Genomic DNA, 96963 nt, shown 5'->3' on the forward strand with positions numbered 1-96963 from the left:
GCGTTTCCGACTCTATCAGATCTTTCCGATCCGATTTCCTCGGTGCTTTCCAGTCGACCGCTTTTGTTTCGCGGTTTCCTTTCCGGCGTCTCCGACTTTATCAGAAGTTCTGAGCCGGATTTCCGCCCCTCCCGGGACGTCCCGGTGCTCGAAGCTGACCGGGTTCCCTCGGAGGCGGAGCCGTAAACGTACTGGAGCGGGGCGCCCCGATGCAAATCGAGGGGCCCCGCTCCGGGTTCGTACGGTCGGACGGCCCGACGAGACGTCAGACCTCCACCACGACCGGCAGGATCATCGGCCGGCGGCGGTAGGTGTCGGAGACCCACTTGCCCAGCGTCCGGCGGACCAGTTGCTGCAGCTGGTGGGGCTCGACCACGCCGTCCTGGGCGGAGCGCTCCAGGACTTCGGTGATCCTCGGGATGACGTCGGTGAAGGCCGAGTCGTCGATGCCCGAGCCGCGGGCCTGCACGTGCGGGCTCCCGGTGATCTTGCCGGTGGAGGAGTCCATCACCACGAAGACCGAGATGATGCCCTCGTCGCCGAGGATCTTGCGGTCCTTCAGCGCCGGCTCGCCGACGCCGCCGACCGAGAGGCCGTCGACGTAGACGTAGCCCGCCTGCACCTTGCCGGAGATCTTCGCCTTGCCCCCGACGAGGTCGACGACCACGCCGTCCTCGGCGATCACGATGCGGTCGTGCGGGACGCCGGTGAGGGCGCCCAGCTCGGCGTTGGCGCGCAGGTGCCGCCATTCGCCGTGGACCGGCATCAGGTTCTTCGGGCGGCAGATGTTGTAGAAGTACAGCAGCTCGCCCGCGGAGGCGTGGCCCGAGACGTGGACCTTGGCGTTGCCCTTGTGGACGACGTTGGCGCCCCACCGGGTCAGCCCGTTGATCACGCGGTAGACCGCGTTCTCGTTGCCGGGGATCAGGGACGAGGCCAGGATCACCGTGTCGCCCGAGACGATGCGGATCTGGTGGTCCCGGTTGGCCATGCGGGAGAGCGCGGCCATCGGTTCGCCCTGGGAGCCCGTGCAGACCAGCACGACCTCGTCGTCGGGCAGGTCGTCCAGCGTCTTGACGTCGACGACCAGGCCCGGCGGGACCTTCAGGTAGCCGAGGTCGCGGGCGATGCCCATGTTGCGGACCATCGAGCGGCCGACGAAGGCGACCCGGCGTCCGTACTCGTGGGCGGCGTCCAGGATCTGCTGGATGCGGTGGACGTGGCTGGCGAAGCTGGCCACGATGATCCGCTTGCGGGCGCTCGCGAAGACCTGGCGCAGGACGTTGGAGATGTCGCGCTCGGGCGGGACGAAGCCGGGCACCTCCGCATTCGTCGAGTCGGCGAGGAGGAGGTCGATGCCCTCCTCGCTCAGCCGCGCGAACGCGTGCAGGTCCGTGAGGCGGTTGTCCAGCGGCAACTGGTCCATCTTGAAGTCGCCGGTGTGGACGACCATGCCCGCGGGGGTGCGGATGGCGACGGCCAGCGCGTCCGGGATGGAGTGGTTGACCGCGACGAACTCGCAGTCGAAGGGACCGAGGCGCTCACGGTCCCCCTCCACCACCTCGAGGGTGTACGGGCGGATGCGGTGCTCCTGGAGCTTGGCCTCGATCAGGGCGAGGGTCAGCTTGGAGCCGATCAGCGGGATGTCCGGCTTCTCGCGCAGGAGGTAGGGGACGCCGCCGATGTGGTCTTCGTGGCCGTGCGTGAGGACGATGCCCTCGATGTCGTCGAGGCGGTCCCGGACGGAACTGAAGTCCGGCAGGATCAGGTCGATCCCGGGCTGCTCCTCCTCGGGGAAGAGCACGCCGCAGTCGACGATCAGCAGGCGGCCGTTGTACTCGAAGACCGTCATGTTGCGGCCGATCTCGCCGAGGCCGCCGAGCGGGGTGACCCGCAGGCCTCCAGCGGGGAGCGGCGGGGGCGGGCCGAGTTCAGGGTGCGGATGACTCAAAAGACTCTCCTCACCACGCACGCCACGTACCGGTCGGGCACGTGGCGCGCGTGACGTTCGTGCAGTAGCAGTTGTCGTTGTCTGGTGCAGGCACCGGTGGCCTGCGTATTCAGTTGTGGAGTCTGTGTGCGCGGTTCGGCGCGCGAAGTCTGGTGTTCAGAGCTGTACCCCGCCCGCGGCAAGATCGATCTTGAGCTGCTCGATCTCTTCGGCGGTGCACTCGATCATGGGCAGGCGCAGGGGGCCGGCCGGCAGGCCCTGGAGGGCGAGCGCGGCCTTGGTGGTCATGACGCCCTGGGTGCGGAACATGCCCGTGTAGACGGGCAGCAGCTTCTGGTGGATCTCGGCGGCCTTCTGGACGTCCCCGGAGACGAAGGCGTCGACGAGGGCGCGCAGGTCGGGGGTGACGACGTGGCCGACGACCGAGACGAAGCCGACCGCGCCCACGGAGAGCAGCGGCAGGTTCAGCATGTCGTCGCCGGAGTACCAGGCGAGGCCGGAGCGCGCGATGGCCCAGCTCGCCCGGCCGAGGTCGCCCTTGGCGTCCTTGTTGGCGACGATCCTCGGGTGCTCCGCGAGGCGGACCAGCGTCTCGGTGCTGATCGGGACGCCGCTGCGGCCGGGGATGTCGTAGAGCATGACCGGCAGCCCGGTGGCGTCGGCGACCGTCGTGAAGTGCCGGTACAGGCCCTCCTGCGGGGGCTTGTTGTAGTACGGCGTGACGACCAGCAGGCCGTGTGCGCCGGTGCGCTCGGCCGTGCGGGCCAGCTCGACGCTGTGGTGGGTGTCGTTGGTGCCGACTCCGGCGACCACGTGGGCCCGGTCGCCGACCGCCTCCAGTACGGCTCGTACGAGGTCCGCTTTCTCCGCGTCGCTGGTGGTCGGGGACTCGCCGGTGGTGCCGTTGACGATCAGGCCGTCGTTGCCTGCGTCCACCAGGTGGGTGGCGAGCCGCTGTGCGCCGTCGAGGTCGAGTGCGCCGTCCGCCGTGAACGGCGTGACCATGGCGGTGAGGACCCGCCCGAAGGGGGTCTGCGGAGTGGAGGTCGGAGCCATGGGTTACACGCTACTCGTTGCTCATCACGGGGTCTGCCCTCGGGGGGTCGCGACAAGTCCGGACAAAGGTGGAGCCCGGCACTGCCTGCTCGGGGGTTCAAGCAGTGCCGGGTCCGTTCGATCAGGCTAGATGAACTTCTCGAAATGCCGCAATACGGACACCTCGGGCGGTGGAACCGTACATGTGTACCGCGCGGGCGCGCGGTGCCGCGTTACGGGGCCACGCGTCCGTTGGCGTTGTACGCGGCGTGGGTGAGCGGCATGAGCCGGGCCCACTCCGCCTCCATCCTCTCGCCGACCATCTCGATCTCCCGCTGCGGGAACGACGGCACCTTCGCCAGCTCGTGCTGGGTGCGCAGACCGAGGAAGTGCATCAGCGAGCGGGCGTTGCAGGTGGCGTACATCGAGGAGTACAGGCCGACCGGGAGGGCGGCGCGGGCGACCTCGCGCGCGACGCCCTCGGCGAGCATCTTCTGGTAGGCGGTGTACGCCTGCTCGTACGACTCCCGCAGGGTGTCGCTGACCGCGGCGTGCTGCGCCGCGGTGCCCTCGACGAACTCGTACTTGCCGGGGCGGCCCTGCTGGACCAGCTTGCGGGAGGTGTCCGGGACGTAGAAGACCGGCTGGAGCTCGCGGTAGCGGCCGGACTCCTCGTTGTACGACCAGCCGACGCGGTGCCGCATGAACTCGCGGAAGACGAAGATCGGGGCGCTGATGAAGAAGGTCATCGAGTTGTGCTCGAACGGGCTGCCGTGGCGGTCGCGCATCAGGTAGTTGATCAGACCCTTGGAGCGCTCGGGGTCCTTGCTCAGTTCCGCCAGGGACTGCTCGCCGGCGGTGGAGACGCGGGCGGCGAAGAGCACGTCGGCATCGGAAGCGCTGGACTTCACCAGCTCGACGGTGACGTCACTGCGGAACGTGAGCGACTCGGGGCTGGTCACGGGGGTGGCGGTCCTTCCATCACTGCTGTGGTCGGCCACCACCTTACGGGGCGCCCGGCGGGCCCCCGGCACCCTCGGCCGCCGAGATGCGGCAGAGATTTCTTCGGACATGGGCACCTTTTGTGCCACTCGTGCGTCTGAATCGGTGAGGTCCGCTAGTTCGATCACGAACCCTGACACGAGAGGAGCTGCACCCCGATGTTCCGTCGGCGTGAGCCCGTGCCCTTCGCCTTCCTGGCCGAGGCGGAGCGGTTCCGCAGCAATGTCACCCCGCCCCCGCGGCAGCGCGCGTCCGCCGGTGAGACGGCCGGGCGCTGGCTGCTGGGGCTCACCATCGTGGCCGCACTCGTCGGCGCGCTGATCGTGGGGATGCCGGCGCTGTCGCTCGACCACTCGGTGCCGGTGCAGCAGTCGCAGGCGTCCCAGCCGTCCCACTCGTCCCAGGGACACTGACCCCTTCCCGGGCTTCGAAGGTGGTGAGCGGCGACCCGGACGGATAGCCTCACCGGTCACAGCTCCAGCATGGATCGAGTGAGGACCACCCGTGCCCCTGCCCTTCCTGACGGCCGATCACGCCTTCGAGGCCGCGGACGACGTCGCACTGCCCCACGACGACCACGAGCGCTGGCGGCGCCCCTACCGGCCCGGCCCCTGGCGGGTCGGCGTGGCGGCGGTCCTGCTGCTGCTGGCCTCGTTCGTGCTGTTCGCGGCGGTCCTCATCGCGCTCACCGGCTCCCTGACCGAGGCCGCGACGGTCTTCGGGCTGTCGCTGCTCGTCATCGCCGGGGCGCTGCGGATGCTGCGGATGGGCGTGTGGGTCAGCTCGCACGGGCTGCGGCAGGTCGCCTTCCTCGTCACGCGGACGGTGCCGTGGAACCGGGTCGGCGCGGTGCGGACGGTGCAGCAGCCGGTGCGCTGGCTGGGGCTGCCGAGGACCGTGCAGGGGCAGGCGCTCGTCCTCGTCAGGACCGGCCGCGGCGCGGAGGACGCCGTACCCCTGCTGACCACGCACGACGCGGACTTCCTGGCGCGCCACGAGGCCTTCGACCGGGCGGCCGACACGGTCGAGGCGTGGGCCGCGGAGAACGCGGGCTGACGCCGCGCGGACGCACGCGCGAAGGGGCCGACCCGCCGGGTGCGGGTCGGCCCCTTCGCTGTGCTCGGTCGGCCTGGTCGACGACGTGCCCCCAGGAACTGACGCCTCACGTCTGGACGGGCTTGCCGTCGTGCAGGGCTATGGCGCGCTGCATCGCCTTGCGGGCGCGCGGGGTGTCGCGGGCGTCGTGGTAGGCGACGGCGAGGCGGAACCAGGTGCGCCAGTCGTCGGGCGCGGCCTCCGTCTCGGCCTTGCGCCGGGCGAAGACCTCGTCCGCCGACTCCCGGTCGATGCGGCCGCTGGGGGTGCGCCGCAGCTCGTCGACGGGCAGGCCGCCCTCGGCGTCGAGTTCGGCGGCCAGGGCGTTGGCCCGGCGGACGAACTGGGTGTTCTTCCACAGGAACCACAGGCCGATGACCGGCAGGACCAGCACCGCCACGCCGAAGGTGACGGTGACGACCGTGCCGGACTGGATGAGCAGGACGCCTCGGCTGCCGACCAGGACGAAGTAGAAGACCAGGACGGCGGCCGTGACGAGGTAGGACAGCTTGGCTCGCATGGTTCGGGTCAGCCCAGGTCCAGGAAGTGTTCCAGGCCGAAGGTCAGGCCGGGCGTCGTCACGACCCGGCGGGCGCCCAGCAGGATGCCCGGCATGAAGCTGCTGTGGTGCAGGGAGTCGTGCCGGACGGTGAGGGTCTCGCCCTCGCCGCCGAGCAGGACCTCCTGGTGGGCCAGCAGGCCCCGCAGCCGGACCGCGTGCACCGGCACCCCGTCGACGTCCGCACCGCGGGCGCCGTCCAGGGCGGTGGTGGTCGCGTCCGGCGCGGGGGCGGTGCCGGCCTTGGCGCGGGCCTCGGCGATGAGCTGGGCGGTGCGCGTGGCGGTGCCCGAGGGGGCGTCCACCTTGTTCGGGTGGTGCAGCTCGACGACCTCCACCGACTCGAAGTACGGCGCGGCGATCTGCGCGAACTTCATGGTGAGCACGGCGCCGATGGAGAAGTTCGGCGCGATGAGCACCCCGGTCTGCGGGGAGCCGGCCAGCCACTCCTGGAGGCGGGTCAGGCGCTCGTCGTTCCAGCCGGTGGTGCCGACGACGGCGTGGATGCCGTGCCCGACGCAGAACTCGAGGTTGTCCATGACCGAGGCGGGCGTGGTCAGTTCCACGGCCACCTGGGCGCCGGCGCCGGTGAGCGCCTCGAGGGAGTCGCCCCGGCCGAGGGCGGCCACCAGCTCCATGTCCTCGGCGGCCTCGACGGCCCGGACCGCCTCGGAACCGATCCGGCCCTTGGCGCCGAGGACCGCCACGCGCAGCTTGCTCATGTCTGTTGCTTCCTTTGCCAGGTGGGTCAGGCGACCGCGTCGTGCAGGCGCGCGGCCTGCTTGTCCTTCAGGGGGCCGATGACCGACAGCGACGGGCGCCGGCCCAGGACCTCGCGGGCCACCTCGCGGACGTCGTCCGGGGTCACGGCCGCTATCCGGGACAGCATGTCGTCGACGGACATCTGCTCGCCCCAGCACAGCTCGCTCTTGCCGATGCGGTTCATCAGCGCACCGGTGTCCTCCAGGCCGAGGACCGTGGAGCCCTTGAGCTGGCCGATGGCGCGGTCGATCTCGTCGTCGGACAGGCCGTGCTGGGCGACCTGGTCGAGTTCGTCGCGGCAGATCTTCAGCACGTCGTGGACCTGGCTGGGCCGGCAGCCGGCGTACACGCCGAACAGGCCGCAGTCGGCGAACCCCGAGGTGTACGAGTACACGCTGTAGGCCAGGCCGCGCTTCTCGCGGACCTCCTGGAACAGCCGTGAGGACATCCCGCCGCCCAGAGCGGTGTTGAGGACGCCCAGGGCCCAGCGGCGGTCGTCCGTGCGGGACAGGCCGGGCATGCCGAGGACGACGTGCGCCTGCTCGGTCTTGCGGCCGAGCAGCTCGACGCGGCCGGCGGTGCGCAGGGTGCGGCTGCCGCCGCGCGGGGCGACGGGCACGGCGTCCGGGTCGCGCAGCGCGCCGGACTTCTCGAAGGCGGCGCGGACCTGGCGGACGACCTTGTGGTGGTCGACGTTGCCGGCGCAGGCGACCACCAGGTGGGTGGGGTCGTAGTGCTTCTTGTAGAAGCGGCGGATGCGGTCCGCGGTGAGGGCGTTGACCGTGTCGACCGTGCCGAGGACGGGGCGGCCGAGGGGGTTGTCGCCGAACATCGTGTGCGCGAACAGGTCGTGCACGCAGTCGCCCGGGTCGTCCTCGGTCATCGCGATCTCCTCGAGGATGGCGCCCCGCTCGACGTCGACGTCCTCCTGGAGGATCAGCGAGCCCGTGAGCATGTCGCAGACGACGTCTATGGCGAGCGGCAGGTCGGCGTCGAGCACGCGCGCGTAGTAGCACGTGTACTCCTTCGCCGTGAAGGCGTTCATCTCGCCGCCGACCGCGTCGAGGGCGGCGGAGATGTCCAGGGCGCTGCGCTTGTGGGTGCCCTTGAACAGGAGGTGCTCGAGGTAGTGCGTGGCGCCGTTCAGCGCGGGGGTCTCGTCGCGGGACCCGACGTGCGCCCAGATGCCGAAGGTCGCGGAGCGGACCGAGGGCAGGGTCTCGGTGACGATGCGCAGACCGCCAGGGAGGGTGGTCCTGCGGACCGTGCCGGTGCCGTCGGTCCCCTTGATGAGGGTTTGGGTACGGGCGACGGCCCGCGCCTCCGAGGAGGTGCGGGCCGTCGCCGTGGAGCTGCTCGACGTCACTTGTCGGTGTCGTCCTTCGTGTCGTCCTCGGAGCCTTCCTCGCCCTCGATCACGGGGATGAGGGAGAGCTTGCCGCGGGAGTCGATCTCGGCGATCTCGACCTGGACCTTCTGGCCGACGCCGAGGACGTCCTCGACGTTCTCCACGCGCTTGCCGCCGGCGAGCTTGCGGATCTGCGAGATGTGCAGCAGACCGTCCTTGCCGGGGAGCAGGGAGACGAAGGCACCGAAGGTGGTCGTCTTCACGACCGTGCCCAGGTAGCGCTCGCCGACCTCGGGCATCGTCGGGTTGGCGATGCCGTTGATCGTGGCGCGGGCGGCCTCGGCGGAGGGGCCGTCGGCGGCACCGATGTAGATCGTGCCGTCGTCCTCGATCGTGATCTCGGCGCCGGTGTCCTCCTGGATCTGGTTGATCATCTTGCCCTTGGGGCCGATGACCTCACCGATCTTGTCGACCGGGATCTTGACGGTGATGATCCGCGGGGCGTTCGGGGACATCTCGTCGGGCCGGTCGATGGCCTCCATCATCACGTCGAGGATGTGGAGGCGGGCGTCGCGGGCCTGCTTGAGGGCCGCGGCCAGGACGGAGGCGGGGATGCCGTCCAGCTTGGTGTCGAGCTGGAGGGCGGTCACGAACTCCTTGGTGCCGGCGACCTTGAAGTCCATGTCGCCGAAGGCGTCCTCCGCACCGAGGATGTCGGTGAGGGTGACGTAGTGCGTCTCGCCCTCGATCTCCTGGGAGATCAGGCCCATGGCGATACCGGCGACCGGGGCCTTGAGCGGCACACCGGCGTTCAGCAGCGACATGGTGGAGGCGCAGACCGAGCCCATGGACGTCGAGCCGTTGGAGCCGAGGGCCTCGGACACCTGGCGGATCGCATAGGGGAACTCCTCGCGCGCGGGCAGCACCGGCACGAGCGCGCGCTCGGCGAGGGCGCCGTGGCCGATCTCGCGGCGCTTCGGGGAGCCGACGCGGCCGGTCTCACCGGTGGAGTACGGCGGGAAGTTGTAGTTGTGCATGTAGCGCTTGCGGGTCACCGGGGAGAGCGTGTCCAGCTGCTGCTCCATGCGGAGCATGTTGAGGGTGGTGACGCCCAGGATCTGGGTCTCGCCACGCTCGAACAGGGCGGAGCCGTGGACCCGCGGGATGGCCTCGACCTCGGCGGCCAGCGTGCGGATGTCGGTGACACCGCGGCCGTCGATGCGCTTCTTCTCCTTGATCACGCGCTCGCGGACGAGCTGCTTGGTCAGGGAGCGGTAGGCGGCGGAGATCTCCTTCTCGCGGCCCTCGAACTCCGGCAGGAGCTTCTCGGCGGCGAGCGCCTTGACGCGGTCCAGCTCGGCCTCGCGCTCCTGCTTGCCGGCGATGGTGAGCGCCTGGGCCAGCTCGGTGCGCACGGCGGCGCTCAGCGCCTCGAGGATGTCGTCCTGGTAGTCCAGGAAGATCGGGAACTCGCCGACCGGCTTGGCGGCCTTGGCGGCGAGGTCCGACTGGGCCTTGCACAGGACCTTGATGAAGGGCTTCGCGGCGTCCAGACCGGCGGCCACGACTTCCTCGGTGGGGGCCTCGGCGCCGCCCTCGACCAGCTTGATGGTCTTCTCGGTGGCCTCGGCCTCGACCATCATGATCGCGACGTCGCCGTCCTCCAGGACGCGACCGGCGACGACCATGTCGAAGACGGCGTCCTCGAGCTCGGTGTGCGTCGGGAACGCGACCCACTGGCCGCGGATCAGCGCGACGCGGACGCCGCCGATCGGGCCGGAGAAGGGCAGTCCGGCCAGCTGCGTGGACGCGGACGCGGCGTTGATCGCGACGACGTCGTACAGGTGGTCGGGGTTGAGCGCCATGATCGTGCAGACGACCTGGATCTCGTTGCGCAGGCCCTTCTTGAAGGACGGGCGCAGCGGGCGGTCGATGAGGCGGCAGGTGAGGATCGCGTCCTCGGAGGGGCGGCCCTCGCGGCGGAAGAAGCTGCCGGGGATCTTGCCGGCGGCGTACATCCGCTCCTCGACGTCCACCGTCAGGGGGAAGAAGTCGAGCTGGTCCTTGGGGTTCTTCGAGGCGGTGGTGGCCGACAGCACCATGGTGTCGTCGTCCAGGTACGCCACGGCGGAGCCGGCGGCCTGCTTGGCCAGGCGGCCCGTCTCGAAACGGATGGTGCGGGTGCCGAAGGCGCCGTTGTCGATCACGGCTTCGGCGTAGTGGGTCTCGTTCTCCACTAGTGATGTCTCCTCGTCCTCGTCCCTGGCTGCCCGTGTGGCAGGGGGACGGTCGTGGAGAAGCGCGCCGTCTGGTGCGGGCCGGTCTTCGATCGAAGCACCCGGGGCTGTCGTTGCCCGGGGGCCACTACCGAGGACCGGCGGCGGCGAGGTGCGCTTCTCCTCTTCTTGTCATGCTGTGTCGTACGTCGTGCTTCCTGCCACCACATTACAAAGCGTGAGTGACAGTCCGCATGTTTCCGCACGTACGGCAAAGGGAGCGGTCCCCGAATCGGTACGGGAACCGCTCCCTCCACGGCGTGCTACTTGGCGCCGCCGGCCGCACCGCGGCGGATGCCGAGGCGGTCGACCAGCGCACGGAAGCGCTGGATGTCCTTCTTCGCCAGGTACTGGAGCAGGCGACGACGCTGGCCGACCAGGATCAGCAGACCCCGGCGGGAGTGGTGGTCGTGCTTGTGCGTCTTGAGGTGCTCCGTCAGGTCGGAGATCCGACGGGAGAGCATGGCGACCTGGACCTCGGGGGAGCCGGTGTCGCCCTCCTTGGTACCGAACTCGGAGATGATCTGCTTCTTCGTGGCGGCGTCGAGCGACACGCGTACTCCTCATGATCTGTGGTGGCCACCGAGTGCCCCCGGTCTGTGTCTCGGGGGAGCTTCCGTGACTCGGAAGGCGGGGATCCGCTGGGCGCGACCTCCAGAACGGTGCGTTCCGGGGGTGCGTACACAAACGGCCGAATGCCAGAGTAGCAGCCCGCGACGACGGGCTCGTCCGCCGGGCCGGCCGGGTCGGTGCCCGCGCGTCGCCGTACCACTCGAACGAGTGCGGTCGGCGGGAAACCTCTGACCTGGAGGAATACCCCAAGTAGGGTAGTCGTACAGCTCGTTGCCCCTGAGGAAGGACCGGAGCCGTCATGGCCGATGAGACCGACGAGGAACGCAAGGCGCGCAAGGAACGCGAGCGGGACGAGCTGTACGCGCTCGACATCTCGGACGTGGAGTGGCACTGCGCGCCGGGCACCGAGGACCACGAGGAGCGGGTGGAGATCGCGTACCTGCCCGCCGGTGCGGTGGCGATGCGCTCTTCGCTGGATCCGGACACGGTGCTGCGCTACACCGAGGCGGAGTGGCGGGCGTTCGTGCTGGGGGCCCGGGACGGCGAGTTCGACCTGGAGCCGGACGCGCGCGAGGGCGGGGTGCCCGCGCAGGCGGACGCCCCGTAGGCAGGGGTACGGCGGGGGCGCGCGGTGGTGACACCGGGCGCCCCCTTCGCTTGCGGGCACGTACGCGTGCGGCCCGGTCGGAGCGGGGCGGGTGCCCTACTTCTCCGCCGCGCTGCCGATGCCGAGCACGAGGTAGATCCACGCCTTCTTCTGGGCCGCGCTGGGCCCGTCCGCCGTCTTGGCGCCGAAGAAGACGCGGCCGTCCTGGACCAGGACGTCGCTGTCGTCGATCGAGGTGAGGGGCGCGGCCTCGGCGGGCAGCCCGAAGTAGAGGTAGGGCCGCTCACCGCCGGTCGCGGGGTCCAGGCCGACCAGGGCGTGCGGGGAGATGCCGTCCTCGCTGGTGCGCAGGGCGAGCAGTTCGTGCCCGCTCATCCGCACCGGCCGCAGCAGCGCGTTCGGGCCGGAGTCGAACTTGCGGGTGGTGTTCCCGGTGGCCAGGTCGAAGCCGATGATCCAGTTGGACGTGCCCTGGTCGGTCTGGTCCTCGCTGCGCAGGAAGACCTGGCCGTCGCCGACGGCGATGGTCGGGCAGTCGTCGATGACCAGGTAGTCGGAGGACGCGCACTCCCCCACGTAGGTGCCGCTCTGCAGGCTCACGGTGGCGCGGTTGCGGCCCTTGGCGTCCAGGGAGATCAGTTCCGTCAGCCCGGTGTCGCCGGCGGACACGCCGACGACGGGCGGCTCGGCGGAGGGCACGACCAGGTCACGGACGCCCTTCGCGGCGGAGTACGTCCACACCGTCGCGCCCGTGGCGGGGTCGACCTTGCGCACGGAGTACGTCGTCCCGTCCCAGACGTCGGTCGAGGGGGCGCCCTCCTTCCAGCACGCGCGCCGGACGAGCAGCCCGGCCCCTCCGGCGGCACCGTCGTCCCGGCACGACCCGGTGACCGTCGTCCGCCACTTGGTGCGGCCCTCGGCCAGGTCGAAGGCGCTGGTGCCGCCGCCCCAGGTGACGGCGACGGTGTCGTGGGCGAGGGTGACGCCCGGGGTGCGCTGCGGGGAGCTGACGGAGGAGCCCGCCGTGGAGACGGGGAAGGTGCGCTCCCAGACCTCGCGGCCGTCGTCGAGGTCGACGAGCACGACGTGGTTGCAGTACGCCTCCGGGCGGTCGCTGGCCTTGAACAGGACGGCGGTGCGGTGGTCGACGGTGACGTGCGGGGTGTAGCCGCAGATGGGGCCGTCGAGGCGGACGGTCCACTTCTCCTGGTTCTTGCCGGGTGCGGCGTCCGTGCCGATCGGGTAGCCGGCGAGGGTCCGGTTGATGCCCTTGGCGAGGATCGTGTCGGTGGCCCACATGCCGGGCAGCGCGTAGTGCTCGCCGGGGCTCATGTCGTCCACGGAGAACCGGAAGGCCATGGCGCCGGTGGTGGAGGCGGGCGGCTTCTCCACCGTCCGGCGGACGTCGAGGGGGCCGGGAGCCGCTGCCTCGGACCTGCCGGAGGGGGAGTTCCCGTCGCGGCCCCACAGGAGCCAGCCTCCCGTGCCGAGTCCGGCCACGAGGGCGACCAGGAGGGCGACGAGCAGCCAGGTGCGGCGCCGGCGCTTCTTCTGCTGGGTCTGCGCGGTGACCGCGGACTGGGTGAAGACGGAGGGCGGTGGGCCGAAGCTCACGCTGGAGAATCCTTTCGTCCGTCAGTGCCGTCGGGCCGCGCGCGCGGGCGACGGAAGCTGGGAGGGGCACCCCCGCGCGCGTGGGGCGCGGGGCGTGGGGGCCCGGCAGGGGCCTGGGCCGGCGGGCGGCCCCCGCGCGCGTGAGGCGGTGGGGGCCGGGGCGGCCCGCGCACGCGGGGCACCTCCCGGGAGGGAGGGCCGACGCGCAGCCGGTTGTCAGGTGCCGGCCATCGACCTGGCCGCCGCGTACACGTCGAACACGGCGAGGGCCAGCGGGACCAGGGTCAGCAGGACGAACGCCTCGGCGATCTCGAAGAAGCGCCCCCAGAAGGGGGTGACGCCCCGGCGCGGGGTGATGAGCCCGACGGCGGTGACGACCGCGGCCGCCGCGGCGACCGCCGCCACCAGCCAGACGCTGCGGATGTCGAGCGCGGTGGTGTCCCCGTGCAGGGCGTCGCGCCAGTACGACCGCGGCGGGTTCAGCGCGAGCCCGAGGCCGAGGGCGACGAGACCGGCGAGGCCCGCGGCGAGGGTGGCGGCGACCTGCGCGGCGTAGCGGAACAGGTGGGCCCGCATCAGCATGGCGACCGCGGCCGCCAGGGCCAGCACCTGCGCCCAGAGGTCGTCCGAGAAGCCCAGGACGAGCGAGGCGCCCACGCTGAGCAGCGCGCAGCCGCCGACCAGGCCGACGAGGAGTTCGTGGCCGCGGCGGGCCTGTGCGGCGATGCGCTCGGCGTCCACCGGTCGCTGCGCGGCCGGCTCGTCGTCCGCGTACCCGCCGGACGGGGTCGGCGGTTCGTAGCCGACGGGCAGCCGGGCGAACCGCACGGACAGGCCCGGCAGGAACGCGAGCGCGCAGACGGACAGCGGCGCGCACAGGGCGGCCGTCTCGACGGGCTCGAAGTCGGCGAGGACCGCCACGAAGGTGACGACCAGGGCGACCGCCGAGGCGAGCACGAACGCCACGAAGGGGCCGTCCCCGCCGGGCGACACGAGCGTGAGCACCAGGGCGGCCAGCAGGACGAAGGTGCAGGCCAGCAGGAACTGCAGGCGCCCGACGCCCTGACCGCCGGACAGCGGCAGCAGGCCCGAGCCCGCGACGGCGACGTTCGGCAGCGCCCCGAGCCCCAGGGCGACGGCCGAGGCACGGTCGTCGTACACGCGGGCGCGGACGCAGGCGAAGGCCACCAGGAAGACTCCGGCGACGGCGGCGAGAACGCCCTGCAGTCCGTGCATGTCGTGGCGGGTCTGGGAGTTCCAGACGACGAACGCGAGCAGCACGGGCAGCACCCCGCCCGCGGCGAGGCCCGCCACGCGCGTGTGCTCGCCGCTCCACAGCGTCCGGTCGCGCGTGACGGCGGCGGCCACCACCTCGGCGACGTCGTCGAAGACGGCCGGGGGCAGCGACTGCGCGAACGGGCGCAGCGTGAGCAGTTCGCCGTCCAGGATGCGTTGCGCCGCGAAGGACCGGGCGCTGTCGAGGACCGTCCCGTCGCGGCGTACGAGGTGGTAGCCGACCGGGGCGCCCTCGGCGGGGCGCTGCCGGGACAGCCGCAGGATCTCCGGGTGGAGGTCCGCGACCGGGACGTCGTCGGGCAGGGCCACGTCGACGCGGCCGTCGGGCGCGACGATGGTGACCCGGCAGAAGCCGGACCGCGTGCCCGCCGGGAGCGGGGCCGCGCCGCCGGGTGCGCCGCTCGCGCCGGCCGGCGCGGAGGCCGTCGTGCTCACCTGTCGTCTCCCCCTCGTCAGTGCGTGCGGCCGGGGCCGGTTCGCACCTGCTCACAGGTTTTCACCCGGCACCTTATCGTCCGCCGATGTCAGTGACGGTCAGTAGGATCGCGCTGCGCGACCGACGTTCCCCGGACACGGGGCGGGGGGCCGAACGGGTCGGGCGGACCAGGGAATCGGTGCGAATGAGCCACGTCGTCGTCAAGCGTCCGCCGCGGGCGCTGCCGAAGGAAGTGCCCACGGAGGAGGTCGTCCTCCAGCCCCCGCCGGAGCTGCCGCGCGGTCAGCGGGAGGGCGCGCTCCTGCAGTTGCTGCCCATGCTCGGCATGGGCGGCTCCGTGGTGTTCTTCTTCAACCCGCAGGCCCAGCCCTTCATGAAGATCATGGGCATGGTGATGGTGGCGTCCACCGTCGCCCTGGGCGTCTCGATGCTGGTCCGCTACCGCCGCGGGAACATCGGGCAGTTGGCGGACCTGCGGCGGGACTACCTGCGCTACCTGTCGCAGGTGCGGCGCGCCGCGCAGGAGACCGCGCGGGCCCAGCGGGACGCCCAGTTCTATCTGCACCCTTCGCCCGAGCAACTGTGGGCGCTGGTCGCCGAGGGCAGCCGCGTGTGGGAGCGGCGCACCGGTGACGAGGACTTCGGGCAGGTGCGCGTCGGTCTCGGGGTCCAGCCCCTGTCGACCCCGCTGGTGCCGCCGCAGAGCGCCCCCACCGACCAGCTGGAGCCGCTGACCGCGGGCGCGGTGGAGCGCTTCGTCGCCACCCACGGCCTGCTGGAGGACCTGCCGATCGCCCTGTCGCTGCGGGCCTTCTTCCACCTGACGATCAGCGGTGATCCGGCCACGGTGCGCGGCTGCACGCGTGCGGTGACCGCCTCCCTCACCGCGCTGCACTCCCCCGAGGACCTGGTCGTCGCCGTCGCGGCGGCGCCGGAGACGGCGCCCGCGTGGGAGTGGGCCAAGTGGCTGCCGCACGCGCAGGCGCCCGGTCTCGCGGACGGCGCGGGCAGCGTCCGGCTGATCACCACCGACCCGCTGGAGCTGGAGGACCTGCTCGGCGCCCGCCTGCAAGGGCGCCCGCGCTTCCACCCCGCCGGGCCGCCCGTGCCCGAACAGCCGCACGTGGTGATCGTGCTGGACGGCGTGTCCCTGCCGCCGACCTCGCTGCTGGCGAGCCCCGAGGGCCTCCAGGGCGTGACCCTGATCGAGGTCGTGCCCGGCGACCTCGCCCACAGCCGCGGTGATCTCTCTGTCGTCGTACGGCCGGCGAGCCTGTTGCTGGAGTCGGCCGAAGGGCCCGCCTACGAGGGCACACCGGACGTCCTGTCGTACGAGGCCGCCGAGGCGCTGGCCCGGCAACTGGCGCCCCTGCGCATGGCGTCGGGCCGGGACGACGACGAACCGCTGCTGGCGAAACTGGAGTTCACCGACCTGCTGGACCTGGGCGACGCGGCCTCCGTCGACCCCCGGCGCACCTGGCGGCCCCGCGGGCAGGCGGAGCGGCTGCGCGTGCCGATCGGCGTCGGCGAGGACGGCCGGCCCGTGATGCTCGACCTGAAGGAGGCGGCGCACGAGGGCATGGGGCCGCACGGCCTGTGCGTCGGCGCGACCGGCTCCGGCAAGTCGGAGCTGCTGCGCACCCTCGTTCTGGGCCTGGCGGTCACCCACTCCTCCGAGACGCTGAACTTCGTGCTGGCCGACTTCAAGGGCGGCGCCACGTTCGCGGGCATGGCCCACCTCCCGCACGTCGCCGCGGTCATCACCAACCTCGCCGACGACCTGACCCTGGTCGACCGCATGGGCGACTCCCTCCGCGGCGAGCTGAACCGCCGCCAGGAGATGCTCCACGGAGCGGGCAACTACGCCAACATCCACGCCTACGAGAAGGCCCGCGCGGCCGGCGCGCCGCTGCAGCCGATGCCGTCCCTGGTCCTGGTCATCGACGAGTTCAGCGAACTGCTCACCGCCAAGCCGGACTTCATCGAGACGTTCGTGCAGATCGGCCGGATCGGCCGCTCGCTCGGCGTGCACCTGCTGCTCGCCTCGCAGCGGCTGGAGGAGGGCCGGCTGCGCGGCCTGGAGACCCACCTGTCGTACCGGATCGGGCTGCGCACCTTCTCGGCGGCGGAGTCGCGCGCGGCGCTCGGCGTCCCCGACGCCTACGAGCTGCCGAACGTCCCCGGGTCCGGGCTGCTGAAGTCCGGCACCGACGAACTGGTGCGCTTCAAGGCCGCCTACGTCTCCGGCGCGTACCGCACGGGCGCGCCGCGCGCGTCGTCCGGCGGACCGCTCCCGGCGGACCGCAGGCCCGTGCTGTTCACGGCGGCGCGGGTGCCGGTGGGGCGGGCGGTACTGCCGCACCAGAGGGGGACGGAAGGGACGACAGAGGGTCAAGGGGCGGGAGCCGACGGGGTTGTTGCCGTCGACGAGGACGCGCTCGCCGACACCGTCCTGGACGTCGTCGTGCGCCGCCTGGAGGCACAGGGGCCGGCCGCCCACCAGGTCTGGCTGCCGCCGCTGGACAGCCCGCCCCCGCTCGACGCGCTGCTGCCCGGCCTCGCCCCGGTCGCGGGCCGCGGCCTGACCCCGCCGGGGTACGAGGGCGCGGGCCGGTTCGTGGTGCCGGTCGGCATCGTCGACAAGCCGTACGAGCAGCGGCGCGACCCGCTGTGGGTCGACTTCGGCGGGTCGGCGGGCCACATGCAGATCCTCGGCGGGCCGCAGTCCGGGAAGTCGACGCTGGTCCGTACGGTCGTGGCGTCGGTCGCCCTCACCCACACCCCGCACGAAGTGCAGTTCTACGCCTTGGACTTCGGCGGGGGCGGCCTGTCGGCCGTGGCCGGGCTGCCGCACGTCGGCGGGGTCGCCTCCCGGCTGGACCCGGAGCGCGTGCGCCGTACGACCGCCGAGGTCTACGGCATCATGAACCGCCGCGAGGAGTACTTCCGTTCGGCGGGGATCTCCTCGATGGCCGACTTCCGCGCCCGCCGCGCGCGGGGCGACATCTCGGTGACCGACCAGCCCTGGGGCGACGTCTTCCTGGTCATCGACGGCTGGGGCGCGTTCCGCACGGAGTACGAGGCGCTGGAACCGGCGGTGCTGGACATCGCGGCCCGGGGCCTCGGTTTCGGCATCCACCTGGTCCTCACGGCGTCGCGCGCGATGGAGGTCCGCGCCAACCTCAAGGACCACCTGATGAACCGGCTGGAGCTGCGGCTCGGCGACGCGATGGACTCCGAGTTCGACCGGAAGGTCGCCGCCAACGTGCCGACCGGGGTCCCCGGGCGCGGGCAGACGCCGCAGCGGCAGCACTTCATGGCGGCCGTCCCGCGCATCGACGGCCTGTCCTCGGACACCGGCCTGCCGGACGCGACGTCGGCACTGGTGGCCGAGGTGAGGCGGCACTGGCAGCAGCCGGGTGCTCCCGGCGTACGGCTGCTGCCGCGGTCGTTCCCCGCGGACCGGCTGCCGTCCGGCGACCGCTTCCCGGAGCGGGGCGTGTCCTTCGCACTGGACGAGGACAACCTCGAGCCGGTGTTCGTGGACTTCGACCAGGACCCGTTCTTCCTGGTCCTCGGCGAGAGCGAGTCCGGCAAGTCGAACCTGCTGAGGCTGCTCGTACGGCGCCTCGCCGAGCGCTACGACGGGGACGACTGCAAGCTGTTCGTCGTGGACAACCGCCGTTCGCTGCTGGGCGTGACCCCGCGCTCGCACCTGGCGGAGTACATCCCCATGTCGCACCAGATGCAGCACCACATGGACGCGCTCGCCGACCTGATGCGGCGGCGCACGCCGACGGCGGACGTCACACCGCAGCAGTTGCGCGAGCGGAGCTGGTGGCGGGGGCCGACGGTGTTCGTCGTCATCGACGACTACGACCTCGTCTCCACGTCGAGCGGCAATCCCCTGGCCGGACTCACGGAACTGCTGCCGTTCGCGCGGGACGTGGGGGTGCGGTTCGTCATCGCGCGCTCGACGGCGGGCGCGGGGCGGGCCTCGTACGAGCCGTTCATGCAGCGCATGAAGGAACTCGGCGCCCAGGGCGTGGTCCTGGCGGGCGACCCGGCCGAGGGGGACCTGCTGGGCGGGGTGCGGCCGCGGGCGATGCCGGCGGGCCGGGGCATCTTCGTGTCGCGGCGGCGGGGGAAGCCGATGGTGCAGGTGGGGCTGGTGGGTGAAAGCGGCGAGGCCGGCGAGGTGGGCGGGCCCGGCGAGTGAGGGTGCGTGTCGGGGGCGGCTGAGGGCGGACGGTGGGTCCGTGTGCGGAGCAGGAAGGGTGGGCGTCTCCCGTGCACGCCCACCCGGGGTCCTGCTCGCCTGCTCGTCTGCTCGACGTCAGGTGAGCCGCCGCGGCCGGAGGCGGCCGCCGGTGGGGCTCACTGGAGGTAGCTGGCCGCCTTCTTGTCGCCCTCCATGTACGTACCGCCCGACTGGCCGACGACGTGACCGATGCCGGTCAGCGCCTGGTGGATGTCGTCGGCCTCCTTCTTCCAGCGGGTCAGCTTCAGGTCGAAGGCGTCCTGGGCCTCGCCCGCCCAGTACTGCTTGCTGCTCTCGACCATCTTCCTGAGCTCCTCCAGGTCCTGCTCCAGGAGCTTCGCCTCGTTGGCGATCTTGGTCGCGGCGAAGTCGAGTGCGTTGTAGGTGACGTTCAGTCCGTCGTTGTTCCGGCTCATGCGCTGGTCCCTCTGCTCTCTCGTGGGTGCCCGACGACGTGCGGTGGGCGGGTGGCGGGTGTCAGCCGGGGCTCACATCGACGTGAAGGGGGAGACGGTGGGCGCGCCGTCCTGGAGGCTGATCCTGTTGACCGCGGCGCGGACCTCGTCCTCCTTGGAGTCCTTGATGGTGCGCGCGGTCGTCATCGCCTCGATGACCTCGCCGAGGATGCCGCCGATGTTGCGCAGGGACTGGTTGATCTCGAACTGCTTCGCGTCGAACGCGGCGCGGCCGATGCCGTCCCACTGTCCTTCGAGGCTGTCGATGATGCCCTGCAGGCCGTGCACGCGGGCGCGGATGTTCTCGTACTTGGTGTACATGTCCTGCTGCAGCTTGATGACCGCTGCGTCTTCGAGTTTCTGGCTCGGGGTGGACATGGTGAGCCTGCCTTTCTCCTGTGGTGCGGCGATGGTCGAGTGGTTCGGCGTGGTGGTGGGCCCGGCGCCACCGGACGGCGGCCGGGGCGCGGGCGGGAACGTGAACAGCGGTCACGGCGTCGCCTTACGGCGCCGGGTCGGTGGGCCCGATGGCAGGCCGGTGACAGGCCGGTGACAGGCCGGGCGACGTACGACCCGATGTCAGCCGGAAGCACGGTGCTCCCTCCCCCGTTCCCCCGTGTGCCGGCGGCGGAGCGCATCCGGCCTTCCGGCGTGCACCGGTATGCGATCGCACAGGGGGGCGGTCCCAGCACACACCGGCACCCTACCCAGCTCGGGCACGGTCCCCAACTGGGACATGCACCGCGCGAGTTGCGGAACGCCGGCGCCTGGAGACCGGTACCGGGCCCGCACTTGGCTTGAATGATGCGGTGGTCGGAGCGGTTCCTGTCGCCCGCACCGCTCGTACCGTCAGCGGCAGTTGCTAGCTTGTGCCGCGAGGGGCGGCCCGGGAACGGCGACGCGCCCGGAGAAACGCTGCCCGACCGGTGCGGGCGGCGCGGGTTCACAACGGGGAAGGTGTCCGGCCATGGCATGGGACGAGTGGGAGCAGCTCAAGGCCGAGGCGTTGCGGCAGCGTCAGGCTCCGGCCCACATGCGGCTGAACGGTGCCGATGCCGGTGCGGGCGGCGGTACGCAGGGGTCCTCCGGGGCGCCGGGCACGTACGGCGTCCTCAAGGCCAGCCAGAAGGACCTCGCCGCGATCGGCAGGGCGGCGCACGGCCTGTACAACGACCTGTGGGACCGGGCCCGGGTGGCCGTCCCCACGAGTGATTCCGCGGCCGCCGGCTTGACGCAGCAGGGCTTCGCCCTCGGAGCGGGTCTCCAGCACGTGTCGACGCGGTGGGAGGAGCAGCTCAAGTCCCTGATGGACGCGTGCGCGCACATCGCGAACCACATGCACGTGACCCAGGCGCTGCACGACGGGGACGACGGTTACATCGCCCGCCGCACGAGCAGCATCGCCCTGCTGGACGCCGGGTTCGACGAACGGGTCGGGGCGCCGGGCCGGCCGAACGGGGTGTACGGGGAGCAGAGCAAGAAGAAGGAGTAGGGCCGACCGGGGCCGAAGCAGCGCGGTCTCCCGCGCACCTCAGCCCCTCGCCGGCCTCCCTGCTCGCCCTCCTCCGCCGCCCGTCCTCCACTCGACCGCCCGACCGCCCCAGGGACGACCGCATGAACTTCGAGACGCTCTTCCACGCCAACTTCAGTCTCCTCGACGACGCCGTCACCGACTGGGCGACCCTCGTCAGGAACCTCGCCGAGCTCCAGAAGGACGCGGAGTCCGGCCTGCACCAGGCGGCGAACAAGGCCAACTGGGCCGGGATGAACCAGCAGGTGAGCAAGGAGTTCATCGGCAAGACGGCGGGCGAGTTCGCTGACGCCCATACCCAGGCGAGCACCATCCACCAGATCCTCAGCGACACCCTGGGCGAACTGAAGGGCTACCACCGGCAGCTCACCACCGCCGTCGAGAACGGCCGGAAGAGGAGCCTCTCCGTCTTTCCGTCCGGTGACGCCTTCATGGTCACGTCGAGCGTGCCGCCGCAGACGGCGACCGCGAACGCACCCGACCGGACGGCCGACGTCACGGCACTCCGCGACGAGATCCAGGGCATCCTCGACAAGGCCACCGAGAGCGACAACTCCGCCGGCACGGTCCTCAAGGCCCTCGCGGACCAGAGCAAGCTGGGGTTCTCGGATGCTCGGTACAAGGACCGGGACAGCGCGGCGGCGGCCCTCAAGAAGGCGGACGAGCTGGCCAGGCTTGCGAAGAAGGATCCGGACGAGTTGACCACGGCGGAATTCGATCTCCTGAACGCCGGTCTCAAGAAGTACGCGAATGACAACCTCTTCGCGGAACGCTTCGCCACGGATCTCGGGGCGCGCGGCACGCTCGACTTCTGGACGGGGTTGAACGACGTGCCGGGTGCAGGGGACGTGGGACAGAAGCGTCATGACCGGTACGACGACCTGCAGAAGAGCCTGAGCCTTACGCTCGCCACTGCCTCGCAGAGTGACAGTGCAGGCATGGCGGACTGGAAGGGCCGGATGGTCGACTTGGCCGACAAGCCGGTCGGGCGTACGGGTGGCTTCCCCCTCGGGGCGCAAGTGATGACCAACTTGATGCGGTGGGGCGACTACGACGACCGGTTCCTGGTCGACTACGGCGACAAGCTGACCGAGACGGAGAAGAAGTTCACGGGCAACGGCCGCCACGGCGCGTGGAGCCGCACCGGCGGTGACCCCTTGCTCAACCGCACGGGCACGGATTCCGGGTGGGACCCGATGACCGGATATCTCAGAGCGCTGTCGAACAACCCCGACGCCGCCACGGAGTTCTTCAACGACACGTTCGTCACGAAGGACGAGGACCACAACTTCACTCAGGACGCGGACGGCAACGGCAAACAGGAGAAGCGGACGCTCAGCAATTTCGACTACCTCTTCGAAGAGCGAGATTGGCCCCAGGACGTGGACGCCAAGGGCGAGGAGAGCATTGCCGGGCGCAACTACCTGGGCATGGCCCTGGAGGCTGCGACCACGGGACATCCGGCGGGCGAATTGCGCGCAGTGGACACTCCCGCTCATCACAAGGGGCAGACGAAGCTGTTCGAAGCGATCGTCGCCTCCATTTCGGACGACAGTACTCGTCTGACGGATCATGCCTATATGTCAGACAGTATGGGGCAAATCGCTTCCGAGTACCTCGCCGATATCGATCGCGCGGCGACTGATGTGGATCCACACCCCGGCAGTAACGACACGAGCGACCAAGAGGCTTGGGACAGGATCCAGAAACTGTATCCAGTAGCGGGCTCTGCAGCCGAATTGAACCACCGAGATACATCCCGCTTCCTCTTCGCCCTCGGCCAGAACCCAGAGGGGTATGCCGCTGTCGAAGTAGCCCAAAAGAGGTACATGAGTGATCTCATGGAATACCACCTGAATCCTGACCTACCGGAATCTCAACGCCCACACCACGACCTGCGGCTCACCGTCCAAGCCATTGCCGGACATTCGGGTGAGGTGTCGGGGACTCTTGCAATGGGTCGTAATGAAGCAATCGCCGGTACAGCGTCGGTCTCGGATGACGATTACGACCATGCCGTCAATCAATGGAAGAACGCCGCTTCCGGGGTGATCGGTACCGGACTGGGCGTGGGTACTTCCTTCATCGCTTCACCTGTCGTGGGCGCCGGAGTCGGGGGAGCCGCCGGAACGGTGACCAGCGTCGTCCTCGAGGAGATGTTCAAGGATGTCGAGGGCAGCGAAAAGGACGACGCCGGTCCGAAGATGGGCGAGAATTGGGAGAACGGCCAGGACAACAACTTGAAGTACACGCGAAACGCCGCCGCGGAAGCTACGCGGAAGTACCGACTAGCGGACGCGGAAGATCTGGCTTCTGTGGCGGAAAGCGAGGCCAGCAAGGGTTACCTGCGCGCAGGGACCTACATGGAGCGTGTAGCACCTGACCTTCTGACAGAGATCTGATGACGCTTACCGTTGGCGTCCCAAAAGGCTTTCGTTTCCTTCGGCGAACACAAGCGAGGAGTTCCTTTGCTGTTCAGAGTCAATAGGAAGATCGCAACAGCATGCGTTCTTGTCAGCATCCTCGTGGGCTGCTCGACCGATTCCAATAAAAAAGAGTACGCCAGTCCCGAAGCCCTTTGTGAAGTACCGGTAGACGCCGGTGTGCTTTCGAAGCTCCTGCCTCCGGGCGAAAAGATCGCCGTGCAGGAAAGGAATCCGACACCCCACCGCAAGCGATGCCAGGTCAACGTCGACGGTCGTGTGGCGCTCATCGCCAGCCAGGAGTGGTGGGAGGACGGGGACGGGATCGACGTCGTCGCCCATGCGTTTCCGCAGCTGAAGTCCGCTCAGCTCTCCGGTGACGGCACCTCGCTCCATACAGGCACCGGCGCGCTGAGGAAGGTGGAGGCTTGTGGCAGGGCCGGCTACTCCGGCTACACCTTGTTCACGGCGATCCAGGTGTACGCACGCGACGTCGACGACTCGGTCGCCGTGAAAAAGCTGATCGACGACTACACCGACGGCGTCGTGGCCTCTGCAACCTGCCGCTGACCTTTCCTGGGCGAGCGCTGGCGGCCGTCAGCAAGTGGGCCGTAACGCCGCACTGGGGAGCGGCGCCGCCGGCTTGTCCAGCCCCGTCACCGCCCCACCCCCCGCCGCCGGCGCCCGTCCCGTACCGCCACCGCCGCTCCGCCCAGCGCCGCCGCCCCCGCCGCGCCGCCGATGACCACGTACGTGGCGAGGCGGGTGGTGCGTTGTTCGGGGGATTCGCCCAGGTGGAGGGGGGAGATCGTCGGGGGTTCGGGCGGGGGTGGGCCCTCCTGGGGGTGGGGGGAGTCGATCGGGTGGGTGGGGTCGGTGGCCGTCAGGGCCTTGACCGGGTCGACCACGCCCCAGCCGACCAGGCGGTCGTGGCCCGGGATGGAGCGTTCCGCGGTCTGTTCGATCTGGGCGACGATCTCCTGGGCCGTCCACGACGGGTACGCGGACCTCAGCAGCGCGGCCACCGCCGCCACGTACGGCGCCGAGAAGCTCGTTCCGTTGTCGGAGCAGTGTCCTCCGCCGGGGACCGTCGAGACCATGTCCACCCCGGGGGCGGCCACGTCGACGAAGTCGCCGGACTGGGAGAACGGGGCGCGTTCGTTGTTGCGGTCCGAGGAGGCCACGGCGAGGACGCCCTCGTACGACGCCGGGTAGGTCGGCTTGGCGTTGCCGCCGAGCCCGTCGTTGCCCGCGGAGGCGACCACCACGACCTGCTGGGCGAGGGCGTGGTGCACGGCCTGTTCGAGCCTCGCGTCGGGTTCCACCGCGTCGGCCGTGTCCTGGGAGATGTTGATGACGTCGGCGCCCGCAGTGACCGCGTAGGTGATCGCTTCGGCCAGGGTGAGCGCCGTGCCGTTCCCCTCCGCGTTGTTCTGGGCGATCGGGATGATCGTCGCGCCGGGTGCGAGGCCCACGAAGCCGGTTCCTCGCGCGGGGCGCGCCGCGATGATGCCCGCCACGCGTGTGCCGTGGCCGACGGGGTCCGTGGTGCCCCGGGCGTCGGCGCGCTCGATCGTCTCGCCGCGGGCGTTCTTCGGCGGCGGGAGGAAGTTGGCGCCCTTCGACGCGTCGACGGCTCCGGCCAGTTGCGGGTTCCGCACGTCCACGCCCGTGTCGATCACCGCTACCCGGACGTTCCGGCCCGTCGAACGGGCCCACAGGGCGTCGAGGTTGACCCGTTGCAGCGCCCACGGCCGGCCCGTGTACGGCTTGGCCGGGAACGTGCACTGGGTGCCGTCCGCCGCACCGGCGGGAGCGGCCGGGAGCAGCGTCAGCAGCACGAGTGACGTCGCCGCCGCCAGTGCCTTGACGGGCGACGTCAGCGGCGGGCGTGGCGTCGCCGCTCCGTCGCGCTGCCGCGCCTTGCTCGCCTTGCTCGCCTTCCTCGCCTTCCTCGCCTTCCTCGCCGAGACGGACGCATGGGTCGTCCTCATGTACCGCGCCCCCTTTCCTTCCTCGTCCCGCTACGAGCCCTGGGGGAGGCGGGCCGCCGCCTCGGACAGGCGTGGGCCGGTCGGCAGGAACGTCGACCACTCCGCGGGTACGGGCACCGGGTCCACCGCCTCGTAGCCGAGCCGGGTCTGGGCGATGCGGGCCTCGCTCAGTTCCTCCTCGCGCTGCCGGGCCGACGTGCCGACGCCCCGGTCGTCGGTCGCGCTGTCGCTGTTGGACTGCAGGGCGTAGCGCAGGCCCGTGTCGGTCACCAGGAAGACGGCGCCCGCCCCGGTCTCCGTGCCCTTGAACTGGCGGTAGAGCTGGCCCGAGCCGGGTGTGACGTACGCGCTGGAGGAGCCGGTGGCCAAGGGGGCGGGGAAGTCGGTGCCCGCCCACGTGGACAGGGTCGTGCGGCCGCTCCTGGCGTCCACCGCGCGCAGGACGCTGCAGACGGTGTCGCGGCCGGTGGAGGCGGCGGGTGCGTTCACGGTCCTCGGCCGGTACGACGGCCAGTGCTTCTCCCCCTCGAACGCCGTGCTGTCGACGACCGCGCCCGGGCTGACCTGCCGCGCCTCGCCCGCCTGCCCGACGGCGAGCAGGGCGCCGCTGTTGAGCAGCAGGGTCGCGGTGAACTCGGTGACGCGGGCCACCTTGCCGGGCAGCACGACGTAGTACTGCATGACCGAGCCGTCGTACGCCTTGATGACCATGCCGACGCGGTCGTACGCCCCGAGGCCGGCGGAGGCGTGCGCCGGGGCGCCCGGGACGCCGTCGATGTGCGGGACGGACACCGGGTCGCCCTGGTGGAGGGTGTCGAGCCAGTCCTGGGAGACCCGCTGCGGGGCGCGGCCGCGCGTGTCGAGCGCCTTCAGCAGTTCCTTGTCGGACGGGTCGGCCAACCGGTACGCGGTGCCGCCGGCGTCGACGACGTACCGCGTCGTGCCGTCCGGGCCCACGACGTACAGCAGGTCCCCCGCGGCGAGCTTCTCGTCGCCCTCCGTGCGCTGCCATTCCTTCTCGGCGAGGACGAAGGCCGCCTTCTGGACGGCGCGGCCGCCGTCGGCCGGGCGTTCGCAGACCGCCCAGCGCTTGGCCCGGGCCGCCGCGTCGGCGGACGGGAGGCGGTCGGGCGCGTACGGGATGCCGATGGTGGCGCCGTGCGGGGGCCTGCCGCCGTCGAGGACCTCCTCGTCGACGGTGAGGACGCTGCTGCCGGGCTTCAGCAGGAGCCTGGCGGAGGCCATGTTGAGGACGGGGTGGAGCTGTGCCTTGCCGTCCGTCCGCAGCACGACGTAGCGGGTGGTGGAGTCGCTGGCCACGATGACGTGTTCCTCGGGCTCGTCCCAGCCCTTGGGTGCCGTCGGGCTGAACAGGCCGATCGCCCCGAACACCGCGAGCACCACCACCCCGACGACGACGCTCGGGACGACCGCGCCGAGCGGCCGGGGCGCCCCCTCCTCCGAGCCGGACGGCGACGGCCGGAGGAACGACGCGAGGAGGCGGCGCTTCGCGAAGGTGTAGGCGTTGAGTTCGTCGCGCCGTGATGCCATCTGTGTCCGCTCTCTCCCCGTGCGGAGTGGTGGGGGCCTGACGGGCCCCGCGGGAGGCACGCCCCCGCTCTCGCCCGCCTCACGGGCCTGCGCTGTCAGACCCGGCCCCTACTATGCCTGTTGGGTGGTACCGCGTGCGGCACCGGTAGGGTGCTCTGGCCCTGCCGGGCGGTGGGCGCGCGGATGTTCCAGGAGAGTTCGGGGGGTTGGGTGATGGCCTTCGCACCACCGGGCCGGTCGCGTTCGCAACCGGGGGTGCCGTCCGCGGCGCGGTCGGACGGCGTCACGGGCCGGGGCGCCGGCGGGTCCGGTGTCGTCGGGCGGTCCGTCTCGCCGCACCTGACGACGCGTACGGGGCGCGGGGGTTCGTCCGCCGTGCAGCGGCTGGTGCTGCTGGAGGTGGCGGCCGCACTCGTGGTGTGCGGATGGCTCGCCGGCCCGATCGCACTCGCACCGGCCGTGGTGGCCGCCGCCGCCCTCGTGGCCCTCGCGCTCGTACGGCGTCGTCGGCGTTCCCTGCCGGAGTGGCTGGTCAACTCGCTCGCGCTGCGCGGGCGTCGGCGCCTGGCCGCCCGCAGCACCGTGCCGCCGGGCACCGACGCCGGCTTCGCCCCCGCCGTCGAGTGTGACCCGGACCTGCGGACGTACAGCCACGCCCGGGACGGCGAGCAGCGGCCCGTCGGCCTGGTGGGCGACGGCGGCTTCCTCACGGTGGTGCTCCAGGTCGAGTCGGACACCGGGGCGCTGCGCGCCGAGCGGGGTCTGCGACCGCTGCCGCTCGCCCTCGTGCGGGACGTGCTCGACGTCGACGGGATACGTCTGGAGTCGGCCCAGGTGGTCGTGCACACGCAGGCCGCGCCGGCCCCGCACCTTCCGCAGCAGTCACTCGTCGTCACCAACTACCAGCGCCTGCTGGCGCAGACGGCGGCACCGGCGGTGCGCATCATGTGGATCGCGCTGAAGCTCGACCCCGAGCTGTGCCCGGAGGCGGTCGCCGCACGCGGCGGTGGCCTGCCGGGGGCGCGCAAGTGCCTGGTCCGCTCGGCCGACCACCTGTCGAGCCGGCTGACGGGGGCGGGCTTCCGGGCGACGGTCCTCACCGAGGAGGAACTGTCGGCGGCGATCGCCACGTCGGTGTGCGCCAACCCGATGGTGACCGCCCAGGCCGCGCAGGGCGAGCCCGGCGAGGTGCCCCGGCGCCGCACCGAGGAATCGGCCGACAGCTGGCGCTGCGACAACCGCCGGCACACGACGTACTGGGTGCGCCGCTGGCCGGCGTTCGACGGGTCCGCCGCCGGGCCGGCGCAGTGGGTGGCCCGGCTCACGTCCGTACCGGCGCTGGCCACGACGTTCAGCCTGACGCTGGGCCGGGGCGGGCAACAGGACGTCACCGTCAGCGCCCACGTGCGGGTCACGGGCCGCAGCAGCAACGAACTGGCAGTCGCCCGCGACGAACTGGAGCGCGCCGCGCGCGAGACGCGCACCGGCCTGGTGCGCCTGGACCACGAACAACTGCCCGGCGTCCTCGCGACCTTGCCGCTCGGGGGTACCCGCTGATGAACCCCGCCACGACTCCCGCCGCCCCGGCCCGCCCCGCTCCCCCGGCGGCCCGGGGACTGCGCCAACGGCTGCGGCTGCCGACCGGGTTCGGGCTGCTCGGTCCCCGGCATCCGCGGCACACCCTCCCCCTCGACCGGATCGACGCGCTGGCCCTGCCCCTCGGGGACGACGGTGTCGTCGCGGGCGTCAACGCGGCGGGTCAACCCGCCGTGCTCGGGGTCAGCCGGCCCACGCCCTACGACATCGTGCTCATCGGCAGCCTGTGGACCGCGCAGGTCCTGGCGCTGCGCGCCACGGCGACCGGCGCGCGGGTCGCCGTGGAGACCGGCCGCCCGCAGCAGTGGTCCCAGCTCGTGCAGGCGGTGGGCGGCGGACAGGCCGGGATGACCGTGCACGACGTGGGGCGCGTGCCGCCGCAGGGCGCCTCCGCGGGCGCGCCGGTGCTCGTCGTCCGTGACTGCGGCATGCGGCCGCCGCGCGGCCGGGTGACGTCGGCGCCCTGGCAGGCGGTGCTCACCCTGCTGCCCTACTTGAGCCCGGTGGCGCCCCGGCTGATGCGCCAGGCCCCCCTCGTGGGCGTGCAGCGGGTCTCGCCGGACGAGGCCCGGGAGATCGGCCGGGTGACGGGCCTGCCTCCCGCCGAGTACGAGGCGCTGCCGAACCTCCCCGACGGACTCACCCTCTGGTGCGCGGAACAGGACCGGCAGTACGTGATGACCCAGCCGACGGACGCCGAGGTGGGACTGCTGGGGGCGCCGCGCAGAGTGGACTGAGGAAAGGAACGCCGGGAGCCGGGCCGGCCCGGACGGTGCGCCGCCCGGCACCCGGGCGTGAGCATCAGCCCCTTTTGTCGCCGTACGCGTCGTACGTGCGGCTTTGCAGCGCCCGGCGCGACGGAGCGGACCGATGCGCAGGGGCGGGCGGGCCTGCCGGGTCGGGGCTACTGGTGATTAGGCTGGGACAGGGCGCGCTGCCAGTACCCGTGGAGAGGTGGTCCGCGTCCCAGGGGGAGAGCCGGTGGACCGCGTCGCGCACCGCTCGGAACTGCCTCGGCTTCGCAGCACTTCGGACGATACGAACGACACATGGTCGCCCCGGCACGGCAGGAGAGGGGCCGACCGCACCAGGAGGAATTGTGAGCAGCGATCGGGACGGGATCCGCGGGGGCTGGGCCACACCCGGCGATGACCAGCCCGACGCGGAGTCCGCCATCGAGATGACGGGCGAGTTCACCATCGACTACGCCCCACCGGCCTGGTACACGCAGAACGCCTCCGGGGACTCCGGCTCCGGGAGCGGTGCGGACGAGCCGGCGGAGGGGGCCCCCGGGGAGGTGGCCGAGGCGGGTGCCGAGGACGGACGGGCCGGACAGGCCGCCGTGCCGCCGGCACCCCATCCTGCTCCGGCGCCGGCCCCAGCCCCTGCTCCGGCTCCCTTCCAGCAGGCACCGCTCGCACCGCCCGCGCAGCAGCCCGCTCCTCCCGTACCGCCCGCTCCCGGGGTGCCGTTCCCGCCCGGGCCGCCCGCGCAGCCCGCTCCCCCCTCAGCACTGCCCCAGGGCGCCTACGTGCCTCCCCCGGCCGTCCCGGCGCCCGGTGTGCCGTTCCCTCCGGGATTCGAGCCGCAGCAGCCACAGCATGCGCCGGAGGCGATGCAGCCGCGGCACGCGCCTCAGCCGGTGCAGCCTCAGCAGCCGCCCCAGGCTGCGCCCGCCGTGCAGCCTCCGACGTCCCCCGCCCAGTTTCCGGCTCCGTCCGCTGCGGACCCCGCGGCTCCGGTCGCCGGGGGCGAGGGCAGCGGTGACCTCGAGAGCGGGGCCACCATGAAGTTCGCGCCGGTCGCCCTCGCGCCGGAGTTCGCCGGTCTCGCCGCCGCCACCGAGAAGGCGCAGGCCCTGGCCGCCGCCACGGACGACAAGGCCGGGGAGCAGGAGCGGCCCGAGCCGACCGGCGACGGAGCGGACCCGGCCCCTGCCGAGGCCCGCGACGACCGTCACGACGGCGGTCACCACACCGACGCGAGCACCGATGACTCCGCGGAGCCGGCACCGGCCGCGGAGACGCCCGACGTGCCCGACGCGTCCGACGCCCCCGACACGGCCGGCACCGCGGACACCGGGCACGAGGACTCCCCCGCCGCAGCCGATGCCGACGGCGCCGCCGACGACGACCCGGCGCCCTCCGCCCCGGAGGAGACCTCCCGGCCGGAGTCCGCACCCGCCTCCCCGGACGCCCCCGTTCCCGCCCCGGCCGCCGACGCCCACCCGGCGTGGGCTCCCCCGCCCCCGCCGTCGGCCGACGTGCCGCCGCTGCCGCCGTCGTACCAGCCCGCCGCGCCGGCACCGGCCGCCCAGTGGCCCGCCCAGCAGCAGCCGCCGGCGGCACAGCCGTATCCGCAGCAGGCCCCGGACGCGCCCGTCCCGCAGGCACCCGTGCAGCCGCAGGCACCCGCCCCCGCGCCGCCCGCCTGGCACCAGGCTCCGTCACCCGAGTCCACCCCGGCCGGTTACGGCTTCCCCCAGCCCTCCGCCACGCCCGCCCAGCAGGCCCAGTCCCAGCCGCCCCAGCCCCACCAGGCGCAGCAGCCCGGTCCGCCCGACTCCGGTCCCGGCTACGGCTTCCCGCACCAGGCCCGGCCCAACGCCCCCCACCCACCCGGCGCGTACGGCTTCCCCCAGCCCGGCCCCACGCCGCCCGCCGCCCCCGTCGGCGGTTACGGCTTCCCCCAGCAACCCCAGCCGCAAGCACAGCCCCAGCCCCAGCCCCAGCCCCAGGCTGAGCCACAGCCACAGCCACCGTCGCAGGCCCGGCCCAACCCCCCTGCCCAGCAGGACGGTTACGGCTTCCCCCAGCCCGGTCCCGCGCAGCCGCCCCAGCCGACCGCGCCCGTGGACCCGCGCACCGGGGCCGCCTGGCCGCAGCCCGTCCGGCACGACCAGCGTCAGCCGGTGAACCCCGGTGCCGCTCCGCTCGGCTACACCGCGGCCGTCGAGCTGTCGTCCGACCGGCTGATCAACAAGAAGCAGAAGGCGAAGAGCGGCCGGCCCGCTGCCGCCGCCTCCCGCTTCAAGCTCGGCGGGAAGAAGGAAGAGGCCGAGCGGCAGCGGAAGTTGGAGCTGATCCGCACGCCGGTGCTGTCCTGCTACCGCATCGCCGTCATCAGCCTCAAGGGCGGCGTCGGCAAGACGACCACGACCACCGCGCTGGGTTCCACCCTCGCCTCCGAACGCCAGGACAAGATCCTCGCGATCGACGCCAACCCGGACGCGGGCACGCTGGGCCGGCGGGTGCGGCGGGAGACCGGGGCCACCATCCGTGACCTCGTCCAGGCGATCCCGTACCTCAACTCCTACATGGACATCCGGCGGTTCACGTCCCAGGCGCCCTCGGGTCTGGAGATCATCGCCAACGACGTCGACCCGGCCGTGTCCACGACGTTCAACGACGAGGACTACCGGCGTTCGATAGACGTGCTCGGCAAGCAGTACCCGATCATCCTCACCGACTCCGGCACCGGCCTGCTCTACAGCGCCATGCGCGGGGTGCTGGACCTCGCCGACCAGCTCATCATCATCTCGACGCCGTCGGTGGACGGGGCGAGCAGTGCCAGTACGACGCTGGACTGGCTGTCGGCGCACGGGTACGCGGACCTCGTCTCCCGTTCCCTCACCGTCATCTCGGGTGTCCGCGAGACCGGCAAGATGATCAAGGTCGAGGACATCGTGGCGCACTTCGAGACGCGCTGCCGGGGTGTCGTGGTCGTGCCGTTCGACGAGCACCTCGCGGCCGGTGCCGAGGTCGACCTCGACATGATGCGGCCGAAGGTGCGGGAGGCGTACTTCAACCTCGCGGCGATGGTCGCCGAGGACTTCGTCCGGCACCAGCAGGCCCACGGGCTGTGGACGAGCGACGGCAACCCTCCCCCGGTGGCGGCCCCGCCCATGCCGGGCCAGCCGGTCCAGGGCCAGCCGATGCCGGGCCAGCCGGGACCGGGTCAGCCGATGGCCGGCCAGCCGATGCCGGGCCCGGTCCCGGGTCAGCCGTACCCGCCGCAGGGCGCTCAGCCCTACCCCCCGCAGCAGCCCTACCCCCAGGCGTCCCCGTACGCCCAGCCGCCCCACCCCGGACACCAGGCTCACCCCGGACACCAGGCCCAGCCCCAACACCCCGGTCAGCCCCCGCACCCCGCACCCCCCGGCCAGCTCTACGGCCAGCCGTACCCGCCCCAGCCGGGGCAGCAGCCGTACCCGCAGGCGGCCCCCGCTCCCCAGCCCGGCTACCCGCAGCCGCCCCACGGCGCCCCGGCCGGCCACGGTCAGGGCCAGGCCCAGGGGCCGTTCCACGGCCAGGAGCCGGACCACGGCCAGACCCCGGACGACGGCCGGACCCCGCCCCCGCCGCCCCCGCAGCAGCAGTAGCGGAGCCGCAGCGGCCCGCCGGCCGCGAACAAAGGGCGGCCGGTGTCGACATGACACCGGCCGCCCTCGCGCGTTCCGTCGCTGCTCCGCCGCTCCGCCACCCGGCGGGGCGGGGTCACCGCCCGGCCGACGCCTCCGCGACCAGTTCCTTGCAGCGCTTGACGTCCTCGGCCATCTGCTCCAGCAGGGCCTCCAGCGAGTCGAACTTCGCCTGGCCGCGCACGTACGCCAGGAAGTCGACGGCGACGTGCAGGCCGTACAGGTCGAGGCCGACGCGGTCGATGGCGTACGCCTCCACCGTGCGCTCGGTGCCGTCGAACTGCGGGTTGGTGCCGACGGAGATCGCGGCCGGCATCGCCTCGTCGCCCACGTGCAGCCAGCCGGCGTAGACGCCGTCGGCGGGGATCGCGGTGTGCGGCAGGGTCTCCACGTTGGCGGTGGGGAAGCCCAGTTCGCGTCCGCGCTGGGCGCCGCGGACGACCACGCCCTCCACCCGGTGCGGGCGGCCGAGGATCTCGGCGGCGCCGGTCACGTCGCCCTCGCCAACCAGGCGCCGGGTGAGCGTGGAGGAGAAGGGCTCGCCGCCGCCGGCCTCGCCCGACACGTACAGGTCGACGACCTCGACCTCGAAGTCGTAGACCGTGCCCTGTTCGGCGAGGAACTCCACGTTGCCCGCGGCCCGGTGGCCGAAGCGGAAGTTGGGGCCCTCGACGACGGCCTTGGCGTGCAGCTTGTCCACCAGCACCTTGACCACGAAGTCGGCCGGGGACAGCTTCGAGAACTCGGTGGTGAACGGCAGGATCAGCACCGCGTCCACCCCCAGCTCGCCCATCAGCTCGGCGCGGCGGTGGTGCGGGGCGAGCAGCGGCGGGTGGCTGCCGGGTCGGACGACCTCGCTCGGGTGCGGGTCGAACGTCACCACGACGGAGGGGACGCCCAGCTCGCGGGCGCGGTCCACGGCGTGCTTGATGATGAGCTGGTGGCCGCGGTGGACCCCGTCGTACGAGCCGATGGTGACGACGCTGCGCCCCCAGTCCTGGGGGATGTCCTCCAAGCCACGCCAGCGCTGCACTGTGACCGCTCCTCGAACCCGTGTCCGTATCTACCGTTGACCGATTGCGCAGGTCTAAGGGTGCCATGCCGGGTGCCCGCTGCCCGCATCGGCATGGAGGTGTGACCGGGCGCACGTGCCCGCCCGGGGCCCGTCAGGCGGGGACCCGTACCCCCGCCAGGTTCTCGAGCGTCCGTCGGGTGCCGGGACCGATCACCACCGCCCACTCCTGTGGTTCCTCGGCCAGCCAGGCCGCCATCCGTGCCGCGAAGCCCGGGACGTGGCGGCCCAGGTCGACCACGCCCCGGTCGAAGCGGGCCGCGCCCTCGGGCGTGCGGACCAGGAGCAGCCCGACCCGGCGGACGAGGTCGCGCACGTGCGGCCCCTCCTGCGGGGCGGCGGCGTGCAGGACGGCGGTGAGGACGGACGGCTCGCTCTCGTGGGTGAGCAGGAAGGCGCGCAGCTCGGTGCGCAGCGGGCGCGAGCGGGGGGCGCCCGGCGCGGTGAGCACGGCGGCCAGCGTCGCCCGGACGCGTTCCGGACCGCCGTCCAGCAGCCCGGTGACCAGCGGGCGGAGGACGGGCCGGACGTCCGGCACCTCGTCCGGCCGGTCCAGTCGCCGGTCGACGTACGCGGCGACCTCGCCGGCCGCCTCCGGACGCTCCTCCAGCGCGTCCCGCACCACCTGGACGATCCGCCGGACCAGGGCGGGGGCGGCGGCGGTGGCGGCGGCCTCGACCAGGTCACCCAGCAGCCGGCCGGGGTCGGCGTCGCGGTGGCGCAGCCGCACCCGGACGGTGTCGAGCACCGGCTCGGGGTGGGTCTCCAGGGCGGCGAGCAGCGCGCCCGGCGGCAGGTGCGGATCGCCCGCGAGGAAGTGCTCGACGGCCTGCGGGAGGTGGCGGGCGCGGGTGCGCGGGTCCCGGACGAGGAGGCCGAGCGCGCCGCCGTGCAGGGCGGCGTCGGCGGGGCGGGACAGCAGGGCGAGGGCGGCGTAGCGCAGCAGGTCGCGGTCGGCGTCGGTGGTGGCGTGCGGTGCGGCGCGCAGCCCGTACGTCACCGCGGCCACCCGGCGGGCGGGCCGCTCGTCGTGGGCCCACCGGTCGACGGCCCGGCACAGCGCCGACGGCTCCTCCTCGGCCAGCGCCGCGAGGAGTTCGTCGGCCCGCCGGTGCGCGCAGTCGACCAGGACCTCGGCCAGGTCGTCCAGGGCGCGGTGCCGGTGGGTGTGCAGCAGGGCCTGCGCGGCCGTCGCCACGGTGGCGTGCGGGGTGGCGGGCAGCGGGCGCTCGTCGTCGAACCAGCGGGTGAGCTGCGCCGCCACGAGGGTGGGCGCGGTGGCGAGGAGTCCGGCCGCGGCGTCCAGGTAGCGGGGCGCGTCGGTGTCCTGGGGTGCGGGGTCGGCGAGGACGAGCCGGCGCAGGAGGTCCAGGCGGGTCTCCAGCGGGAGTGGCAGCCCCGCCCAGAACGCGGGCCCGAACGTGCCCGGCCACCCGGCCGGTCGCGCGCCGCCGGGGCCGGGCCGGTCCCCCGGGCCCGCCGGACCGGCGAGGTCCGCAGGGTCCGTGGCGTCCGCCGGGTCCGTGGCGTCCGCCGGGTCCGTGACGGTCCTCACGTCCACGACGGCGCTCACGGAGCCGCGGGCCGCCGCCGTCCGGTCCGCCAGGAGGCGCAGGACGTCGGTGTACGGCGTCGCGTCCGGGACGCGGCGCAGGGTGTGGGCGAGCAGGCGGGGTGCCCACCAGCCGCCGGGGTCGGCGTCCGTCGCGTGGACCAGGTCGCGCAGCCGCTCGGCGAGGGGGCCGGGGCCGTGCCGGCGGGCGAGGTACAGCAGCGCCTCGACCACCGGGCCGATGCGGTGGTGCGGGACGGGCACCGGGCCGGGGCCGCCGTCCTCCCGGTCGCGGGGGCGGTGGACCAGGGCGTGCAGGGCGCCGTCGAGGTCGAGGTGCATGCCCTGGATCCAGTCGGCGAGGTCCTGGTGGGCGAAGCGGTAGCCGCTGCCGGCCGGCACGAGCAGGCCCTCGGTGAGGACGGCGGACGCCCAGCCGGTGCCGCCGCCCAGGCGGGCGGGGGCGGGGCCCCAGGGGAACACCGCCTCGAAGGTCTCCCGGTCCAGTGCGCCCTGGCCGGTGCCGAGGCTGCGCCGGGCGGCCTCGTGGACCTGGCCGGCCACCTGGGCGGCGAGGCGGCGCACGGCCGTGCCGCGCAGGCCGTTCTCCGCGGCGAGGCGCACGGCGACGCGCAGGCACATCAGGTCCAGGTGGGCCGCGAACACGTCGTCGCGGTCGAGGGGGCCGGGCGGGCGGGCGCCGCCGGGCAGGGCGGACAGGACGTCGGACAGGAGCCGCAGGGTGAGGGGGTGGCGGGCGTCGGCGCCGCTGAGGGCGCCGTCGGGGATGCCGTGGCGGGCGTGGGCCCGGGCGGCCTCCTCGGGGGTGAGGTCGGGCAGCGGCACGTGCGGGGCGGGGTGCCGTGCGGTGCCGTGCAGCATGGCCGGCGGGAACCCGATCCCCGCTTCCTCCCAGTACTCGGGCCCGCACGCCAGGACCAGCCGTGCCCCCGCCCCTTCCAGCCAGCGCGCGGTGGCGCGGGTCCAGGCCGTCAGGCGGTGGGCCAGGGCCGGGGGCATCTCCTCGGGGCCGTCGAGGAGCAGCAGGAGCGGGCGGTCGCAGGCCGTGGCGAGACGGGCGAGGCGGTCCGGGTCGAGGTCGCCGAGGTTCGCCGGGGTCACCCCGTGCGACGCGGCCACGATCCGGGCCGCGCGGGCCAGGGCGCGGCGGGCGGCGTCGGCGAGCGAGGTGTCCCCGGGCTCCAGGTCGGCGCCGCGCAGCCACAGCGTGGGGGCGGGTTCCGCACCCCGGGCGCGCCGGGCGGCGAGGGCCGCGAGTTCCGTCGTACGGCCGCTGCCGGGCCGGCCGACGAGGGCGAGGACCGGGGTGTCGCCGGCCAGGAAGGCGGCCGCCTCGCCCCGGACGGCGGGGCGCTCGACGGGGTCGGGGGCTCCGTCCGGGTGGCCGGGGAGCGTGCCGGGCGGGCCGTCGGAGCCGAGGGCGGTGGCGGTGAGCTCCAGGACACCCGCGAGGCCGAGGTCGGCGCCGTAGGCCGGGACCGTCGCGGCGTTGCGGGCGAGCAGGTCGGCGAGCGGGCCGGTCGCGGGGCGCAGCGGGACGGCGAAGCCGGTCTCGCTGTGGCCGGACCGCAGGGCGGTGCCGACGACGCCGACGACCGCGCCCGTCCGCGCGTCGAGGACGGGGCCGCCGGCCGCTCCCCCGCCGAGGCGCAGCGCGTCCCGGCCGGCCGTGCCGATCGCCAGTTCCAGCGCGTCCTCGACGACGTGGACGCGGTCGGTGGCGGTGTACGTCACGGAGGTCGACGCAAGGACGCGCGCCTCGCGCCAGCACCCGGCGAGGAGCCGTACGTAGGTGCCGGCGTCGACCCGGTCCCGGGCGGTGACCGGCAGCGGGCGCGCGTCCAGGCCGTCGGCGCGGACCAGGGCGAGGTCCAGCTCGGGGAGCGGGGTGACCGCGTCCGCGGTGACCTCCACGCTGCGGTCGTCGGCGGTGAGCAGGACCAGCCGGGGCAGTCCGTCGACCGCTTCGTGGCTGGTGACGACGGTGCCGTGGTGGTCGGCGACGAAGCCGGCGCCGCGCGGGCGGCCGGCCAGGTCCCGGACGCGCACCAGGGCGGCGTCCGGGGGTGGGACGGCTGCCGTCATCGTCGTACCTCCCGCCACGCCCGCGTACTCGTCCTCGACGGTAGGCGGGGAATGATCAGCGGGACAGGGCGGCGGGCGAACGCGCCCCCTCACGCTCCCTCGGTTCACTCCGAGCGCCCGTCCGGGCGGGTGAAGGTGCGGGGCACCGTGGATAGACCCAAGGTGTGGGGGAACCGAGGGGGACCGTGGAGCGGCGGGGGCGCACCCCGTGTCCGCCGCTCCACGGGCGGAGCGGTCCCGTCCGGGCGGGCGCCCGGCGCGCGGCTCAGGCCAGCACGGCGAGGCTCTTGGCCTTGCCCTTCTGTTCCTCGACCAGCGCCAGGAAGCGGCCCTCGGGGTCGAAGACGGCGACCGGGCCGGCGCCCGCGTACACGTCGGGCATCTCCAGGCGGACGCCGTTGGTCAGCAGCCGGGCGCGCCGCGCGTCGACGTCCCAGCGGGTGAAGGCGGCGGCGGCCGCCTCGGCGACCGGCATCACCGTGAGCTCCTCCTGGAGCTGGTCCAGCGTCCGGGCGGCGTCCAGCTTGTAGGGGCCGACGCGGGTGCGGCGCAGGGCCGTCAGGTGGCCGCCGGTCCCCAGGCCGGCGCCCAGGTCGCGGGCCAGGGCCCGGATGTAGGTGCCGGAGGAGCAGACGACGGAGACGACCAGGTCCAGGACGGGGGTGCCGTCCTCGGCGACGGCGTCGCGGACGTCGTGCACCGTGAAGGAGGAGACGGTCACCGGCCGGGCGGGGATCTCGAAGTCCTCGCCCTCACGGGCCCGCTTGTACGACCGGACGCCGTCGATCTTGATGGCGCTGACCTTCGACGGGACCTGCATGATGTCGCCGCTGAGTCTGGCGATCCCCGCGTCGATGGCGTCCCGGGTGACCCGGGAGGCGTCGGCACGGGCGGTGATCTCGCCCTCGGCGTCGTCCGTCAGGGTCGTCTGGCCGAGACGGACGGTGCCCAGGTACTCCTTCTCGGTGAGGGCGAGGTGCCCGAGGAGCTTGGTGGCCCGCTCCACGCCGAGGACGAGGACACCCGTCGCCATCGGGTCGAGGGTGCCGGCGTGGCCGACGCGGCGGGTGCGGGCGATGCCGCGCATCTTGGCCACGACGTCGTGCGAAGTGAAGCCCGACGGCTTGTCGACGATGACGAGGCCGTCGGGCGCGGTGGTCCTGCGGTTCATTCGGCGGTGTCGTCCGTCTCGTCGTCACCGGGCTTGCGGTAGGGGTCGGCCTCGCCGGCGTACCGGGCGCCCGCGGACGCCTCGCGCACCTTCTCGTCGGACTGGCGCGCCCGGTCGAGGAGGTCCTCGATGGTACGGGCGTTGTCCGGCAGGGCGTCGGCGACGAAGGTGAGCGTCGGCGTGAACTTCACGCCGGCGGCGCGGCCGACCTCGGAGCGCAGGATGCCCTTGGCGCTCTCCAGGCCCGCGGCAGCGGCCGCCCGCTCCTCCTCGCCCCCGTACACCGTGTAGAAGACGGTCGCCTCCCTGAGGTCACCCGTGACCCGGGTGTCCGTGATGGTGACGTGCGAGCCGAGGCGGGGATCCTTGATCCCGCGCACCAGCTTCTGGGCCACCACCTCTCGGATGAGGTCCGCCAGCCTCTTAGCCCGCGCGTTGTCGGCCACTGGTCGTCTCCCGTTCTTTCTTTTCCGTGTTGCACAGTCAGTCGTCGTCGCCGTGGAACCTGCGTCTCACCGACAGCAGCTCCACCTCGGGGCGCCCGGCGACCAGCCGTTCGCACCGGTCCAGTACGTCGGTCACGTGCTCCGCGTCGCCGGCCACCACCGCCAGGCCGATGCCGGCCCTGCGATGGAGGTCCAGGTGGTCCACCTCGGCGGCGCTCACCGCGTACTTGCGCTGGAGCTCGGCGACGATCGGGCGGACGACGGAGCGCTTCTCCTTCAGCGACCGTACGTCGCCGAGCAGGAGGTCGAAGGACAGGGTCCCCACATACATGTGTGTCCGGATGACCCGCCGGTACGGGATGGAGGGGCCCGCCGAACGATCGGCAGGAACACCAGCACCGTACAACGAACGGCCGGGGCCGATCGACGGGAATTACTTCCCGCCGACCGGCCCCGGACCGGACCGTCCCGGAAGCCCGGGCGCTTACGCGCGCGGCTTCTCGCGCATCTCGTACGTCGCGATGACGTCGTCGACCTTGATGTCGTTGAAGTTTCCGAGGTTGATACCACCCTCGTAGCCTTCGCGGATCTCGGTGACGTCGTCCTTGAAGCGACGCAGACCCTCGATGTTGAGGTTCTCCGCGATGACCTTGCCGTCGCGGATGAGGCGCGCCTTGGTGTTGCGCTTGACCTCGCCGGAGCGGATGAGGACACCCGCGATGTTGCCCAGCTTGGACGAGCGGAAGACCTCGCGGATCTCCGCCGTACCGAGCTCGACCTCTTCGTACTCCGGCTTGAGCATGCCCTTGAGGGCCGCCTCGATCTCCTCGATCGCCTGGTAGATGACCGAGTAGTACCGGACGTCCACACCCTCGCGCTCGGCCATCTGCGCCGCGCGGCCGGCCGCGCGGACGTTGAAGCCGATCACGATGGCGTCGGAGCCCATCGCCAGGTCGATGTCGGACTCCGTGACCGCACCGACGCCGCGGTGCAGGACGCGGATGTCGACCTCTTCGCCGACGTCCAGCTGGAGCAGCGAGGACTCGAGGGCCTCGACCGAACCGGAGGCGTCACCCTTGATGATCAGGTTCAGCTGCTGGACCTCGCCGGCCTTGAGCACCTTGTCCAGGTCCTCCAGCGACACGCGGCGCGTGCGCTTGGCGAACGCGGCGTTGCGCTCGCGGGCGGCGCGCTTCTCGGCGATCTGACGGGCCGTACGGTCCTCGTCGACCACCAGGAAGTTGTCGCCCGCACCCGGGACGTTGGTCAGGCCCAGGACCTGGACCGGCGTCGACGGGCCGGCCTCGGCGACGTTGTTGCCGTTGTCGTCGAGCATGGCGCGCACGCGGCCGTAGGCGTCGCCCACCACCATCGTGTCGCCGACCCGCAGGGTGCCGCGCTGGACGAGGACCGTCGCCACGGCACCGCGGCCGCGGTCGAGGCGGGACTCGATCGAGATGCCCTGCGCGTCCTGGTGCGGGTTGGCCCGCAGGTCGAGCGAGGCGTCGGCCGTGAGGATCACGGCCTCCAGCAGCGAGTCGATGTGCAGACCCTGCTTGGCGGAGATGTCGACGAACATGGTGTCGCCGCCGTACTCCTCGGCCACCAGGCCGTACTCGGTGAGCTGACCGCGCACCTTGGTCGGGTCGGCGCCCTCGACGTCGATCTTGTTGACCGCGACGACGATCGGGACGTCGGCCGCCTTGGCGTGGTTGAGCGCCTCGACCGTCTGCGGCATGACGCCGTCGTTGGCCGCGACGACCAGGATCGCGATGTCGGTCGACTTCGCACCGCGGGCACGCATGGCGGTGAACGCCTCGTGACCCGGGGTGTCGATGAAGGTGATCTTGCGCTCTTCGTCGTTGACCTCGGTCGCGACCTGGTAGGCACCGATGTGCTGGGTGATGCCGCCGGCCTCGCCCGCGATGACGTTCGTCTTGCGGATGGCGTCGAGCAGTCGGGTCTTGCCGTGGTCGACGTGACCCATGACGGTGACCACCGGCGGACGGACCACCAGGTCGTCCTCGTCGCCCTCGTCCTCGCCGAACTCGATGTCGAAGGACTCGAGCAGCTCGCGGTCCTCCTCCTCCGGGCTGACGATCTGAACCGTGTAGTTCATCTCGTCCGCGAGGAGCTGGAGGGTCTCGTCGGAGACGGACTGGGTCGCGGTGACCATCTCGCCCAGGTTCATCATGACCGCGACGAGCGACGCCGGGTTGGCGTTGATCTTCTCCGCGAAGTCGGTGAGCGACGCGCCGCGGGAGAGACGGATGGTCTCGCCGTTGCCGCGCGGCAGCATCACGCCGCCGACGCTCGGGGCCTGCATCGCCTCGTACTCCTGGCGACGCTGCCGCTTCGACTTGCGGCCGCGACGCGCGGGACCGCCGGGACGGCCGAAGGCGCCCTGCGTGCCACCACGGCCGCCGGGGCCGCCGGGACGGCCGCCGAAGCCGGGACGGCCACCGCCGCCGCCGGGACCGCCGCCGAAGCCGCCACCGCCACCCGGGCGACCGGCGAAACCGCCGCCGCCACCCGGACGGGCACCGCCGCCACCGCCACCGGGACGGCCGGCGAAGCCGCCGCCACCGGGACGGGCGCCGCCGCCACCGCCGGGACGACCCGCACCGCCGGGACCGCGGCCGCCGGGGCCGGGACGCGGGCCGGCAGCGGGACGCTGCGGCATCATGCCGGGGTTAGGACGCGGACCGGCCGGGCCGGGACGCGGACCGCCCTGCGGACGGGGCATGCCCGCCGGGGACGGACGGCTGCCGCCGGGAGCCTGCGGACGCGGACCGCCGCCCTGGGCGCCGGGCGCCTGGGGACGGGGACCGCCACCGGGGGCACCGGGGCCGCCCGGACCGCCGGGACGCTGGGCGCCCTGGGGACGGGGCGCCTGCGGGCGCGCCATGCCGGCGTTGCCGCCGGAGGTGAAGGGGTTGTTGCCCGGACGCGGGCCGGCCGGACGGGCACCGGGACGCGGCGCGCCGCCACCGGGGCGACCGCCCTGAGCGGCGGCCGGACGCGGGGCCTGGCCGCCCTGCTGGCCGGAGGACGGCCGGCTGCCGCCCTGGGCGCCACCCGGACGCGGGGCGCCGGGGCGTGCGCCACCGGAACGCGGGGCGTTCTGGGCCGGGGCAGCCGGCGGAGCGGTGAACTCCGGGGCGGCCGGGGCGGGACGCGGCGCGGGCTTGGGACCCGGCACCGGACGCGGACCCGGAGCGGGCGTGGACGCGGGCGCCGCCGGAGCGGCGGGGGGCGTCTGGGCCGCGGCGGGCTTGGGGGCCGGCGGCCGCGGGGCGGCCGGGCGGTCGCCCGCCGGGGAGGTGCTCCCACCCTGCGCCGGGGACGGCGCGGCGGGCCTGGGAGCGGCCTTGCGCGGGGCGGGCTTGGCGGACTTGCCGTTGCCACCGGCCTGCAAGGCGTCGGTCAGCTTGCGTACTACGGGCGCTTCGATGGTCGAAGACGCCGAACGGACGAATTCACCGAGTTCCTGGAGCTTGGCCATGACGACCTTGCTCTCGACACCGAACTCCTTGGCGAGTTCGTAGACCCGGACCTTAGCCACTTCGCTCCTTTGAGGTCCGGGTTGCGTCCGGACCGTCGCTAGTTCATGGGCGTACTCATCGCGTACTCATCGAGTGCTCATCGCAATCTCGACCTGCTTTCGACTCGCGAGGTACCTGGGCCGCGCGGGGTTCCGCACGACACTCCTTACGGTGTTGCCTGCTCGGCAACGGTCGTCTGCTCGACGTATCGACGCAACGCCTTTGTGTCGAGCGCTCCCGGGACGCGCAGTGCCCGCGGGAACGCCCGGCGGCGTACCGCCTGGTCGAGACAGACCAGGGCGGGGTGCACATAGGCACCCCGGCCGGGCAGCGTACCGCGAGGATCGGGGACGCACGCGTCCTCGACCGCCACGATGCGCAGCAGATCAGTTTTGGCCGCTCGCTCCCGGCACCCCACACAGGTGCGTTCCGGGCATGCTCGGGCGGGCGTCCGGCCAGACACTGTTAAGTCTACCTCCCCGTACCGACCTCACCCCTTCGGGGCAAAGATCGAACGGCTGTTGTCGTATTCTCAGCGGCTCGCGGCTTGGATCTATTCCTCGCCCGCGCCGCCGGCCGGCTCGGTGTCGGGCCGGATGTCGATGCGCCAGCCGGTGAGGCGGGCGGCGAGGCGGGCGTTCTGGCCCTCCTTGCCGATGGCCAGCGAGAGCTGGTAGTCCGGCACGGTGACCCGGGCGGAGCGGGAGGCCAGGTCGACGACCTCCACCTTGGACACCCGGGCGGGCGACAGGGCGTTGGCCACCATCTCGGCCGGGTCGTCCGACCAGTCCACGATGTCGATCTTCTCGCCGTTCAGCTCGCCCATCACGTTGCGCACCCGGCCGCCCATGGGGCCGATGCAGGCGCCCTTGGCGTTCAGGCCCGAACGGGTGGACCTGACGGCGATCTTGGTGCGGTGACCGGCCTCACGGGCGATCGCGGCGATCTCCACGGAGCCGTCGGCGATCTCCGGCACCTCCAGGGCGAACAGCTTCTTCACCAGGTTGGGGTGGGTGCGCGACAGGGTGACCGACGGACCGCGCACGCCCTTCGCCACCCGGACGACGTACGACCGCAGCCGCAGGCCGTGCGCGTACGTCTCGCCCGGGACCTGCTCCTGCACCGGCAGGATGGCCTCCAGCTTGCCGATGTCCACGAGCACGTTCTTCGGGTCGCGGCCCTGCTGGACCACACCGGTGACGATGTCGCCCTCGCGGCCGGCGTACTCACCGAGCGTCGCGTCGTCCTCGGCGTCGCGCAGCCGCTGCAGGATGACCTGCTTGGCGGTGGTGGCGGCGATCCGGCCGAAGCCGGACGGGGTGTCGTCGAACTCGCGGGGCTCCTGGCCCTCCTCGAGGTCCTCGGGGTCCTCCTTCGCCCACACGGTCACGTGGCCGGTCTCCCGGTTGAGCTCCACCCGCGCGTGCCGGCGGCTTCCCTCGGTCCGGTGGTAGGCGATGAGGAGGGCCGACTCGATCGCCTCGACCAGCAGGTCGAAGGAGATCTCCTTCTCCCGCACCAGGCCCCGCAGGGCGCTCATGTCGATGTCCACGGCTACGCCTCCTCTTCCTTCTTGTCCTTGCGGTTGAACTCGACCTGCACGCGCGCCTTGGCGATCTCCGGGAAGGCGAGCCTGCGGGCGGTGGCCCGGCGGCCCTTCACACCGGGCACCTCGACGTCCAGTCCCTCGTCGTCGACGGTCAGGATCCGGGCGACCAGGTCGCCGCCCTCGGCGAGCTGGAACTTCACGAGCCGGCCCGTGGCGCGCACGTAGTGCCGGTGCTCGGAGAGGAGGCGCTCCGCGCCCGGGGTGCCGACCTCCAGGTCGTACTCGCCGTCGCCCATCGCGTCCGTCTCGTCCAGCTTCGCCGAGAGCGCGCGGCTCACATCGGCGATCTGGTCCATGTCGGGCCCGGCGTCCGAGTCGACGACCACCCTCAGCACCCGCTTGCGTCCGACGGAGTCCACGGCGATCTCTTCGAGGTCCAGACCCTGGGAGGTGACGAGGGGCTCCAGCAGCTCTCGCAGCCTCTCGCTCTGGGTGGTGCTCATCCGGGTGACTCCTCGGCCGCGTGTGCTGTTGTGGGATGGGGCGCGTGTCTGGTCAAAGGGTATCCGGTCGCGGGGGGTGATGCGTCCTGCCTCCGGCGGTCCGGGACCCGGGGCGGGCGGGCCCGTGGGCCGGTCGGAGGGGGGTGCCGAGCCGGTGACGTACCGCGTGGGGGTGCGCGGGTACCGTGATCACGGCGGGCTGACTTCCCGCCCGTGTGTTCGTACGAGCTCCCGAGGACGTCAGCCGTGCCGTACCCCCCATCGCAGCGCAGGTCCCCGGGGCCGCGCAGAAGATCCCTGCTCGCCTCGGCCGCCGGGGCCGCCCTGCTGACGGCCTGCTCGCCGGGGTCCGACGACGCCTCGCGCGCGGAGCGCGACGGCGGCGCCCCGTCGGCGGCCGAGCGCTCCCGCGCGCGTGCGGCGCGGGACAGCGCGGCCCTGCTGGAACGTTACGACGCCGTCCTCGCCGTGCACCCGGCGTTCGCGGTGCGGCTGGCGCCGCTGCGGGCGGAGGTGCTGCGGCACGTGGAGGCGTTCGGGGGCGCAGGGGCGACCGCCTCGCCCTCGGCGCCGTCGCCGTCGCCGGCCGGGACCTCACCCTCGCCGTCACCGTCGCCGTCGGTCCCGCCGTCGGCCGCCGCCTCCGGGCAGCCGTCCGCCGCACCCGTGCCGGCCGATCCCCGGGCCGCGCTCGCCGCACTGGCGGCGGCCGAGCGGACGCTGGCGGACGCCCGGACCACGCAGCTCCTGGGCGTGCCCGGCGAGCAGGCGCGGCTGCTTGCCTCGGTGGCCGCGGCCGGCGCCGCGCACGTGTACCTGCTGACCGAGGGGGCGCAGTGAAGCGGGCGGACGAGCAGCAGGCCCTCCGGGCGCTGCAGGCGGCGCTGGCCGCCGAGCACGCGGCCGTGTACGGCTACGGCGTCGTGGGCGGCCAGGTCGCCGAGGCCCGCCGCACCGAGGCGCGGGCCGCGTACGACGCCCACCGGGCGCGCCGGGACGCGCTGGCCCGGGAGGTGCGCGGCCTGGGGACCGAGCCGGTGGCGGCCAGCGCCGCCTACGCGCTGCCGTTCGCGGTGCCGGACTCCCCCGCGGCCGTGCGGCTCGCCGCGGAACTGGAGGACCGGGTGGCCGGGGTCTACTCCGACCTGGTGCGGGCCACGACGGGCGCGCGGCGCCGGGAGGCCGCCGGGGCGCTGCGGGAGGCCGCGGTGCGCGCGGTGCGCTGGCGCGGCGGGAGCGTAGCCTTCCCTGGGCTCGCCGAACGGACGGGAACGGACACGGGGGTGGCCGGGCCGTCGGTGGCGCCGCCGGTGTCCGGCCCGGCGCGTCCGACGGTGTGACGGGGCCGACGGGGCCGACGGGGACACGAAGGGAACGACTCGCGCATGGCTTTCGATCCGCCGCAGCGTCTGGTGCGGGCACTCGGGGAGACCGCACCGGACGGTGACGCGTGGCTGGAGAAGCTGCCGGAGGCGGCCCGCGAGGCCGCGGCTCTACGCGAGTTGACCGTCGAGCGGGTCCAGGTCCCCGGCGGCCGCTCCAGCCTGGTGGCGCTGGTGCGGCGCGCGGACGGCACCCCGGCCGTGCTGAAGCTGGCCCCGCCCCGGTCCCGGCCGGAGGCGGAGCGGGCCGCGCTGGCGCACTGGGCCGGGCTGGGCGCCGTCCTGCTGCTCGACGGGCCCGCCGGGGACGGGGCGCTGGTGCTGGAGCGGCTGCACCCGGACGTGTCGGTGCGGTCGCTGCCCGAGGCGAAGGCGCTGCTGGAGGCGGCCGGGACGCTGCGGCGGCTGTGGGTGGAGCCGCCCGCGGGCCACTCCTTCGAGACGGTGGCCGGGCGGACCGGACGGCAGGCGGAGGCGATGCGCGCCGTGGCGGACCGGGAGCCGGAGCTGGCCCCGCTGGTGGGCACGGCGCTCACGGCACGGGAGGAGCTGCTCGCCGCGCCGCCGCAGGAACTGCTGCTGCACGGCACCTTCCGCCAGAGCAAGGTGCTCGCCGGGGAGCGGTTCCCGTGGCTGGCCGTGGGTCCGGACCCGGTGGTCGGCGAGTGCGCCTTCGACCTGGCGCGGCTGGTGCGGGACCGGGTGGAGGACCTGATCGCCTCGTCCTCCGGGGCGTCCATCACCCGGCGGCGGGTGAAGAAGCTCGCCGAGTCCCTGGAGGTCGACCAGGAACGGCTGCGGGGCTGGACGCTGTTCCGCGCGGTCGAGTCGGGTGCGCGGGCCCTGCGCGTGGGCCGGCCCAAGGACGCGGAGCTGCTGCTGGAGTTCGCCGGGTGGCTGTAGCCGGGCCGCGGGACGGGCGGAGGGGGCACCCTGGGGCGCCCCCCCCCCTCGACGCTTCCGGGGCTACGCGGTGAGGTGGGCGATCGCCTCGTCGACCGTGAGCTCCTCGCGCTCCCCGCTCCGGCGGTCCTTGAGCTCCAGCACGCCCTCGGCGGAGCGGCGCCCTGCGACCAGGATCTGCGGGACGCCGATCAGTTCGGCGTCGGTGAACTTCACGCCCGGCGAGACGCCGGCCCGGTCGTCGACCAGGACGCGCAGGCCCGCGGCGCGCAGCTTCTCCGAGACGTCCAGGGCCAGTTCGGTCTGCAGGGCCTTGCCCGCGGCGACGACGTGGACGTCGGCCGGCGCGACCTCCTTGGGCCACACCAGGCCCTTGTCGTCGGCGGTCTGCTCGGCGAGGGCCGCGACCGCGCGGGAGACGCCGATGCCGTAGGAGCCCATGGTGACGCGGACCGGCTTGCCCTGCTGGCCGAGGACGTCGAGCTTGAGCGCGTCGGCGTACTTGCGGCCGAGCTGGAAGATGTGGCCGATCTCGATGGCGCGGTCCAGCGTGAGGCCGGTGCCGCACCGCGGGCAGGGGTCGCCCTCCTGGACGACCACGACGTCGACGTAGGCGTCGACCTCGAAGTCCCGGCCCGCGACGACGTTCCGGGCGTGGGTGTCGGGCTTGTTGGCGCCGGTGATCCAGGCCGTGCCGGGGGCCACGCGCGGGTCGGCGATGTAGCGGAGCTTCTCCTGGCCCTGCGGGCCGACGTAGCCGCGCACCAGGTCGGGGCGGGCGGCGAAGTCGGCCTCGGTGACCATCTCGACGACGGCCGGGGCGAAGTGCGCCTCCACCTTGTCGAGGTCCACCTCGCGGTCGCCGGGCACGCCGACGGCGACGATCTCGCCGTCGACCTTCACCAGCAGGTTCTTCAGCGTGGCGGAGGCCGGGACGCCCAGGGAGGCGGCGAGCGTCTCGATGGTCGGGGTGTCCGGGGTGGGGATGTCCTCGGCGGCGGGCACCGCGGAGCCGTCCACCGGCCGCAGCTCGTAGCTGATGGCCTCGGTGTTGGCGGCGAAGTCACAGTTCGGGCAGTCCGCGAAGGTGTCCTCGCCGGCACCGGCCGGCGCGAGGAACTCCTCGGAGCGGGAGCCGCCCATGGCACCGGCGGTGGCCGCGCAGATGCGGTAGTCGAGGCCGAGGCGCTCGAAGACGCGCTGGTAGGCCTCGCGGTGCAGGGCGTAGGACCGGGCCAGGCCCTCGTCGTCCAGGTCGAACGAGTAGGAGTCCTTCATCAGGAACTCGCGGCCGCGCAGGATGCCGGCCCGGGGGCGGGCCTCGTCGCGGTACTTGTGCTGGATCTGGTAGAGGATGACCGGCAGGTCCTTGTAGGAGGACGCCTGGTCCTTCACCAGCAGGGTGAAGATCTCCTCGTGGGTCGGGCCGAGGAGGTAGTCGCCGCCCTTGCGGTCCTTCAGGCGGAACAGCTCCTGGCCGTACTCGTCCCAGCGGCCGGTCGCGTCGTACGGCTCGCGCGGCAGCAGGGCGGGGAGCAGCACCTCCTGGGCGCCGATGGCGTCCATCTCCTCGCGGACGATGCGCTCGACGTTGGCGAGGACCTTCTTGCCGAGGGGCAGCCAGCTCCAGACGCCGGCCGCGGTGCGGCGGACGTAGCCGGCCCTGACGAGGAGCTTGTGGCTGAGGACCTCGGCGTCGGCCGGGTCGTCACGCAGCGTCTTCGCCATCAAGTTCGACATGCGCTGGACCGGTGCGTTCGCCATGGTTCTCGTACTCCTGCCACGAAACAGTGATGGCATGGAGGTTAGCCGCGGCCCCGCCGCCGCCGGAAATCCGCCGGGGAGGTCAGGGGCGCAGCAGGGGCAGCGGGGCGCCCATCACCGCGTACGGGCGGGGGGCGCTGGGGAAGAGGACCTGGCGGGCGAGGTCCTGGTAGCCCAGGGAGCGGTACAGGGCGCGGGCGGGGCTCTCGGTGTCGATCGCGGACAGGATCGAGCGGGGCTCGGTGGCGCTGTCGGTGATCGTGGTGATCAGGGCGCGGCCCGCGCCCCGGTTCTGGTACGCCGGGTGGACGTGCAGCTCGGTGATGACGAAGGAGTCGTCGAGCCAGTGGTCGTTGTCCCGGGCGCGCAGGTAGGGCTCGACGACGGTGGACCACCAGTGGGCGCGGTCGTTGGGCAGGCCGTAGACGAAGCCGACGAGGCGGCCCTCGGCGGTGGTGGCGCCGAGCGCCCGGGCTCCCGGGTAGGTCATGTGCCGCAGGACGATCTGGCGGCGGACGGCCACCTCGTCGGGTCCGAGGCCGAACGCGACGGCCTGCACGGCCAGTGCCTCGTCCACGTGGGCGGAGAGGTCCAGGGGGCCGATGACGAGGTCCATGGGCGGGAGCCTACAGGGGGGCCGCGGCGCAGGTCAGAAGAGCACACTCATGAAGGCGCCGACCTCCTGGAAGCCCACCTTGCGGTACGTGCGCCGGGCGGCGGTGTTGAAGTCGTTGACGTAGAGGCTGACCACCGGGGCCACGTCGCTGAGGGCGTAGCGCAGGACGGCGGCCATGCCGGGGGCGGCCAGGCCCCGGCCGCGGTACTCGGGGGCCACCCACACGCCCTGGATCTGGCAGGCCTGGGCGGTCGCGGCGCCGATCTCGGCCTTGAAGACGACCTTGCCGTCGTCGTCGAGGCGGGCGAAGGAGCGGCCGGAGCCGACGAGTTCGGCGACCCGGGCCTGGTAGAGCAGGCCGCCGTCGCCGGCCATCGGGGAGACGCCGACCTCCTCGGTGAACATCGCCACGCACGCCGGCATGATCGTGTCCATCTCGTCCTTGCGGACCCGGCGCACGAGCGGGTCGGGGGCGACGTCGGCGGACGTCCGGTCGGTGACCATGAGCGGCTGGTGGGCGCGGACCTCGCGGGCGGGGCCCCAGTGCGGTTCGAGCAGCCGCCAGAGCTGGGCGGTGGGCTCGGCGGGGCCGACGATGGAGGAGCAGCGCCGGCCGGCCCGGCGGGCGCGGTCGGCGAAGGCGCGCACGGCGCGCGGGGTGGCGCCGATGGGGACGAGGTTGGCACCCGCGTAGCACAGGGACGTGAGCATGCCGTCCTCGTACCAGCCCCACATCTCGCCGCCCAGGCGCCAGGGGTCGAGTCCGGCGACCTGCACGCGGGCGGTCACGAAGGCGTTCGTGACGGGGTCGCGGTCGAGCACGGCGAGGGCGGCGTCCAGGTCGCTCGGTTCGAGGACCCGGGAGGTGGTCTGGGTCAACACGGGCGGGGCCTCACGGTGGGGTATGCCTGATCTCCGCACTGTACCCGGCCGAACTGAGCGCTGTCGCCGCGCTGTCCGGCCCCTCGCGGCAGCCCCTGGGGCCCGCGCGGCGCACGGCCGCGGGGCCCCGTCGGCGTCAGGCGCCGGTGACCGAGACCGACGGCTCGCCCGAGGCGGTGCCGGCGGCCTCCATCTGCTCGGCCAGCTTCATGGCCTCCTCGATGAGGGTCTCCACGATCTTGGACTCGGGCACGGTCTTGATGACCTCGCCCTTGACGAAGATCTGCCCCTTGCCGTTGCCGGAGGCGACGCCGAGGTCGGCCTCGCGGGCCTCGCCCGGGCCGTTGACGACGCAGCCCATGACCGCGACGCGCAGCGGGACCTCCATGCCGGTGAGGCCGGCCGTGACTTCCTCGGCGAGCTTGTAGACGTCGACCTGGGCGCGGCCGCAGGACGGGCAGGAGACGATCTCCAGGCCGCGCTGGCGCAGGCCCAGCGACTGCAGGATCTGCAGGCCGACCTTGACCTCCTCGACCGGCGGCGCGGACAGGGAGACGCGGATGGTGTCGCCGATGCCCTGGCTGAGCAGGGCGCCGAAGGCCACCGCCGACTTGATCGTGCCCTGGAACGCGGGGCCGGCCTCGGTGACGCCGAGGTGGAGGGGGTAGTCGCTCTGGGCGGCGAGCTGGCGGTACGCCTCGATCATCACGACCGGGTCGTTGTGCTTGACGGAGATCTTGATGTCGCGGAAGCCGTGCTCCTCGAAGAGGGACGCCTCCCACAGCGCCGACTCGACGAGGGCCTCGGGGGTCGCCTTGCCGTACTTCTGCAGCAGCCGCCGGTCCAGGGAGCCGGCGTTGACCCCGATGCGGATGGGGGTGCCGTGGTCCTTCGCCGCCTGGGCGATCTCCTTGACCTTGTCGTCGAACTGCTTGATGTTGCCCGGGTTGACGCGGACCGCGGCGCAGCCGGCCTCGATCGCGGCGAACACGTACTTGGGCTGGAAGTGGATGTCGGCGATGACCGGGATCTGCGACTTGCGGGCGATGGTCGCGAGGGCGTCGGCGTCGTCCTGGGTGGGGCAGGCCACCCGCACGATCTGGCAGCCGGAGGCGGTCAGCTCGGCGATCTGCTGGAGGGTGGCGCCGATGTCGGAGGTGCGGGTCGTGGTCATCGACTGCACGGAGACCGGGGCGTCGCCGCCCACCGCGACCGAGCCGACCTGGATCTGCCGGCTCTTGCGGCGCTCGGCCAGCTTGGTCGGAACGGACGGCATGCCGAGTGAAATAGCAGTCATCTGCTGTGCAACCCCAAGTCGTGGATCAAGGTCCCGGTCCCGTGAGCAGCGGGCTCCGGGCTTCGAGATTACGGCACCGGCCCGGCCCGCAGCACATCGCTGCGCCGAAACCAACTGAAGGAACGAACGGCCGGGCCCCAGGGTGCCCGGCCGTCGGTGAACACCGCGTGGCTAGGAGATCTTCACCGGGTTGACCACGTCCGCGATGAGCACCAGGACGGTGAAGCAGACGAAGATCCCGGCCACCACGTAGGCCACCGGCATCAGCTTGGCGACGTCGAAGGGGCCGGGGTCGGGCCGGCGCAGCACGCGGGCCAGGTTGCGCCGCAGAGACTCCCACAGGGCGCCCGCGATGTGCCCGCCGTCGAGCGGGAGCAGCGGGAGCATGTTGAACAGGAACAGGGACAGGTTGAAGCCGGCCAGCACGAACACGAACATCGCGAGCTGCTGCGAGGCGGGGATGTCCAGGGTGGCGATCTCGCCGGTGACCCGGGCCGCGCCGACGATGCCCATCGGGGAGTCCTGCTCGCGCGGTCCGTCGCCGAAGGCGGCGTCCCACAGGGCGGGGATCTTGGCGGGCAGGGCGACGAGCGAGTCGACGGCGTCGCCGACCCGGTCGGTCATCCAGCTCACGGACTCGCCGAAGTCCTGCTTGACGACGCCGGTGGCCGCGCTGAAGCCGAGGAAGCCGGCCTTGACGTACTGGCCCTGGACGTAGGTCCCGGCGGCGTCCTTCTTGGCGACCAGGTTGGTGGCGATGGTGGCGTGCAGGGTGAGCTGCTTGCCGTCCCGCTCGACGACGAGGGGCACGGTCCTGCCGGCGCTGTCGCGGATGAGGTCGGACAGCGTGTTCCAGTCGTTCGTGCCGCGGCCGTCGAAGGAGACGATGCGGTCGCCGGCCTTCATGCCCGCGGCCGCGGCCGGGGAGGCGGGGTCGGACGCCTTGCACGCGTCGCGGTTCTCGCTCTGCGCGATGACGCAGGGCGAGATGGAGCTGACGGTGGTGGTCTGCTGCTGGATGCCGAAGCCCATCAGCACGGTCAGGAACAGGCCGACCGCGAGGATCAGGTTCATGAACGGGCCGGCGAACATGACGATGACCCGCTTCCACGGCTTGCGCGTGTAGAAGAGGCGGGTCTCGTCGCCGGGCCGCAGCTCCTCGAAGGCGGCCGAGCGGGCGTCCTCGATCATGCCGCGCCAGGGCGAGGTGGAGCGGGCCACGATGCGGCCGTCGTCACCGGGCGGGAACATGCCGATCATGCGGATGTAGCCGCCGAGCGGGATCGCCTTGATGCCGTACTCGGTGTCGCCCTTCCGGCGCGACCAGACGGTCGGCCCGAAGCCCACCATGTACTGCGGGACCCGGATGCCGAAGAGCTTGGCCGTGGACAGGTGCCCCAGCTCGTGCCACGCGATCGAGACCAGCAAGCCGAACGCGAAGACCACTATGCCGAGGATGAACATCAAGGTCGTCATGCACGGGCCTCCGCCGTCTGTGCCGCCAGTTCCCGGGCACGCGTGCGGGCCCAGGTCTCCGCTTCGAGGACGTCCGACACGGTGAGCGGAGTTCCCGTGGCCGGCGTGCCGTGCTCCTCGACCACGCGGGTCACCGTCTCCATGATCCCGTTGAAGGGCAGGGCGCCCCGGCGGAACGCCTCCACACTCTCCTCGTTGGCCGCATTGAACACCGCCGGGGCGGTGCCCGCGAGCTGCCCGACGTGGCGCGCCAGGTTCACCGAGGGGAACGCGTCGTTGTCCAGCGGGAAGAACTCCCAGGTCGAGGCCGTGCTCCAGTCGAAGGCGGGCGCCGCGTCCGGGACCCGTTCGGGCCAGCCCAGACCGATGGCGATCGGCCCCCGCATGTCGGGGGGCGTCGCCTGGGCCAGGGTCGAACCGTCCGTGAACTCCACCATCGAGTGGACATACGACTGCGGGTGCACGACCACCTCAATGCGGTCGAAGGGAATGTCGTAGAGGAGGTGCGCCTCGATGACCTCCAGGCCCTTGTTGACGAGGGTCGCGGAGTTGATCGTGATGACCGGTCCCATGGCCCAGGTGGGGTGGGCGAGGGCGTCCTCGACGGTGACGTGCGCCAGCTCCTGCTTGGTCCGGCCGCGGAAGGGGCCCCCGGAGGCGGTGACGACGAGCTTGCGGACGTCGGCCCGGGTGCCGGCCGCGAGGGCCTGGAAGAGGGCGGCGTGCTCGGAGTCGACGGGGATGATCTGGCCGGGCTTGGCGAGGGCCTTCACCAGCGGGCCGCCGACGATGAGCGACTCCTTGTTGGCGAGCGCGAGGGTCCGGCCCGCCTCCAGGGCGGCGAGGGTGGGCGCCAGGCCGATGGAGCCGGTGATGCCGTTGAGCACGGTGTGGCAGGGGGAGGCGGCCAGCTCGGTCGCCGCGTCCGGTCCGGCGAGGATCTCGGGGAGCGGCTCGCCGCTGCCGTAGGCGCCGGCGAGGGCCTCGCGCAGGGCCGGTACGACGTCCTCGCGGGCGACCGCGACGGTCCGCACCCGCAGCCGGTGGGCCTGCTCGGCGAGCAGGGCGACCCGGCCGCCGTTGGCGGACAGGCCGGTGACCCGGAAGCGGTCGGGGTTGCGCAGCACGAGGTCGATGGCCTGGGTGCCGATCGAGCCGGTGGACCCGAGGACCACCACGTCCTTGGGGCCGTCGCCCACGACGGGGTCGTAGACGAGGTGGGGGTCGGCCAGGGCGCGGGCCGCGAGCTCCGTCGTCCGCCCGGAGGGCGGGCCCTGCGGCGTCATGTGCGTGCTCTCGGCGTGCCGGGCGCCGTCCCGCGTACCGGATGTACTCGGGTCGGCGCCCGGTGCGTCGAGAGTGCGTGCAGGGCGTCGTGGGGCAGACGGGGCTTGCGGCCCGCGCCCTGATGGGGCTGGACTGTCGCTCATCCCTCCATTGTGGCCGCATGGGGACCGTGGAGGGGACAGGGTGTCCCCCGGGCGGGGACACCCCGGGGGACACGGAACGGGACGGGCCGTGCGGGCCGGTCAGCGGATCGGGCGGTGGACGTTCTCCTTCAGGGACGGGCCGGGGGTCGTGTCGGCGATCCACGGGCCGTCGCCCGAGGGGTCGACGATGCCCTCCTCCAGCCATTCGTAGGTGCCCGACAGGACGCCCTTGACGACCTTGCGGTCCAGGTCGTCGGTGTTGGCCCACAGCCGGGTGAACAGCGCGTCGACGCGCAGCCTGGCCTGCTCGCAGAAGGCGTGGGCGAGCTGGTAGGCCTCGCGGCCGTGGTCGTCCTGGCGGCGCAGCATCTCCGCGCGCACGCACGCGGCGCTCATCGCGAACAGCTCCGCGCCGATGTCGACGACCCGGCCCAGGAAGCCCTGCTTAGTCTCCATCCGGCCCTGCCAGCGGGACATGGCGTAGAAGGTGGAGCGGGCCAGCTTGCGGGCGTGCCGCTCGACGTAGCGCAGGTGCGGGGAGAGGTCCACGCCGTGCTTGAACTCGGCGTAGGCGTTCGGCAGTTGGCCGGGGCCGGCGACGAGGCGGGGCAGCCATTTGGCGTAGAAGACGCCGGCGCCCGCGCCCGCCCGTGCCTTGTCGGACAGGGACTTGTCCGGGTCGATCAGGTCGCCGGCGACCGAGAGGTGGGCGTCGACGGCCTCGCGTGCGATGAGCAGGTGCATGATCTCGGTGGAGCCCTCGAAGATGCGGTTGATCCTCAGGTCCCGCAGCAACTGCTCGGCGGGCACGGCCTTCTCGCCGCGGGCCCGCAGCGAGTCGGCCGTCTCGAAGCCGCGGCCGCCGCGGATCTGGACGAGCTCGTCGGCCATCAGCCAGGCCATCTCGGAGGCGTACAGCTTGGCGAGCGCGCCCTCGATGCGGATGTCGTTGCGGTTCTCGTCGGCCATCTGCGAGGAGAGGTCGAGCACCGCCTCCAGGGCGAAGGTGGTGGCCGCGATGAAGGAGATCTTGGACCCGACGGCCTCGTGGTGGGCGACGGGCTTGCCCCACTGCTCGCGGGCCGCCGACCACTCGCGGGCGATCTTCAGCGACCACTTGCCGGCCGCCACGCACGACGCGGGCAGGGACAGCCGCCCGGTGTTCAGCGTGGTCAGGGCGATCTTCAGGCCCTGGCCCTCCTCGCCGATGCGGTGCGCGGCGGGGACGCGGACCTGGTGGAAGCGGGTGACGCCGTTCTCGATGCCGCGCAGGCCCATGAAGGCGTTGCGGTTCTCCACGGTGATGCCGGGCGAGTTGCTCTCCACGACGAAGGCGGTGATGCCGCCCCGGTGCCCCTCGCTCCGCGGCACCCGGGCCATGACGACCAGCAGGTCGGCGACCACGCCGTTGGTGGTCCACAGCTTGACCCCGTCGAGGACGTAGTCGTCGCCGTCGGGCACCGCGGTCGTGGCGAGCCGTGCCGGGTCGGAGCCGACGTCGGGCTCGGTGAGCAGGAAGGCGCTGATGTCGGTGCGGGCGCAGCGGGGCAGGAAGGTCTCCTTCTGCTCCCGGGTGCCGAACAGCTTCAGCGGCTGGGGGACGCCGATCGACTGGTGCGCCGACAGCAGCACGCCGACCGCCGGGGACGCGGAGCCCACGAGGGCGAGCGCCTTGTTGTAGTACACCTGGGTGAGACCGAGCCCGCCGTACTTGGGGTCGATCTTCATGCCGAGGGCGCCGAGTTCCTTGAGCCCGTCGACCACGTCGTCGGGGATGCGGGCCTCGCGTTCGATCAGCGCCCCGTCGACCTTCGTCTCCAGGAAGTCGCGGAGCTTGGCGAGGAACTCCTCGCCGCGCCGGACGTCCTCGGCGGGCGGGGTGGGGTGGGGGTGGATCAGGTCGAGGCGGAACCGGCCGAGGAACAGTTCCTTGGCGAAGCTGGGCTTGCGCCACTCCTGCTCGCGGGCGGCCTCCGCCACCTGGCGTGCCTCGCGTTCGGAGACGGTGGGTCGTCCAGCGGACTCGATGGGGCTGGCGGACATGGAGGCTCACCTCGCCGCGAATCGGGATGGGGGGACCTGCGGTTACCGACGGGTGCTACCCGATCGTTGGTACCCGATCCCGCACAAGGTCACCACCCTGCGCGCACGCCTCCGGACGCGGGGAGCGCGCCGGACGGGCCCGCGGGGACCGCCGGGACCCTTGGCCGCCCTGGCCCCGGCCCGGTCGCCGGGCACGCAGGGTGACGTACGGCCGTGTGGGCCGGTCGGGCGACGGGCGGCGGGGAGGAGGGGGCCGGCACCGTGGGTCGCCAGGCGTTCCGCGGCGTCCCACGGCGCGCGAGAAAACCTGTCGAAGCGCTTCGACAGCCTATGGACACCGACTCCGGCCGAAGCTACTGTCGAACCACCCTCACCCGCCCCTGTTCGCCCCGCGCACTGTCGAAGCGCTTCACACCGCCTGGAGAGCTGGATGGTCACTCTCGCCGAGGTCGCCCAGCACGCCGGAGTCTCGGCGAGCACGGTGAGCTATGTCCTCAGCGGCAAGCGGTCCATCTCCGCCACCACCCGGCAGCGGGTCGAGCAGAGTATCCGGGAGCTGGGCTACCACCCCAACGCGGGCGCCCGCGCCCTGGCCAGCAGCAGGTCCGCCATCATCGCGCTGATGATCCCGCTGCGCACGGACATGTACGTGCCGGTGATGATGGAGATCGCCATCGCCGTGGCCACCACCGCCCGCCTCCACGGCTACGACGTCCTGCTGCTCACCGGCGAGGAGGGGCCCGACGCGGTGCGCCGCGTCACCGGCAGCGGGCTGGCCGACGCGATGATCGTGATGGACGTCGAACTCGACGACGAGCGGCTGCCGTTGCTGCGGCGGACCGGCCGGCCGTCGGTCCTGATCGGGCTGCCCTCCGACACCACCGGGCTGACCTGCGTCGACCTGGACTGGGCCGCGACCGGCGCGCTGTGCGTGGAGCACCTGGCCGCGCTGGGCCACCGGGACGTCGCGGTCATCGGCGAGGCCCCCGCGGTCTACGAGCGGCACACCGGCTTCGCCGAGCGCACCCTGGACGGACTGCGGTCCCGGGCGCGCGAGGCGGGCCTGCGGGTGCTGCACCGGCCGTGCGAGGGCGGGTACGACGCGATGGCCGTGACGCTCGCCCGGATCCTCGACGAGCGCCCCGGCACCACGGGCTTCGTCGTGCAGAACGAGTCGGCGGTGGAGCCGCTGCTCGCGCTGCTGCGCCAGCAGGGCCGGGCGGTGCCCGAGGACGTCTCCGTGGTCGCGATCTGCCCGGACCAGGTCGCCACCCAGGCGTCCGTGCGGCTGACCTCGGTCGCCGTCCCCGCGCAGGACATGGGCCGGTACGCCGTCGAGCACCTCGTCGCCAAGCTCGACGGGCGCCGCGAGGACGACGTGGTGCTGCTCGCGCCCGAGCTGACCGTCCGCGCCAGCTCCGGCCCCGCCCCCTCGGCCGGCTGACTCCCCCACCGCCCCGCCCTCCGCCCCCGCCCTCCCCCTCCCGTCCAGGTCACTCGCGCACCGGGTCCGTCCCGGGGCACCGCCCTGTCTGCCCTCCTCCAGGAGCACGCCACGTGAACCAGCCTGCCGCACACGCACCCGAGGTCAGCCTCGCGCAGTCGTCCCCGACCGTCGGCACGTTCCGCGAGCGGGACGACGCGCTGGAGTGGAGCGGCCGCCAGGAGACGGTCCGCGTCGAGCCGTGGGGTCCGGACGCGGTCCGGGTCCGGGCCCGGCTCGGCGGGCCGGTCCTGGAGGACCTGCCGGGCGCGCTGCTCGACGGGGCACCGCCCGCCCCCGCCACCGTGAAGGTCGAGGACGGCCGGGGCCGGGTGACGGTCGGCGCGCTGACCGTCGAGGTGGACGCCGAGGGCCTGGTCCGCTTCCTGCGCACCGACGACGGCTCCGAACTGCTCGCCGAGGAGCGCGCCCACTTCTGGTGGCCGGGACCGCGCCTGTACACGGCGGTCGGCCACGGCCACCACCGGCTGGAGCAGCGGTTCGCCGCCTACGACGGGGAGCGGCTGTACGGCCTGGGCCAGCACCAGCACGGCCGCCTCGACCAGAAGGGCCTGGTGCTGGACCTGGTGCAGCGCAACGCCGAGGTGAGCGTCCCGGTGCTGACCTCCAGCCGCGGCTACACCCTGCTGTGGAACAACCCGGCGATCGGGCGGGTGGAGCTGGCCCACAACGGCACCCGGTGGGTGGCCGACTCGGCCCGGCAGATCGACTACTGGATCACCGCGGGCACCCCGGCCGACGGGCAGCGCCGCTACAGCGCGGTGACCGGCCGTACGCCGATGCTGCCGGAGTGGGCGGCCGGGTTCTGGCAGTGCAAGCTGCGCTACCGCACGCAGGACGAACTCCTCGCGGTGGCCCGGGAGTACAAGCGGCGGGGCCTGCCGGTCAGCGCGATCGTCTGCGACTTCTTCCACTGGACCCACCTCGGCGAGTGGAGGTTCGACCCCGCCGAGTGGCCCGACCCGGCGGCCATGGTGCGCGAACTGCGCGAGCTGGGCATCGAGCTGGTCGTCTCGGTGTGGCCGTCGGTGTCCCCGCTGTCGGAGAACCACCCGGTGATGGAGCAGCGCGGCTGGTTCATCGGCACGCAGTACGGCCCGATGGCGCACGCCGACTGGCCGGACAAGGGGGTCGCCTCGACCGTGCAGGTGGCGTTCTACGACGCCACCAACCCGGAGGCCCGGGAGTTCGTGTGGTCGCGGATCCGGGAGAACTACCTGGAGCCGTACGGCATCAGGGCGTTCTGGCTGGACGCCTGCGAGCCGGAACTCAAGCCGGGCTTCCCGGAGAACCTGCGCTACTGGGCGGGTCCCGGCCTGGAGGTGGGCAACCTCTACCCGGCGGAGAACTCCCGCGCGTTCCACGAGGGCCTGCGCGCGTCCGGCGCCGGCGACGACGAGGTGATCACCCTCAACCGCTCGGCCTGGGCGGGCAGTCAGCGCTACGGTGCCGCGCTGTGGTCGGGCGACATCGGCACCGACTTCGCGACCCTGCGCCGCCAGGTCGCGGCCGGCCTGAACACCGCGCTGTCCGGCATCCCGTGGTGGAACACCGACATCGGCGGCTTCCACGGCGGCGACCCGGACGACCCGGCGTACCGCGAGGTGATCGTGCGCTGGTTCCAGTTCGGCGCGCTGTCGCCGCTGATGCGGCTGCACGGCTTCCGCGATCCGGGCACGCCGCTGGGCCCGGAGATGACCGGGGGCCCCAACGAGGTGTGGTCGTACGGGGAGGAGGCCGGCGCGGTGATGGAGCGCTACCTGCGGCTGCGGGAGCGGCTGCGGCCGTACGTCCTGCAGGTGATGCGCGAGGCCCACGAGGAGGGCCTGCCGGTGATGCGCCCGCTGTTCCTGGAGTTCCCGGACGACCCGGCGGCGTGGGACGTGGCGGACGCCTACCTGCTGGGGCGGGACCTGCTGGTCGCCCCGGTCCTGGAGGCGGGGGCCACCACCCGCACCGTGCACCTCCCGCGGGGCGCGGACTGGACCGACGCGTGGACCGGCGCGACCTACGGGGGCGGCGGGTCCGTCACCGTCGACGCCCCGCTGGAGCGCATCCCGCTGTTCCTGCGGGACGGCGCGCGGCTGCCGATCGCGGAGTAGGCACGCGGGAAGGGCCGGCTCCCCCGCGGGGGACGCCGGCCCTCCGTCTCGGTCACCGCATCAACTGCTGCTGACCGTCGGGTTGTTGGTCTGGAAGTTCAGCCCGCCGGACGACGAGGTGATCTCGTAGCCGAACTGGACGTCGCCGATGGTCTCGTTGCCGAACCAGCCCTTGGTGTCCTTGATCCACTTGAGGATCGGCAGGATGTTGACCGTCCCCGAGGTCGAGTTCGAGGTACGGATGAAGGAGAAGACCTCGTTGGCGCCGTTGCTGCCCTTGTAGACGGTCCAGGTGTGCCCGCCCAGCGTCACGGTGCCCTGCGAGGTGCCGAGGGGTCCGACGGCCCCGGTCTTGTTGACCCAGAGCATGATCTCGTAGTCGTAGTCGGTGTCCCAGATGTCGTACGACGTGTTGTAGGCGCCGGACGACGGGACCGTGACGTTGTAGCTGCTGGTGAGCGAGGAGAGCGAGGTGATCGACTTGTTGATCACCTTCTTCGCGTCGGGGTACGACTTGATGCCGCCGGTGTTGGGGTGGTCGGCCCACACGCCCCAGTTGGTGCCGGAGTTGGCCCAGATGCACTGGCTGCCGGCGCCGGAGCCCCAGATGTTGTTGTAGAGCGTGTAGCCGTTCAGCGAGGTGTTGCCCCACTGGTCGCAGGAGTTCCAGACGGCGGCCGAGGCGGGGGCGGAGGCCAGGCCGACCGTGACGCCGATCGCGAGGGCGGGCGCCAGCGCCAGCCGGGTGAGGCGGCTCAGTGTGCGTGCTGCCATGGTGTCCCTTCCATGGGTGGGGGGAGGGGGTTCACCGCGCCTCCAGACGGACGACGCGGTCCTCTCCGGCGACCAGGTCGAGCGGCCCGGCACCGGAGGGGGTCCTGAGGTCGACGCGTACGGTGCGCGTCGGGCGGACGACGGCCGTGGCGCCCCCGGGCGCCCAGATGAGGTCGATCCGCGCTCCGAACCGGGTGCGCACGCCGCGCAGTTCGCCCTGCCGGAGGGCCGGGGGCGGCGCGGGGAGCAGGACCAGCCGGTCGGGGGTCGACTGGACCAGCGCCTCGACGAGCACCGTGGGCAGGGTGTGCGCGGCGTCGGCGTTGTAGACGTCGCGGTCCGGGTAGTGGGCGCTCATCAGGGACGCGTGGAAGAAGTCGCCCTCCAGCACCGCGGTGAGCGCCCGGGCGACGCGCGGGGCGTCCCGGAGGCGGGCCGCGACCAGGGCGCGGTGGAGGTGGCCGTGCGCGGAGTCGTTCTCCGTGCCCCGCAGCTCCAGCGCCCGGTGGGCGGCGGCGGCCGGGCCGGGGGTGTCGTAGGGGGTGATCTCGTCGAGCGGCCAGACGCCGTAGAGGTGGCTGAGGTGGCGGTGGTCGTAGGAGTCCGCCAGGTCCGGGCGGGCCCATTCGGCGAGGGCGCCGTCGGCGTTGACCCGGTGCGCCGGGAGCCGGTCGGCGAGGGCGCGCCAGCGGTCGGCGTCCGGGGTGCCGGGGTGGTAGGCCGCGGCCGTGCGCAGGGCGTGGCGGGCCGCCGAGAGGTCCATGGCCGCGTCGAGCGTGCCCCAGCTCGCGTTCGCGGGCCGGTTCTCCGGGGAGTAGGACGGCACCACGACGAGGTGTCCGGCGGCGTCGATGCGGGTGAGGAAGTCCTCGTAGAACGTGGCGACTTCGGCGAGCGCGGCGGCCGTGCCGGGGTCGCGTGCGCCCCGGGTGTCGTCGTGGTCGACGAGCGGCTTGAGCAGCCAGTCGGCGCCCGCGGTCCACAGGTGCAGGGGGTACTCGCGGCTGAAGTGGACGCAGTGGCCCGACTCGCCGTCGGTGTGGGCGGGGGCGACGGCGCCGCGGGCGCCGAAGACCGCGCGGGCGTTGTCCCGCCAGTCGGGCAACTGGCGCCGGACCAGGGCGGCCAGGGCCTCGGTGACCTCGGGCAGGTCGGCGGCCGCGGCACCGGCGGTCTGCAGGCCCAGGTTGGCGTCCAGGGTGAACGCGCCCGACCAGGCGGTGGTCCACTCGCCGGTCCACAGGCCGGTCAGGCGGGGCGGCAGGACGCCGGAGGAGGACAGCAGGTGGTAGCGGCCGGCCGCGAAGAGCCGCTCCAGCAGGGCCCGGCTGCCCGGTCGCTTCAGCAACTCGCTGCCGGGCAGCGCCCGTTCGGCGGGGTCGGCGCGCAGGTCCAGGGTGACGCGGCGGTAGGCGGTGCGGTGCCGGGCGAGGTGCCGCTCCAGCAGGTCGTCGTACGGTTCGCGCGCCAGGTCGCGCAGGGTGCGGGACTCGGCGGTGACGTCCAGGTCGCCGGTGTGCCGGTGGACGCGGGTGAGCAGCAGGACGGCGTCGGCGTGCTCGACGCGCACGCCGCGCGGGCCGAGGGCGGTCGTGCCGCCCGTGACGGCGGCGACGGTGACGCCGGTGTAGGCGCGGTCGCCGCCCGGGTAGCCGGCCCGCAGGCTCAGCACCGCGCCCTCGGGGGTGAGGACGGTGCCCTGGCCGACGCCCAGGCCGGGCGGGACGCCGGGCAGGCGGTGGTCGAGGGAGAGGGTGAGGGAGGGGCCCGGCGCGGTGACGTACTGGACGACCACGTCGTCGGCGCGGGAGACGAAGACCCGGCTGCGCCAGTCGCCGCAGGTCGCCTCGACGACCCCGGTGGCGAAGTCGACGCGGCGCCGGTAGGCGGGCCGGGGCTCGGGCACGGTCCGGTCCAGGTGGATGCGGACGGCGGGGTGGAAGGGCTGCACCCACTGCAGCGGGCGTCCGTCGGTGAAGTCCTCGGCGGCCCGCGTGTCACCGGCCAGCAACCGGTCCTGCAGGGCGGGGAGCCGGTCGGCGAGCTGCGGCGGTCCGGCGTGCTCCGTGCCGTTGGGGCGGACGAGGGTGTGCTGGGTGACGGTGACCCGGTCGGCGTCCGGGTGACCGGACACCAGGGCGCCGTGGTGGCCGTTGCCGGTGAGGAAGGCGCCCTCCCAGCGGGCGGCGGGCCCGGGTTCCCAGGTGCCGTGGACGGGGCCGGCGCTCATGACCGCAGCACCGCCGCTCCGTAGCGGCCGAGGGGCACGCGGTCCGTGTGCGTGGTGCCGGTCAGCAGGTCGTGGTGGGTGCCGGGGACGTCGACGACGACCGGCTCGCGCCCGTGGTGGAGCAGGAACAGCAGGTCGCCCCGGCGCACGGCCTCGACGTCCGCCGGGAGCCCGGCCAGGACGGGCCGGACCCCGGCGGCGGCGGCGATGCCGGCCAGCAGGGCGCGCAGGGCGTCCAGCTCGGGGAGGGTGGAGAGGTACCAGGCGCGGCCCCGGCGCAGCACGGCGGGCAGCCCGTCGAGTTCGCCGCCCCGGTAGGGGATCGTCTCGTCGACCGTGTCGTCGGGCTCGATCTCCTCCGACCACAGGGTGCCGTCGAAACCGTCGCAGGGGGCCGTCTCCCCCGCCTCCAGCGGCCACCACTCGTGCAGCGTGCGGATGCCGAACAGGGCGCGCAGCCGGGCGTCCATGCCGCCCTCGCGGATGCGGTCGTCCTGGTCGGCGACGCCCGTGAGGAACCCGCTGACCAGGGTGCCGCCGTCGCGGACGTAGGCGAGGAGGCGGTCGGCCGCCGTGTCGGTCAGGGCGTAGAGCTGGGGGACGACGACGAGCCGGTAGCCGCCGAGGTCGTGCTCGGGGTGGGCGAAGTCGGTGGTGAGGTGGGCCTGCCACAGGGCGCGGTGCCAGGCGTGCAGGACGTCCGGCAGGTCGACGCGGGCGGAGGGGCGCCCGTCCTGGGCGCTCGCCCACCAGGCGTCCCAGTCGTGCAGGACGGCGATGTCGGCACCGACCCGGCCGCCGGCCACCTCCGGTCCGATGCGGGCGAGGTCGGCGCCGAGCTCCACCACCTCCTGGAAGGTGCGGCCGCGCTCCCCCGCGTGACCGACCATGCCGGAGTGGAACTTCTCGGCGCCCTGGCGGGACTGGCGCCACTGGAAGTAGTGGATCGCGTCGGCGCCGCGGGCCACCGCCTGCAGGGACCACAGGCGGTTCAGGCCCCGGGGCTTGGGGTGGTTGACCCCGCGCCAGTTGACGGATCCGGCCGCCTGTTCCATGAGCATCCAGGGGCCGCCCCCGGCCTGGGAGCGGGTCATGTCCTGCACCAGCGCGCCGTGCTGGGCGCCGAGCGGGTCGCGCGGGTCGGGGTAGAGGTCGACGGAGACGACGTCCTCCTCCCCCGCCCAGCGCCAGGCGTCCTGCCCGCTCCACAGCGGCATGAAGTTGGTGGTGACCGGGAGGTGCGGGGTGTGCCGGCGCACGATGTCCCGCTCGGCGCGGAAGCACTCCAGGAGCATGTCGGAGGTGAAGCGGCGGAAGTCCAGCACCTGGGCCGGGTTGGTGAGGTAGTGGGCGCGGCGCGGGGGCAGGATGCCGTCCCAGGTGTCGTAGCCCTGGCTCCAGAAGGCCGTGCCCCAGGCGGTGTTGAGGGCGTCGAGGGTGCCGTACCGCGCGCGCAGCCAGCGGCGGAAGGCGGCGGCCGCCTCGTCGCCGTAGTCGTACGTGCAGTACTCGTTGTTGATGTGCCACAGGGTGAGGGCCGGGTGGCCGGCGTAGCGGGCGGCCAGGTCCTCGGTGATCGCGGCGGCGTAGCGGCGGTAGGTGGCGCTGGAGTGGGAGAAGTGCTGGCGGCCGCCCCACCACTCGGTGCGGCCGTCGGCGTCCCGGGGCAGCGTGTCGGGGTGCAGCCGGCCCAGCCACGGCGGGGGCGAGGCGGTGGGGGTGGCGAGGACGACGCCGATGCCGTGGTCGTGCATCAGGTCCATCAGCGTGTCGAGCCAGGTGAACTCTCGTGCCCCCGGCTCGGGTTCGATCGTCGACCAGGAGAAGACCCCGAGGGTGACGGAGGTGACCCGGGCCCGCCGCATCAGCCGGACGTCCTCGTGCCAGGTCTCCTCGGGCCACTGCTCGGGGTTGTAGTCGCCGCCGAACAGGATCCGCCCGCGGGTCACGGCGTCGAGGCCGGGCCTCACACCGGCTCCCCGTACTGGATGCCGCGCCCGTTGGTGGCGAGGTAGACGCGGCCGTACACGCGCGGGTCGCCGGTGACGGTCTCGCCGGTCCAGCCCCACTGGTGGGCGTCGTCGTTGATCCGGACCCAGGTCCGGCCGCCGTCGTCGGAGCGGTGCACGCCGGTCGGCGGGCCGGTCGGCGCGCCCACCAGGTAGAGCGCCGGGTGGGCGGCGCCGGGCGCGGGCCGGCCGAAGCCGAGGGCGTACGCGGCCCGGCAGCCGGCCACCCGGGTGAAGGTCGCGCCGCCGTCGATGGAGTGGTGCAGGCCGTCCTCCTTGGCGCTCAGCCACAGGTCGCCTGACCGTCCCGGCGTCGCGACCAGCTCGAACTGGCTGTCCCTGGAGGGCAGTCCGGTGGCGCGGGCGGTGAAGGTGCGCCCGCCGTCGGTGCTCGCGTACAGGGTGCCCGTGTCGGTGTCGTACGCGTGGAAGACCGCCGGGTCGACGGGGTCGGCGACCGGGGTGGCGCCCTTGGGGAAGGTGGGCACCTCGGACCAGGTGGCGCCGTCGTCGGCGGAGCGGTGGGCGGGGTACTTGGTGCCGTCCCCGTGGACGAACGTCCACAGCAGGACGCCGGCGTCGGCGCTCACGGCGACCGGCCCCGGCGCGTCCTCGGCGAGCGCGGGCTGCGTGGCGAAGGGCTGCCAGGTGCGGCCCCCGTCGCGCGACAGGGCGCCGTTGCCGTGGTCGCCCCAGCCCGTGCGCACGACGTACGACGGCCGGGCCGCGGCCAGCGCGAGTCCGGTCACGGTGCCGAACACCGGGTTCGTGGCCATCCCGCGCGAGGGGGACGCGGTGAGCCGGTCGTGGTACATCACGCCGACGTCCCCGAGCCCGCTGAGCAGGTGCGCCCGGCCCGTCGGCGGCGAGACCAGGTGCCGTACCGACGACTCCTCCAGGCCGCGGATCCGCGGCGCCCAGTGCCGCAGGTCGCGGGTGCCGTACAGGGTGGCGCCGGTGCCGTAGAGGACGTGCCGGGAGTCGTACGGGTCGACCGCGACCGTCTGGATCCACCAGCCGAACTTGGGCCGCTCCTCGCCCCAGGTGAGGTACGGCGTCTCGGAGACGTCGAGGACGGCGGTGTCCTTCAGGGAGGTCCAGGTGCGCCCGCCGTCGGTGGTGCGGTACAGGGTGTCGACCGCCGCCCAGCGGTTGTTGGTGGAGACGACGGCGGTACCGGGGCGGCGGGCGTCCACGGCGACACCGCCGTAGCCGAAGGTGTCCGAGGCGCCGTCCGGGCGGACCGGGGTGACGTCGGTCCACGTGCCCGGGCCGACGGCCAGCTTGTGGACGCTGCCGTCCGACTGGCCGTTGGGGCCGGGGGCGTCGGCGTAGGTGACGTACAGCTCGCGGGTGTGCCGGTCGTACGCGGCACGGACCGGCACCCTGGCGGAGGGGCCCGTGGGCTGACCGGGGACGGCCTCCCAGGCGGTGCCGTCGGTGGTGCGGTACAGGGCGGGTGCGCTGCCGTCGGAGTCGCCCCAGCCGGCGTACACGGCGCGGCCCGCCGCGACCAGCAGGGTGACGCCCTGGCCGGTCGCGGAGGGGGCGGCCGGGAAGGAGCCGACGGACGACCAGGTCGCTCCCCGGTCGGTGGACCGCAGCAGGCCGTCGTGCCGGGTGCCGAGCCACAGGGTGTCGCTGTCCCGCGGGTCGACCAGCAGCCGCTCGCCGGTGCCCCGGCCGTCCTCGTTGGCGCCGAGCTTCACGGTGAGGTCGGTGCGGGTCCAGGTGGCGCCGCGGTCCTCGGAGCGCAGGACGGCTCCGTTGCCGGCCCAGGGCTGGGCGTAGGTGCCGAGGGCCAGGTACAGCCGGTCGGGGTGGGCCGGGTCGACGGCGAGGGCCTCCACGCCGAGGAGGTTCCAGTCGTCCCAGCCGAGGTGGTCGGTGAGCGGAGTCCAGTGGGCGGCGCGGTCGTCCCAGCGGTAGGCGCCGCCGATGTCGGTGCGGGCGTAGGCGAGGCCCGGCACGGCGGGGTGGAAGAGCACGCCGGTGACGAAGCCGGTGCCGCCGATGGTCACGGTGCGCCAGCGGTAGGCGGGGCTTTCCGCTGCGCGGGCGCTGCCGGTGAGGCCGGGCAGGGCGCTGCCCGCGACGGCCACGGCGGCCCCGCCGAGGAGGCTGCGCCGGGAGGGGGAATGGGCGTTCATGCGGTGCACCTCGCTGGGTGTGCGGGGACGTGGGGGGGGACCGGGGGTGGAACGCGCAGCCCGGCGCTGCGGGGCGCCGCCGCGCCCGCCCGTGCCGCCCCAGCGGCACGACTGCCCGCGGCTCGGCAGGAAGGCGGCGGCTCGGCGGGCGGTGCTGCTGCGGCCGACACGGGCGGGCCGGCCCCAGGGGCGCGGGGAACTGCGCGACCAGCCCCACCGGCCCGTGGACCGGCGACGACACCAGGCACCCGCGCCGGACGCGGACCCGGTGCCGGGCGTCAGCCCTTCACCGCTCCGGTCAGCATCCCCTTCCTGAAGTGCTTCTGGACGAACGGCGACAGCACCGCCACCGGCAGCAGCGCCATCACCATGACGGCCATCTGGACGGCCAGTCCCGACAGTTGGCCGGTCCTGATCGCCTGGCTGAGCCCGACCGGCGCCTCCTGCTTCTGCACGAGCTGGATCATGACGTTCTGCAGCGGCATCATGTCCTGGTCGTTGAGGTACAGCGACGCGTTGAACCACGCGCTCCAGTACCCGACGGCGTAGAACAGCGTGATCACCGCGAGGACCGCCCGGGACAGCGGCATCACGATCTGCCACAGGATCCGTACGTCGCCCGCGCCGTCGATCCGCGCGCTGTCGATGAGTTCGGGCGAGATGCCCATGAAGAACCCGCGCAGCACGAGGATGTTGAACACGCTCACCGCGCTGGGCAGGATCAGCGCGAGGTAGGTGTCCGTCAGTCCCAGGCTCTGCACCAGCAGGTACGTGGGGATCAGCCCGGCGCTGAAGAACATCGTCGCCAGCAGCAGCATCAGCAGCCACCGGTGCCCGAGCGACCCGGTCCGCGACAGCCCGTACGCGCACAGCACGGACACCGTCATCGAGAACAGCGTGCCGACCAGGGTGACCAGGACGCTGACGAGCGCGGCCCGGGTGACCTGGCCGCCGCTGAGCAGCTCGCGGTAGGCGATGAAGGTGAGGCCCCTGGGGATCATCACCAGCCCGCCCGCCTCGTCGATGGTCCGGCGCGAGGACAGGCTGGTGACGACGACGATCCACAGCGGGAACAGGATCGCCAGGCAGGCGAGGGACAGGGCGATGCCCTTGCCCGCGAGGCCGGCCGGGGACGGCTCCTCCTCCCACGCGGGACGCGCGGGAGCGGCCCGGCGGCGCGGCCCGTCCCCGCCTCCCCCGCCTCCCCCTCGTACCGGCTCGTCGACCGGTGGGCCCACGACGGCGGTCATTTCTTGTACACCCCCTGCTCGCCCATGAGATGGGCCACCTTGTTCGCGGCGAGGACCAGTCCGATGCTGACGACGCCCTTGACCAGGCCGGCGGCGGCCGCGTAGCCGAAGTCCTGGTTGCGCACGCCGTTCCACCACACGAAGGTGTCGAGGACCTCTCCGGCGTCGGTGCCCACGGCGTCGCGCTGGAGCAGGATCTGCTCGAACCCGACGGTCAGGGCGTCACCGACGCGCAGCACCAGCAGCAGGGCGATCACCGGGCGCAGCGCGGGCAGCGTGACGTGCCACATGCGGCGCCAGCGCCCGGCGCCGTCCATCGCGGCCGCCTCGTACAGGTCGGTCGGCACCGAGGCCAGGGCGGCGAGGAAGACGATGATCCCCCACCCGGCGTCCTTCCACACGCTCTGCGCGGTGAGCAGGAAGGGGAAGGTGCCCGGGTTCGTCATGATGTCCAGGCCGTCGTACCCGTTCTGGCGCAGCAGTTGGGAGAGCATCCCGGCGCCGCCGAACATCTGCTGGAAGACGGCGATGACCAGCACCCACGAGAAGAAGTGCGGCAGGTAGAGCACGGCCTGGGCGACGGCCCGCACCCGGGGCCGGACCACGCTGTTGATGAGCAGCGCGAGCAGGACCGGGACGGGGAAGAACAGCAGGAGCTGGACGGCGAACAGCACCAGCGTGTTCTGGACGGCGTTCCAGAAGGCCGGGTCCTCGAACATCCGCCGGAAGTTGTCCAGGCCCACGAAGGGGCTGTGGAGGATCGACACGACGCCGTTGTCGCTGAGGTAGGGGTCGTAGTCCTGGAAGGCGACGACGTTGCCGAGGATCGGCAGGTAGGCGAAGACCAGGACGAGCACGACGGCCGGCAGCGTCATGAGGATCAGGACGCGGTCGCGCCGGAACCGGTGCCGCAGGCTCGCCCGGCCCGCGCCCCGCTTGCGCGAGGTGGAGCCGGTGGGTCCGGCGGCGCCGCCGGACTGCGCCGGGGTGGTCACCGGCGGGCTGGCCTCGGCGCTGCTCCGAGGCACCGTGCTGTGGGACACGGCGGTTCTCCTTGCCTCGGGGCCCGGTCAGTTCGCCGCGGAGCCGTTCTCGTCGAGGAGCTTGCGGTACCAGTCGCGCAGCTTGTCGCCGCCCTGCCGCTTCCAGTCGGAGACGGCCTGCTGCATGTCGGAGATCTTCTTGTGGCCGCGCGCGATGTCGTCCTCGAGCTGCTCGAAGTTGCTGGCCAGGTTGGCGTAGCGGGAGGGCTCGGTGATCTGCAGCCCCCAGAAGGAGGTCTTCCTGGTGAAGCCGCCCATCTTCTGCTGCCAGGTGACCTGCCCCTCGGTGATGTCGGGGAAGTCGGGGTGGGCGAGGGTCGACGCGGGGCTCGCGATCATCACGAAGGCGTTGTTGACCTCGTTGTTGCCCCGGTCGTTCTTGACGGGGACGCCGTTCTTGATCGTGTAGTGGGTGCCCTCGACGCCGTAGTTGGTCATCATCCACTCCTTGGTGCCGTACGGCGCCGCGGTGACGTTGGCGACGGCCAGCACGTCGCGGACGACGGACTCGGGGGCCTTCTTGTTGACGAAGGCGAAGATGCCGGCGGGCTCCGCGGCCCGCAGGGTGGGGTCGCCGCCGTCGGGGCCGAAGAGGTCCATGCCCCAGATGCGGAAGTCCGGGTTCTGGGTGGCCTGGGAGGCGCGCTGGCCGTACCAGCTCGAGATGTCGTTGTTGTAGATCAGGAACTCACCGGCGGCGAACTTGGCGCCGGGGTCGGTGGCCTGGCTCTTGCCCAGCTTGAAGTCGGGGTGGACGTACCCGGCGGCGAACAGCTTGCGCGTCCACTCCAGGGCCTCCAGGTAGGCGTCGGTCTCGACCCGGTTGACCAGCTTGCCGTCGACGAGATTCCACCACAGCGGCTTGTCCGAGCCGGGGAAGACGCCCCAGATGTTGAACGCGGTCCACTTCATGTCGCCGCAGGCCCACCGCTTGGCCCTGGCGTTGGTGATGTCCTTGCACAGCGCGGTGAACTCGTCCGGTGACGTGGGGACTTCGTAGCCCTCGCGCTGGAAGACGTCCTGGCGGTACAGGGGAACGATGTTGGTGACGTACGACGCCGGCATCGGCAGGCCCATGAGCTTGCCGCCGAACAGGGAGCGCTGCCAGGCGTCGGTGGGGACCGCCGCGAGGTTCGGGTACTCCTTGACCTTGTCGCCGGACAGGTAGGGGCCGAGGTCGGCGAACTTGCTGATGACGGCGCTGGGTATCTTGCCCATCATGTTCCAGCCGGGGACGACCACCACGTCGGGCACGTCGCTGGAGGCGAGGACCGCGCCGAGCTTCTGGTCGTAGGTGTTGCCGTCCTGGTTGCGCCACTGGACGTCGACGCCGGTCAGGTCGTTCATCGCCGTGTAGTACGGGTTGTCCTGCCGGGGCGGCGAGCCCCAGAACGGCGACATGACGGTGACCTTGCCGCCCTTGCCGAGCTTCCTCGGCACCGAGGTCTTCAGGCCGGCCACGTCGAGCTTGGCCGTGAACCCCATCGACGAGCCGTTCCTCGAGGGGATGTCCGGCGTGACCACGTTGCTGGCCACGTACGCCGGCAGCAGCCGCTTCGCGTCCTTGCCCGACGTGGTGCCCTCCCGCGAGCCGTGGTCCGTGCCGCCGCACGCGGCGAGCAGCGGCATCCCGCCGGCCACGGCCGCGGTGGCGACCGCCGTGGAGGCGAGGAACTTCCGCCGGCTCGGCCCGGGGGGACCGGACGGGGAGGAAGCGGCGTTCGGCGTCATTGCGTCAACCCTTCGTGCCTTCGTGGCGCACCAGGACACCCGGCGGTGGCCGTCGGCTGCGGTGTCTCGAGCGGAACTGGCTGAGCGGAAGCGGCCTTCGCGGAGCGGGAGCCTCGGCGACGAGGCAGTCGAAGCGCTTCGATGTGCTGCGAGGTTAGGTGAAGGCCGCAGGGCGCACAAGGGTCGCTCCCAAGATTCCTCGGCGGGGCCGGCTAGTCGACCGCCTGCATGCCCCGCTTGAGCTGTGGGCGGGATCGGCCGCTCCGCGACGTCGGACGTCTTGACACCCGCGGGGTCGTCGAATGAGCATCGAAGCGCTTCGAAAGCCCTCCCCCGCTCCAGCGCAAAGGGACACGCCACGTGACCGCATCCCCGCCGCCCACCCCGCCCTTCCGCGATCCGCGGCTGCCGTTCGCGAAGCGCGTCGACGACCTGCTGTCGCGGCTCACTCTCGACGAGAAGGTCTCCTTCCTGCACCAGTTCGCCCCGGCCGTGGAGCGTCTGGGCGTCGCCGCGTTCCGCACCGGCCAGGAGGCCCTGCACGGGGTGGCCTGGATGGGCCCCGCCACGGTGTTCCCGCAGGCCGTCGGGCTCGGCGCGACCTGGAACCCGGAGCTGGTGCGCCGGGTGGGCGAGGCGGTGTCCCGGGAGGTCCGCGCGATGCGCGCCCGCGACGGGCGGGTGGGCCTGAACGTCTGGTCGCCGACGGTCAACCTGCTGCGCCACCCGCTGTGGGGCCGCAACGAGGAGGGCTACTCCGAGGACCCGGAGCTGACCTCGGCGCTCGCCGCCGCCTACACCCGGGGCCTGCGCGGCGACCACCCGGTGTACTGGCGCACGGCCCCGGTGCTCAAGCACTGGCTGGCGCACAACAACGAGACCGGCCGGGACGTCACCTCGTCCTCGGTGCGCCCGCGGGTGCTGCACGAGTACGACCTGCCGGCGTTCCGCGCGACGGTCGAGGCGGGCGCGGTGGCCGGGGTGATGCCGGCGTACAACCTGGTCAACGGGCGCCCCAACCACGTCTCGCCGTACCTGCGCGAGCACCTGCGGACCTGGACCGACCAGGAGCTGCTGGTCTGCTCGGACGCGGGCGCGCCCTCCAACCTGGTGGACTCCGAGCACTACTTCGACAGCCACGAGGAGGCGACGGCCGCCGCGCTGGTGGCCGGCGTGGACAGCTTCACCGACCACGGCACGGACGGCTCGCTGATCGCGGCCCGGGTCCGGGGGGCGCTGGAGCGGGGGCTGCTGTCGCAGGCGGACGTCGACACGGCGGTGCGCCGCCAGCTCTCCGTACGGTTCCGCCTCGGCGAGTTCGACCCGCAGGACGACCCGCACGCGCACACCGGCGCCTTCGACACCCCGGAGCACCGCGAGCTCGCCCGGGAGGCGGCCGAGCAGGCGGTGGTGCTGCTGCGCAACGACGGGGTGCTGCCGCTCGCCCCGGACACCCGGCTCGCGGTGGTCGGCCTGCTCGCCGACGAGTGCAAACTCGACTGGTACAGCGGCACCCTGATCCACCGTTCGACACCGCTGGAGGGCCTGTACGAGCGGTTCGGCGCGGAGCGCGTGCGGTTCGCGGAGGGCGTGGACCGGGTCCGGCTGCGCACGTCCGCCGGGACGTTCCTGCACGTGCCGCCCGCCCCGGAGGCCCCCGGCACGGCACGGGGCGCCGAGGGCGCCCTGGACCCGGCGCTGCTCGCGGGGCGCACCGACCTGCCGCCGCTGACCACGGACGCCGTCGGCACCGAGTTCGCGCTGGTCGACTGGGGCGACGGGGTCCTCACACTGCGCGCGCCCGACGGCCGCTACCTGTCGGTGGCCGAGGACGGGTACGTGCGCGCGTCGGCCGACCAGCCCGGCGGCTGGGTCGTCCAGGAGACGTTCCGGCTGGAACACCGGGGGGAGCACGGGACCGGTCACCTCCTGCGGCACCTGGGAACGGGGCGTCCCGTCTCGGTCGTCGCCGACGGGGTGAAGGTCGCCGCGGAGACCGCGGAGACCCCAGGGACGGCGGGGACGGCGGGGACGGCGGGGACCGCTGACACCGCCGAGGTCTTCGAGGTCGTCGTCGCCGAGCGCGGGGCGGACGCGGTGCGCCGGGCCGCCGCGGACGCCGACGTGGTCGTGGTGGTGGCGGGCAACGACCCGCACATCCGCGGCCGGGAGACCGAGGACCGCACGACCCTGCGGCTGCCCGCGCACCAGGAGCGGCTGCTGGAGGCGGCCCGGGCCGCGAACCCGAGGACGGTCCTGGTGCTGGTGTCGGCGTACCCGTACGCGTTCGAGCCGGGGCGGCTCGCGGCCGCGCTGTGGACCGCGCACGGCGGCCAGGCGGCCGGCACGGCGCTGGCCCGGGTGCTGGCCGGGGACGTCGCGCCCGCGGGCCGGCTGCCGCAGACCTGGTACGCCGACGACGCCGACCTGCCGGACCTGCTCGACTACGACGTGATCGGCGGCCGCCAGACGTACCGGTACTTCGAGGGCACCCCGCTGTTCCCCTTCGGCCACGGCATGTCGTACGTGCCCTTCGCCTACGCCGACCTGGTCACCGCCGTCGGGGACGACGTGCTGCGGGTGTCCTTCACGCTCACCAACGCGGGGCACGCGGCGGCCGACGAGGTGGCCCAGCTCTACGCGCGCGCGGTGGAGCCCTCGGTGCCCCGGCCGCGCCGCGAACTCCTCGCCCACCGCCGGGTGACGCTGGCGCCCGGGGAGACGAGGCGGATCGAGTTCGCCGTGCCGCTGCGGGCGTTGGCGTTCTGGGACGTGGCGCGCGGCGACTGGCGCCTGGAGCCCGGCCGTCACGACGTCCTCGTGGGCGCCTCCTGCGAGGACGTCCGGCTGCGCGGCACCGTCACGCTCGACGGGGAGCCGGCGGCGCCCCGCCCGGTGCTCCGACGGGGCCTGTCCGCCGCCGACTTCGACGAGCACGCCGGGGCCGCGCTCGTGGACCGCACGAAGGTCTCCGGCGACGCGGTGACCCCGGCCTCCGGCGGTACGGCCGAACTGCTGTACCGGGCCTGCGACTTCGGCACCGGGGTGCGCACGGTCCGGCTGGAACTGGCGGGCGGCGCGGGCACGGTGGAGCTGTCGGCGGGCGGCGCGCGCGCCACCGTTCAGTCCCCCCGCACCCCGGGGCCGTACGCCTACTCCACCGTGGAGGCGCCGCTGCCCGTCGCGGGCGGGACGCACGACCTGCGCGTGACGCTGCGCGGCCCGCTGCGGCTGGCGCACCTCGGCTTCTCGGGCTGAGCGGCGCGGGCGGCAGGCCGGCACGACGACGGCCCGAGCCCCCGCACAGCGGGCTCGGGCCGTCGGCCGGGAGGGGTGGTTACAGGGCGAGCCCGGTCAGGACCAGGACGCGCTCGTAGGTGTAGTCCTCCATGGCGAACCGCACGCCCTCGCGGCCCACACCGGACTGCTTGGCACCGCCGTACGGCATCTGGTCGGCGCGGTAGGACGGGACGTCGCCGATGACCACGCCGCCGACCTCCAGGGCGCGGTGGGCCCGGAAGGCGACCTGGAGGTCGTGGGTGAACACGCCCGCCTGGAGGCCGTACTTGGAGTCGTTGACGGCGGCGAACGCCTCGGCCTCGCCGTCGACCTTCTGCACGGTGAGGACGGGTCCGAAGACCTCCTCGCAGGACAGGGTCGTGCCGGCCGGCACGTCGGTGAGGACGGTCGGCGCGTAGGAGGCGCCGTCGCGCTTGCCGCCGGTGAGGAGCTGGGCGCCGGCCTCGACGGCCTCGCTCACCCAGGACTCCACGCGCTTGGCGGCGTCCTCGCTGACCAGCGGGCCGACGTCGGTGGCGTCGTCGGCGGGGTCACCGGTGACCTGGGCCTCGACGGCGGCGACGATGCGCGGCAGCAGCCGGTCGTACACGGCGGCGTCGGCGATCACGCGCTGCACGGAGATGCAGGACTGGCCGCCCTGGTAGTTGGAGAAGGTCGCGATGCGGGTCGCGGCCCAGTCCAGGTCGGCGTCGCTCGCGTAGTCGGCGAGGACGACGGCCGCGCCGTTGCCGCCGAGCTCCAGCGTGCAGTGCTTGCGCGGCACCGAGTCCATGATCGCGTAGCCGACCTTCTCGGAGCCCGTGAAGGAGATGACCGGCAGGCGCTCGTCCTGGACGAGGTCGGCCATCCGGTCGTTGGGGACCGGGAGGATCGACCAGGAGCCGGCGGGCAGGTCGGTCTCGGCCAGCAGCTCACCGAGGATCAGCCCGGACAGCGGGGTGGCGGGCGCCGGCTTGAGGATGATCGGGGCGCCGGCGGCGATGGCCGGGGCGACCTTGTGGGCGCACAGGTTCAGCGGGAAGTTGAACGGCGCGATGCCGAGGACGACGCCCTTGGGGAAGCGGCGGGTCAGCGCCAGGCGGCCCTGGCCGCCGGCGTCGGTGTCCAGGCGCTGGGCCTCGCCGCCGTTGAAGCGCCGGGCCTCCTCCGCGGCGAAGCGGAACACCGAGACGGCGCGGCCGACCTCACCGCGGGCCCACTTGATCGGCTTGCCGTTCTCGGCGGAGATCAGCCGGGCGATCTCCTCGGTGCGCTCGGCCAGCCGCCGGCTGACGTGGTCCAGGGCGGCGGCCCGGACGTGGGCCGGGGTGGCCGCGAAGTCCTCGCGGACGGCGTACGCGGCGGCCACGGCCTCCTCGGTCTGGGCGTCCGTGGGCACGCTCACGGTGGCGACGGTCCGCCCGTCCCACGGCGAGGTGACCTCGAAGGTGTCCGTGCCGGTGGCCTGGCGGCCGGCGAGCCAGAAGGCGTGGGCGGCGCCCACGACGGGTTCCTGGGGCATGTGCGAGTCCCGGCCCTTCCGCATTGGGGATGTGCTGTGGCGTTCGGGGTCCACGGTAGGCGCGGCACCGGGCGGGGACGTTTGTCCGGGGCGTAGCAGTGCGGGGCCGGGGTGCGCCGGTTTGGCGTGATCGGCCTGCGCCCGCCGCACGACCCTCCCCAGCGCCCCGAGCAGCACCGCTCCCAGGCACCAGCTCGCCACGACGTCCAGCGGCCAGTGGAAGCCCCGCCGGACGAGCCCGTAGGACACTCCGAGGACGAGCAGCGCGCCCGCGGCGACGGCTCCCCGGCGGGCCCGGCCGGAGCGCAGCCAGGGCAGCAGGACCAGCACGGCGCCGCCGTACGCCAGGAGCGCGGTCGCGGTGTGGCCGGAGGGGAAGTACCCGGTGGCGGGGGGTTCGACGGGGGTCCCGGGCCGGTCGGTCCAGTCCTTCACGGGGACCACGACGAGCGGCACCAGCGCCAGGCACACCAGGGCCGCGACGGGCGGCAGCCACCAGCGCGCCAGGCCCGCCGCCCGCCCGCGCCGGGCCACGTACGCGGCGACGACCAGCAGCACCGGGAGGGCGACCTGCACGTCGCCCAGGTCGGACAGCAGCTCCCCCGCCCGGTCCGGCCGCACCAGCCACCGGCTGACCCGCTCGTCGGTCCGCAGCAGCGGCCCGTCGGCCAGGACCTGCCAGGTGAGCAGCGCGAACACCAGCGCGGGCACGGCGGACAGCGCCGGGGGCCACGGCCGGGTCCGCCCGGGGACGCGGCCGGCCTGCCGGGGCGGAGCGGGGGTGGACATGGGGCCAGCCTGTCAGAAAAGGAAAGGAGCCCGGACGGTGCCGGGCTCCCTGGTCCCCATGGGGGGCGGTGCGTGCCGAGAAGTGCCGAGAAGGAGGTCGGCCGCCCCGGAACAGGGGGGATGGTTCCGGGGCGGCCGTCCGGACCGGGTCGTCGCGCGCCCCGGGGGGTGTGGGGCGGGCGACCGTCCGATCGGTGGAGATCCGGGGCCTCACGGCTCCGGTGTGCGCGAGGGCACGGCCAGGCCGGAGCTGGGGAGGCCCCGGCCTGATGTCGCCCACAGTCCCCTGTGAGCGGGTGTATCTCTCATCTGGAACGAACCTACGGCAGGCTCCGGGCGGACGACAGGCTTCCCGGCGTCCCCCCATCCACCTCGCACACGTTCTTCACACGCCCTGCCGTCGGTGCACGTGAGAGGCCCGACAGACGTGCGTCGGGCCTCTCAGATGCGCGCGGGACGGTGCCCGGTCAGATGCGGGTGAACGCCTGCTCGATGATGTCCAGGCCCTCGTTCAGCAGGTCCTCGCCGATCACCAGCGGGGGCAGGAAGCGCAGCACGTTGCCGTAGGTGCCGCAGGTCAGGACGAGCAGGCCCTCCTGGTGGCAGGCCTTGGCCAGGGCGGCGGCCGCCTCGGCGTTCGGCTCCTTGGTGGCGCGGTCCTTGACCAGCTCGATGGCGATCATGGCGCCGCGGCCGCGGACGTCGCCGATGATGTCGAACTTCTCGGCCATGGCGGTGAGGCGGGCCTTCATGACCGCCTCGATCTCCTTCGCCCGGGCGTTGAGGTCGAGCTCCTTCATCGTCTCGATGGCGCCGAGCGCTCCGGCGCAGGCCACCGGGTTGCCGCCGTAGGTGCCGCCCAGGCCGCCCGCGTGCGCGGCGTCCATGATCTCGGCGCGGCCGGTCACGGCGGCCAGCGGCAGGCCGCCCGCGATGCCCTTGGCGGTGGTGATCAGGTCCGGGACGATGCCCTCGTCCTCGCAGGCGAACCACTGGCCGGTGCGGCAGAAGCCGGACTGGATCTCGTCGGCGACGAAGACGATGCCGTTGTCGGCGGCGAACCGGCGGATCGCGGGCAGGAAGCCCTTGGCCGGCTCGATGAAGCCGCCCTCGCCGAGCACCGGCTCGATGATGATGGCGGCCACGTTGTCCGCGCCGACCTGCTTGGTGATCTGGTCGATGGCCTGCGCGGCGGCCTCGGGGCCGGCGTTCTCCGGGCCGGTCGGCCAGCGGTAGCCGTAGGCGACCGGGACGCGGTAGACCTCGGGCGCGAACGGGCCGAAGCCGTGCTTGTACGGCATGTTCTTCGCGGTCAGCGCCATCGTCAGGTTGGTGCGGCCGTGGTAGCCGTGGTCGAAGACGACGACCGCCTGGCGCTTGGTGTAGGCGCGGGCGATCTTCACGGCGTTCTCGACGGCCTCGGCGCCGCTGTTGAACAGGGCCGACTTCTTCGCGTGGTCACCCGGGGTGAGCTCGGCCAGCGCCTCGGCGACGGCCACGTAGCCCTCGTAGGGGGTGACCATGAAACAGGTGTGGGTGAAGTCGGCGAGCTGCGCGGACGCGCGGCGCACCACGGCCTCGGCGGAGGCGCCGACGGTCGTCACGGCGATGCCGGAGCCGAAGTCGATCAGGCTGTTGCCGTCGACGTCCTCGATCACGCCGCCGCCCGCGCGCGTGACGAACACCGGCAGCGTGGAGCCCACGCCCTGCGCGACCGCGGCGACGCGACGGGCCTGCAGCTCCTGCGACTTCGGGCCGGGAATGGCGGTGACGACGCGGCGCTCCTGCGGAAGTGCGGTCATGAGGGGCTCCTGGGGGGTCTTGCGGACTCGTGCCTTGTTTTCTCGCAGGCTAGGCCGGGCGCCCGGGGGTGGGCATGCTCCATGTGGGCGTTTTCCCGGACCCGGCTTGTCCGTGGTGGACATAGAGGACCCGCGGCCGTGCCACGGCGGAGCAGGGGCCCGGCGTGCCCGAGCGGGGGACCGGACGGGCGGCGGGGGCGCGCTGCGGGCGCGTAAGCGGTGAACTGCCCTTGCCGGGGCGTTAGATTGACCGCTGACGGTGGACGGAACGGCTGGTCAGGGGGCAACGGCGATGAACAGCGACGGGACACAGGACGCGCGCGGCACGCACGCGAACCCCGTGCCACGCCCCACGGCACCGCCCGAACCCCCCGCGACCCGCCCCGACCTGCCCCCGCCCCCGGCCGCACCGCCCGCGGGGCCGTCCGGTCACTCCGCCGGTCAGCCCGGCCGGCCCGCCGTGCCGCCGCCGCCCGGGCGGGCGCCCGGCACGCCTCCGCCCCCGGCCGCCGCCCCGCCCTCCGCCGTCGCCGACTGGCTGGACGCCCCGCGCCCCGAGGCCCGCCCGGGCATCTGGCGCCACGGCTACCGGCTGCCGAAGGGCGCGGACGCCCCGGAGCGGCTCGCGCCGGTCACCGTCGTCGGCATGCTGGTCCCGCTGGTGGCGGCGCTGGTGCTGTGGTCGCTGTGGCGGCGGGGCAGCCTGCCGTACCAGTTCTCGGTGCTGCGCCTGTTCACGCCGGACGACTGGTGGTGGGGCGGCACCATCGCCTCGCCGAGGACCATGGACGGCGCCGAGGCCCGGGTGGTCTACGACGGCGTGTTCTTCGCGGTGCTGCTGTACGCCATGGGCCGGCTCGGGAGCTGGCCCGACACCGTGCGCCACCTCGTCGGCCGCCGCCCCCAGCCCGCCCGCGCCCTGCTCGCCGCGCTGGCCGCCCTGGTCACGCTGAGCTTCGTCTTCCCGGACGCGTTCGGCGTCGGCTGGAACGCCCTGCCGGTCGTCGACCCGCTGTTCTCCCTCGTCGTGCTGGTCTCCGGCGGCTACGAGCTGTTCGCGTCGCCGCTGTTCACCGACTCGCTGTACACGGTCATCACCCTGCTCGTGCTGTGGCCGTTCGCGCGCCTCGGCGGCTGGCTGCCGTACGCCAAGGAGCGCCTCGCGGCCCGCAGGGCCGCCGCCGCGCCGAGCGCGCCGCGGCCCGTGGCACGCCCCCGCTCCCAGTGGCCCGCCCTGCGCGACGCCGGGCAGGAGGAGGCCGCCGACCTGCTCACCGCCGAGGTGGCCGGCGGCCGGATGAACGACGTCGACTGCGCGCGGATCGACCTCGCCTTCGCCGCCGCCCGCCGCGACGCCGGGCTCGCCGCCTTCCGGGACACGGTGCTGCGCCAGGGCGGCGCCGCCTGGACGCACCCCTCGGGCGCCCGCGACCTGCCCCGCCGTTCGGCCCGGCACGACCTGCTCGCGGACCAGGTGCGCATCGGCCGCTGGGTGGCCGCCGAGCGCTCCCCGCTGCCGTACCACGACGCCGGCGCCGCCCTCGGGCCCGAGGTGCTGGGCACCTCGCTGCTCGCGGTCGGCCCGTCCGGGTCCGGCAAGACACGCACCCTGGTGGAGCCGGTGACCGAGGCGCTGGCGCTGCAGGCGCTCACCGGGCGGTGCGCCGTGGTCGCGGTGCCGGCGCCCGGCGCGCGGCTCGGCTCCGACTCCGCCTTCGACGTCGTCGTCCGCGTCGGCGACCCGGCCTCGGTGTACGACCTGGACCCCTACGCCGAGTCCGACGACCCGGACGAGGCCGCCGCGATCCTCGCCGAGGCGCTGGTCGGCGACCTCGACACGGTCGGCGCGCAGGGCGCGGCCACCGCGCTCGCCCAGCTCCTCGGCCCGTACCGGGCGGTGCACGGCCGCTTCCCGACCCTGCCCGCGCTGCGGGAGCTGCTGGAGGGCGAACCGGCGGCGGTGGCCGCGCTGCGCGAGGCGCTCGCCGGGCACGAGGTGATGCGCCGCGAGCTGGAGGCGCGGGTGCGGCAGACCGGCGTCCCGGGTGACGCGGGCCGGGCGCTCGCCGACCGGCTGGCGCTGCTGGACCGGCCGGCCTTCGCGGACTTCTTCGGCGGGGGCGGCGCCCAGCGGCCCTTCTCGCTGCGGGCCGTGGCCCACCATCCGCTGCGGGTCCGGGTGGACCTGCCGGAGCGGGGCCACGAGGAGGCCGGGCGGCTGCTGACCCGGCTGGTCCTCGCGCAGTTCCACGCCGTGGTCCGGCAGGGGCCGCGCACGCACTTCGCCTGTCTGGTCCTGGACGACGCCACGGGCGCGATCACCCCGGAGTCGGTGCGCCGCGTCCAGCGGCTGCGCTCGCAGAACGCGGGCGTGCTGCTCACCCTGCGCACGATCGGCGACGTCCCGGAGGCGCTGCACGGGCCCCTGTACGGGGCCGTCGGCTGCCGGATGGCGTTCAGCGGGGTCACCACCTGGGACGGCAACCGGTTCGCGCAGACCTGGGGCACCGAGTGGGTGGAGACCACGGAGGTCGCCCAGCACACCGTGTTCGCCGACCAGCCGATGACCCGGGCCATCCACGCCCTGCGCAAGCTGGTGACCGGCAAGGCGGTCACCACGGACGCGGTGACCGTGCGGCAGGTCGAGCGGGAGCGCTGGTCGGCGTCGCAGCTGGCGCACGAGGTGCCGCCGGGGCACGCGGTGCTGTCCCTGACGACCGTGACGGGCGAGCACGCTCCCCCGCTGCTGGTGGACCTGCGGGGCTGAGGCCCCGCGGGGCGGGCGGCGTCGCGGGGCCGGGGGTCGAACGGACGCACGGCACTCCTCCAGTGAGGCAGAATCGCCACAGGCCCTTCGTACGTTGTGGCCAAACGATCACCTGACGACGACGTCCGCCGACCTGAAGGCGCCATGCCCCCCACCCTCGCCTCGCTCGTCCACCACTCCGCGCTCAAGCTGACCGTGCGCGCGGGCGAGGACCGCCTCGACGTGCCCGTGCGCTGGGCGCACGTCAGCGAACTCGCCGACCCCGTGCCGTACATGGAGGGCGGGGAGCTGCTGCTGATCACCGCGCTGAAGCTGGACGCGGAGGACCCGGAGGCGATGCGGCGCTACGTACGGCGCCTGGCCGGGGCCGGGGTGGTCGGGCTCGGCTTCGCGGTCGGGGTGAACTACGACGAGGTGCCCGCGGCGCTGGTCGACGCCGCCGAGGAGGAGGGGCTGCCGCTGCTGGAGGTGCCCCGCCGCACGCCGTTCCTGGCGATCAGCAAGGCGGTGTCGGCGGCGATCGCGGCCGACCAGTACCGGGCGGTCACCGCGGGCTTCGCGGCGCAGCGCGAGCTGACCCGGCAGGCGCTCACGGCCGGACCCGAGGGCGTGCTCGCCGCGCTCGCGCAGCAGGTCGACGGCTGGGCGGCGCTGTACGACGCCTCGGGCGCCGTCGTGGCGGCCGCGCCGGAGTGGGCGGGCCGCAGGGCGGCGCGGCTGACGTCGGAGGTGGAGCGGCTGCGGGAGCGGCCGGCGCCGGCGTCCTCGGTGGTGGGCGGCCCCGGCGGCGCCGACGCCGACGACCGGGTCGAGCTGCACTCGCTGGGCACCGGCCGCCGCCCGCGGGCCGCCCTCGCGGTCGGCACGGCGGCCGCCCCGGGCACGGCCGAGCGCTACGCGGTGCACTCGGCGATCGCCCTGCTCACCCTGGTCACGGAGCGCTCGCGCTCGCTGCACGCGGCCGAGCAGCGGATCGGCGCGGCGGTGCTGCGCATGCTCCTCGCGGGCGAGCCGGACCACGCCCGCGCGGTCGCCGGCGGCCTGTACGGCGAGCTGCTGGACGCCCCGTTCCGGATGATCGTCGCGGAGGCGGCGCCCGGCCCGTCGGCCCGCGCCCACGCCGAGGGGCCCGCCCGCCCGCGCGGGGCCGCGCCGAAGACCGCGGAGGCCGCCGGGGCCCCCCTGGACGCGCTCACGGAGGCGCTGGAGGCGGCCGCGGCCCGCTCCGGTGAGGCGGTGCTGGTGGTCCCGGAGGGCGAGCGGCTGGTCGTGCTGGCGCCGGACGGCGGGGCCGCGGTGGGCGCGTGCGCGGACTTCGCGGCGGCGCTGGAGGCCGGGCGGCCGGCGGGCGGGGCCCGCGAGGCGGGGGACGACGGCGAGCTGGTCGTCGGCCTGTCGGCGCCGGCCGGGCCGATCGCGGCGGCCGCCGCCTACAAGCAGGCCGAACAGGCGCTGTCGGTGGCGCGCCGGCGGGGCCGGGTGTGCGTGGAGCACGAGCAGCTCGCCGCCGGTTCGGTGCTGCCGCTGCTCGCGGACGACGCGGTGCGCGCGTTCGCGGACGGCCTGCTGCGGGCGCTGCACGAGCACGACGCGACCGGGCGCGGCGACCTGGTGGCCTCGCTGCGGGCGTGGCTGTCCCGGCACGGCCAGTGGGACGCCGCCGCGGCCGACCTCGGGGTCCACCGGCACACGCTGCGCTACCGGATGCGCCGGGTGGAGGAGATCCTCGGCCGTTCCCTGGACGACCCGGACGTGCGCATGGAGCTGTGGCTGGCGCTGAAGGCGACGTCGGCGGACCAGGGCCCGGGGGCGTCCGCCCGCGCGTGACCTGGCCGCCCGGCGCTCTTCTCCGAGGTCCCTCAGGTCTCCTCACCCCGGGCGCGCTGGGCGGCCGCCTCGTGCAAGGCCAGTTCCAGGAGTGCGGGGTCGGTGAGGGTGCCGGAGCCGTCCGGCGGCACCAGCCAGCGCACGCCCCGGGCCGCCCGGCCGGGGTACGGCACGACGATCCAGGTACCGCTGCCGGCCGTGCGGATGCCGGTGCCGACCCAGCGGGCGGCGGTGCCCGGCGGGACGAAGAACCCCATCCGGTCGTCGCCGAAGTCGACCAGCACCGGGCCGGGCCGGTCCAGGACGCGGGTGAGCACGTCGAGCGTGGGGTAGCCGAGCGCGCCCGGCAGGATCAGGACGTCCCAGGCCCGGCCCGCGGGCAGCAGCGCGACCCCGTGGGGGTTGCGCTCCCATTCCCAGCGGCACGCCTCGGGGTCCGGTGCGACGGATGCGAGCCATTCGACCGCCGTCTTCGCCCCAGTCATCTGACGACCTCCCTGTCTGTCGTGGACGCGGTCGCGTCACGAGGGAGAGGAAGGTTCCCGCCGGGCATTACGCGGGTCCGGCCCACTTTTTGCGGTGAGCCGGGTCACGCCGGGGCCCCGTCAGCTGTCGAAGCCCAGGCCCAGCCGGTCCATGGTCCGCAGCCACAGGTTGCGCCGCCCGCCGTGCGCGTCGGCGCGGGCCAGCGACCACTTGGTGAGGGCGATGCCGGTCCAGGCGAACGGCTCGGGCGGGAAGGGCAGCGGCTTCCTGCGGACCATCTCCAGCTCGGTCCGCTCGGTGCGCTCCCCCGCGAGCAGGTCGAGCATCACCTCGGCGCCGAACCGGGTCGCGCCCACCCCGAGGCCCGTGTAGCCGGCCGCGTAGGCCACCTTGCCCTGGTGGGCGGTGCCGAAGAACGCGGAGAAGCGGGAGCAGGTGTCGATGGCGCCGCCCCACGCGTGCGTGAAGCGCACCCCCTCGAGCTGCGGGAAGCAGGTGAAGAAGTGCCCGGCGAGCTTGGCGTAGGTCTCGGGCCGGTCGTCGTACTCGGCGCGGACCCGGCCGCCGTAGGGGTAGATCGCGTCGTAGCCTCCCCACAGGATGCGGTGGTCGGCGGACAGCCGGAAGTAGTGGAACTGGTTGGCCGAGTCCCCGAGGCCCTGCCGGTTCTCCCAGCCGACCGACTTCAGCTGCTCGGGCGTCAGCGGCTCGGTCATCAGCGCGTAGTCGTAGACGGGGACGGTGTAGGCGCGCACCCGCCGGACCAGGCTGGGGAAGACGTTCGTGCCGAGGGCCACCCGGCGGGCGCGGACGCGCCCGTAGGGGGTGCGCACCGCCATGCCGGCGCCGTACGGCTCGAGGGTGAGCGCGGGGGTGTGCTCGTACACGCGCACGCCCAGGCGCAGGCAGGCCCGCTTCAGGCCCCAGGCGAGCTTGGCGGGGTGCAGCATGGCCACGCCCCGGCGGTCCCACAGCCCGGCCCGGAAGGTGGGTGAGGCGACCTGGGCGCGCACCGCGTCGGCGTCCAGGAACTCGACGCCGTCGGCCAGGCCCCGGCGCTCGGTCTCCTCGTACCAGTCGCGCAGTTCCTGCGCCTGGTAGGGCTCGGTGGCGACGTCGATCTCGCCGGTGCGCTCGAAGTCGCAGTCGATGCCGTGGCGGGCGATCGCCCGCTCGATCTCGTCGAGGTTGCGGGCGCCGAGCCGCTGGAGGGTGTGGATCTCGTCCGGCCAGCGGGCGAGCCCGTTGGCCAGGCCGTGGGTGAGGGAGGCGGCGCAGAAGCCGCCGTTGCGGCCCGAGGCGGCCCAGCCCGCCTCGCGGCCCTCGATCAGGACCACGTCCCGCTGCGGGTCGCGCTCCTTGGCGACGAGCGCGGTCCACAGGCCGCTGTAGCCGCCGCCGACGACGAGCAGGTCGCAGGTCTCGGCGCCGGTGAGGGCGGGTTCCGGGTGGGGCCTGCCGGGGTCTTCCAGCCAGTACGGGACCGGCCGGGCTTCGGAGAGTGCCTTCGTCCAGTGATGGTCAGAACTCATGGCGCGTGGGGCCATGATGTCAACTCCCTACGGTTTTCCGGATCACGCCTTGCGCTTGGTGCGGCGGTTGCTGATGACCATGGCGGTCAGGACGAGCAGGACGGCGACGAGGAACATGGCCGTCCCGATGACGTTGATCTGCACGGGCGTCCCGCGCTGGGCCGAGCCCCAGACGAACATCGGGAAGGTCACCGTCGAGCCCGCGTTGAAGTTGGTGATGATGAAGTCGTCGAAGGACAGCGCGAAGGCGAGCAGCGCGCCGGCGGCGATGCCGGGGGCCGCGATGGGCAGGGTGACCCGCAGGAAGGTCTGCAGGGGCCCGGCGTACAGGTCGCGGGCGGCCTCCTCCAGGCGCGGGTCCATCGACATCACGCGGGCCTTGACGGCGACGACGACGAAGCTGAGGCAGAACATGATGTGGGCGATCAGGATCGTCCAGAAGCCGAGCCGGGCGCCCAGGTTGAGGAACAGGGTGAGCAGCGAGGCGGCCATGACGACCTCGGGCATCGCCATCGGCAGGAAGATCATCGAGTTCACGGCGCCGCGGGCCCGGAAGCGGTAGCGGACCAGCGCGAAGGCGATCATCGAGCCGAGGGCGGTCGCGCCGATCGTCGCCCAAAGGGCGATCTGCAGGCTGATCGACAGCGAGCCGCACAGGCCGGACACCCCGCAGGGGTCCTGCCAGGCGTCGGTGGAGAACTGCTGCCACTCGTAGTTGAAGCGGCCCTTGGGCTTGTTGAAGGAGAACACCGTGACGACGACGTTCGGCAGCAGCAGGTAGCCGAGCGTGATCAGTCCGGCGATGACGACCAGCCGGCGCTTGAGCCAGGTGACGACGGGCATCAGACCAGATCCTCCGTCCCGGACCTGCGGATGTAGAAGGTGACCATGAGCAGGATCGCCGCCATGAGGATGAACGACAGGGCGGCGGCGGTCGGGTAGTCGAGGACCCGCAGGAACTGGGTCTGGATGACGTTGCCGATCATGCGGGTGTCGGTGGAGCCGAGCAGTTCGGCGTTGACGTAGTCGCCGGAGGCGGGGATGAACGTCAGCAGGGTCCCGGAGACCACGCCCGGCATCGACAGCGGGAAGGTCACCTTGCGGAAGGTCGTCGAGGGCTTGGCGTACAGGTCTCCGGCGGCCTCGTGCAGCCGCCCGTCGATGCGCTCCAGCGAGGTGTACAGCGGCAGGATCATGAACGGCAGGAAGTTGTACGTCAGTCCGCACACCACCGCGAGCGGGGTGGCGAGGACGCGGTCGCCGGCCGTCCAGCCGAGCCAGTCGGTGACGTCCAGCACGTGCAGGGTGTTGAGCGCCCCCACGACCGGTCCGCCGTCGGCGAGGATCGTCTTCCAGGCGAGGGTGCGGATCAGGAAGCTGGTGAAGAACGGCGCGATCACCAGGATCATGATCAGGTTGCGCCAGCGGCCCGCGCGGAAGGCGATCAGGTAGGCAAGCGGGTAGCCGAGGAGCAGGCACAGGACGGTCGCGGCGGCCGCGTACAGCACCGAGCGCAGGGCCTGCGGCCAGTAGTCGCCCAGCGCGTTCCAGTAGGTCGCGAAGTGCCAGGTGACCTTGTAGCCCTGTTCCAGGGAGCCGGTCTGCACGGACGTGGACGCCTGATAGATCATCGGCAGCGCGAAGAACACCACCAGCCAGAGCAGTCCGGGCAGCAGCAGCCAGTACGGGGTCCAGCGGCCGCGCCGGCGCGGCGGCTTCTTCGCGGGGGCGGCCGGGGTGAGGGGCGGGGGCGCCTCGGTGAGCGTCGACATCGCTACGCGGCCTCTTCCTCGACGGACCCCACGCCCGCGTCGATGTCCTGGTCGGCGTCGAGACCGAAGGTGTGCGCCGGGCTCCAGTGCAGGACGACTTCCGCGCCGGGCACCAGGCGGCCGTCGCGCTCGACGTTCTGCGCGTACACCGCGAGTTCGGGGCAGACCGCGCTGTCGACGACGTACTGCGTGGAGACGCCGATGAAGCTGGCGTCGGCGATCGTGCCGGTGATGCGGTTGCGGCCCTCGGGGATGGAGCCGGCGTCGTCCGCGTGGGTCAGGGCGATCTTCTCGGGGCGCACCCCGACCAGCACCTTCCCGCCGGCCGCGGTGGGCGCGGTACAGCGGGCCGCGGGCAGGACGAGCTTGCCGCCGCCGGCCCTGAGGACGATGTCGTCGCCGCTGCGGGTGTCGACCTCGGCCTGGATCAGGTTGGAGGTGCCGAGGAAGTTCGCGACGAACGTGGACCGCGGGTTCTCGTAGAGGTCGGCGGGAGCGCCGAGCTGCTCCACGCGGCCGGCGTTCATCACGGCGACCGTGTCGGCCATGGTCATGGCCTCCTCCTGGTCGTGCGTGACGTGGACGAAGGTGATGCCGACCTCGGTCTGGATGCGCTTGAGCTCGAGCTGCATCTGGCGGCGCAGCTTCAGGTCCAGGGCGCCGAGGGGCTCGTCGAGGAGCAGCACCTTGGGGTGGTTGATCAGCGCGCGGGCCACCGCGACGCGCTGCTGCTGGCCGCCGGAGAGCTGGTGCGGCTTCTTGCGCGCCTGCTCGCCGAGCTGGACCAGCTCCAGCATGTCCTCGACCTGCTTCTTCACGCTCTTGATGCCGCGCCGGCGCAGGCCGAAGGCGACGTTCTCGAAGATGTCGAGGTGCGGGAAGAGGGCGTAGGACTGGAACACCGTGTTCACCGGGCGCTTGTAGGGCGGCAGGCGGGTGACGTCCTGGTCGCCGAGGTGGACGGTGCCCGTGGTGGGCTCCTCCAGGCCGGCGATCATGCGCAGGGTGGTGGTCTTGCCGCAGCCCGAGGCGCCGAGCAGCGCGAAGAACGAGCCCTGGGGCACGGTCAGGTCCAGGGGGTGGACGGCGGTGAAGGAGCCGTAGGTCTTGCCGATGCCGGTCAGGCGGACGTCGCCGCCGCTGTCGTTCGTGGTCTTCATCGTGGTCACGCCCCAGTGAGCTTCGCGAACTTCGCTTCGAATGCGGTCTCTTCCTTCGCGCTCAGCGAGCGGAAGGCGTGCGACTTGGCCTGCATGGCCTTGTCGGGGATGATCAGCGGGTTGTTCGCCGCGTCCGGGTCGATCTTCGCCAGGTAGGGCTTCACGCCGTCCACCGGGCAGACGTAGTTGATGTAGGCGGCGAGCTCGGCGGCGGCCTGCGGCTCGTAGTAGTAGTCGATCAGCCGCTCGGCGTTGGTCTTGTGCCGGGCCTTGTTGGGAATCAGCAGGTTGTCGCTGGACGTCAGGTAGCCGCTGTCCGGCACGATGAAGTCGACGTCGGGGCTGTCCGCCTTGAGCTGGACGACGTCACCGGCCCACGCCAGGCACGCCGCGAGGTCGCCCTTGGTGAGGTCGGAGGTGTAGTCGTTGCCGGTGAAGCGGCGGATCTGGCCGCTGTCGACGCCCTTCTGCAGGCGGGCGATCGCCGCGTCGTAGTCGTCGGCGGTGAACGCCGCCGGGTCCTTGCCGAGGTCCAGCAGCGTCATGCCGACGGTGTCGCGCATCTCGGTGAGGAAGCCGACCCGGCCCTTGAGCTCGGGGTTGTCGAGCAGGTCGGAGACCGACCTCACCTCGACGCCGTCCAGCGCCTTCTTGTTGAAGGCGATCACCGTGGAGATGCCCTGCCACGGGTAAGAGTAGGCGCGCCCGGGGTCCCAGTCGGGGGTGCGGAACTGGCCGGAGAGGTTGGCGAAGGCGTGCGGCAGGTTGGCCGGGTCCAGCTTCTGCACCCAGCCCAGGCGGATCAGGCGGGCGGCCAGCCAGTCCGTGAGGACGATCAGGTCGCGGCCGGTGTCCTGGCCGGCGGCGAGCTGCGGCTTGATCTTGCCGAAGAACTCGTTGTTGTCGTTGATGTCCTCGGTGTACGTGACCTTGATGCCGGTGCGCTGGGTGAAGGCGTCGAGGGTCGGGTGGTGCTTGCCGCTGTCGTCGACGTCCATGTACTCGGTCCAGTTGGAGAAGGAGATCCTCTTCTCCTGCGCCGAGTGGTCCTCGGCGGACGTGCCGCCCGCCGTCTTGCCCGCCGCGGGGATGCCGCAGGCGCTCAGCGACCCGAGGCCGCCCAGCGCCAGCGCGCCGCCCGCGGAGGCGCGCAGCAGCGACCGGCGGGTCAGGGCCGCCCGGCCGGTGCGGAGGCTGCGCCGCATCGCGGCCACCTGGGCCGGTGAGAGGCGGTCGTCGGGCTCGTACTGCTCCATGCGCGTGGTGCCCTTCCGGGAGGGTCGGCCGCCGGTCCAGCGGCCCGTTGGCTATCGGTCCCCGAAGACGGTGCGGTGCCAGTCCTTCGCGGCCACCGCCGTGTTGTCGAACATAACGTGCTTGATCTGGGTGTACTCCTCGAACGAGTACGAGGACATGTCCTTGCCGAAGCCGGACTGCCCGAAGCCTCCGTGCGGCATCTCGCTGATGATCGGGATGTGGTCGTTGACCCACACGCAGCCGGCCCTGATCTCGCGGGTCGCCCGGTTCGCCCGGAAGACGTCCCGGGTCCACGCGGACGCCGCCAGCCCGTACGGGGTGTCGTTGGCGAGGCGGAGGCCGTCGTCGTCGGTGTCGAAGGGCAGCACCACGAGGACCGGGCCGAAGATCTCCGCCTGGACGATCTCGCTGTCCTGGGGCGCGTCGGCGACCAGCGTGGGGCGATAGTACGCGCCGTTCCTGAGATCCCCCTGGGGTACTTCGCCGCCGGTCACCACGCGCGCGTAGGCGCGGGCCCGGTCGACGAAGCCGGCCACGCGGTCGCGCTGGGCGGACGAGACCAGCGGGCCGAGGTCGGTGCCGGACGCGAAGGGGTCGCCGAGCCGGACGGTCTCCATCAGGGCGGCCGTGCGTGCCACGAACGCCTCGTACAGGGGCCGCTGCACGTACGCGCGCGTGGCGGCCGTGCAGTCCTGCCCGGTGTTGATGAGCGAGCCCGCGACCGCGCCGTGGGCGGCGGCCTCCAGGTCGGCGTCGTCGAAGACCACGAAGGGCGCCTTGCCGCCGAGCTCCAGGTGCAGGCGCTTGACGGAGGCCGTGGCGATCTCGGCGACGCGCCGGCCGACCGCGGTGGAGCCGGTGAAGGAGGTCATGGCCACGTCCGGGTGGCCGACCAGGTGCTCGCCCGCCTCCCGGCCGGTGCCGGTGACGACGTTGACCACGCCGTCGGGGATGCCGGCGGCGGTGGCGGCCTCGGCGAACAGCAGCGAGGTCAGCGGGGTGAGCTCGGCGGGCTTGAGCACGATCGTGTTGCCCGCCGCGATCGCCGGGAGGACCTTCCACGCCGCCATCTGCAGCGGGTAGTTCCACGGCGCGATGGAGCCGACGACACCGATGGGCTCGCGGCGCACGTACGAGGTGTGGTCGCCGGAGTACTCGCCGGCCGACAGCCCGGCCAGGTGGCGGGCCGCGCCGGCGAAGAACGCGGTGTTGTCGATCGTCCCCGGCACGTCGAACTCACGGGTGAGCTTCAGCGGCTTGCCGCACTGCAGGGACTCGGCGCGGGCCAGATCCTCGGCGCGGTCGGCGAGCACGGCGGCGAAGCGGTGCAGCGCGTCGGAGCGCTCGCCGGGAGTGGCCCCGGCCCAGCCCGGGAAGGCGGCGCGCGCCGCGGCGACCGCCGCGTCGACGTCGTCGGTGCTCGCCAGCGCGTACGTCAGGACGCCGCGGCCGGTGGCCGGGTCGACCACGGTGTGCGTGGCGGCCGAGGTGCCGTGGCGGTAGCGGCCGGCGATGAACTGCGCGCCCTGGGCGAAACGTTCCTGAGCGGGAAAGGCGGGAAGGGCGGTGGTTCCGTCGGATCCGTCCACGGTGGCGGTGTCCGGGTTCTGCATGTCGCTCTCCTGAGCCGTCGCCCCGCAGGTGCACGGGGGTGGGGTGGCGTAGCTCCAGCTCGATTTGAGTGCCGATCCTGACAGAGCGATGAGACCCTCACAAGGGATTCCGTTGTTGCCTTTCGGTTACGCGACGGAATCTGTCGACCAGGTGTCGAGTCGACGCGGAAAAGGGCGGACGCAGTGTCCGTGGTGCCTGCGACACTCACGTGCATGGTGAACGACACGGGGAGGATCGACACCCGGGAGTCCCTGATCAGGGCGCTCCGTGCGGGGTCGACGGTGAAGTACCTCTACTTCTGGGGGCACCGGCCGCGGCCGGACGGACGCGTCGGGCCGAGCTGTCTGAGCCAGTGGTGGCCGTCACCCTTCGTGGTCGACGGGGTCGCCTACGCGACGGCCGAGCACTGGATGATGGCCGGCAAGGCACGGCTCTTCGCGGACGCCGAGGCCGAGCGGCGGGTCCTGGCCGCGGAGCATCCCGCGGAGGCGAAGAAGGCCGGGCGGCTGGTGCGGGACTTCGACGACGCGACGTGGCAGCGTGAGCGGTTCGGGATCGTCGTCGAGGGCAGCGTGCACAAGTTCGCGTCCGACCCCGCGCTGCGGGAGTTCTTGCTGAACACCGGCGAGCGGGTGCTGGTCGAGGCCAGCCCGGTGGACCGGGTCTGGGGCATCGGGCTGACGGCGGACGACGAGGCGGCGGGCGACCCGGAGCGGTGGCGGGGGCCGAACCTGCTGGGCTTCGCACTGATGGAGGCGCGCAGACGGCTGCGGGAGGAAGCGGGCTGACCTGCAGGTGTGTCGTCGTCGGTCAGGTCGGCTCGCGACGCCTGATCCGGCCTGACCGACGACACACCCCCTACCCGAGGACCAGCGCCAGGATCACGCCCACGCCCATCAGCGCCCCCGCCGCGCCGCAGATGATTCCGGCCAGGGCGTGCCCCGGGTTGGTGGCCTCGCCTTTGGCCGCCTTCCCTCTGCCCGTCGCTCCGAAGATCACGGCGAGGACGCCCAGCACGATGGCCAGGGGCCACAGGCAGAACCCGACGGCCGAGACGATGCCGCACACCAGCGCGGCGGTGCCCATGCCGTTGCTCGGGGGCGGCGTCCCGGGCCACCCGTAGTACACCGGGGCGGCGGGGGCGCCGGGGTAGCCCTGCGGGGGCGGGAACCCGGGCCCGCCCGGGTAGCCCTGCGGAGGCGGGAACCCGGGCCCGCCCGGGTAGCCCTGCGGAGGCGGGAACCCGGGCCCGCCCGGGTAGCCGTACGGCACCTGCCCGGGACCGCCGGGGGCGAGGGGCGGCGGCGGGACCGGGCCGTCCTGCGGGGTGACGGGGTGCGGGGCACCGGCGTAGGGGCCGGCGCCGTACGGGTGGTACGGGGCGTACGGGCCGCTGTGCGGTGGGGGTGCGGGAGGGCCGGGGGTGCGGTCGGAGGGCGGGGCGAAGGGGTCTGCGGGCGGGACGAAGGGGTCGGGGGTGACGGGCTGGGTGTGCGGTGCCGGGGGCGCCGGCGGCTGGGTGTCCTGGGGGACGCCCGCAGTCCCCGTCGGCGCGCTCGGGGCGGTCGGCTCCGCCGGTGCGGGGTCCTTGTCGAGGGACAGCCGCGCCACCGCCGTGTCCGGGTGGTGGGTGTCGGGCAGCGCCTGTCCGGCCTCCCCGCCACCCTGCTCCACCTGCTCTGGTGCCTCCCGCTCGGCCGGTGACGGGCCGGGAGGTGTCCGGTCCTGCGGTGCGCCGGTCGGCGTCGCGTCCTCGGACATGGTGGAGCCCCCTCCGTCGTACGTTCCGTCATGCTAAGGCCCCGACCCACAGTGCCTGCCTCCCGGCCTACGATGATCCGCGAGACACCGATCAGCCGATCACCCGCGTCCCGTCCGACGGCCACCGCCGCGAGGGGCGCCGTCCCGGGGAGGACCCCTTGACCGACCACCGCGACACACCCGCCGGCGCCGAGCCCACCGCTCCGACCGGCCCCACCACCCCCGACGCCGCCCGCGTCCCCCGGGACCTGCACGCCTTCATCGCCGGGCTGCCCAAGGCCGAGCTGCACGTCCACCACGTCGGGTCCGCCTCCCCGCGCATCGTCTCCGAGCTGGCCGCCCGGCACCCCGACTCCAAGGTGCCCACCGACCCCGAGGCCCTGGCGGACTACTTCACGTTCACGGACTTCGCCCACTTCATCGAGGTCTACCTGTCGGTCGTCGACCTGATCCGCACGCCCGAGGACGTCCGCCTGCTGACGTACGAGGTGGCCCGGGAGCTGCACCGGCAGCAGGTGCGGTACGCGGAGCTGACCATCACGCCGTACTCGTCCGTGCGGCGCGGCATCGACGAGCGGGCCTTCATGGACGCCGTCGAGGACGCGCGCAAGGCGGCCGAGGCCGAGTTCGGCACGGTGCTGCGCTGGTGCTTCGACATCCCCGGCGAGGCCGGTCTCGAGTCGGCCGAGGTGACGGCGCGGCTCGCCACCGACGACCGGGTGCGTCCGGAGGGGCTCGTCTCGTTCGGGCTCGGCGGCCCGGAGATCGGCGTCCCGCGCCCGCAGTTCAAGCCGTACTTCGACCGGGCCATCGCCGCCGGCCTGCACTCCGTGCCGCACGCCGGGGAGACGACCGGCCCGGAGACGGTCTGGGACGCGCTGAACCACCTGCGCGCCGAGCGCATCGGGCACGGCACCAGCTCCGCACGCGACGAGAAGCTGCTGGCCCACCTAGCCGAGCGGCGCATCCCGCTGGAGGTGTGCCCGACCTCGAACATCGCCACGCGCGCGGTCCGCTCGCTCGACGAGCACCCGATCCGGGAGTTCGTCCGGGCCGGCGTCCCGGTCACGATCAACTCCGACGACCCGCCGATGTTCGGCACCGACCTGAACAACGAGTACGCGGTCGCCGCCCGCCTCCTCGACCTCGACGAGCGCGGCCTGGCCGAGCTCGCCAAGAACGCGGTGGAGGCGTCCTTCCTCGACGCCGCCGGCAAGACCCGCATCGCGGACGAGATCGACGCCTACACGACGCGCTGGCTCACCGTCTGACCCGCGGGACCCGCTCGCCCACCACAATGGGCGCATGCAATCCGTGACTGCGGTGGCCCACCGGGGCGACCCCTACCGCTTCCGCGAGAACACCCTCGACTCCCTGCGTTCCGCGCTCCGCCTGGGCGCGGACGCGGTGGAGGTCGACGTACGGCTCACCCGGGACGGCGTGCCGGTGCTCCTGCACGACGACACACTCGACCGGCTGTGGGAGCACGACCGCCCGCTGCGCGCGCTCACCGCCGCCGAGGTGCGCGAGGCGACCGGGGGCCGGGTGCCGACGCTGGCCGAGGCGCTGGCGGCGACCGACGGCAGCCGGGTGATGCTGGACCTGCCCGGCACCCGGGAGGTCCGCGCGGCGCGCCGGGTGGTGGACGCCGTACGGGAGGCCGGGGCGCAGGACCGCGTCTACTACTGCGCGGACGCCGAGGCGATGCTGGCGGTGCGGGGCGCCGACCCGTCCGCCGAGATCGCGCTGACCTGCACGAGCCTCGCTCCCCCGCGTCCGGCGCTGCTGGACGCGGTCCGGCCGCGCTGGCTCAACTACCGCTGGTCCCTGGTGGACCACGCCCTCGCGGCCCGTGTCCACCACGCGGGCCTGCTGCTGTCCGTGTGGACCCCCGACACCCGGCGCGCCATGCGCCGCCTGCTCGACCTGGGCGTGGACTCGATCACCACCAACCGCGTCGACGTCCTGTGCGCGCTGAAGGAAGCGTGACCGAGGCGAGCGTGACCGGCCCCGGCCTCTAGGGAAGAACCCCGGCAACTCCCCTTCTTTTATGGGGGGTTGGTCGGGGACCGGTCAGGGACGCGTTTCCTCCTCGGCGACGATCCGTGCGGGTCCCGCCGCGCCGAGGATGATCGCGGAGCCCCTCCCGACGCCTCGGCCCCCAGGAGTCCCGCATGCGTGTGCAGCGCCGTACGACCGTCCTCGCCCTCTCCGTCGCCCTGCTGGCCGCCGCCGGCCCCTTGGCGGTACCCGCGTCGGCCGCACCGGCCGCGCCCTCACCGGTGACCGCCCAGGCGGTGGCCGGGCCGGACGCCGCCGCGCTGCGGGCCGCGCTGGCCGGGCTGCCGGACGGCGACGCCACCGCGGCGCTGGTCCGGGTCGGCGGCCACGACGGCCGCTGGCGCGGCAGCGCGGGGGTGCACGACCTGGCGAGCGGCCGGCCGGCGGATCCGCGGACCCGCTTCCGGGCGGGCTCCACGACCAAGGTGGTGACGGCGGCGGCCGTGCTGCGCCTCGCGGCGGACGGCCGCGTCGACCTCGACGCGCCCGTGCAGCACTATCTGCCGGGCCTGCTCGGCACGGCGTTCCGGCCCGTCAGCGTGCGGCAGTTGCTCAACCACACCAGCGGCATCCCGGCGGGTGACGGACTCGGCGACTCCTTCGAGGAGCTGTACGCCCACCGCTTCGAGTACCTCACCCCGCGCCAGGTCGTGGCCTCGGCGGTGGCCAAGGGCCCGGAGTTCGCCCCGGGGACGCGGCAGCACTACCTCAACATCAACTACACCGTGCTCGGGCTGCTGGTCGCGAAGGTCACGGGCCGGCCGTACCCCTCCGCCGCCACCGCCCTGGTCCTGCGCCCCGCCGGAATGCGCGACACCTATTTCCCCGGCGTCGACCCGCGCATCGAGGGTCCGCACAACCACGGCTACCAGAAGGTGCAACGCGCCGACGGCACCACGGAGTTCCTGGACGTCACCGACTGGGTCCCGGCCGACGAGGCGGCCGGCGGGATGATCTCCACGACGGCCGACCTCGAACGGCTGCTGACCCGGCTGTTCCGCGGTGAGCTGGTGCCCGGCCCGCAGCTGGAGGAGATGTTCACCGTGCCCGCGGACATCCCCGGCGCCAGTTACTCGGCAGGGCTGCAGCGGTTCGAGCACAACGGCCGGGTCTACTGGCTCAAGTCGGGCGCCCGGTACGGCTACAGCACCCTGCTCGCCGCGACCCGCGACCTGAGCCGCACCCTGGTGTACTCCGTCAACGCGACGGACGCGAAGGGCGAGGGCCTGAGCGCGGTGGCGCAGCGGATCGCCCTGGCCGCGCTCAAGTAGCCGCCAGCCGCTGGATCTTCCTGCGCACCACCCACAGCGGGAGCACGCCGAACACCCCGAACGACAGGTCGACGACCGTCCACCAGAAGGGGATGCCGCGCACCGGTCCGCAGATCAGGGCGAGCGGGACGACGCCGGCACAGGCGATCATGCCGAACTCCACGACCCAGATGTTGCGGACCGGGTCACGGTAGGGCCCCCAGAACGCGACCGCGATGACCAGGTGGGCGAAGGCCAGCCAGTCCGTGCCGTACAGCACGAAGGGGTACTCGGCGTCGGTCGCGTCGAGACCCTGCCGCACCCGCGCGATCCAGTGCATCAGCCCGGGCAGGTGCTCCGGCACGGACAGGCTCCGCAACAGGCTCTCCGCCCAGCGCAGTTCGTGGACGAGCGGGAAGGCCGTGGCGCCGCTGAGCACCAGGCAGACGACGAAGAAGACCAGCCACGCGCGGATGCCCTTGAGCAGGGCGGCTCTGTCGCTCATGGCCCGAGCGTACGCCGTTCTTGAACATGTTCAAAACCAACCCTCCGTCGTCTGCGTCGTCCCGCCGGGCCCTCAGCTCTGGGCGCGGAAACCGCGCAGCCGCAGCGAGTTGCTCACCACGAAGACCGACGAGAAGGCCATCGCGGCGCCCGCGATCATCGGGTTGAGCAGTCCGGCCGCGGCGAGCGGCAGCGCGGCGACGTTGTACGCGAAGGCCCAGAACAGGTTGGAGCGGATGGTGCCCAGGGTCCGCCGGGCGAGGCG

General features: G+C 73.3%; 72 protein-coding genes and 1 pseudogene. 23 read left to right on the forward strand and 50 right to left on the reverse strand.

The window, feature by feature from the left end; all coding sequences use genetic code 11:
- Positions 1 to 186 (forward strand): hypothetical protein (locus E4U92_RS36360; protein ID WP_206666490.1); only part of this gene is annotated, 186 nt, incomplete at its 5' end.
- A 79-nt stretch (positions 187 to 265) separates the two neighbouring features.
- Here the strand turns inward: E4U92_RS36360 and E4U92_RS30695 are convergent.
- The 3 genes from E4U92_RS30695 to thyX all read right to left on the reverse strand — a co-directional run bounded on the left by E4U92_RS30695 (position 266) and on the right by thyX (position 3948).
- Positions 266 to 1951 carry a ribonuclease J gene (locus E4U92_RS30695; RefSeq protein ID WP_137303710.1) on the reverse strand — a complete coding sequence of 562 codons (1686 nt, stop codon included), beginning with the start codon at positions 1949 to 1951 and terminating at the stop codon, positions 266 to 268.
- Between the two features lie 156 nt (positions 1952 to 2107).
- A complete protein-coding gene (gene dapA / locus E4U92_RS30700) occupies positions 2108 to 3007 on the reverse strand; it encodes a 4-hydroxy-tetrahydrodipicolinate synthase (protein ID WP_137303711.1) in 900 nt (299 codons plus the stop codon).
- Between the two features lie 212 nt (positions 3008 to 3219).
- Complete coding sequence (gene thyX / locus E4U92_RS30705; protein WP_137303712.1) at positions 3220 to 3948, reverse strand: FAD-dependent thymidylate synthase; 729 nt, start codon at positions 3946 to 3948, stop codon at positions 3220 to 3222.
- Positions 3949 to 4146: 198 nt separating this feature from the next.
- Between thyX and E4U92_RS30710 the strand changes: the two genes are divergently transcribed.
- Both E4U92_RS30710 and E4U92_RS30715 read left to right on the forward strand, forming a co-directional pair.
- Entirely contained in the window at positions 4147 to 4401 is a 255-nt protein-coding gene (locus E4U92_RS30710; RefSeq protein ID WP_137303713.1) for a hypothetical protein, read from the forward strand.
- A 91-nt stretch (positions 4402 to 4492) separates the two neighbouring features.
- Positions 4493 to 5044: a YdbT family protein gene (locus tag E4U92_RS30715; protein ID WP_137303714.1), complete on the forward strand. Its 552-nt coding sequence runs from the start codon at positions 4493 to 4495 to the stop codon at positions 5042 to 5044.
- Positions 5045 to 5150: 106 nt separating this feature from the next.
- Here the strand turns inward: E4U92_RS30715 and E4U92_RS30720 are convergent, their stop codons facing one another.
- The 5 genes from E4U92_RS30720 to rpsO form a co-directional block, all read right to left on the reverse strand.
- Positions 5151 to 5603: a tetratricopeptide repeat protein gene (locus E4U92_RS30720; protein WP_137303715.1), complete on the reverse strand. Its 453-nt coding sequence runs from the start codon at positions 5601 to 5603 to the stop codon at positions 5151 to 5153.
- An 8-nt stretch (positions 5604 to 5611) separates the two neighbouring features.
- Positions 5612 to 6364 (reverse strand): 4-hydroxy-tetrahydrodipicolinate reductase, encoded by a 753-nt coding sequence (gene dapB / locus E4U92_RS30725; RefSeq protein WP_137303716.1) that lies wholly within the window; start codon positions 6362 to 6364, stop codon positions 5612 to 5614.
- Between the two features lie 26 nt (positions 6365 to 6390).
- Complete coding sequence (locus E4U92_RS30730) at positions 6391 to 7770, reverse strand: M16 family metallopeptidase (protein ID WP_137303717.1); 1380 nt, start codon at positions 7768 to 7770, stop codon at positions 6391 to 6393.
- Entirely contained in the window at positions 7767 to 9989 is a 2223-nt protein-coding gene (locus E4U92_RS30735) for a polyribonucleotide nucleotidyltransferase (RefSeq protein ID WP_137303718.1), read from the reverse strand. Before E4U92_RS30735 ends, E4U92_RS30730 begins: the two co-directional genes overlap by 4 nt.
- Positions 9990 to 10291: 302 nt before the next feature.
- Complete coding sequence (rpsO, locus tag E4U92_RS30740; protein WP_067239252.1) at positions 10292 to 10582, reverse strand: 30S ribosomal protein S15; 291 nt, start codon at positions 10580 to 10582, stop codon at positions 10292 to 10294.
- A gap of 317 nt (positions 10583 to 10899) precedes the next feature.
- Between rpsO and E4U92_RS30745 the strand changes: the two genes are divergently transcribed.
- Entirely contained in the window at positions 10900 to 11208 is a 309-nt protein-coding gene (locus E4U92_RS30745; RefSeq protein WP_137303719.1) for a DUF397 domain-containing protein, read from the forward strand.
- Between the two features lie 96 nt (positions 11209 to 11304).
- Here the strand turns inward: E4U92_RS30745 and E4U92_RS30750 are convergent, their stop codons facing one another.
- On the reverse strand, positions 11305 to 12822 hold the full coding sequence (locus tag E4U92_RS30750) for an outer membrane protein assembly factor BamB family protein (RefSeq protein ID WP_137303720.1): 1518 nt from the start codon (positions 12820 to 12822) through the stop codon (positions 11305 to 11307).
- Positions 12823 to 13038: 216 nt separating this feature from the next.
- Positions 13039 to 14553 (reverse strand): type VII secretion integral membrane protein EccD, encoded by a 1515-nt coding sequence (gene eccD / locus E4U92_RS30755; RefSeq protein ID WP_137303721.1) that lies wholly within the window; start codon positions 14551 to 14553, stop codon positions 13039 to 13041.
- 185 nt (positions 14554 to 14738) lie between these two features.
- On the opposite strand from eccD, the gene eccCa reads away from it, so the two are divergent.
- Positions 14739 to 18773, forward strand: a complete 4035-nt coding sequence (eccCa, locus tag E4U92_RS30760) for a type VII secretion protein EccCa (RefSeq protein ID WP_137303722.1) — start codon at positions 14739 to 14741, stop codon at positions 18771 to 18773.
- Positions 18774 to 18931: 158 nt separating this feature from the next.
- Here eccCa and E4U92_RS30765 read toward each other — a convergent pair whose 3' ends face one another.
- Entirely contained in the window at positions 18932 to 19231 is a 300-nt protein-coding gene (locus E4U92_RS30765; protein ID WP_137303723.1) for a WXG100 family type VII secretion target, read from the reverse strand.
- 72 nt (positions 19232 to 19303) lie between these two features.
- Positions 19304 to 19648, reverse strand: coding sequence for a WXG100 family type VII secretion target (locus E4U92_RS30770; RefSeq protein WP_137303724.1), 345 nt, complete (start codon positions 19646 to 19648; stop codon positions 19304 to 19306).
- Between the two features lie 589 nt (positions 19649 to 20237).
- On the opposite strand from E4U92_RS30770, the gene E4U92_RS30775 reads away from it, so the two are divergent.
- The 3 genes from E4U92_RS30775 (at position 20238) to E4U92_RS30785 (ending at position 23794) form a co-directional block, all read left to right on the forward strand.
- Complete coding sequence (locus E4U92_RS30775) at positions 20238 to 20762, forward strand: hypothetical protein (protein WP_137303725.1); 525 nt, start codon at positions 20238 to 20240, stop codon at positions 20760 to 20762.
- A 122-nt stretch (positions 20763 to 20884) separates the two neighbouring features.
- Entirely contained in the window at positions 20885 to 23203 is a 2319-nt protein-coding gene (locus tag E4U92_RS30780) for a DUF6571 family protein (RefSeq protein WP_137303726.1), read from the forward strand.
- Positions 23204 to 23269: 66 nt separating this feature from the next.
- The gene (locus E4U92_RS30785) at positions 23270 to 23794 is read left to right on the forward strand and encodes a hypothetical protein (protein ID WP_137303727.1); all 525 of its coding nucleotides are present in this window, start codon (positions 23270 to 23272) and stop codon (positions 23792 to 23794) included.
- 86 nt (positions 23795 to 23880) lie between these two features.
- On the opposite strand, the gene mycP is transcribed toward E4U92_RS30785, so the two are convergent.
- Both mycP and eccB read right to left on the reverse strand, forming a co-directional pair.
- A complete protein-coding gene (gene mycP / locus E4U92_RS30790) occupies positions 23881 to 25218 on the reverse strand; it encodes a type VII secretion-associated serine protease mycosin (protein WP_137303728.1) in 1338 nt (445 codons plus the stop codon).
- Positions 25219 to 25248: 30 nt separating this feature from the next.
- Positions 25249 to 26769, reverse strand: coding sequence for a type VII secretion protein EccB (gene eccB / locus E4U92_RS30795; RefSeq protein ID WP_137303729.1), 1521 nt, complete (start codon positions 26767 to 26769; stop codon positions 25249 to 25251).
- Positions 26770 to 27144: 375 nt separating this feature from the next.
- Here eccB and eccE point away from each other — a divergent pair, with 375 nt between their 5' ends.
- The 3 genes from eccE to E4U92_RS30810 all read left to right on the forward strand — a co-directional run bounded on the left by eccE (position 27145) and on the right by E4U92_RS30810 (position 32746).
- Entirely contained in the window at positions 27145 to 28326 is a 1182-nt protein-coding gene (gene eccE / locus E4U92_RS30800) for a type VII secretion protein EccE (RefSeq protein ID WP_373311624.1), read from the forward strand.
- On the forward strand, positions 28326 to 29102 hold the full coding sequence (locus E4U92_RS30805; protein ID WP_137303731.1) for a hypothetical protein: 777 nt from the start codon (positions 28326 to 28328) through the stop codon (positions 29100 to 29102). Before eccE ends, E4U92_RS30805 begins: the two co-directional genes overlap by 1 nt.
- A 362-nt stretch (positions 29103 to 29464) precedes the next feature.
- On the forward strand, positions 29465 to 32746 hold the full coding sequence (locus tag E4U92_RS30810) for an SCO5717 family growth-regulating ATPase (protein ID WP_137303732.1): 3282 nt from the start codon (positions 29465 to 29467) through the stop codon (positions 32744 to 32746).
- Positions 32747 to 32861: 115 nt separating this feature from the next.
- On the opposite strand, the gene E4U92_RS30815 is transcribed toward E4U92_RS30810, so the two are convergent.
- The 9 genes from E4U92_RS30815 to rimP form a co-directional block, all read right to left on the reverse strand.
- Positions 32862 to 33818 carry a bifunctional riboflavin kinase/FAD synthetase gene (locus E4U92_RS30815; protein WP_137303733.1) on the reverse strand — a complete coding sequence of 319 codons (957 nt, stop codon included), beginning with the start codon at positions 33816 to 33818 and terminating at the stop codon, positions 32862 to 32864.
- Positions 33819 to 33951: 133 nt separating this feature from the next.
- A complete protein-coding gene (locus E4U92_RS30820) occupies positions 33952 to 37515 on the reverse strand; it encodes a trypsin-like peptidase domain-containing protein (protein ID WP_137303734.1) in 3564 nt (1187 codons plus the stop codon).
- 265 nt (positions 37516 to 37780) lie between these two features.
- On the reverse strand, positions 37781 to 38686 hold the full coding sequence (gene truB, locus E4U92_RS30825) for a tRNA pseudouridine(55) synthase TruB (protein WP_137303735.1): 906 nt from the start codon (positions 38684 to 38686) through the stop codon (positions 37781 to 37783).
- Positions 38683 to 39132 carry a 30S ribosome-binding factor RbfA gene (gene rbfA, locus E4U92_RS30830; RefSeq protein ID WP_137303736.1) on the reverse strand — a complete coding sequence of 150 codons (450 nt, stop codon included), beginning with the start codon at positions 39130 to 39132 and terminating at the stop codon, positions 38683 to 38685. Before rbfA ends, truB begins: the two co-directional genes overlap by 4 nt.
- 37 nt (positions 39133 to 39169) lie before the next feature.
- Positions 39170 to 39463, reverse strand: a complete 294-nt coding sequence (locus E4U92_RS30835; RefSeq protein WP_137303737.1) for a DUF503 domain-containing protein — start codon at positions 39461 to 39463, stop codon at positions 39170 to 39172.
- A gap of 153 nt (positions 39464 to 39616) precedes the next feature.
- Positions 39617 to 42697, reverse strand: a complete 3081-nt coding sequence (infB, locus tag E4U92_RS30840; protein WP_137303738.1) for a translation initiation factor IF-2 — start codon at positions 42695 to 42697, stop codon at positions 39617 to 39619.
- Between the two features lie 146 nt (positions 42698 to 42843).
- On the reverse strand, positions 42844 to 43140 hold the full coding sequence (locus tag E4U92_RS30845; RefSeq protein WP_137303739.1) for a YlxR family protein: 297 nt from the start codon (positions 43138 to 43140) through the stop codon (positions 42844 to 42846).
- Between the two features lie 90 nt (positions 43141 to 43230).
- A complete protein-coding gene (gene nusA, locus E4U92_RS30850; protein ID WP_137303740.1) occupies positions 43231 to 44229 on the reverse strand; it encodes a transcription termination factor NusA in 999 nt (332 codons plus the stop codon).
- 2 nt (positions 44230 to 44231) lie between these two features.
- Entirely contained in the window at positions 44232 to 44729 is a 498-nt protein-coding gene (gene rimP / locus E4U92_RS30855; protein WP_137303741.1) for a ribosome maturation factor RimP, read from the reverse strand.
- 246 nt (positions 44730 to 44975) lie between these two features.
- On the opposite strand from rimP, the gene E4U92_RS30865 reads away from it, so the two are divergent.
- The 3 genes from E4U92_RS30865 to E4U92_RS30875 are packed head-to-tail and all read left to right on the forward strand — an operon-like array spanning position 44976 to position 47014.
- Positions 44976 to 45569 carry a hypothetical protein gene (locus E4U92_RS30865; RefSeq protein WP_137303742.1) on the forward strand — a complete coding sequence of 198 codons (594 nt, stop codon included), beginning with the start codon at positions 44976 to 44978 and terminating at the stop codon, positions 45567 to 45569.
- Positions 45566 to 46069, forward strand: a complete 504-nt coding sequence (locus tag E4U92_RS30870) for a ferritin-like domain-containing protein (RefSeq protein WP_137303743.1) — start codon at positions 45566 to 45568, stop codon at positions 46067 to 46069. Before E4U92_RS30865 ends, E4U92_RS30870 begins: the two co-directional genes overlap by 4 nt.
- Positions 46070 to 46114: 45 nt before the next feature.
- On the forward strand, positions 46115 to 47014 hold the full coding sequence (locus tag E4U92_RS30875) for an aminoglycoside phosphotransferase family protein (protein ID WP_137303744.1): 900 nt from the start codon (positions 46115 to 46117) through the stop codon (positions 47012 to 47014).
- Positions 47015 to 47077: 63 nt separating this feature from the next.
- On the opposite strand, the gene E4U92_RS30880 is transcribed toward E4U92_RS30875, so the two are convergent.
- From E4U92_RS30880 to E4U92_RS30910, 7 genes are all read right to left on the reverse strand, one after another.
- On the reverse strand, positions 47078 to 48778 hold the full coding sequence (locus E4U92_RS30880) for a proline--tRNA ligase (RefSeq protein ID WP_137303745.1): 1701 nt from the start codon (positions 48776 to 48778) through the stop codon (positions 47078 to 47080).
- An 82-nt stretch (positions 48779 to 48860) separates the two neighbouring features.
- Complete coding sequence (locus E4U92_RS30885) at positions 48861 to 49394, reverse strand: GNAT family N-acetyltransferase (protein WP_067239210.1); 534 nt, start codon at positions 49392 to 49394, stop codon at positions 48861 to 48863.
- Positions 49395 to 49427: 33 nt separating this feature from the next.
- The gene (locus E4U92_RS30890; protein WP_137303746.1) at positions 49428 to 50276 is read right to left on the reverse strand and encodes a GNAT family N-acetyltransferase; all 849 of its coding nucleotides are present in this window, start codon (positions 50274 to 50276) and stop codon (positions 49428 to 49430) included.
- Positions 50277 to 50412: 136 nt separating this feature from the next.
- On the reverse strand, positions 50413 to 51573 hold the full coding sequence (gene ispG, locus E4U92_RS30895; protein WP_137303747.1) for a flavodoxin-dependent (E)-4-hydroxy-3-methylbut-2-enyl-diphosphate synthase: 1161 nt from the start codon (positions 51571 to 51573) through the stop codon (positions 50413 to 50415).
- A 171-nt stretch (positions 51574 to 51744) separates the two neighbouring features.
- Entirely contained in the window at positions 51745 to 53049 is a 1305-nt protein-coding gene (locus tag E4U92_RS30900; protein ID WP_137303748.1) for a M50 family metallopeptidase, read from the reverse strand.
- Complete coding sequence (dxr, locus tag E4U92_RS30905; RefSeq protein WP_137303749.1) at positions 53046 to 54335, reverse strand: 1-deoxy-D-xylulose-5-phosphate reductoisomerase; 1290 nt, start codon at positions 54333 to 54335, stop codon at positions 53046 to 53048. Before dxr ends, E4U92_RS30900 begins: the two co-directional genes overlap by 4 nt.
- A 243-nt stretch (positions 54336 to 54578) precedes the next feature.
- On the reverse strand, positions 54579 to 56522 hold the full coding sequence (locus tag E4U92_RS30910; RefSeq protein WP_137303750.1) for an acyl-CoA dehydrogenase family protein: 1944 nt from the start codon (positions 56520 to 56522) through the stop codon (positions 54579 to 54581).
- A gap of 430 nt (positions 56523 to 56952) precedes the next feature.
- Here E4U92_RS30910 and E4U92_RS30915 point away from each other — a divergent pair, with 430 nt between their 5' ends.
- On the forward strand, positions 56953 to 57966 hold the full coding sequence (locus tag E4U92_RS30915; RefSeq protein ID WP_137303751.1) for a LacI family DNA-binding transcriptional regulator: 1014 nt from the start codon (positions 56953 to 56955) through the stop codon (positions 57964 to 57966).
- A 113-nt stretch (positions 57967 to 58079) separates the two neighbouring features.
- Positions 58080 to 60128: a glycoside hydrolase family 31 protein gene (locus tag E4U92_RS30920; RefSeq protein WP_137303752.1), complete on the forward strand. Its 2049-nt coding sequence runs from the start codon at positions 58080 to 58082 to the stop codon at positions 60126 to 60128.
- A gap of 60 nt (positions 60129 to 60188) precedes the next feature.
- On the opposite strand, the gene E4U92_RS30925 is transcribed toward E4U92_RS30920, so the two are convergent.
- The 7 genes from E4U92_RS30925 to E4U92_RS30960 all read right to left on the reverse strand — a co-directional run bounded on the left by E4U92_RS30925 (position 60189) and on the right by E4U92_RS30960 (position 71315).
- The gene (locus tag E4U92_RS30925; RefSeq protein WP_137303753.1) at positions 60189 to 60902 is read right to left on the reverse strand and encodes a glycoside hydrolase family 12 protein; all 714 of its coding nucleotides are present in this window, start codon (positions 60900 to 60902) and stop codon (positions 60189 to 60191) included.
- A 31-nt stretch (positions 60903 to 60933) separates the two neighbouring features.
- Positions 60934 to 63132, reverse strand: a complete 2199-nt coding sequence (locus E4U92_RS30930) for a glycosyl hydrolase family 95 catalytic domain-containing protein (protein WP_137303754.1) — start codon at positions 63130 to 63132, stop codon at positions 60934 to 60936.
- On the reverse strand, positions 63129 to 65102 hold the full coding sequence (locus E4U92_RS30935) for a beta-galactosidase (RefSeq protein WP_137303755.1): 1974 nt from the start codon (positions 65100 to 65102) through the stop codon (positions 63129 to 63131). The genes E4U92_RS30930 and E4U92_RS30935 overlap by 4 nt, the downstream gene beginning before the upstream one ends.
- Positions 65099 to 67291, reverse strand: coding sequence for a WD40/YVTN/BNR-like repeat-containing protein (locus tag E4U92_RS30940; RefSeq protein ID WP_137303756.1), 2193 nt, complete (start codon positions 67289 to 67291; stop codon positions 65099 to 65101). The genes E4U92_RS30935 and E4U92_RS30940 overlap by 4 nt, the downstream gene beginning before the upstream one ends.
- A gap of 278 nt (positions 67292 to 67569) precedes the next feature.
- The gene (locus E4U92_RS30950) at positions 67570 to 68541 is read right to left on the reverse strand and encodes a carbohydrate ABC transporter permease (RefSeq protein WP_137303758.1); all 972 of its coding nucleotides are present in this window, start codon (positions 68539 to 68541) and stop codon (positions 67570 to 67572) included.
- Positions 68538 to 69584: an ABC transporter permease gene (locus tag E4U92_RS30955; protein WP_137303759.1), complete on the reverse strand. Its 1047-nt coding sequence runs from the start codon at positions 69582 to 69584 to the stop codon at positions 68538 to 68540. Before E4U92_RS30955 ends, E4U92_RS30950 begins: the two co-directional genes overlap by 4 nt.
- Positions 69585 to 69611: 27 nt before the next feature.
- Complete coding sequence (locus E4U92_RS30960) at positions 69612 to 71315, reverse strand: extracellular solute-binding protein (RefSeq protein ID WP_137303941.1); 1704 nt, start codon at positions 71313 to 71315, stop codon at positions 69612 to 69614.
- A gap of 360 nt (positions 71316 to 71675) precedes the next feature.
- Here E4U92_RS30960 and E4U92_RS30970 point away from each other — a divergent pair, with 360 nt between their 5' ends.
- The gene (locus E4U92_RS30970; RefSeq protein WP_137303760.1) at positions 71676 to 74573 is read left to right on the forward strand and encodes a glycoside hydrolase family 3 protein; all 2898 of its coding nucleotides are present in this window, start codon (positions 71676 to 71678) and stop codon (positions 74571 to 74573) included.
- 79 nt (positions 74574 to 74652) lie between these two features.
- Here the strand turns inward: E4U92_RS30970 and E4U92_RS36365 are convergent, their stop codons facing one another.
- The 3 genes and pseudogenes from E4U92_RS36365 to gabT form a co-directional block, all read right to left on the reverse strand.
- Positions 74653 to 76116: an aldehyde dehydrogenase family protein gene (locus tag E4U92_RS36365; protein ID WP_373311636.1), complete on the reverse strand. Its 1464-nt coding sequence runs from the start codon at positions 76114 to 76116 to the stop codon at positions 74653 to 74655.
- 204 nt (positions 76117 to 76320) lie between these two features.
- Positions 76321 to 76905: pseudogene (locus E4U92_RS36370) on the reverse strand (phosphatase PAP2 family protein); the annotation flags it as partial.
- A 467-nt stretch (positions 76906 to 77372) separates the two neighbouring features.
- Entirely contained in the window at positions 77373 to 78707 is a 1335-nt protein-coding gene (gabT, locus tag E4U92_RS30985) for a 4-aminobutyrate--2-oxoglutarate transaminase (RefSeq protein ID WP_137303762.1), read from the reverse strand.
- Between the two features lie 292 nt (positions 78708 to 78999).
- On the opposite strand from gabT, the gene E4U92_RS30990 reads away from it, so the two are divergent.
- Complete coding sequence (locus E4U92_RS30990; RefSeq protein WP_137303763.1) at positions 79000 to 81474, forward strand: ATP/GTP-binding protein; 2475 nt, start codon at positions 79000 to 79002, stop codon at positions 81472 to 81474.
- A 144-nt stretch (positions 81475 to 81618) separates the two neighbouring features.
- The gene (locus E4U92_RS30995; RefSeq protein ID WP_137303764.1) at positions 81619 to 83301 is read left to right on the forward strand and encodes a PucR family transcriptional regulator; all 1683 of its coding nucleotides are present in this window, start codon (positions 81619 to 81621) and stop codon (positions 83299 to 83301) included.
- 32 nt (positions 83302 to 83333) lie between these two features.
- Here the strand turns inward: E4U92_RS30995 and E4U92_RS31000 are convergent, their stop codons facing one another.
- The 7 genes from E4U92_RS31000 to E4U92_RS31030 all read right to left on the reverse strand — a co-directional run bounded on the left by E4U92_RS31000 (position 83334) and on the right by E4U92_RS31030 (position 91121).
- Positions 83334 to 83786, reverse strand: coding sequence for a hypothetical protein (locus E4U92_RS31000; protein ID WP_137303765.1), 453 nt, complete (start codon positions 83784 to 83786; stop codon positions 83334 to 83336).
- Between the two features lie 120 nt (positions 83787 to 83906).
- On the reverse strand, positions 83907 to 85334 hold the full coding sequence (locus tag E4U92_RS31005) for an NAD(P)/FAD-dependent oxidoreductase (RefSeq protein WP_137303766.1): 1428 nt from the start codon (positions 85332 to 85334) through the stop codon (positions 83907 to 83909).
- A gap of 27 nt (positions 85335 to 85361) precedes the next feature.
- A complete protein-coding gene (locus E4U92_RS31010; protein WP_137303767.1) occupies positions 85362 to 86162 on the reverse strand; it encodes an ABC transporter permease in 801 nt (266 codons plus the stop codon).
- The gene (locus E4U92_RS31015; protein ID WP_137303768.1) at positions 86162 to 87091 is read right to left on the reverse strand and encodes an ABC transporter permease; all 930 of its coding nucleotides are present in this window, start codon (positions 87089 to 87091) and stop codon (positions 86162 to 86164) included. The genes E4U92_RS31010 and E4U92_RS31015 overlap by 1 nt, the downstream gene beginning before the upstream one ends.
- A gap of 2 nt (positions 87092 to 87093) precedes the next feature.
- Positions 87094 to 88260: an ABC transporter ATP-binding protein gene (locus tag E4U92_RS31020; protein WP_137303769.1), complete on the reverse strand. Its 1167-nt coding sequence runs from the start codon at positions 88258 to 88260 to the stop codon at positions 87094 to 87096.
- Positions 88257 to 89507 carry a polyamine ABC transporter substrate-binding protein gene (locus E4U92_RS31025; RefSeq protein ID WP_137303770.1) on the reverse strand — a complete coding sequence of 417 codons (1251 nt, stop codon included), beginning with the start codon at positions 89505 to 89507 and terminating at the stop codon, positions 88257 to 88259. The genes E4U92_RS31020 and E4U92_RS31025 overlap by 4 nt, the downstream gene beginning before the upstream one ends.
- A gap of 51 nt (positions 89508 to 89558) precedes the next feature.
- A complete protein-coding gene (locus tag E4U92_RS31030; protein WP_137303771.1) occupies positions 89559 to 91121 on the reverse strand; it encodes a gamma-aminobutyraldehyde dehydrogenase in 1563 nt (520 codons plus the stop codon).
- Between the two features lie 213 nt (positions 91122 to 91334).
- Between E4U92_RS31030 and E4U92_RS31035 the strand changes: the two genes are divergently transcribed.
- Positions 91335 to 91910, forward strand: coding sequence for an NADAR family protein (locus E4U92_RS31035; RefSeq protein ID WP_137303772.1), 576 nt, complete (start codon positions 91335 to 91337; stop codon positions 91908 to 91910).
- 70 nt (positions 91911 to 91980) lie between these two features.
- Here E4U92_RS31035 and E4U92_RS36880 read toward each other — a convergent pair whose 3' ends face one another.
- Positions 91981 to 92883, reverse strand: coding sequence for a DUF4190 domain-containing protein (locus E4U92_RS36880; RefSeq protein ID WP_174864093.1), 903 nt, complete (start codon positions 92881 to 92883; stop codon positions 91981 to 91983).
- Positions 92884 to 92981: 98 nt separating this feature from the next.
- Here E4U92_RS36880 and E4U92_RS31045 point away from each other — a divergent pair, with 98 nt between their 5' ends.
- The 3 genes from E4U92_RS31045 (at position 92982) to E4U92_RS31055 (ending at position 96215) form a co-directional block, all read left to right on the forward strand.
- Positions 92982 to 94154, forward strand: coding sequence for an adenosine deaminase (locus E4U92_RS31045; protein WP_137303943.1), 1173 nt, complete (start codon positions 92982 to 92984; stop codon positions 94152 to 94154).
- Positions 94155 to 94188: 34 nt separating this feature from the next.
- A complete protein-coding gene (locus tag E4U92_RS31050) occupies positions 94189 to 94872 on the forward strand; it encodes a glycerophosphodiester phosphodiesterase (RefSeq protein ID WP_137303773.1) in 684 nt (227 codons plus the stop codon).
- Between the two features lie 185 nt (positions 94873 to 95057).
- Positions 95058 to 96215, forward strand: a complete 1158-nt coding sequence (locus E4U92_RS31055; protein WP_137303774.1) for a serine hydrolase domain-containing protein — start codon at positions 95058 to 95060, stop codon at positions 96213 to 96215.
- On the opposite strand, the gene E4U92_RS31060 is transcribed toward E4U92_RS31055, so the two are convergent.
- A complete protein-coding gene (locus E4U92_RS31060) occupies positions 96208 to 96699 on the reverse strand; it encodes a hypothetical protein (protein WP_137303775.1) in 492 nt (163 codons plus the stop codon). The two genes, E4U92_RS31055 and E4U92_RS31060, sit on opposite strands and share 8 nt — an antisense overlap.
- A gap of 72 nt (positions 96700 to 96771) precedes the next feature.
- Positions 96772 to 96963, reverse strand: a 192-nt coding sequence (locus E4U92_RS36070) for a hypothetical protein (RefSeq protein ID WP_168725231.1), incomplete at its 5' end; no start/stop codon positions are given.

This window comes from Streptomyces galbus (assembly GCF_005280195.1).
In the GTDB taxonomy this organism is placed as follows: Bacteria; Actinomycetota; Actinomycetes; order Streptomycetales; family Streptomycetaceae; genus Streptomyces; species Streptomyces galbus.

What these genes read in the sequence shown, in the direction of transcription:
- gabT (WP_137303762.1), bottom strand. Translation starts at nt 78,707, where the DNA reads ATGACCGCACTTCCGCAGGAGCGCCGCGTCGTCACCGCCATTCCCGGC.
- ispG (WP_137303747.1), bottom strand. Translation starts at nt 51,573, where the DNA reads ATGACTGCTATTTCACTCGGCATGCCGTCCGTTCCGACCAAGCTGGCC.
- E4U92_RS30910 (WP_137303750.1), bottom strand. Translation starts at nt 56,522, where the DNA reads ATGTCCGCCAGCCCCATCGAGTCCGCTGGACGACCCACCGTCTCCGAA.
- E4U92_RS30835 (WP_137303737.1), bottom strand. Translation starts at nt 39,463, where the DNA reads ATGTATGTGGGGACCCTGTCCTTCGACCTCCTGCTCGGCGACGTACGG.
- E4U92_RS30930 (WP_137303754.1), bottom strand. Translation starts at nt 63,132, where the DNA reads ATGAGCGCCGGCCCCGTCCACGGCACCTGGGAACCCGGGCCCGCCGCC.
- E4U92_RS30765 (WP_137303723.1), bottom strand. Translation starts at nt 19,231, where the DNA reads ATGAGCCGGAACAACGACGGACTGAACGTCACCTACAACGCACTCGAC.
- E4U92_RS30950 (WP_137303758.1), bottom strand. Translation starts at nt 68,541, where the DNA reads ATGACCGCCGTCGTGGGCCCACCGGTCGACGAGCCGGTACGAGGGGGA.
- E4U92_RS30915 (WP_137303751.1), top strand. Translation starts at nt 56,953, where the DNA reads ATGGTCACTCTCGCCGAGGTCGCCCAGCACGCCGGAGTCTCGGCGAGC.
- E4U92_RS31055 (WP_137303774.1), top strand. Translation starts at nt 95,058, where the DNA reads ATGCGTGTGCAGCGCCGTACGACCGTCCTCGCCCTCTCCGTCGCCCTG.
- E4U92_RS30780 (WP_137303726.1), top strand. Translation starts at nt 20,885, where the DNA reads ATGAACTTCGAGACGCTCTTCCACGCCAACTTCAGTCTCCTCGACGAC.
- E4U92_RS30820 (WP_137303734.1), bottom strand. Translation starts at nt 37,515, where the DNA reads ATGACGGCAGCCGTCCCACCCCCGGACGCCGCCCTGGTGCGCGTCCGG.
- E4U92_RS30775 (WP_137303725.1), top strand. Translation starts at nt 20,238, where the DNA reads ATGGCATGGGACGAGTGGGAGCAGCTCAAGGCCGAGGCGTTGCGGCAG.
- E4U92_RS36365 (WP_373311636.1), bottom strand. Translation starts at nt 76,116, where the DNA reads ATGCCCCAGGAACCCGTCGTGGGCGCCGCCCACGCCTTCTGGCTCGCC.
- E4U92_RS30960 (WP_137303941.1), bottom strand. Translation starts at nt 71,315, where the DNA reads ATGACGCCGAACGCCGCTTCCTCCCCGTCCGGTCCCCCCGGGCCGAGC.
- E4U92_RS31025 (WP_137303770.1), bottom strand. Translation starts at nt 89,507, where the DNA reads ATGGAGCAGTACGAGCCCGACGACCGCCTCTCACCGGCCCAGGTGGCC.
- E4U92_RS31030 (WP_137303771.1), bottom strand. Translation starts at nt 91,121, where the DNA reads ATGCAGAACCCGGACACCGCCACCGTGGACGGATCCGACGGAACCACC.
- E4U92_RS31060 (WP_137303775.1), bottom strand. Translation starts at nt 96,699, where the DNA reads ATGAGCGACAGAGCCGCCCTGCTCAAGGGCATCCGCGCGTGGCTGGTC.
- E4U92_RS30940 (WP_137303756.1), bottom strand. Translation starts at nt 67,291, where the DNA reads ATGAACGCCCATTCCCCCTCCCGGCGCAGCCTCCTCGGCGGGGCCGCC.
- E4U92_RS30770 (WP_137303724.1), bottom strand. Translation starts at nt 19,648, where the DNA reads ATGTCCACCCCGAGCCAGAAACTCGAAGACGCAGCGGTCATCAAGCTG.
- E4U92_RS30880 (WP_137303745.1), bottom strand. Translation starts at nt 48,778, where the DNA reads ATGGCGAACGCACCGGTCCAGCGCATGTCGAACTTGATGGCGAAGACG.
- E4U92_RS30995 (WP_137303764.1), top strand. Translation starts at nt 81,619, where the DNA reads ATGCCCCCCACCCTCGCCTCGCTCGTCCACCACTCCGCGCTCAAGCTG.
- E4U92_RS31010 (WP_137303767.1), bottom strand. Translation starts at nt 86,162, where the DNA reads ATGCCCGTCGTCACCTGGCTCAAGCGCCGGCTGGTCGTCATCGCCGGA.
- E4U92_RS31000 (WP_137303765.1), bottom strand. Translation starts at nt 83,786, where the DNA reads ATGACTGGGGCGAAGACGGCGGTCGAATGGCTCGCATCCGTCGCACCG.
- dxr (WP_137303749.1), bottom strand. Translation starts at nt 54,335, where the DNA reads ATGACGCCGCAGGGCCCGCCCTCCGGGCGGACGACGGAGCTCGCGGCC.
- eccCa (WP_137303722.1), top strand. Translation starts at nt 14,739, where the DNA reads ATGAGCCACGTCGTCGTCAAGCGTCCGCCGCGGGCGCTGCCGAAGGAA.
- rimP (WP_137303741.1), bottom strand. Translation starts at nt 44,729, where the DNA reads ATGAGCACCACCCAGAGCGAGAGGCTGCGAGAGCTGCTGGAGCCCCTC.
- E4U92_RS30990 (WP_137303763.1), top strand. Translation starts at nt 79,000, where the DNA reads ATGAACAGCGACGGGACACAGGACGCGCGCGGCACGCACGCGAACCCC.
- E4U92_RS30875 (WP_137303744.1), top strand. Translation starts at nt 46,115, where the DNA reads ATGGCTTTCGATCCGCCGCAGCGTCTGGTGCGGGCACTCGGGGAGACC.
- E4U92_RS30745 (WP_137303719.1), top strand. Translation starts at nt 10,900, where the DNA reads ATGGCCGATGAGACCGACGAGGAACGCAAGGCGCGCAAGGAACGCGAG.
- mycP (WP_137303728.1), bottom strand. Translation starts at nt 25,218, where the DNA reads ATGAGGACGACCCATGCGTCCGTCTCGGCGAGGAAGGCGAGGAAGGCG.
- E4U92_RS31005 (WP_137303766.1), bottom strand. Translation starts at nt 85,334, where the DNA reads ATGGCCCCACGCGCCATGAGTTCTGACCATCACTGGACGAAGGCACTC.
- eccB (WP_137303729.1), bottom strand. Translation starts at nt 26,769, where the DNA reads ATGGCATCACGGCGCGACGAACTCAACGCCTACACCTTCGCGAAGCGC.
- E4U92_RS30885 (WP_067239210.1), bottom strand. Translation starts at nt 49,394, where the DNA reads ATGGACCTCGTCATCGGCCCCCTGGACCTCTCCGCCCACGTGGACGAG.
- E4U92_RS30925 (WP_137303753.1), bottom strand. Translation starts at nt 60,902, where the DNA reads ATGGCAGCACGCACACTGAGCCGCCTCACCCGGCTGGCGCTGGCGCCC.
- E4U92_RS36880 (WP_174864093.1), bottom strand. Translation starts at nt 92,883, where the DNA reads ATGTCCGAGGACGCGACGCCGACCGGCGCACCGCAGGACCGGACACCT.
- E4U92_RS30900 (WP_137303748.1), bottom strand. Translation starts at nt 53,049, where the DNA reads ATGACGACCTTGATGTTCATCCTCGGCATAGTGGTCTTCGCGTTCGGC.
- E4U92_RS31050 (WP_137303773.1), top strand. Translation starts at nt 94,189, where the DNA reads ATGCAATCCGTGACTGCGGTGGCCCACCGGGGCGACCCCTACCGCTTC.
- E4U92_RS30720 (WP_137303715.1), bottom strand. Translation starts at nt 5,603, where the DNA reads ATGCGAGCCAAGCTGTCCTACCTCGTCACGGCCGCCGTCCTGGTCTTC.
- E4U92_RS31015 (WP_137303768.1), bottom strand. Translation starts at nt 87,091, where the DNA reads ATGTCGACGCTCACCGAGGCGCCCCCGCCCCTCACCCCGGCCGCCCCC.
- E4U92_RS30805 (WP_137303731.1), top strand. Translation starts at nt 28,326, where the DNA reads ATGAACCCCGCCACGACTCCCGCCGCCCCGGCCCGCCCCGCTCCCCCG.
- E4U92_RS30710 (WP_137303713.1), top strand. Translation starts at nt 4,147, where the DNA reads ATGTTCCGTCGGCGTGAGCCCGTGCCCTTCGCCTTCCTGGCCGAGGCG.
- E4U92_RS31035 (WP_137303772.1), top strand. Translation starts at nt 91,335, where the DNA reads ATGGTGAACGACACGGGGAGGATCGACACCCGGGAGTCCCTGATCAGG.
- truB (WP_137303735.1), bottom strand. Translation starts at nt 38,686, where the DNA reads ATGAACCGCAGGACCACCGCGCCCGACGGCCTCGTCATCGTCGACAAG.
- dapB (WP_137303716.1), bottom strand. Translation starts at nt 6,364, where the DNA reads ATGAGCAAGCTGCGCGTGGCGGTCCTCGGCGCCAAGGGCCGGATCGGT.
- dapA (WP_137303711.1), bottom strand. Translation starts at nt 3,007, where the DNA reads ATGGCTCCGACCTCCACTCCGCAGACCCCCTTCGGGCGGGTCCTCACC.